The 113,192-nt window shown below is 67.6% G+C and carries 100 protein-coding genes, 2 pseudogenes and 1 riboswitch (1 of these 103 running past the window's edge); of the genes and pseudogenes, 52 read left to right on the forward strand and 50 right to left on the reverse strand.

Annotated elements, in window-relative coordinates; genetic code table 11:
• A partial coding sequence (locus tag LVY72_RS07680) for an acylneuraminate cytidylyltransferase (RefSeq protein ID WP_237819379.1) occupies positions 1 to 1,182 on the reverse strand: 1,182 nt, incomplete at its 3' end.
• A 124-nt stretch (positions 1,183 to 1,306) separates the two neighbouring features.
• On the opposite strand from LVY72_RS07680, the gene LVY72_RS07685 reads away from it, so the two are divergent.
• The gene (locus LVY72_RS07685) at positions 1,307 to 2,791 is read left to right on the forward strand and encodes a glycosyltransferase family 87 protein (RefSeq protein ID WP_237819381.1); all 1,485 of its coding nucleotides are present in this window, start codon (positions 1,307 to 1,309) and stop codon (positions 2,789 to 2,791) included.
• Entirely contained in the window at positions 2,788 to 4,257 is a 1,470-nt protein-coding gene (locus tag LVY72_RS07690) for a phytoene desaturase family protein (RefSeq protein WP_237819383.1), read from the forward strand. The genes LVY72_RS07685 and LVY72_RS07690 overlap by 4 nt, the downstream gene beginning before the upstream one ends.
• 6 nt (positions 4,258 to 4,263) lie before the next feature.
• On the opposite strand, the gene LVY72_RS07695 is transcribed toward LVY72_RS07690, so the two are convergent.
• From LVY72_RS07695 to LVY72_RS07705, 3 genes are all read right to left on the reverse strand, one after another.
• Positions 4,264 to 5,622, reverse strand: a complete 1,359-nt coding sequence (locus tag LVY72_RS07695; protein ID WP_237819385.1) for a DUF2252 domain-containing protein — start codon at positions 5,620 to 5,622, stop codon at positions 4,264 to 4,266.
• Between the two features lie 121 nt (positions 5,623 to 5,743).
• The gene (locus LVY72_RS07700) at positions 5,744 to 6,439 is read right to left on the reverse strand and encodes an ABC transporter ATP-binding protein (protein ID WP_237819386.1); all 696 of its coding nucleotides are present in this window, start codon (positions 6,437 to 6,439) and stop codon (positions 5,744 to 5,746) included.
• A gap of 30 nt (positions 6,440 to 6,469) precedes the next feature.
• Positions 6,470 to 7,570 carry an FtsX-like permease family protein gene (locus tag LVY72_RS07705; RefSeq protein WP_237819389.1) on the reverse strand — a complete coding sequence of 367 codons (1,101 nt, stop codon included), beginning with the start codon at positions 7,568 to 7,570 and terminating at the stop codon, positions 6,470 to 6,472.
• Between the two features lie 186 nt (positions 7,571 to 7,756).
• On the opposite strand from LVY72_RS07705, the gene LVY72_RS07710 reads away from it, so the two are divergent.
• From LVY72_RS07710 to LVY72_RS07730, 5 genes are all read left to right on the forward strand, one after another.
• Positions 7,757 to 9,073: a sensor histidine kinase gene (locus LVY72_RS07710; protein WP_237819391.1), complete on the forward strand. Its 1,317-nt coding sequence runs from the start codon at positions 7,757 to 7,759 to the stop codon at positions 9,071 to 9,073.
• Positions 9,070 to 9,726 carry a response regulator gene (locus tag LVY72_RS07715; RefSeq protein ID WP_237819392.1) on the forward strand — a complete coding sequence of 219 codons (657 nt, stop codon included), beginning with the start codon at positions 9,070 to 9,072 and terminating at the stop codon, positions 9,724 to 9,726. Before LVY72_RS07710 ends, LVY72_RS07715 begins: the two co-directional genes overlap by 4 nt.
• 114 nt (positions 9,727 to 9,840) lie before the next feature.
• Positions 9,841 to 10,656: a fumarylacetoacetate hydrolase family protein gene (locus tag LVY72_RS07720; protein ID WP_237819394.1), complete on the forward strand. Its 816-nt coding sequence runs from the start codon at positions 9,841 to 9,843 to the stop codon at positions 10,654 to 10,656.
• A 187-nt stretch (positions 10,657 to 10,843) separates the two neighbouring features.
• On the forward strand, positions 10,844 to 13,648 hold the full coding sequence (locus tag LVY72_RS07725) for an AAA family ATPase (protein WP_237819396.1): 2,805 nt from the start codon (positions 10,844 to 10,846) through the stop codon (positions 13,646 to 13,648).
• Between the two features lie 340 nt (positions 13,649 to 13,988).
• Entirely contained in the window at positions 13,989 to 15,170 is a 1,182-nt protein-coding gene (locus tag LVY72_RS07730) for an MFS transporter (protein WP_237819398.1), read from the forward strand.
• Between the two features lie 42 nt (positions 15,171 to 15,212).
• Here the strand turns inward: LVY72_RS07730 and LVY72_RS07735 are convergent, their stop codons facing one another.
• The 3 genes from LVY72_RS07735 to LVY72_RS07745 all read right to left on the reverse strand — a co-directional run bounded on the left by LVY72_RS07735 (position 15,213) and on the right by LVY72_RS07745 (position 17,676).
• Positions 15,213 to 15,911, reverse strand: coding sequence for a potassium channel family protein (locus tag LVY72_RS07735; protein WP_237819400.1), 699 nt, complete (start codon positions 15,909 to 15,911; stop codon positions 15,213 to 15,215).
• Positions 15,904 to 17,271 (reverse strand): TrkH family potassium uptake protein, encoded by a 1,368-nt coding sequence (locus LVY72_RS07740; RefSeq protein ID WP_237819402.1) that lies wholly within the window; start codon positions 17,269 to 17,271, stop codon positions 15,904 to 15,906. The genes LVY72_RS07735 and LVY72_RS07740 overlap by 8 nt, the downstream gene beginning before the upstream one ends.
• 66 nt (positions 17,272 to 17,337) lie before the next feature.
• The gene (locus LVY72_RS07745; protein ID WP_237819404.1) at positions 17,338 to 17,676 is read right to left on the reverse strand and encodes a YtxH domain-containing protein; all 339 of its coding nucleotides are present in this window, start codon (positions 17,674 to 17,676) and stop codon (positions 17,338 to 17,340) included.
• 243 nt (positions 17,677 to 17,919) lie between these two features.
• On the opposite strand from LVY72_RS07745, the gene LVY72_RS07750 reads away from it, so the two are divergent.
• From LVY72_RS07750 to LVY72_RS07760, 3 genes are all read left to right on the forward strand, one after another.
• Positions 17,920 to 18,885 (forward strand): ABC transporter ATP-binding protein, encoded by a 966-nt coding sequence (locus tag LVY72_RS07750; protein WP_237819406.1) that lies wholly within the window; start codon positions 17,920 to 17,922, stop codon positions 18,883 to 18,885.
• A 6-nt stretch (positions 18,886 to 18,891) separates the two neighbouring features.
• A complete protein-coding gene (locus LVY72_RS07755) occupies positions 18,892 to 19,755 on the forward strand; it encodes an ABC transporter permease (RefSeq protein ID WP_237819407.1) in 864 nt (287 codons plus the stop codon).
• Positions 19,756 to 19,915: 160 nt separating this feature from the next.
• Positions 19,916 to 20,206 (forward strand): antibiotic biosynthesis monooxygenase family protein, encoded by a 291-nt coding sequence (locus tag LVY72_RS07760; protein ID WP_237819409.1) that lies wholly within the window; start codon positions 19,916 to 19,918, stop codon positions 20,204 to 20,206.
• 53 nt (positions 20,207 to 20,259) lie between these two features.
• Here LVY72_RS07760 and LVY72_RS24265 read toward each other — a convergent pair whose 3' ends face one another.
• From LVY72_RS24265 to LVY72_RS07765, 3 genes and pseudogenes are all read right to left on the reverse strand, one after another.
• The gene (locus LVY72_RS24265) at positions 20,260 to 20,385 is read right to left on the reverse strand and encodes a hypothetical protein (RefSeq protein WP_269092310.1); all 126 of its coding nucleotides are present in this window, start codon (positions 20,383 to 20,385) and stop codon (positions 20,260 to 20,262) included.
• A gap of 34 nt (positions 20,386 to 20,419) precedes the next feature.
• A pseudogene (locus LVY72_RS24875) lies at positions 20,420 to 20,518 on the reverse strand (type II toxin-antitoxin system PemK/MazF family toxin); the annotation flags it as partial.
• Positions 20,515 to 20,721, reverse strand: coding sequence for an antitoxin MazE family protein (locus tag LVY72_RS07765; RefSeq protein ID WP_237819411.1), 207 nt, complete (start codon positions 20,719 to 20,721; stop codon positions 20,515 to 20,517). The pseudogene LVY72_RS24875 and the gene LVY72_RS07765, both read right to left, overlap by 4 nt.
• Positions 20,722 to 20,863: 142 nt before the next feature.
• Here LVY72_RS07765 and LVY72_RS07770 point away from each other — a divergent pair, with 142 nt between their 5' ends.
• Positions 20,864 to 22,171: a sensor histidine kinase gene (locus tag LVY72_RS07770; protein WP_237819859.1), complete on the forward strand. Its 1,308-nt coding sequence runs from the start codon at positions 20,864 to 20,866 to the stop codon at positions 22,169 to 22,171.
• Positions 22,143 to 22,892, forward strand: a complete 750-nt coding sequence (locus tag LVY72_RS07775) for a response regulator (RefSeq protein WP_269092311.1) — start codon at positions 22,143 to 22,145, stop codon at positions 22,890 to 22,892. Before LVY72_RS07770 ends, LVY72_RS07775 begins: the two co-directional genes overlap by 29 nt.
• Positions 22,893 to 23,194: 302 nt before the next feature.
• Here LVY72_RS07775 and LVY72_RS07780 read toward each other — a convergent pair whose 3' ends face one another.
• From LVY72_RS07780 to LVY72_RS07810, 7 genes are read right to left on the reverse strand one after another with little or no spacing between them, the layout of a single operon-like run.
• On the reverse strand, positions 23,195 to 24,799 hold the full coding sequence (locus tag LVY72_RS07780) for a zinc-binding metallopeptidase family protein (protein WP_237819413.1): 1,605 nt from the start codon (positions 24,797 to 24,799) through the stop codon (positions 23,195 to 23,197).
• A gap of 26 nt (positions 24,800 to 24,825) precedes the next feature.
• Positions 24,826 to 26,466 carry a thiamine pyrophosphate-binding protein gene (locus LVY72_RS07785; protein WP_237819415.1) on the reverse strand — a complete coding sequence of 547 codons (1,641 nt, stop codon included), beginning with the start codon at positions 26,464 to 26,466 and terminating at the stop codon, positions 24,826 to 24,828.
• Between the two features lie 15 nt (positions 26,467 to 26,481).
• Entirely contained in the window at positions 26,482 to 28,197 is a 1,716-nt protein-coding gene (locus LVY72_RS07790) for an amidohydrolase (protein ID WP_237819417.1), read from the reverse strand.
• Between the two features lie 38 nt (positions 28,198 to 28,235).
• Entirely contained in the window at positions 28,236 to 29,261 is a 1,026-nt protein-coding gene (locus tag LVY72_RS07795) for a C-terminal binding protein (protein WP_237819419.1), read from the reverse strand.
• A complete protein-coding gene (locus LVY72_RS07800; protein WP_269092312.1) occupies positions 29,251 to 30,015 on the reverse strand; it encodes an amino acid ABC transporter ATP-binding protein in 765 nt (254 codons plus the stop codon). Before LVY72_RS07800 ends, LVY72_RS07795 begins: the two co-directional genes overlap by 11 nt.
• Positions 30,016 to 30,053: 38 nt before the next feature.
• A complete protein-coding gene (locus tag LVY72_RS07805) occupies positions 30,054 to 30,776 on the reverse strand; it encodes an amino acid ABC transporter permease (protein WP_237819421.1) in 723 nt (240 codons plus the stop codon).
• Positions 30,777 to 30,830: 54 nt separating this feature from the next.
• On the reverse strand, positions 30,831 to 31,676 hold the full coding sequence (locus LVY72_RS07810) for an ABC transporter substrate-binding protein (RefSeq protein ID WP_237819424.1): 846 nt from the start codon (positions 31,674 to 31,676) through the stop codon (positions 30,831 to 30,833).
• Positions 31,677 to 31,910: 234 nt separating this feature from the next.
• On the opposite strand from LVY72_RS07810, the gene LVY72_RS07815 reads away from it, so the two are divergent.
• Complete coding sequence (locus LVY72_RS07815) at positions 31,911 to 32,831, forward strand: Lrp/AsnC family transcriptional regulator (protein WP_237819426.1); 921 nt, start codon at positions 31,911 to 31,913, stop codon at positions 32,829 to 32,831.
• 63 nt (positions 32,832 to 32,894) lie between these two features.
• Here LVY72_RS07815 and LVY72_RS07820 read toward each other — a convergent pair whose 3' ends face one another.
• Positions 32,895 to 33,758 (reverse strand): LssY C-terminal domain-containing protein, encoded by an 864-nt coding sequence (locus LVY72_RS07820; protein WP_237819428.1) that lies wholly within the window; start codon positions 33,756 to 33,758, stop codon positions 32,895 to 32,897.
• Between the two features lie 218 nt (positions 33,759 to 33,976).
• Here LVY72_RS07820 and rpsF point away from each other — a divergent pair, with 218 nt between their 5' ends.
• The 5 genes from rpsF to LVY72_RS07845 all read left to right on the forward strand — a co-directional run bounded on the left by rpsF (position 33,977) and on the right by LVY72_RS07845 (position 36,841).
• Positions 33,977 to 34,282, forward strand: coding sequence for a 30S ribosomal protein S6 (gene rpsF / locus LVY72_RS07825; RefSeq protein WP_237819430.1), 306 nt, complete (start codon positions 33,977 to 33,979; stop codon positions 34,280 to 34,282).
• An 89-nt stretch (positions 34,283 to 34,371) separates the two neighbouring features.
• Positions 34,372 to 34,947: a single-stranded DNA-binding protein gene (locus LVY72_RS07830; protein ID WP_237819432.1), complete on the forward strand. Its 576-nt coding sequence runs from the start codon at positions 34,372 to 34,374 to the stop codon at positions 34,945 to 34,947.
• Positions 34,948 to 35,164: 217 nt separating this feature from the next.
• Entirely contained in the window at positions 35,165 to 35,404 is a 240-nt protein-coding gene (rpsR, locus tag LVY72_RS07835) for a 30S ribosomal protein S18 (protein WP_005273147.1), read from the forward strand.
• A gap of 28 nt (positions 35,405 to 35,432) precedes the next feature.
• On the forward strand, positions 35,433 to 35,885 hold the full coding sequence (gene rplI, locus LVY72_RS07840; protein WP_237819435.1) for a 50S ribosomal protein L9: 453 nt from the start codon (positions 35,433 to 35,435) through the stop codon (positions 35,883 to 35,885).
• A gap of 101 nt (positions 35,886 to 35,986) precedes the next feature.
• Positions 35,987 to 36,841 carry a PhzF family phenazine biosynthesis protein gene (locus LVY72_RS07845; RefSeq protein ID WP_237819437.1) on the forward strand — a complete coding sequence of 285 codons (855 nt, stop codon included), beginning with the start codon at positions 35,987 to 35,989 and terminating at the stop codon, positions 36,839 to 36,841.
• Between the two features lie 37 nt (positions 36,842 to 36,878).
• Here the strand turns inward: LVY72_RS07845 and LVY72_RS07850 are convergent, their stop codons facing one another.
• Together LVY72_RS07850 and LVY72_RS07855 are read right to left on the reverse strand one after the other, a co-directional pair.
• Positions 36,879 to 37,307, reverse strand: coding sequence for a DUF1801 domain-containing protein (locus tag LVY72_RS07850; RefSeq protein ID WP_237819439.1), 429 nt, complete (start codon positions 37,305 to 37,307; stop codon positions 36,879 to 36,881).
• Positions 37,308 to 37,383: 76 nt separating this feature from the next.
• The gene (locus tag LVY72_RS07855) at positions 37,384 to 38,220 is read right to left on the reverse strand and encodes a hypothetical protein (RefSeq protein WP_237819441.1); all 837 of its coding nucleotides are present in this window, start codon (positions 38,218 to 38,220) and stop codon (positions 37,384 to 37,386) included.
• A gap of 545 nt (positions 38,221 to 38,765) precedes the next feature.
• Here LVY72_RS07855 and dnaB point away from each other — a divergent pair.
• Positions 38,766 to 41,588 (forward strand): replicative DNA helicase, encoded by a 2,823-nt coding sequence (gene dnaB, locus LVY72_RS07860; protein ID WP_237819443.1) that lies wholly within the window; start codon positions 38,766 to 38,768, stop codon positions 41,586 to 41,588.
• Between the two features lie 359 nt (positions 41,589 to 41,947).
• On the opposite strand, the gene LVY72_RS07865 is transcribed toward dnaB, so the two are convergent.
• Both LVY72_RS07865 and LVY72_RS07870 read right to left on the reverse strand, forming a co-directional pair.
• Positions 41,948 to 42,904, reverse strand: a complete 957-nt coding sequence (locus tag LVY72_RS07865; RefSeq protein ID WP_237819445.1) for an alpha/beta hydrolase — start codon at positions 42,902 to 42,904, stop codon at positions 41,948 to 41,950.
• 188 nt (positions 42,905 to 43,092) lie between these two features.
• The gene (locus tag LVY72_RS07870; protein WP_237819447.1) at positions 43,093 to 44,589 is read right to left on the reverse strand and encodes an APC family permease; all 1,497 of its coding nucleotides are present in this window, start codon (positions 44,587 to 44,589) and stop codon (positions 43,093 to 43,095) included.
• A 775-nt stretch (positions 44,590 to 45,364) separates the two neighbouring features.
• Here LVY72_RS07870 and LVY72_RS07875 point away from each other — a divergent pair.
• Positions 45,365 to 46,918 (forward strand): purine-cytosine permease family protein, encoded by a 1,554-nt coding sequence (locus LVY72_RS07875; protein WP_237819449.1) that lies wholly within the window; start codon positions 45,365 to 45,367, stop codon positions 46,916 to 46,918.
• 284 nt (positions 46,919 to 47,202) lie between these two features.
• On the opposite strand, the gene LVY72_RS07880 is transcribed toward LVY72_RS07875, so the two are convergent.
• Positions 47,203 to 47,874, reverse strand: coding sequence for a TetR-type transcription factor C-terminal domain-containing protein (locus LVY72_RS07880; protein WP_269092313.1), 672 nt, complete (start codon positions 47,872 to 47,874; stop codon positions 47,203 to 47,205).
• A gap of 356 nt (positions 47,875 to 48,230) precedes the next feature.
• On the opposite strand from LVY72_RS07880, the gene LVY72_RS07890 reads away from it, so the two are divergent.
• From LVY72_RS07890 to LVY72_RS24880, 6 genes are all read left to right on the forward strand, one after another.
• The gene (locus tag LVY72_RS07890) at positions 48,231 to 49,259 is read left to right on the forward strand and encodes a 3-keto-5-aminohexanoate cleavage protein (protein ID WP_237819451.1); all 1,029 of its coding nucleotides are present in this window, start codon (positions 48,231 to 48,233) and stop codon (positions 49,257 to 49,259) included.
• A gap of 369 nt (positions 49,260 to 49,628) precedes the next feature.
• Positions 49,629 to 49,844: a hypothetical protein gene (locus tag LVY72_RS07895; RefSeq protein ID WP_237819453.1), complete on the forward strand. Its 216-nt coding sequence runs from the start codon at positions 49,629 to 49,631 to the stop codon at positions 49,842 to 49,844.
• Positions 49,845 to 50,267: 423 nt separating this feature from the next.
• Complete coding sequence (locus LVY72_RS07900; protein WP_237819455.1) at positions 50,268 to 50,585, forward strand: 2Fe-2S iron-sulfur cluster-binding protein; 318 nt, start codon at positions 50,268 to 50,270, stop codon at positions 50,583 to 50,585.
• Positions 50,586 to 50,597: 12 nt separating this feature from the next.
• Positions 50,598 to 51,845, forward strand: a complete 1,248-nt coding sequence (locus LVY72_RS07905; RefSeq protein ID WP_237819457.1) for an NAD(P)/FAD-dependent oxidoreductase — start codon at positions 50,598 to 50,600, stop codon at positions 51,843 to 51,845.
• A gap of 288 nt (positions 51,846 to 52,133) precedes the next feature.
• Entirely contained in the window at positions 52,134 to 53,225 is a 1,092-nt protein-coding gene (locus tag LVY72_RS07910) for an NADH:flavin oxidoreductase (protein WP_269092314.1), read from the forward strand.
• Positions 53,226 to 53,260: 35 nt separating this feature from the next.
• Complete coding sequence (locus LVY72_RS24880) at positions 53,261 to 53,659, forward strand: oxidoreductase C-terminal domain-containing protein (protein ID WP_372463684.1); 399 nt, start codon at positions 53,261 to 53,263, stop codon at positions 53,657 to 53,659.
• Between the two features lie 1,164 nt (positions 53,660 to 54,823).
• Here LVY72_RS24880 and LVY72_RS07915 read toward each other — a convergent pair.
• Entirely contained in the window at positions 54,824 to 55,735 is a 912-nt protein-coding gene (locus LVY72_RS07915; protein WP_237819461.1) for a bifunctional methylenetetrahydrofolate dehydrogenase/methenyltetrahydrofolate cyclohydrolase, read from the reverse strand.
• Between the two features lie 619 nt (positions 55,736 to 56,354).
• Here LVY72_RS07915 and LVY72_RS07920 point away from each other — a divergent pair.
• The 3 genes from LVY72_RS07920 to LVY72_RS07930 all read left to right on the forward strand — a co-directional run bounded on the left by LVY72_RS07920 (position 56,355) and on the right by LVY72_RS07930 (position 59,853).
• Positions 56,355 to 57,464: an aminomethyl transferase family protein gene (locus tag LVY72_RS07920; protein ID WP_237819463.1), complete on the forward strand. Its 1,110-nt coding sequence runs from the start codon at positions 56,355 to 56,357 to the stop codon at positions 57,462 to 57,464.
• 2 nt (positions 57,465 to 57,466) lie between these two features.
• Entirely contained in the window at positions 57,467 to 58,309 is an 843-nt protein-coding gene (purU, locus tag LVY72_RS07925; RefSeq protein WP_237819466.1) for a formyltetrahydrofolate deformylase, read from the forward strand.
• A 260-nt stretch (positions 58,310 to 58,569) separates the two neighbouring features.
• Positions 58,570 to 59,853 (forward strand): cytochrome P450, encoded by a 1,284-nt coding sequence (locus LVY72_RS07930; protein ID WP_237819468.1) that lies wholly within the window; start codon positions 58,570 to 58,572, stop codon positions 59,851 to 59,853.
• A gap of 1,075 nt (positions 59,854 to 60,928) precedes the next feature.
• Here LVY72_RS07930 and LVY72_RS07935 read toward each other — a convergent pair.
• The 3 genes from LVY72_RS07935 to LVY72_RS07945 form a co-directional block, all read right to left on the reverse strand.
• Positions 60,929 to 61,333, reverse strand: coding sequence for a cupin domain-containing protein (locus LVY72_RS07935; protein ID WP_237819470.1), 405 nt, complete (start codon positions 61,331 to 61,333; stop codon positions 60,929 to 60,931).
• A gap of 268 nt (positions 61,334 to 61,601) precedes the next feature.
• Positions 61,602 to 62,807, reverse strand: a complete 1,206-nt coding sequence (locus tag LVY72_RS24600) for a cytochrome P450 (RefSeq protein ID WP_237819471.1) — start codon at positions 62,805 to 62,807, stop codon at positions 61,602 to 61,604.
• Between the two features lie 151 nt (positions 62,808 to 62,958).
• Positions 62,959 to 63,735, reverse strand: a complete 777-nt coding sequence (locus tag LVY72_RS07945; protein ID WP_237819473.1) for an SDR family NAD(P)-dependent oxidoreductase — start codon at positions 63,733 to 63,735, stop codon at positions 62,959 to 62,961.
• A gap of 812 nt (positions 63,736 to 64,547) precedes the next feature.
• On the opposite strand from LVY72_RS07945, the gene LVY72_RS07950 reads away from it, so the two are divergent.
• The 5 genes from LVY72_RS07950 (at position 64,548) to LVY72_RS07970 (ending at position 71,608) form a co-directional block, all read left to right on the forward strand.
• Positions 64,548 to 66,632 carry a hydantoinase/oxoprolinase family protein gene (locus LVY72_RS07950; RefSeq protein WP_237819475.1) on the forward strand — a complete coding sequence of 695 codons (2,085 nt, stop codon included), beginning with the start codon at positions 64,548 to 64,550 and terminating at the stop codon, positions 66,630 to 66,632.
• On the forward strand, positions 66,629 to 68,401 hold the full coding sequence (locus tag LVY72_RS07955) for a hydantoinase B/oxoprolinase family protein (protein ID WP_237819477.1): 1,773 nt from the start codon (positions 66,629 to 66,631) through the stop codon (positions 68,399 to 68,401). Before LVY72_RS07950 ends, LVY72_RS07955 begins: the two co-directional genes overlap by 4 nt.
• Positions 68,402 to 68,587: 186 nt before the next feature.
• Positions 68,588 to 69,733 carry a saccharopine dehydrogenase family protein gene (locus LVY72_RS07960; RefSeq protein ID WP_237819480.1) on the forward strand — a complete coding sequence of 382 codons (1,146 nt, stop codon included), beginning with the start codon at positions 68,588 to 68,590 and terminating at the stop codon, positions 69,731 to 69,733.
• 251 nt (positions 69,734 to 69,984) lie between these two features.
• Positions 69,985 to 70,191: a hypothetical protein gene (locus tag LVY72_RS07965; protein WP_237819482.1), complete on the forward strand. Its 207-nt coding sequence runs from the start codon at positions 69,985 to 69,987 to the stop codon at positions 70,189 to 70,191.
• A gap of 457 nt (positions 70,192 to 70,648) precedes the next feature.
• Positions 70,649 to 71,608: an NADPH:quinone oxidoreductase family protein gene (locus LVY72_RS07970; protein ID WP_237819483.1), complete on the forward strand. Its 960-nt coding sequence runs from the start codon at positions 70,649 to 70,651 to the stop codon at positions 71,606 to 71,608.
• A 68-nt stretch (positions 71,609 to 71,676) separates the two neighbouring features.
• Here the strand turns inward: LVY72_RS07970 and LVY72_RS24605 are convergent.
• Positions 71,677 to 72,567 (reverse strand): annotated as a pseudogene (locus LVY72_RS24605) (enoyl-CoA hydratase-related protein).
• 157 nt (positions 72,568 to 72,724) lie between these two features.
• Between LVY72_RS24605 and LVY72_RS07985 the strand changes: the two are divergent.
• Positions 72,725 to 74,254 (forward strand): class I adenylate-forming enzyme family protein, encoded by a 1,530-nt coding sequence (locus LVY72_RS07985; RefSeq protein WP_237819489.1) that lies wholly within the window; start codon positions 72,725 to 72,727, stop codon positions 74,252 to 74,254.
• An 825-nt stretch (positions 74,255 to 75,079) separates the two neighbouring features.
• On the opposite strand, the gene LVY72_RS07990 is transcribed toward LVY72_RS07985, so the two are convergent.
• Positions 75,080 to 75,667 carry a TetR/AcrR family transcriptional regulator gene (locus tag LVY72_RS07990; RefSeq protein WP_237819491.1) on the reverse strand — a complete coding sequence of 196 codons (588 nt, stop codon included), beginning with the start codon at positions 75,665 to 75,667 and terminating at the stop codon, positions 75,080 to 75,082.
• 754 nt (positions 75,668 to 76,421) lie between these two features.
• The gene (locus LVY72_RS07995) at positions 76,422 to 76,829 is read right to left on the reverse strand and encodes a nuclear transport factor 2 family protein (RefSeq protein WP_237819493.1); all 408 of its coding nucleotides are present in this window, start codon (positions 76,827 to 76,829) and stop codon (positions 76,422 to 76,424) included.
• Between the two features lie 232 nt (positions 76,830 to 77,061).
• On the opposite strand from LVY72_RS07995, the gene LVY72_RS08000 reads away from it, so the two are divergent.
• From LVY72_RS08000 to LVY72_RS08010, 3 genes are all read left to right on the forward strand, one after another.
• The gene (locus LVY72_RS08000; RefSeq protein ID WP_237819495.1) at positions 77,062 to 78,576 is read left to right on the forward strand and encodes an APC family permease; all 1,515 of its coding nucleotides are present in this window, start codon (positions 77,062 to 77,064) and stop codon (positions 78,574 to 78,576) included.
• Between the two features lie 247 nt (positions 78,577 to 78,823).
• Positions 78,824 to 79,645 (forward strand): SDR family NAD(P)-dependent oxidoreductase, encoded by an 822-nt coding sequence (locus LVY72_RS08005; RefSeq protein WP_237819497.1) that lies wholly within the window; start codon positions 78,824 to 78,826, stop codon positions 79,643 to 79,645.
• Between the two features lie 552 nt (positions 79,646 to 80,197).
• Positions 80,198 to 80,941 (forward strand): glucose 1-dehydrogenase, encoded by a 744-nt coding sequence (locus LVY72_RS08010; RefSeq protein WP_237819499.1) that lies wholly within the window; start codon positions 80,198 to 80,200, stop codon positions 80,939 to 80,941.
• A gap of 1,175 nt (positions 80,942 to 82,116) precedes the next feature.
• Here the strand turns inward: LVY72_RS08010 and LVY72_RS08015 are convergent.
• The 5 genes from LVY72_RS08015 to LVY72_RS08035 all read right to left on the reverse strand — a co-directional run bounded on the left by LVY72_RS08015 (position 82,117) and on the right by LVY72_RS08035 (position 86,128).
• Positions 82,117 to 82,461, reverse strand: coding sequence for an arginase family protein (locus LVY72_RS08015; protein ID WP_237819905.1), 345 nt, complete (start codon positions 82,459 to 82,461; stop codon positions 82,117 to 82,119).
• Entirely contained in the window at positions 82,383 to 83,084 is a 702-nt protein-coding gene (locus LVY72_RS08020; RefSeq protein ID WP_308190719.1) for an arginase family protein, read from the reverse strand. Before LVY72_RS08020 ends, LVY72_RS08015 begins: the two co-directional genes overlap by 79 nt.
• A gap of 161 nt (positions 83,085 to 83,245) precedes the next feature.
• Positions 83,246 to 83,887, reverse strand: coding sequence for a trimeric intracellular cation channel family protein (locus LVY72_RS08025; protein ID WP_237819503.1), 642 nt, complete (start codon positions 83,885 to 83,887; stop codon positions 83,246 to 83,248).
• A 155-nt stretch (positions 83,888 to 84,042) separates the two neighbouring features.
• Positions 84,043 to 85,422 (reverse strand): DUF7793 family protein, encoded by a 1,380-nt coding sequence (locus LVY72_RS08030; protein ID WP_237819505.1) that lies wholly within the window; start codon positions 85,420 to 85,422, stop codon positions 84,043 to 84,045.
• 238 nt (positions 85,423 to 85,660) lie between these two features.
• Positions 85,661 to 86,128 (reverse strand): GNAT family N-acetyltransferase, encoded by a 468-nt coding sequence (locus tag LVY72_RS08035; RefSeq protein WP_237819507.1) that lies wholly within the window; start codon positions 86,126 to 86,128, stop codon positions 85,661 to 85,663.
• Positions 86,129 to 86,474: 346 nt separating this feature from the next.
• On the opposite strand from LVY72_RS08035, the gene LVY72_RS08040 reads away from it, so the two are divergent.
• Positions 86,475 to 86,618: a hypothetical protein gene (locus LVY72_RS08040; protein WP_237819509.1), complete on the forward strand. Its 144-nt coding sequence runs from the start codon at positions 86,475 to 86,477 to the stop codon at positions 86,616 to 86,618.
• 197 nt (positions 86,619 to 86,815) lie between these two features.
• The gene (locus LVY72_RS08045; protein WP_237819511.1) at positions 86,816 to 87,307 is read left to right on the forward strand and encodes a hypothetical protein; all 492 of its coding nucleotides are present in this window, start codon (positions 86,816 to 86,818) and stop codon (positions 87,305 to 87,307) included.
• Positions 87,308 to 87,462: 155 nt separating this feature from the next.
• Here the strand turns inward: LVY72_RS08045 and LVY72_RS08050 are convergent, their stop codons facing one another.
• The 3 genes from LVY72_RS08050 to LVY72_RS08060 form a co-directional block, all read right to left on the reverse strand.
• Positions 87,463 to 87,777, reverse strand: coding sequence for a DMT family transporter (locus LVY72_RS08050; protein ID WP_237819513.1), 315 nt, complete (start codon positions 87,775 to 87,777; stop codon positions 87,463 to 87,465).
• 10 nt (positions 87,778 to 87,787) lie between these two features.
• Positions 87,788 to 87,855, reverse strand: a riboswitch (guanidine-III (ykkC-III) riboswitch).
• A gap of 597 nt (positions 87,856 to 88,452) precedes the next feature.
• Positions 88,453 to 88,767, reverse strand: coding sequence for a winged helix-turn-helix domain-containing protein (locus tag LVY72_RS08055; protein WP_237819515.1), 315 nt, complete (start codon positions 88,765 to 88,767; stop codon positions 88,453 to 88,455).
• A complete protein-coding gene (locus LVY72_RS08060) occupies positions 88,764 to 89,219 on the reverse strand; it encodes a hypothetical protein (RefSeq protein ID WP_237819517.1) in 456 nt (151 codons plus the stop codon). Before LVY72_RS08060 ends, LVY72_RS08055 begins: the two co-directional genes overlap by 4 nt.
• Positions 89,220 to 89,435: 216 nt before the next feature.
• On the opposite strand from LVY72_RS08060, the gene LVY72_RS08065 reads away from it, so the two are divergent.
• Both LVY72_RS08065 and LVY72_RS08070 read left to right on the forward strand, forming a co-directional pair.
• Positions 89,436 to 89,573: a hypothetical protein gene (locus tag LVY72_RS08065; RefSeq protein ID WP_237819519.1), complete on the forward strand. Its 138-nt coding sequence runs from the start codon at positions 89,436 to 89,438 to the stop codon at positions 89,571 to 89,573.
• Positions 89,574 to 89,705: 132 nt separating this feature from the next.
• Complete coding sequence (locus LVY72_RS08070; RefSeq protein WP_237819521.1) at positions 89,706 to 92,231, forward strand: non-ribosomal peptide synthetase; 2,526 nt, start codon at positions 89,706 to 89,708, stop codon at positions 92,229 to 92,231.
• A gap of 36 nt (positions 92,232 to 92,267) precedes the next feature.
• Here LVY72_RS08070 and LVY72_RS08075 read toward each other — a convergent pair whose 3' ends face one another.
• Entirely contained in the window at positions 92,268 to 92,861 is a 594-nt protein-coding gene (locus LVY72_RS08075) for a TetR/AcrR family transcriptional regulator (protein ID WP_237819524.1), read from the reverse strand.
• 178 nt (positions 92,862 to 93,039) lie between these two features.
• Between LVY72_RS08075 and LVY72_RS08080 the strand changes: the two genes are divergently transcribed.
• Positions 93,040 to 94,656, forward strand: coding sequence for an MFS transporter (locus LVY72_RS08080; protein WP_237819525.1), 1,617 nt, complete (start codon positions 93,040 to 93,042; stop codon positions 94,654 to 94,656).
• Between the two features lie 182 nt (positions 94,657 to 94,838).
• Here the strand turns inward: LVY72_RS08080 and LVY72_RS08085 are convergent, their stop codons facing one another.
• Positions 94,839 to 96,338 (reverse strand): MDR family MFS transporter, encoded by a 1,500-nt coding sequence (locus LVY72_RS08085; RefSeq protein WP_237819527.1) that lies wholly within the window; start codon positions 96,336 to 96,338, stop codon positions 94,839 to 94,841.
• Between the two features lie 185 nt (positions 96,339 to 96,523).
• Positions 96,524 to 96,997, reverse strand: coding sequence for a MarR family winged helix-turn-helix transcriptional regulator (locus LVY72_RS08090; RefSeq protein WP_237819530.1), 474 nt, complete (start codon positions 96,995 to 96,997; stop codon positions 96,524 to 96,526).
• A 180-nt stretch (positions 96,998 to 97,177) separates the two neighbouring features.
• On the opposite strand from LVY72_RS08090, the gene LVY72_RS08095 reads away from it, so the two are divergent.
• From LVY72_RS08095 to LVY72_RS08110, 4 genes are all read left to right on the forward strand, one after another.
• Positions 97,178 to 98,233, forward strand: coding sequence for an LLM class flavin-dependent oxidoreductase (locus tag LVY72_RS08095; RefSeq protein ID WP_237819532.1), 1,056 nt, complete (start codon positions 97,178 to 97,180; stop codon positions 98,231 to 98,233).
• A gap of 216 nt (positions 98,234 to 98,449) precedes the next feature.
• Positions 98,450 to 99,451, forward strand: coding sequence for a pirin family protein (locus tag LVY72_RS08100; RefSeq protein ID WP_237819534.1), 1,002 nt, complete (start codon positions 98,450 to 98,452; stop codon positions 99,449 to 99,451).
• Positions 99,444 to 99,761 (forward strand): GNAT family N-acetyltransferase, encoded by a 318-nt coding sequence (locus LVY72_RS08105; RefSeq protein ID WP_237819536.1) that lies wholly within the window; start codon positions 99,444 to 99,446, stop codon positions 99,759 to 99,761. The genes LVY72_RS08100 and LVY72_RS08105 overlap by 8 nt, the downstream gene beginning before the upstream one ends.
• Positions 99,762 to 99,765: 4 nt before the next feature.
• Positions 99,766 to 100,266 carry a carboxymuconolactone decarboxylase family protein gene (locus tag LVY72_RS08110; protein ID WP_237819538.1) on the forward strand — a complete coding sequence of 167 codons (501 nt, stop codon included), beginning with the start codon at positions 99,766 to 99,768 and terminating at the stop codon, positions 100,264 to 100,266.
• Between the two features lie 4 nt (positions 100,267 to 100,270).
• Here the strand turns inward: LVY72_RS08110 and scpC are convergent, their stop codons facing one another.
• Positions 100,271 to 101,788 carry a succinyl-CoA:acetate CoA-transferase ScpC gene (gene scpC, locus LVY72_RS08115; protein ID WP_237819540.1) on the reverse strand — a complete coding sequence of 506 codons (1,518 nt, stop codon included), beginning with the start codon at positions 101,786 to 101,788 and terminating at the stop codon, positions 100,271 to 100,273.
• A gap of 42 nt (positions 101,789 to 101,830) precedes the next feature.
• Positions 101,831 to 102,760, reverse strand: coding sequence for a LysR family transcriptional regulator ArgP (locus LVY72_RS08120; RefSeq protein ID WP_237819542.1), 930 nt, complete (start codon positions 102,758 to 102,760; stop codon positions 101,831 to 101,833).
• A gap of 70 nt (positions 102,761 to 102,830) precedes the next feature.
• Between LVY72_RS08120 and LVY72_RS08125 the strand changes: the two genes are divergently transcribed.
• A complete protein-coding gene (locus LVY72_RS08125) occupies positions 102,831 to 103,448 on the forward strand; it encodes a LysE/ArgO family amino acid transporter (protein WP_237819544.1) in 618 nt (205 codons plus the stop codon).
• Positions 103,449 to 103,465: 17 nt separating this feature from the next.
• Here LVY72_RS08125 and LVY72_RS08130 read toward each other — a convergent pair whose 3' ends face one another.
• From LVY72_RS08130 to LVY72_RS08140, 3 genes are read right to left on the reverse strand one after another with little or no spacing between them, the layout of a single operon-like run.
• A complete protein-coding gene (locus LVY72_RS08130; RefSeq protein ID WP_237819546.1) occupies positions 103,466 to 103,987 on the reverse strand; it encodes a hypothetical protein in 522 nt (173 codons plus the stop codon).
• 37 nt (positions 103,988 to 104,024) lie between these two features.
• Complete coding sequence (locus LVY72_RS08135; RefSeq protein ID WP_237819547.1) at positions 104,025 to 105,689, reverse strand: SulP family inorganic anion transporter; 1,665 nt, start codon at positions 105,687 to 105,689, stop codon at positions 104,025 to 104,027.
• The gene (locus LVY72_RS08140; RefSeq protein ID WP_237819549.1) at positions 105,686 to 106,081 is read right to left on the reverse strand and encodes an ArsR/SmtB family transcription factor; all 396 of its coding nucleotides are present in this window, start codon (positions 106,079 to 106,081) and stop codon (positions 105,686 to 105,688) included. The genes LVY72_RS08135 and LVY72_RS08140 overlap by 4 nt, the downstream gene beginning before the upstream one ends.
• Positions 106,082 to 106,700: 619 nt before the next feature.
• Here LVY72_RS08140 and LVY72_RS08145 point away from each other — a divergent pair.
• A complete protein-coding gene (locus LVY72_RS08145) occupies positions 106,701 to 107,378 on the forward strand; it encodes a transglycosylase family protein (RefSeq protein ID WP_372463685.1) in 678 nt (225 codons plus the stop codon).
• Between the two features lie 82 nt (positions 107,379 to 107,460).
• Here LVY72_RS08145 and LVY72_RS08150 read toward each other — a convergent pair whose 3' ends face one another.
• From LVY72_RS08150 to LVY72_RS08165, 4 genes are read right to left on the reverse strand one after another with little or no spacing between them, the layout of a single operon-like run.
• Positions 107,461 to 108,591: a tellurite resistance/C4-dicarboxylate transporter family protein gene (locus tag LVY72_RS08150; protein ID WP_237819551.1), complete on the reverse strand. Its 1,131-nt coding sequence runs from the start codon at positions 108,589 to 108,591 to the stop codon at positions 107,461 to 107,463.
• Positions 108,558 to 109,142, reverse strand: coding sequence for an LOG family protein (locus LVY72_RS08155; RefSeq protein ID WP_237819553.1), 585 nt, complete (start codon positions 109,140 to 109,142; stop codon positions 108,558 to 108,560). Before LVY72_RS08155 ends, LVY72_RS08150 begins: the two co-directional genes overlap by 34 nt.
• Before the next feature lie 40 nt (positions 109,143 to 109,182).
• Positions 109,183 to 109,482, reverse strand: a complete 300-nt coding sequence (locus LVY72_RS08160) for a MoaD/ThiS family protein (RefSeq protein WP_237819554.1) — start codon at positions 109,480 to 109,482, stop codon at positions 109,183 to 109,185.
• A 17-nt stretch (positions 109,483 to 109,499) separates the two neighbouring features.
• Positions 109,500 to 110,609, reverse strand: a complete 1,110-nt coding sequence (locus tag LVY72_RS08165; protein ID WP_237819556.1) for a WD40/YVTN/BNR-like repeat-containing protein — start codon at positions 110,607 to 110,609, stop codon at positions 109,500 to 109,502.
• Positions 110,610 to 110,710: 101 nt separating this feature from the next.
• Between LVY72_RS08165 and LVY72_RS08170 the strand changes: the two genes are divergently transcribed.
• The 3 genes from LVY72_RS08170 to LVY72_RS08180 form a co-directional block, all read left to right on the forward strand.
• On the forward strand, positions 110,711 to 111,967 hold the full coding sequence (locus LVY72_RS08170; protein ID WP_237819558.1) for an MFS transporter: 1,257 nt from the start codon (positions 110,711 to 110,713) through the stop codon (positions 111,965 to 111,967).
• A 116-nt stretch (positions 111,968 to 112,083) separates the two neighbouring features.
• Positions 112,084 to 112,557: a hypothetical protein gene (locus LVY72_RS08175; RefSeq protein WP_237819560.1), complete on the forward strand. Its 474-nt coding sequence runs from the start codon at positions 112,084 to 112,086 to the stop codon at positions 112,555 to 112,557.
• A 9-nt stretch (positions 112,558 to 112,566) separates the two neighbouring features.
• Positions 112,567 to 113,192, forward strand: partial view of an MFS transporter gene (locus LVY72_RS08180; RefSeq protein ID WP_237819562.1) — the 5' portion only. It continues 595 nt past the right edge of the window; only the first 626 of its 1,221 coding nucleotides appear in the window; its start codon is at positions 112,567 to 112,569; its stop codon lies beyond the right edge, outside the window.

The raw sequence follows: 113,192 nt of genomic DNA on the forward strand, positions 1-113,192 counted from the left end.
TTCTGTGTAGACGTTGCCGGCGGGGCCGGCGGGGCGGGCGGAGAGGATCCGCTCGCAGATTTCACGGACGGCTCCCTGGCCGCCGTTATGCTCCAGCACCACGCGGGCCGCGGCCCTGACCTCGGGCCGGGCATCCGCCACGGCCACCGGCCAGCCGACGGCGCCCATCGCGGGCAGGTCGTTGACGTCGTTGCCGACGAAGGCAACCCGGGCCGGGTCCAGCCGGCAGGCCCGCATCCAGGCGTTGATGGTGGCGGCCTTGTCGGCCACGTCCTGGACGACGTCGATGCCGAGCTTGCGGGCCCGGGCGGTCACCACCTGGTTGGTTTCGGTGGAGATGATCAGCTGCGGGACGCCGGCCTTGCGCAGCCGGGCGACGCCCATGCCGTCGCCGCGGTCCACGCGGACGAACTCTTCCCCCTCCGCGTTGACGAAGGCGTGGTCGTCGGTGTGCACGCCGTCGAAATCCATCACCAGGGCATCGACGTCGATGCCGGCAGGCTGCGGCTCCGGGGCCATGGCCCGGACCAGGGCGAGGTCCTCGGGGGAGTCGATCTCCACCGCGTGCGCCTCCGGGACGGTCTGCAGCCGCAGGCGGCCGAAGAAACGGTGCCGGCGGGCCAGGAAGCCTTCGGTGCGCATGGCGTAGAAGGCCCCGGTTTCGCGGTACTGCGGGTCCCGGTCCTGGCGGCGCGGCCGGAAGTCCGCGCTGTGGCCGACGGCGGCGACCTCGCCGTCGCTGATGGTCCAGAGGAAGTTGTGGTTCTGTGCCACCGAGAAGGCGACGTCGGCCTCTGAGTCCAGGACCGCGCGGACGGCTTCGTTCAGGTCCGCCGGGTCGATGAAGGGCGAGGTGCACTGCATCAGGACGGTCACGGCCGGCTGGACGGAGCGGGTGCCGAGGGCGTGCAGCACGGCGGATTCGCTGGTGGCGGTGTCCCCGGACAGGTCCGCCGGCCGTGCCACGGCCTCGGCGCCGCAGCGCAGGGCCTCGGCGCGGATGTCCGGGTGGTCCGTGCTGACAACGACGCTGGTCACCAGCGGGGCGGCGAGGGCGGCGTCGATGGCCCGGCCCAGCAGGCTGCGGCCGGCCACCGGGGCCAGGTTCTTGAACGGGATTCCCTTGGAGCCGCCGCGGGCGGGGATGACCACCAGGACGTCCCGGGTGTGGTTAGTGCTCATTGCGGCAACCGTAGGAAGCCCGGATGACCGGCCGGGGTACCAAAGGTTAATCACCGGTAAGCGCAGGTTAACGGTTCGCCCTCCCGCCCCTCCCATCGACTGGCCGGGGCAGTAAGGTGGCTGTATGCCCACGGTCACCCCTGCCAAGCAGCGGATGCGCCGCCGCCTGCCGCTGCGCATCGTGGTGCCCAGCCGCAACGATCCCTTCCTGCGCCGCTTCACCGAGGTGCTCGGCGGACCGCTGGGCCGCCGGACCGCCCCGGGCATCGTGTCCCCGGGATTCTTCACCGTCGAACGGGTGCTGATCATCCTGACCACGCTGGCCGCCCTGCTCTCCGTGCTGGTCAAGACCCCGTGCCGGGCCGGAGGCTGGACGCTGCCGGACTATTTCTACCAGGGCTGCTACTCCGACTGGCCGGTGCTGTTCACCTCCCGGCACCTGGACGCGGGCGTGTTTCCCCCGCTGACCCCTGACAGCTTCTTCGAGTACCCGGTGCTGCTGGGCGTGCTGGCCGGGGCCACGGCCTGGCTGGTGCCGGGGCAGGGGGAGTCCGCCGGGCGCACCCTGGCCTATTTCGACCTCAACGCCGTGCTGGCGGCGGTAGCCTGGATCGCCGTCGTGCTGGCCACCGCGCGGATGGGGCACCGCCGCCCGTGGGATGCCGCGATGGTGGCGCTGGCCCCCGGCATCGTGCTGGCCGGGACGATCAACTGGGACATCTGGGCGGTGCTGCTGGCGGCGCTGGGCATGCTGGCCTTTGCCCGCAACCGGCCGGTGGCGGCGGGTGTGTTCCTGGGCCTGGGGACCGCGGTGAAGGCGTATCCGCTGCTGATCTTCGGCGCGCTGATCCTGCTGGCGGTGCGCACCGGCAGATACCGTCCGCTGGGGCTGACCGCCGGGGGCGCGGCGGCGGCCTGGCTGCTGGTGAACGTGCCGGTCATGATCCTCAATCCGGCCGGCTGGGGACAGTTCCTGTCCTACAGCCGGGACCGGGAGGCCGGCTACTCCTCGATCTGGTACGCCTGGAACGTGAGCATGGAGCAGCGCGCGCTGCCGCAGCTGGATGCCGCCTTCATCAACACCGCCTCGCTGCTGCTGTTCCTGGCCGCCTGCGCCGGCATCGCCTGGCTGGCGCTGACCGCCCCGCGCCGGCCGCGGCTGGCCTCGCTGGCCTTCCTGATCGTGGCGGCCTTCGTGCTGACCAACAAGGTCTACTCGCCGCAGTTCGTGCTCTGGCTGGTGCCGCTGGCAGCGCTGGCGCACCCGCGCTGGCGGGACTTCCTGATCTGGCAGTTCTTCGAGGTCATGCACTGGTGGGCCGTCTGGATGTACCTGGGCCGCAGCACCAGCGGCGGAGCCGCCGAGCACAACCTGGACACCCCCTACTACGTGCTGGCGGTCCTCGCGCACATCGCCGGCACCGTCTGGCTGATGGCCATGGTGGTCCGGTCCATCCGCCGCCCGGAGCAGGACGTGGTCCGGCGGCTGGACACGGACGATCCGCAGGGCGGCCCGTTCGACCGCGCCCCGGACCGGTTCGTGCTCGGCGGCCCGGCCCTGCGCCACCCGGTCCCACCGCAGCATCTGGCGAAGGAGGCCGGATCATGACCAGTCCCCCCGGCAGCGCACACAGCGCACCGGACGCCGTCGTCGTCGGCGCCGGTCCGAACGGGCTGGCGGCCGCCGTGGTGCTGGCCCGGGCCGGACTGAAGGTCCAGGTCCTGGAGGCCGCCGCGGAACCCGGCGGCGGCGCCCGCACCCAGGAGCTGATCGAACCGGGCCACTGGCACGACGTCTGCTCGGCGGTCCACCCGCTGGCGGTGGCCTCGCCGTTCTTCAGCGACTTCGGCCTGGCCGAACGGATCCGGCTGCACACCCCGGAAATCTCCTACGCGCAGGTCATCGACGGAGCCGACGCGGCCATTGCCTACCGCAGCCTGGCCCGGACCGCGGCCGGCCTGGGGGTGGACGGGCGGGCCTACCGGTCGCTGCTGGAACCGCTGGTGCAGGGCGTGGACCAGCTGCTGGGGCTGACCATGAACCAGCTGCTGCGCCTGCCGGACGATCCGGTGGCGGCGCTGAAGTTCGGCCTGCGCGTGCTGGAACAGGGCGGCCCGCTGTGGAATATGCGCTTCAAGGAATACCACGCCCCGGCACTGCTGACCGGGGTTGCCGCCCACACGCCGGGCGGGCCGCGCCGCCTGGTGGGGGCGGGGGCGGGCCTGATGCTCGGGGCGCTGGCACATGCGGTGGGCTACCCGCTGCCGGCCGGCGGCTCGAAGGCGATCATCGAAGCACTCGTGGCGGACCTGCAGGCGCACGGCGGGAGCGTGGCCACCGGTGTCCGGGTGAACGATATGCGGGACCTGCCCGCCGCCCGCGCGGTGCTGCTGGACACCACCCCGCAGCACCTGCTCCGGCTGGCCGCGGACCGGCTGCCCGCCGGCTACGTGAACACCCTGGGCCGCTACCGCTACGGTCCCGGCGCGGCGAAGGTGGACTACATCCTGTCCGGGCCGGTGCCGTGGGCGAACCCCGAACTGGCCAAGGCTGCCACCGTGCACCTGGGCGGAACCCGCGAGCAGATCCGGGTGGCCGAGCAGGAGGTGGCCCGCGGTCGGCATGCGGCCTGGCCGTTTACGCTGGTGGCCCAGCCCAGCAGCTTCGACCCGACCCGCGCCCCCGCCGGCCGGCACGTGCTCTGGACCTACTGCCACGTCCCGAACGGCTCGGACCGGGACCTCACCGCGCTGATTACCACCCAGCTGGAGCAGGCGGCTCCCGGCTTCGCCGACCTCGTCGTGGCTTCGCGCAGCATGTCCGCAGCGGACTATGCCCGGTACAACCCCAACTATGCCGGCGGGGACTTCGGCACCGGCGCCGTCAGCCTGCGCCAGGTGCTGGCCCGGCCCACGCTGCGCCCCCAGCCCTGGCACACGCCACTGAAGGGCTTCTACCTCTGTTCGTCGGCCACCCCGCCCGGGCCCGGCGTGCACGGGATGTCCGGCTACCACGCGGCATCGCTGGCGCTCCAGGAGGTCTTCGGGCTGCCGGTGCCGGACCTGGCGCCCTGATCCCGTTCAGTCCCTACTACCCAAGGCCCGGCGGAACCGGCCGTAGTCCTGCAGCGACTGTTCGGCGTAGGCGAAGGCCCAGTCCACCACTGCTTCATCGAAGGCTGTCGACTTGCCCAGATAGCCCAGCACCCATGGCGCCGAGGGGCTCTGGCTGTGCGCCCGGGCGAGCATGAAACCGCAGGCGTTCACATAGTTGCCGAAGCGCCGCGCCGTCATGCCGGCAGTGTCGAAGGACCATTTCATGTCGCGGAACTGGCGGACGTAGAAGTCCCGGCCGTTGGCCTGGAAGTGGCCCAGGAAGGGATCGGAAACTGCCTGCAGGATCTGCTGGCCGACAACGACCCGCTCGCCTTCGTGCTGCGGCAGCCGGACGACACTCTTGTTCAGTTCCCAGACCGGGCTGTAGCCGCCCACCGCCGAGGGCAGCGCCTGCTTGACCTGGAGCACCAGCCGGGACTTGTTCCGGCCGCGGAAGGCGACCACGTAACACGCGGTGCCCACGCTGCCCACGCCCACGGCCCGGCGGGCGAAATCCACCGGGGCGAACATGGACAGCAGCACGGCGACGTCGGACCGGACCGTCTGCCGGTAGGTTTCGAAGTGCACTTGGACCTGGCCCACCTCGGCCTCGGAGATGTGCACCATGGCCGGCGGATCCTCCCGGAAGCGCAGCTGCCCGTCCACCGGTTCCATAAACTTGCGCACCGCGGAGGCGGAGGTCCGGCGCCGCGCCTTATGGGCCTGGATCCCGAACCAGGCCTTGTCCTTGGGCTGGAGCAGCTGGTCCGCATGATGTTCGCCGATGTGGAAGTAGTAGCGTTCCAACGGGCTGATCCGCAGCGCCCGGTACAGCCCCACGTGGTAGGACCGGGCCGCCAGCAACGCGAGGCGGCGCAGCCGCTGCCGGCCGATGCCCAGCTGCCCGCCGCCGACCACGACGCTGGCCACCAGACGTTTCACGTCCCATTCCCAAGGGCCGATGGTGGCCTCGTCGAAGTCATTCAGATCGAAAACCAGCCGACGCTCCGGGGAGGCATACAGGCCGAAATTGGCGATATGCGCATCGCCGCAGATCAGCAGCTCGCGCCCTGACCGTGGCAGGGCGGCCAGATCGGCGGACATCAGCCCTGCATTGCCGCGGTAGAAGGAGAACGGGTCGGCGGACATACGCTCAGTGCGCAGCGGGACCAGTTCCGGGATCCGCACCTCGTTCTGTGCCTGGATGAACTCCACCGGATCCCGGGCAGGCGGCTTGAACTCCGCCTGGGATCCGCGGGGAACCAGCTTGCGGGCTTGCCGGCCCGCCGCACGCAGTTCGGCCTCGCGGCCTTCAGCTTCGGGTTTACGGTTTGCCAGGTCCATCGCAGACTCCCTCGTCCGTGCGTGGTCGCCCTTCGTTAACGCGAGTCTAGCCGCGGCCGGATCTGCCCACCACGACGGCCGGCAATCCGGGCTGGACCCGGAGCCGCCCGCCCTTGCCCGGTCAAGGCCGGGCGGCCGGGACCGGGGGACCGAGCCGGCCGTCCCGCATGCTTGCCACCGCGTCGGTGAGCGGGATGAACTCCAGGTCATGGGTGACCATGACGGTGGCGAGGCCGAACTCCCTGGTCAGCCGCACCAGCAGCCGCACCACGGCTTCGGAGCGCTCGTGGTCCAGGGCCGACGTCGGCTCGTCCACCAGCAGCACCGAGGGGCTGCCCATCAGCGCCCGGGCGATGTTCACCCGCTGGCGCTGGCCGCCCGAGAGCTGGTGCGGCCGGCGGTGCGCGTAGCCGGCGAGCCCGACGACGTCGAGTAGTTCGAGCGCGCGGGTGCGGCTTCGCTTCGGGGGCAGTCCGCGCAGGTGGCTGGCGATCTGCAGCTGCTCCAGCGCGGTCAGCGCGGCCAGCAGGTTCGGCTGTTGGAAGATGATGCCGATTTTTTCCCGGCGCAGGGCCGCCGTGTCCCTGGGCGCGAGGGCGGTGGCGTCCACGCCGTCGAGCAGGACCAGCCCGGAGGTCGGGCGGATCAGGGTGGCGGCGACCGCCAGCAGCGAGGATTTGCCGGAGCCGGACGGACCGGCCAGGGCCACGATGCTGCCGGCACCGACCTGCAGGCTGACATCGTCCAGGGCCGTGCTGGTGCCGTCCCCGTCCGGGTAGTCGAGGGTGGTGTTGACGAGGCTGAGGGGCAGGGTCATGGAAACTCCTTTTCGGGTGGGGCGGGGGTGTTAGTTGCCGCCGAGGGCGGCCAGCGGATCCACCGCCGTGACGCGCCGGACGGCCAGCACGGCGCCGGCCATGCCGAGCAGGATGATGCCGGCCACCGGCAGCAGGGTGTTTGCCGGCGTGAGCAGGAACGGCGCGGCCCGGGCGGCGAACATACCGCCCAGCACGCCGGCCCCGCCGCCCACGGCAGCGCCGGCGGCCAGGACGACTGCGGCCTGCGCCAGCGCGTCCCGCAGCAGGTAGCCGTCCGAGCCGCCCATTGCCTTGAGCACCGCGATGTCCCGGGTGCGCTGGATGGTCCACACGCTCAGGAACGCCACGATCACCAGCGCGCAGATCCCGTACAGGAAGGCCTGCATCAGCAGCAGCGACCCGTTCTCGCTCCGGTAGGAGCCCAGCCCCTGATAGGCGCCGGTGACCGAGGTGCTCACGGTGCCGGCCGCTTCGTTGCCGGCCGCCGCCGCGGCTCCGGCCGGGCCGCTGTCCGCCAGCTCGACGACGGCGGCGGTGGCGACCGGGCCGCCGGAGGCACCGGCGCCGTTAAGGTGTGCCACCGACCGCCAGCTGTGCAGCGAGGTCCACACCACCGGGGTATGCGAATACCACTGGTCCGCGACCACGGCGGACACCTCGAGTTCGCGTCCGCCCACGTCGGCGCGGTCCCCGACGGCGGCCCCGAGGCCGTCGGCGACCGTTTGGCTGAGCACCACGGTCCGGTCGCCGACCGGCGCCGGTGCCAGCCGCCCGCCCGGCTGGACCCCGACGACGGCGACATTGGTGCTCCCGCCGGCGGTGAGACGGGCCTGGCTGACCCCGAACGCCTCGGCATGCTCGACGCCGCCGGTGCGCTGCCAGCTGCGCAGCTGGGCGGCGGTGAGCTGGGAATCGGTGAACGAAACGGCCGGCGCATTGCCCGCCGCGGCGCCGAACACGACGGTGTTGCCCGCGGCGGACAGCCCCCGGAGGACCGAGATGGACTGGTTGCCCAGTCCGGCGGTCAGCCCGGAGAGCAGCACCAGCAGCAGCGTCATCAGGGCAATTACGCTTCCCATCAGCAGGAAGCGGCCCTTCGCGAAGCGGATATCCCGCAGTGCCAAGAACACGGTGGTTCCTTCTTTCATCTCTTGGCCTCCGGGATCTCCGGGACCGCTTCCAGCCTTCCGCCGATCCGCGCCGGCCACATCGGGGGCGGGGATGGTCCGCGCGCGCCGGAAGGTTGGTGCCGGAATCCACCAAATGGTTGACGCCGGGCCGGGCCGCGCCGCGCCGCGCGGCACTACGCTGGGAGGATGTCCGTGCTGAGTGAGTCCACCCCGCCGACGGGTGCGTTGGTGCTGCGGGTGCTGCGGGTGGGGCTGCATGTGGGTTTCGCCGGGCTGCTGGCCCTGGCCACCGGCGCCACCCTGGCGGCCCGGCCCGCGGACCGGGCCACCTACCTGGCGCTGGGCCTGGCCCTGCTGCTGGCCGCGGTGTATCTGGCCGGAACCGTGGCCGAGAAGCGCCGCAGCACCGGAGGCCGGGGGCCGGACCTTCGCCGGTATGCGCCGTGGTGGCTGGCCGCGGTCACCGTGCTGTGGGTGGCGCTGGCGGTGCTCAGCGCCAGCTTCGCCTGGCTGGCCTTCCCGCTGTTCTTCCTGCACCTGCACGTGCTGCGCACCGGGCACGCGGTGTTCGCCGTCGCCGCGCTGACCGGCGTCGTGATCGCCTCGCAGTGGTGGCACGCCGGGCGGCTGGAACCGGCGATGCTGATCGGGCCGGTGGTCGGTGCGGTCTTCGCCGTCTTGATGGGCATGGCCTACCGTGCCCTCTACCTCGATGCCGAGAACCAGCGGCGGGCGCTCGCCGAGCTGCGCCGGACCCGGGCCGAGCTGGCCCAGTCCCAGCACGAGGCCGGGATGCTGGCCGAGCGGTCCCGGCTGGCCCGCGAAATCCACGACACCCTCGCCCAGGGCCTCTCCAGCATTGTGTTGGTGTCGCGGTCGGCGGCTGCGGCGCTCGACGCCGGCCAGGCGCCCACGGCGGCGGAGCGGATCCGCCTGGTGGAACAGACGGCAGCCGACAACCTGGCCGAGGCCCGGCGGTTTGTCCGCGGCCTCGCGTCCGTCCAGCCAGCCGGGCCGGGCCGGGACCCGGCGGCAGACGGTGCGCTGGCGGCGGAGCTGCGGCGCCTCTGCGAGACGGCCCAGGCCCGGGCCGGCGCCATGGGACAGGAGCTGCGCTGCCGTTTCAACCTGGACGGCGAGCCGGTGCAGCTGCCGCCCCGCTACGAGGCAGCCCTGCTGCGCGCCGCCCAGGCAAGCCTGGCGAACGTGGCGGCGCACGCGAAGGCGGGCACCGCCGTCGTCAGCCTCGGCTTCCTGGCCGAGGACGTCACCTTGGATATTTACGACGACGGCGCCGGCTTCGATCCGTCCGCCGCGGGCCTGCGCGCCGACGGCACCGGCTTCGGCCTCGTCGCGCTGCGGGACCGGGTGGCGGCCCTCGGCGGCAGCCTGGCCGTCGAATCCGCCCCGGGCGAGGGGACCGTGGTGGCGATCCGGCTGCCACTGGCCGGAACCTCCGGCCCGGCACCGGTGGCCGGAAACGCCGGAGGCCGGCAGGCATGAGCATCAGGATCCTGCTGGTGGATGACCATCCGGTGGTGCGCGCCGGACTGCGCGCCCTGCTCTCCGGCTTCGAGGGGATGACCGTGGCGGCCGAGGCCGCCGACGGGGCGGCGGCGCTGAAGGAACTGGACCGCCTGCAGCTGCTCGGCGAGCCCGCGGACGTGGTGCTGATGGACCTGCAGATGGGCACCGGCATGGACGGCGTGGCCGCCACCACCCGGATCAGGTCCCGGGAGGCCGCCGGTGAACCGGCGCCGCCGGTGCTGATCCTGACCACCTACGACACCGATGCAGACATCCTGGCGGCGGTTGAGGCCGGCGCCAGCGGCTACCTGCTCAAGGACGCGCCGCCGGACCAGCTCCGGGCGGCCGTGCTGGCCGCCGCCGCCGGCCGCACCGCCCTGGCCCCCGAAGTGGCCGCCCGGCTGCTGGACCGGATCCGCCATCCGCAGCCGGCGCTCAGCCCGCGCGAAGTCCAGCTGGTGGAGCTGCTGGCCACCGGGCTGGGCAACCGGGCCATTGCCCGGCAGCTGTTCATTTCCGAGGCGACGGTCAAGACCCATCTGGTCCATATCTACGCCAAGCTCGGCGTGGACAACCGGACCGCGGCAATCGCCGAAGCCACGAAGCGGCGGATCATCCGCGCCCAGTAGGCCGGGCGGCCGGGACCGGCCCGCCGGGCCGACCAGATATTCTGCCAGCGGCGGGTTTTCCGCCGGACAACGGCAACAACGACGGCGGCGGCGCGCCGCCCGCAGGAGGTTTGGATGCGTCTGGGTACGGTGCGGCGGAACGGGACCACGCAGGCATTCCGGCAGGACGGGGGAGTCACCACCTACCTGCCGGCCGGGGATATCGGCGAGCTGCTCTCCCGGCCGGACTGGCGCTCGCTGGCCGGCGAGCAGGGGGCGGCACCGGAGGCCGGCAGCCTCGCGGCGCCGATCCTGCGCCCGGGCAAGATCCTCTGTGCGGGCCTGAACTACTACGCCCACGCCGAAGAAGTGGGCCAGGAGGTACCCAAGTACCCCACCATCTTCACCAAGTTCGCCAATGCCCTGGTGGGCCCCACGGACGACGTCGTCATGCCGGCGGCCAGCAGCAAGATCGACTGGGAAGCGGAGCTGACCGTCGTCATCGGCAGCACCGTGCGGCACGCGGACGAGGCGGCGGCCCGCGAAGCGATCCTGGGCTACACCGTGCTCAACGATGTCTCGGTCCGGGACTGGCAGGGCCGCACCCCCGAGTGGTTCCAGGGCAAGAACTGGGACCGGATGACCCCGTGGGGCCCGGTGATCGTGACCGCGGACGAGTTGGATCCGGAGTCCGGGCTGGCCGTGGAGTGCGAGGTCGACGGCGTGCAGAAGCAGTCCGGCACCACCGCGGACCTGATCTTCTCCTGCCCGGCGCTGGTCGCCTACATCAGCGAGTTCATGACCCTGGAGCCCGGGGACATCATCGCCACCGGCACGCCGGCCGGCGTCGGGCTGGCCCGGAAGCCGCGCGAATGGATCCCCGCCGGCGCCGAACTGGTCACCCGGATCGAGGGCATCGGCGAACTGCGCAACCGCTGCGTCGCCGAATAACCCGAACCAACCCCTCCACCCCTCCATCGATTCGGCACATAGCGACCTTTTCCGCCCGGAAAAGGTCGCTATGTGCCGAGCCGATGGAGGAAGGGGGAGGGGAGGGCGTCGGGGAGATGGGGGGAAGGACCGCGGTTGGGCCGCGCCGTCCTACCCGAAGCTGCAGGTCCGCCCTAGGATCGGAACCGTGGCAGAGCAGCGGATCTTCGGACGGGACCAGGAGCTGGCGCAATGGCGCCTGCTCGCGGACTCCGTTGCCGCGGGCCGGAACGCCGGCCTGACGGTCAGCGGGCCGTCCGGCATCGGCAAGACCGCGCTGCTGGACGAGCTCGGCCGGGATGCCCGGGCCTGCGGCTGGACGCTGCTGCGGGCCGCCGGGGACGAGTTCCGGCAGCTGCCCGGCGCGATGCTGTGGCAGTGGTTCGCCCCGCTGGCCCAGGCCCAGCCGGCCGGGACACCGCCGTTCGACGGCCAGGGCGAGCTGCTGCACCGCTTTCTGACCGCTCCCGAGGTGGACATCAGCCGGGCCGCCCTGAGCTATTCGGCCTCCTGGGTGCTGCGCTCGCTGAGCCAGCAGCAGCCCGTGGCCGCCCTGGTCGACGACGCCCAGTGGCTGGACGAGCTGTCCTTCGCGGTCCTGCAGGACGTCGGCAGCCTGCTGCTGGACGTGCCGGTCCTGCTGCTGCGCGGCCTGCGCAGCGGCGGGACCGGCGAGCCCCGGGCGCGGCGGAACCTGCCGCCGCAGGAGCTGGCCTCGGGCGCGGAACTGCACTGGCCGCTGCAGCCGCTTTCGCACGAGGCGATCGAGAACTGGCTGACGGCCCGGCGGCAGGACACGCTGGCGGTCAGCGCCACGCGACTGCAGGCGGCCAGCGGGGGCCTGCCGTTCTTCATCCGCGAACTGCTCGAGCGGGAACAGCCCGGCCTGGACCTGGATCCGGCCGGCTGCGAGGACGCGGTGCTGCGGCAGCGGCTGGAACGGCTGCCGGAGCAGGAACGCCAGGTGCTCGCCGCCGTCGTCGTTCTGGGCGAGGAGGTTTCCGCGGCACGCGTGGCGGCGGTCCTGGGGCTGGAGCCGGCGGCGGTGGCCGCGGGCCTGCGCGGGCTGCAGGAGGGCCGGTTCCTCTCCGCACTGCGGCCGCGGCCCCGGGTCCAGCACGCGCTGGTGGCCGAAAACCTGCTGGCCGGGATGGAGCCGGCGGCACTGTCCGCGCTGCGGCGGCGCACCGCGGAGGTCCTGATGGCCGACGGCGCGGGGGCGGCGGCCGTTTCCGGCCACCTGCTCGCCTCCGCCCCGGGGGCCGATCCGCGTATCGCCCGGATCCTGCTCGCCGCCGCCGCGGATGCCCGCCGAAAGGGGGCCAGCGGGATGGCATCCCAGCTCGGCGAGCGTGCCCTGGCCGAACGTGGGCTGCCGGTGGAGCTGCGCCGGCAGCTGCTGGTGCAGACTTCCCAGGCCCAGGAGCTGGCCGGGCAACGGCCGCGGGCCGAGGAGCTGGCCCGGCAGGCGCTGGCCCTGACCGAGGGGCACGACGCCCGCGCCCGGCTGCTGCTCGAGTTCGCCGAGACCCTCTACAACAGCGGCAGGTGGGAGCCGGCGGCCGAGAGCTACGCGCTGGCCCTGAAGGAACTGGAAAACGACCCCGGCGCGCACGTTGAACTGCGCCGGCGCGCGGTGGCCCTGGCTGCCGGTGCCGGATTCCTGCAGCTGCAGTTCGCCGATGAGTACGCGGTGCAGCTGGACCAGGTGCTGGCGCAGGATCCGGCCGAGGACGGGCCCAGCGACCGGCTGCTGCTGGTGCAGGAGGCGCTGCGACTGACCGCCGCCGGCCAGGACGCCCGGCGCAGCGGCGGGCTGGCGGTGCGGGCCGTGGCCGGCGGCAAGCTGCTGGCGGAGAACGGGGCCGAGTCCAGCATGATCAACTACGCCACCGGGGCGCTGAACGGGGCCGAGGAGGACGCCGCGGCGCTGCAGCTGCTGGACGCGGCGATCGCCGAGGCCCGGGCGGATTCGGCGGTGATGGCCCACGCCACGCTGGCCTACTGCCGCGGAGCGGTGCAGCTGAACCGGGGCCGGCTGCGCCTGGCGCAGGTGGACCTGGAGGCCAGCATGCGGGCCGCCGACCTGGGCTGGCGGACCTATCTGGAGGCGGCCTGCGTGATGTTGGCGGAGGTCTACATCGCCCGCGACGACCTGGATGCCCTGGACGGCGTGCTGGCCCGGGTCCCGCTGCCGGTCCAGGGACCCCCGCTGGTCCAGGCCACGGCACTGCACCTGCACGGGCTGGCCGAAGCGGCCCGCGGGCGGCCGGCGGCGGCGCTGGAGCACTTCACCTCCGCGATGGACCTGGCCGAGGGCATCGGCCCGACCCTGGGACCGTGGATCCGGGCGGCGATCGAGGCGGCGGCACGTGCCGGACACCGCGAGTATGCCGCGGCGCTGGCGGAGGACGCCCTCGCCCGGGCCCGGGCCTACGGCGCCCCGCGGGGCATCGGCTTCGTGCTGCGGCGCGCCGCCCTGGCCCAGCCGCAGCACACCGCCGCGGCGATGCTGCGCGAAGCGGTCGCCCTGCTGGAGGCCCATGAGGGGCGCTACGAGGCGGCGCTGGCCCTGGCCGACCTGGCCGAGCTGTGCCTGGGTGCACCGGAGACGGACGACGGCGGCCGACGCGCCGAGGGACTGGCCGCCGCGCGCCGGGCCCTGGTGCTGGGCAACCGCATCGGGGCCGCCCGCGTGGCCCGCCGGATGGCAACCCTGCTGGCTGCCCAGGAGACCTCGCTGCCGATCCTGGCCGACAACCCGGCGGACCGGCTCACCCCGGCGGAGTTCCGCGTCTGCTCGCTGGCGGCCAAGGGGCTGACCAACCGGCAGATCGCCGCGGAGCTGTTCATCACCATCAAGGCCGTCGAGTGGCACCTGTCCCGGTCCTTTGCCAAGCTGCGGATTTCCTCCCGCCGGCAGCTCCCGGCCGCCCTCGGACCGCAGGGATAGGCCGAGGCGGCGTATGGAGCAGCTACCCCAGCGTTTGCGAACTAGGGTGGCCGGGCTCTGGTGAAACGCGCCATTGCGCCGCACCATGGAGGTGTCGGCCAGGAAACGGCATTCCGAAGGGAACCCGGTTCCGGCCGGCAGCAGCTTCAACTTAGTTGGGGGCGGCCGGAGCCATCCGGCCGCGGTGGGAACACCGGTAATTCGCGGCTGCTGCACAACGAAATGGTCTGAAGCGCATATTCGGGGGAAGGCGCTTCAGACCATTTCGTCTGTCCGGAGCCTGCCGTTCGGAACCTGCCGACCGGTGCCGGACCCGGATCCGGACTGGCAGACTGGAGGGATGCCTGCCAGCGACCTGCTCCGGGAAACCGCCGCCACCGCCCGCTCTGCGACCCTTGCCGTCTTTTTCCTCAACGGCCTGGCCTTCGCCAGCTGGGCCGCGCGCATCCCGGCCGCGGCCCAGACGCTGGACATCGGTCCCGGCCAGATCGGCGTGCTGCTGCTGGTGCTGGGACTGGGCTCGGTACTCGTGCTGCCGCTGGCCGGGCCGCTGGCCGCGCGGCTGGGCACCGCGAACACCGTCCGTGCCGGCGGGGTGCTGGTGGCGCTGGCGATGCTCGGGCTGGCCGGCGCGCTGCAGGCCGTCCTCGTGCCGGCCGCGGCGGCCGCGCTGTTCGGCCTCGGCGTGGGCATCGCCTGCTGGGACGTGGCGATGAATATCGAGGGCGCGGACGTGGAGCGACAGCTGCGGCGCACGGTGATGCCCCAGTTCCATGCCGCCTTCAGCCTGGGCGCGTTCGCCGGTGCCCTGGCCGGCGCCGGGCTGTCGGCGCTGCAGGTGCCGCTGTCCGCGCACTTGGCCTGCCTGGCGGTGCTGGTGGCCGCGGCGGCGCTCGCGCTGCCGCGGGCGTTCCTGCCGCCCCGGCCCGCGGCGCACGCCGCCGCCGCGGGCGCCAGAGGCTTCGGCGCCTGGCGGGAGCCGCGCACGGTGCTGATCGGCGTCGTCGTGCTCGGCGCCGCATTGACCGAAGGCGCGGCGAATGACTGGATTGCCAAGGCCGCGGTGGACGGGCTGGGCGCCAGCGCGGCCGAGGGCGCGCTGGTGTTCGCCGTGTTCGTCGCCGCGATGACGGCGGTGCGACTGGCCGGCGGCCGGGTGGTGGACCGGCTGGGCCGGGTGCCGGTGCTACGGCTGGGGCTGGCCGCGGCGCTGGCCGGCCTGCTGCTCTTTGTGCTGGCGCCGAACCTGCCGCTGGCGCTCGTCGGTGCGGTGCTGTGGGGCTTCGGGGCGGCGCTGGGCTTTCCGCTGGGCATGTCCGCGGCCGCGGAGGACCCGGCCCGGGCCGCCGGCCGCGTCTCGGTGGTGTCCACCCTGGGCTACGTCGCGTTCCTGGCCGGGCCGCCGTTCCTGGGTTTCCTGGGCCAGCACGTGGGCGTGCGCAATTCCCTGCTGGCAGTGGCGGTGCTGATCACCGTCTCCGCCCTGGCCGCGCCCGCCGCCCGCGAACAGCGGCGCGGCTGACCGGGCCGCCGGCCTCCGACCGGGCGGACGTGCCCGGCGTCCCTAGACGACCGGGCGCTGGCTGAAGTCTTCGGCCTTGTCCCTGGGGCCGGCCACGATGATTTCGTCGTCGGCGTACAGCACCGTCTGTGCCGTGGTGTGCTCCCATTTGCCGCCCTGCCGCTTGACCGCCACCACCGTCACCCCGAAGGCGTCGCGGATGCCCAGCACGCCCAGCGGCCGGTTCTGCGCCACCGCCGGCGGACTGGTGCGGGTCATCACGTAATCGTCCTCGAACTCGACATAGTCCCGCATCGTGCCCCGGACCAGGTGGGCCACGCGCCTGCCCATGTCGTGCTCGGGGCGGATGACGTGCTGCACGCCGAGCTGCTCCAGGATTTCCGCGTGCGGCTCGCTGATCGCCTTCGCCCAGATCTCCGGGTGCTTGAACTTCAGTAGCCGGGAGGTGGTCAGGATGCTCGCCTCCACATCGGTGCCGATGCCGACGACGACGCGGTCGAACTCCGGCACGGAGAGCTGGCGCAGCACCTCCTCCTTGGTCGAGTCCGCGCGCACCACGTGGGTGAGCAGCCCGTTGTAGGCCTGCACCGTCTCTTCGCGCATGTCGACGCCGAGCACCTCGGTGCCCGCCGCCTCCAGCTCCAGGGCCAGCGCACCGCCAAAGCGGCCCAGACCGATGACGGCGACGGCGTCCAGCGCGCGCCTGCCGCCGTGGGGAGTGAAATGTCCGGTCCTAGCCAATGAGGGGCCTTTCCTTCGGGAATTCGAACAGTACCGGGCGCTGGCGCAGCGCGAGTGCGGAGGCCAGCGTCACCGGGCCGAGGCGGCCGACGAACATCAGCAGGATCAGCACCAGCTGCCCCGCCGGCGCCAGCTGGCCGGTGATGCCGGTGGTCAGCCCCACCGTGGCGAAGGCGGAGACGGATTCGAACAGCAGCCGGTCCAGGCCGAACCGGCCCTCGAGCAGCATCAGGGCCATGGTGGCCGCGACCACCAGGCCGACGGCGAGCAGCACCACCGTGATCGCCTCGCGGTGCACGGACCGGGAGAGCCGCTTGTTGAAGACGTTCACCACGGTCTCGCCGCGGATTTCGGCGCGCATGATGAAGAACAGCACCGCGAAGGTGGTGATCTTCAGCCCACCGGCGGTACCGGCCGAGCCGCCGCCGATGAACATCAGGATGTCCATGAAAAGCCAGGTGACCGGGTGCATCTGGCCGATGTCCACGCTGTTGAACCCGGCGGTGCGGGTGACGGTGGACTGGAAGAACCCGGCCAGCACCTTCTGCTCCGGCGGCAGCGGGCCGAGGGATCCGGGCTGGTTCCATTCCAGGGCGGTGATGAAGACGGTGCCGGCGGCCAGCAGGACGACGGTGCCGGAGAGCACCAGTTTGGTGGTCATGGTCCAGCGCAGCGGGTTGCGGAAGTGCCGGCGCAGCTCGAAGAGGACCGGGAAGCCGAGACCGCCGATGATGATGCCGGCGGCGATGGGCAGGCAGATCCACGGATCCCCGACGAAGCCGATCAGGTTGTCCGCGTACAGGGAGAAGCCGGCGTTGTTGAAGGACGCGACGGCGTGGAAGATCCCGTGCCACAGCCCGTCCCCGAGGGAATAGCCGTAGCCGGTGGTGAAGCGCACCGTGAGCACCGCGGCAATCACGGCCTCGGTGGCCAGGCTGACCCGCAGCACGCCCAGCAGCACCGCGCGAACGTCCCCGAAGCCCGCGCTGCGGGTCTCCGCCGCCGTCGAAATCCGGGACCGCAGGCCCAGCCGCCGGGCCAGCAAAACCCCCAGCAGGGTGCCGAAGGACATCACGCCGAAGCCGCCGACCTGGATCAGCACCATGATCACGGCGTGCCCGAACGGGGTCCAGAAATGCTCCACGTCCACGGTGCTCAGCCCGGTCACACAGACCGCCGAGGTGGAGGTGAACAGCGCCTCGAGCAGGGACGCGCCGCCCGGCCCGTGCTTGGCCGCCGGCAGCATCAGGACGAGGGTGCCTGCGGCAATGGCTCCGGCAAACCCCAGGACGATTACCTGGGCCGGATGGGCGGGGGCGAACCGCCGCAACGCTGCCCCGGCGGGGCCACTGAGCCGCATAGGCCATACCGTACACCGGGAGGCCGGCCGGCCCTAAACCCGCCGCAGCCGGCCGCCCGGGCCGCCTTAGTCGGTGTCGGTCCGGTCCGACCCGGGCTCGGTGATGACCGGATTTTCCAGCGTCGCCGCCGGCCGCCCGGTGTAGCTGGCCTGCTCCGGGTGGCCGCGGTGGAGTGCGCCGGAGATGCTGTCCCCGGCCTTCTTCACCGCTTCCTTGAGGTGTTCCTGGGCTTCGGGCGCCTTGTCCTTGACCGCCGAAGCCGCGCCGGACACCTTCGACTGGACCGTCGGGCTTTCCCAGGCCTGCCGCGCCCGCGTCTTGAGCTGCTCGTAGCTGCCTCTGCCGGCGCGGGCGCCGAGAACGAAGCCCACGGCCAGTCCGGCGCCGAAAACGATGGCTTTCATGATCGCACTCCTGTCGGAAGGGAATGGCACAAGCGAAGCATACTGAGCATGACCGTTCAACCACCGCATGCACCCACCCTGGCGCCGACCCGGGGTCATCCTTGAGGACTACGTCCCCGCCGCCGAAGATCAGCCCGGGGAGCCATGTGCCCGGCCGGCCCGGTCCGTAGCGTGGAGGTGTTGGTGCGGCACGCTGCCGCCGCCCGGGTGCTCCGGGTCCCTTCACTCCTAAGGACGGTTCAGATGATCGAGGCACAAGGCCTGGTCAAGGTCTACGGCGGCAAGCCAGCCGTGCAGGACATTTCCTTCACGGTCCAGCCCGGCAAGGTCACCGGCTTCCTGGGCCCGAACGGCGCGGGCAAGTCCACCACCATGCGGATGATCATGGGCCTGGACGCGCCGACCGCCGGCCGCGTCACGGTCAACGGCCTGCCCTACGCCCGGCACAAGGCGCCGCTGCGCCAGGTCGGCGCGCTGCTGGATGCCAAGGCGGTGCACACCTCGCGCAGCGCCTACCACCACCTGCGGGCGATGGCCGCCACCCACGGCATCGGGCGCAAGCGGGTCCACGACGTCATCGAGCTGACCGGGCTCGGCGCCGTGGCCAACAAGCGCGTGGGCGGCTTCTCGCTGGGCATGGGCCAGCGCCTGGGCATCGCCGCGGCGCTGCTGGGCGATCCGCAGACGGTGATCCTGGACGAGCCGGTCAACGGCCTGGACCCGGAGGGCGTGCTCTGGGTGCGCACCCTGGCGCGCTCGCTGGCGGCGGAGGGGCGCACCGTGTTCCTCTCCTCGCACCTGATGAGCGAGATGTCCCAGACCGCCGACCACCTGATCGTGATTGGCCGCGGCCGGATCATCGCCGATGCTTCCGTGCAGGAGATCCTGGACGGCCGCGGCCGGGCGCGGACCCGGGTCCGTACCGACAGCGCCGAGGGTGCGAACCTGCTGACCGGTGCGCTGGCCGGGCCCGGGGTCACCATCGAGGCCCGCGAGGCGGGGCTGCTCGAGGTCTCCGGCATCGAGCCGCGGGCCATCGCGCAGGCGGCGCTGGAGCACCGGGTGCTCGTCTGCGAGCTGACCCCGCTGCAGGCCTCGCTGGAGGAGGCCTACCTGGACCTGACCCGCGACGAGGTCGAATACCACTCGGGCGACCTGTCCGGCATCCACGACGATATTGCCGCCGGCACCGCCGCGGCAGGAAAGTAGCCACCGATGAGCACTTCCACCGTGCAGAACCGTCCGGCCGGCACCCCGGCCGTCCGCCCCGCCGCCGGCAGCGGCGTCAACTTCCTCCGCACCCTGCATGCCGAGTGGATCAAGTTCACCACCCTGCGCTCGACCTGGATCCTGCTGGCCACCACCGTGGTGGTCATGGTCGGCATCGGCCTGCTCGGCGGCTGGGGCGTCGGCTCCGGGCTCGAGGAGCTCGCCGCCGAGGGCCAGGACCCCGCCGCGGTGGGCCTGGATCCGCAGCTGCTGTACATGATGACCACCGGCGGGATCGACTTCGGCCAGTTGATCATCGGCTCCTTGGGCGTGCTGCTGATCGCCTCCGAATACTCCACCGGCATGATCCGCTCCACCATGACCGCGGTACCGGACCGGCTCTCGCCGCTGTTCGCCAAGGCGCTGGTGATCGCGCTGGTCGCCGCCGTCGTCGGCGTTGTCTCCAGCTTCGCCACCTACTTCCTGATGCAGCCGATCCTGGCCCAGTACGGGCAGGAGTTCGGCCTGGACGTGGAGAACCTGGTGCCCTCGATGCTGCTGTCCGGGGTCTACCTGGCGCTGGCCTCGCTGATCGCCCTGGCCCTGGGCGCCCTGATGCGCAACAGCGCCGGCGGCATCGTCGCACTGGTGGTGCTGTTCCTGATCGTGCCGATGGTGCTCGGCTTCATCCAGCTGGACTGGATCCAGGACACGCTGCCGTACCTGCCCTCCAACGCCGGACGCCAGCTGCTGGCACTGCAGATTGCCGACGGCGACCTGACCCAGCTGCAGGGCGGGCTGGTCATGGCCGCCTGGTCCGCAGTCCTGCTCGCCGCCGCCGCGGTGGTGATCAAGCGCCGCGACGTCTAAGCGCCCGGCGGACGGGAGCCCCGGCAGGCCTTGGCCCGCCGGGGCTCCTTCCTGCGCCCGGGCGTTTCATTGACTGCAACCCCCGGCGGATCTACGATGCACAGGATCGCTCTCGGGGGCTCTCCAAGGTCATGAATACCTCACAGGTTAGGAGCCGGTCATGGCAATTGCAGTCATCGTGGAGTTCCCAGGGGGCACCTTGGCGCAGTACGACAAGGCCATTGAGCTGATGGGCATGTCGCCGGGCGGCACGCACACCGAGCCCGGGTGTATTTTCCACTGGGTGACCGCCAACGACGACGGCGTCCGGGTCACCGATGTGTGGGAGGACAAAAGCCAGTTCGAGGCTTTCGCCCGGGACAAGATCGGCCCCCTGACCGAACAGGCCGGGTTTCCGGCACCGCCCAATGTCAGCTTCGTCGAGGTGCATAACTACCTCACCCGGCCCTGAGGTCCAGGCCGTGGACCTGGCGGCGGACCGGGCCGTGGACGGCCCGACGCCGCCTATCCCGCGAGGCCGAGGAAGACGAGCAGCGCCCTCTCGACGCTCACCAGCTGGGAAGTTGTCAGCCTGCCGATCCGGCCCTGGACGCTGGACCGGCGCACTGTGGTGGGCCTGTCGATCGTCAACCAGAGTAGTGGCCAGGGGAAGGACCGTGACCGACTCCGTGGCATCGAACCGGTCGTCCTGGATGATGAGGGCCGGGCGGGGCTTCGACGCATCGACGCCGCCGGCCACGGTCCAGAGCTCGCCGCGGGTCATTCCTCATCCCACGGGGCAGAGACTGCCTCGATGAACGCCTGATCATCCGAGTCGCGCTCCGCAGCGGCCACGGCGGCGGCCTGGCGGTGCGCTTCGGCGCTGAATCCCTGTGCCCGCACGTCCGGCACCCAGATCTGGATGGGCCGGTAGCCCTGCCCGCGCATCCGCCGGCGGTCTTCGCTGACCCGTGCCCTGACACCCACGAAACAATTGTTACCTGTAACGCGGGAGCGTGCCACGCGTGGGCGCACCAGGCCAGGATTCCGCGCACCGCTGCCTTCACCGTGTAGGAACCGCGGCCAGGGCCGGTGTCCGCCGACAGGCTAGGCTTTCCCCGTGGGGGAAATGACGAGCATCAAGGAGGCGGCGGAACGGCCGGCCGCTGTCTCCTTTACCGAGCTGGCGGCCCGGCGGCGCGGGCCGCTGCGCCGCTTCTTCCGCCGCCGGCCGGTGGCCATGGACTGGCTGATCGCCGGGAGCTATCTGCTCTTCTCGCTCCAGACCGGCTTCGAGGCGGCCTTCGCCGGCCGGCCCGCGGCCCTGGTCATGGTTCTGCTGATCGGTGCCGTGCTGCTGCTGCGCCGGCGCCTGCCGGTCACGGTGCTGGCCGCCGTCACGGTGCTGGAACTGCTGCTGATCTTCGTCCAGCCCACCGGACAGACCGCCACCCTGAGCATGTGGTTCGCCCTGTATGCGGTGGCCGTTGCCCGGCCCACCCCCTTCGCGCTGCTGGCCATGGCGGCGTCCAGCCTGCCGGCGATGCTGCTCTTCGGTCTCTTCCTGCCGGCGCTGGTCCAGCGGGACCCGGCGGTTGCGGCCGAAGTGGCCCAGGAGCTGGCCTCGGGCGAACTGGACTACGTGGGCTGGCTGATTGCCGCCTTCGTCGGAGCCGCCAACCTGATCGCCACCGGCATCGGCAGCATGATCCGCCGGGACCGGCTGCACGAGGAGGAGGTGGCCCGCTGGGCCGCCGAGCACGCCCGGCTGGCCTCGGCCAGCGAGCGTACCCGGATCGCCCGCGACATGCATGATGTGGTCGCCCACTCGCTCTCGGTGATGATCGCGCTCTCGGACGGCGCCGCCGTCGTCGTACGCAAGGACCCGGACCGCGCCGGCGAGGTACTGGACCAGCTCTCGATGACCGGCAGGACGGCGCTGGCGGACATGCGCCGCGTGCTCGGCGTGCTGCGCGAGGACGGCGGGACGGCGGCGCCGCTGGAGCCGGTGCCGGGGGAGGGGCAGCTGGCCAGCCTGGTCGAGGGGTTCCGCGCCGCCGGGCTGCCGCTGCGCCTGATGGTCACCGGCCCGGAGCTGCCGGAGGACGCCAACTTCAGGCTCACCGTGTACCGGATCATCCAGGAGTCCCTGACCAACGCGCTGCGCTACGCGCGCGGCCTGTCCCAGGTGGAGGTGGCCCTCACCCGGGAGGGCAGCCGGATCCACGTCCGGGTGGCCGACGACGGCCGGGGCACGGTACCGGCGAGGTCGCTGGGGGCCGGGCAGGGGATCGCGGGCATGCACGAGCGTGCCGCGCTGTACAACGGCACCGTGGTGAGCGGTCCGAGCCGCCACGGCGAGGGATGGATTGTCGAAGCAACACTGTTCTGGCCAGGGGAGGGCAAGAATGACATCAACAGCAAACCCGGAAACTGATCCGCACGAGGTCGAGGGACAGGCCGGGCAGCCCGGCCCCGTGCGGGTGCTGCTGGTGGATGACCAGCCCCTGCTGCGCATGGGCTTCCGGCTGATCCTGGAGGGCGAGGACGACGTCGAGGTGGCCGGCGAGGCGTCCGACGGCGCCGAGGCGGTGCGCCTGGCCGCGCAGCTGGAGCCGGACGTGGTGCTGATGGACGTGCGGATGCCGGTGATGGACGGCATCGAGGCCACCCGGCAGATCGCCGGGGCGCACGGCGCCCGGATCATCATCCTGACCACCTTCGATCTGGACGAGTACGCCTTCGCCGGGCTGCAGGCCGGCGCCAGCGCCTTCCTGCTCAAGGATGTGGCGCCGGCGGAGCTGGTGGCCGCGGTGCGGCTGGTGGCCAGCGGCGACGCCGTGGTGGCGCCGCGGGTCACCCAGCGGCTGCTGGAGACCTATGTCCGCGGGCTTCCGGCCGGGACCGGCGCCGGGGCCCCGCCGCCGCAGCGGGACCCGCTGCTGGATGACCTGACCCCGCGCGAGCAGGAAGTGCTCGAGGCCATCGCCGAGGGCCTGTCCAACGCCGAGATCGCCCACCGGTTCTTCCTCTCCGAGGCGACGGTGAAGACCCACGTGCGCCGGATCCTGGCCAAGCTGCACCTGCGCGACCGGGTGCAGGCAGTGGTCTACGCCTACGAGACCGGGCTGGTGGTGCCCAGCAACCCGGACTACTAGACGAGGACAGCCCCTTCCACCGGCAGGTTGAGGTTCCGGTTCTGACCTGACGACGGCGGCGGGGACCCGCCGGTGCGGGTCCCCGCCGCCGTCATGGCGGTTTCGGGCGGTTTAGCCTGCGATGTAGAGCAGTCGTTTGTTGACGAATTCGTCCATGCCCAGGGGCCCGGGGTCGCGGCCGAAGCCCGAGCCCGTTCGGTGAACAGTCCGCCGATCCGGGCCGCGACCCGATCGGCACGCCCTGCCAGGACCGGCACGCCCGCTCGGCCGCGGCAGCGGCGGTCATGAACGGTTCTCCTGTCTTAGATGCCCTTCGGATGCCAGACCCGGGTGCCCGAGCGGTCCGTCGCATAGTCGGGCCAGGCCAGCTCTGTCGGCGGCATGAAGTCGGCCGGCAGCAGCGCCGGCATCGGCTCCTCGGCCACGCGCCGGTCGAACTCCGTCTTCGCCGCGGTCAGCATCTCCGGCCTGGTGAGCAGGTCAAGGAAGGTGCCGGCGATGGTCTTTCCGGTGGTTTCGATGGTCGGGTCGATGGTCTCCGGGATGCCGCCGAGCGCGTTCATCACCCAGCCGGGGTACGCGCCGGCTCCGGGGGCCGGCTTAAGCGCGGGCCGGGAGACGTAGAAGCGCACGGTGGGGGCATAGTGGGTCATTTCCACATAGTCGTCGCTGGTCCAGTTCTTCTGCCACGGCGCCAGGTGTTCCCGCAGCGCGGCCTCGGCGTCCTGTGGACTGATGAGCTGTTCACATTCCTCGAGGAACGGCTTGTCCATCGGGTCCAGGCCCAGGTTCTGCTGGATCTTCTGCGCGGCGGCCACGGCCTCCGGACCGTACTGCGGGGCGCCGACCTGTTCCAGGTTCGCATAGAGCGCCTCGGCGAGCACATGGTTGGTACGGCCGGGCCGGTTGCGGGCCACCCAGGTGGTCTCCAGCCGGCAGTGCGCCATCGCGGCGGCGTGTCCGGCATTGCGGTCCAGCACGGCAAGCACATGCTCGGCCATCTCGAGCGTGGGGCAGCGCCAGGAGTACTGGATCTGGGCGATCCGGGCGGGCAGGTTGTCGGCGGTGGCCTGGCCGTGGGTGAAGATCGCGTCCGAGAGGGACCAGCCGCCGAAGCTGGGCAGCATGGCGTCCTGCATGACGCGCGAACTGGTGTACATCTGCATCAGCGCCACGTTGGCTCCCGGGGCGCGGGCGGCCGAGTGCGAGGCGGGGATGGGGGAGTTGGGGTTGGCCGACAGTTGCCAGCTTTCCGGCTGGTCGCAGACGAAGGTGTAGACCTTGCTGTAGTAGCTGCCGCACTGGGTGTCCCAGCGAGCCGTATTGCACAGCGGCAGCATGTAGAACGGGTGGAAGCTCACGATCGCATCCACGCCGTCGTAATAGCCGCGCAGGCCGTGCACCACCTTGGAGCCCTGGACCTTTTCGGCCGGCTCGCCGGTGTACCTTAGTGTCCCGGCGATGCCGTGCACTTCCATGGCGTGCTTGGTGGCCAGCAGCCCGGCCAGGGTGGAGATGCCCAGCGCCGAGTGCGGATCCGTGTGCCCGGGGGCGAATTCGCTCAGGCCCTCGCGCGGGGCCTCCTCGTGGCCGGCGGCCTGGCAGTTGCCGGGCACGGCGTCGTACTCGGCGTAGGTGAGCAGCACCGGGCCGGGGCCCTGGCTCCATTCGGCGGCAAAGGCGGTGGGCATCCCGCCGGAGGCCTCTTCGACGTCGAAGCCCTCGGCGCGCAGCCGCTCCACGTACCAGGCGGCGGACCGGTACTCGCGCCAGGCCGGTTCGGCCAGTTCCCAGATATGGCGGTGCCACTGGCTGAGCCGGGGCATGTTTTCGTCCACCCACTGCCGGGCGGTGGCCTTGGCCTCCGCCGTCAGTCCGGCTGCCGGGGTGCTCAGGGTCTCTGTCATGGTTCTCCTTGGAAACAGTTAGGTGCTCACTCGCCGGCCAGCGCGGCGAGCGGAAGATGGATCAGCTGCAGCCCGCCGGCGTCGAGCGCGTCGCGCAGCGCGGCGGCGAGTCCGGCCAGGCTGGAGACGCGGCGGCCGTTTCCGCCGAAGGCGCCGGCGAGGGCGGCCCAGTCCGGCTGGGCCAGGTCCACTCCGACCGGGGCGATCCCGCGGTCGGCTTCGTTCTGCCGGATCTCGCCGTAGCCGCCGTTGTCCACGCAGACCACCGTCAGGTCCACGCGCTGTTCGACCGCGGTGGCCAGTTCCTGCACTGCGAACATCAGGGCGCCGTCGCCGACGACGGCGAGCACCGGGCGGTCCGGCGCGGCAATCCTGGCGCCGATAGAGGCCGGCAGCCCATAGCCCAGGGTGGCGTACGCGGGGGTGTAGAGCAGGCTGTGCGGCCGCTGCTGCGGGATGAAGGTGGAGGTGCCGAAGTAGGTGATCTGTGAGGAATCCCCGCCAATGATGGTGTCTGCGGGAACGGCCGCGGCGATGGTCTCGGCAACGCTGACCAGCAGCGGGGAGACGGCCCGTGCTTCCGCCGCCAGATCGGCCCGGATCGGGTCCAGGTCCACAGCCTCCGCCGCGTGCCCGTCCAGCGCTGCCACGAGCTGGGGGACGACGGCGGCGGCGTCGCCGACCAGACCGACATCGGCCCGGACGTTCTTGCCCAGCTGGGAATCGAGGATGTCCACCCGGATGACGGTGCCGTGCGGGGCGACCCGGCCGCCCCACATCTCCGCTTCGCCGACCTTGGAGCCGATGACCAGCAGCACGTCCGCGTTGCTGCACAGGTCCTGGGCGCCGGAGAGGCGGATGTTCGAGCCCAGGGAGAGCGGGTGGTCCTCGGGCACGGCGGCCTTGCCGTTGAGCGTGGTCACCACCGGCGCCTGCAGGAGTTCGGCCAGCTGGGTCAGGGCGGCGCCGGCGCGCAGCGAACCGCCGCCGGCCAGGATCACCGGGCAGTCGGCCGCGCGCAGCACCTGCGCCGCCGCAGCGACCTGGCCGGCGTCGGCCCCGGCGGGTGCGTGCAGCGGCCGCGCCTGCAGCAGCTCCGGCGGGCAGTCGTTGGGGCCCTCGAGCACGTTCAGCGGCACCTCGAGGTGCACCGGCCGGGGCCGGCCGTAGCGGAACAGTTCGAACGCCTCGTGGATGGCCCCGACCGCCTCAGCGGCGCTGTGGACGCGGCGGCTCCACTCCATGATCGACCCGGCCGCGCCGGTCGCGTCCTTCGTCTCGTGCAGTGCGCCGATGTCGGCGAACTCCTCGCCCTCGGGCACGCCGGGGGAAAGCACGATCAGCGGCCGGGACTCGCAGTACGCGGTGCCGGCGGCCGACAGCGCGTTGAGCAGGCCCGGTCCGGAGGTGGTGATGACGACGCCGGGCAGACCCGCCTGCTGGGCCCAGCCGTCCGCCGCGTAGCCGGCGCCCTGTTCGTGCCGGCTGGTCACGGGCCGGATGCCCAGCGGTGCCAGGTGCCGGTAGAACTCCAGGTTGTGGGTGCCCGGAATGCCGAAGACGGTGTCGATGCCGTAGCTGCGCAGTACCGTCATGACGGCCAGTCCGGCGTTGTTGGTGGGGATGCCGGCGGCTACGGAGGCCCCGGCCAGGTCAAGCGTCTGCATGTTGGTCCTGTCTTCCTAGAGTGCCGCGGCAGCGGCCGCGGTTTCCGTGCCGGCGGTCTGCGCCGTGAACTGGCAGACGCCGTTGACCCAGGTCTGCAGCACCGGGATCGCGGCGATCTCCGCGGCGTCGACGGCCAGCGGGTCCGCGGCCAGCACGGCGAAGTCCGCGCGCTTGCCCGGCTCCAGCGAACCCAGTTCGTCCTCGCGGCCCAGCGCGCGGGCGCCGTTGAGGGTGTGCGCCAGCAGCGCCTCGTAGGCTGGGATCCGCAGCGAGTCCGGGCCTAGACGGTGCCCCTGCCGGGTGACGCGGGTGACGGCGGCCTGGATGGCCTCCAGTGGACGGGGGTCGGCCACCGGGGCATCGGAACTGATGGTCACGGTGACGCCGGCGTCGAGGAACTCGCCCAGCGGGTTGAACCGCTCACCGGGGGTGCCGATCGCGTCCTTGACCCCCTCGCCCCAGTTGTAATAGTGCTGCGGCTGGTTCACCGGGTAGATGCCGGCGGCGGCCATCCGGGCGATCTGCCCGCCGGTAGGCAGGCCGCAGTGCTCGATCCGATGCCGGGCATCGGGGTCCGGCCGTTCAGCCTGGGCGGCCTCGATGGCCGAGATGACCATCTCCAGCGCGGTGGGGGACTGCGCGTGCGTGGCCGTCTGCAGGCCGGCCAGATGGGCCTTGCGGATCAGTTCCGCGTAGTCGGCCGGCTCGTGGTAGAGCTGGCCGGTGCGGCAGGGATCGCCCACGTAGCCGTCCGGGAAGTAGGCGGTCCAGCCGCCCAGAGTCCCGTCCGCGTAGAGCTTGATGCCGGCGAAGCTCAGGTGGGCGTTGCCGAACTGCCCGTGCAGGCCCATCTCCAGGGCCTCGTCCAGCAGGTGGGAGAGCAGGTACATGTTGATGCGCGTCTTGAGCTGGTTCGCCTCCGCCAAACGCAGGTACATGTCGAACTCGCGCTTGGAGACCTGGCAGTCGCCGATGGTGGTCACCCCGCCGGCCAGGAAGTTCTCCTGGGCCGCGCGCAGCTGGCGCAGGTGCTCTTCCGGCTCGTCCGCCAGGTGGAAGTTGGGTCCGTGGTGCCCGATCTTCACGCCGCCGAGCCCGGTGAGGATGTTGCAGGCGGCGTCGGACAGTTCGCCGGTCAGTTCGCCGTCGGCGTCGCGGAAGAACTCCCCGCCGGCCGGGTTCGGGGTGTCCCGGGTGACCCCGTGCAGTTCGAACGTGTAGGAGTTGACCACGCCGCCGTGGCCGGAGGCGTTCATCAGGTAGACCTCGCGGTCCGTGGCCACCTGGTCCAGCTCCTCCTTGCGCGGGTGCCGGCCTTCGGCCAGGTTCCGGTGCTCGTAGCCGAAGCCGCGCACCGGCAGCCCGGCCGGCGCGGTCTCCGCTGCCGCGCGCAGCAGCGCCACGATCTCCGGGATGCTGGCGGCGTGGGCTGGACCGCAGTCCACCCAGCTCATCATCTGGCCGAGCATCAGCGGGTGGGCGTGCGGGTCGATGAAGCCGGGAACGACGACGGCGCTGCCAAGGTCCCGGATCACGGGCTCGGCCGGGGAGATTTCGGCTGCCGCCTCACGGCATTCGGCCAGGGTTCCGGTGGCAACGATGTCCGGCCCGTACATCAGCATGGCGTCGGCGTGCGGCCGGTCGGCGGCCAGGGTATGGATGGCGCCGGCGGTCACGATGACCGGGACGTGCCGGTAGCCCGGCTGTTCGAAGTGGGTGAGTTTTCGCAAGGGTGGTGCTCCTGGTGGTGGGGTGGTGCCGGCGTGGATCAGGCCGGGGCTGGCTCCATCGGAAGGTCCATGGGAAAGACCGGGGCATCGGGGCGTCCGGTGGCGTGCCAGCTGGCGACGTTCTGTGCCTGCTGGCGGACGTACTCGGCGTCCGTGCGGTCGGACAGGTAGGCCATGTGCGGAGTGATCAGGGCCCGCGGGTGGCTGGTCAGCGGATGTGCCGCCGGCGGCGGCTCCTCCTCGAGGACGTCGGCGCCGTAGCCAGCCAGCCGGCCGTCGTCGAGCGCTTCGGCGACGGCACCGACGTCGATCAGCGGGCCGCGGCTGACATTGATCAGGTAGCTGCCATGCGGCATGCGGGCCAGGGTCCGGGCGTTGATCATGCCCTCGGTCGCGGGTGCCAGCGGTACGTGCAGGGACAGCACGTCGGAGGTTTCCAGCACCTCATCGAGGCCGGCCCGCCGGATGCCGGCCGCGGCCAGCTTGCGCGCGGTGTCCGGGTTTTCCGGCAGCAGGGGATCGTAGCCGACCACCTCGGCGAAGGCAGGGGCGGCCAACTGGCCGAACCGCGTGCCGATCCGGCCCAGGCCCACCAGTCCCAGCCGCTTCTCGCTCAGCCGGACCGGCCGGCTGTCATTGCGTACGTTCCACTGGCCGGAGCGGACGGCCCCGGCGTAGAACGGCAGTTCACGGGCCAGGGCCAGGGCCAGCGTGAAGGCGTGGGCGGCGACCTCTTCCGTGGCCGCACCCGGGATGTTGGTGACCCAGATGCCCCGGCTGCGGGCCGCCTCGATATCCACGTTGTTGAAGCCCATGGACATCAGCGCGATGATCCGCAGGTCCGGCAGGGCGGCGATCAGCCCGGCGTCGATGGCGGCGTAGCCGACCAACAGGGCGACGGCGCCGGCGGCTTCCCGGGCGATCACCTGCGGGTCCTGGGAGCCCAGGTAGCGGACGTCGAATCCGGCGTCTTCCAGCAGTGCCACCCCCGCGGAGAAATCCGTGTCGTCCATGTCGGTGTAGACGGCCAGCGGCCGGACCCGGTTGTGCGCATTAGTGGACATGGCTGAGGAACTTCCTGGTGCGTTCGTGCCGGGGGTTGTTGAAGAACTCTTCCGGCGCAGCCTGCTCGACGATGACGCCGCCGTCAAACAAGGTCACCTCGTCGGCCACCCGGCTGGCGAAGCGGACCTCGTGGGTGACCACGATCATGGTCATGCCGTCCGCGGCGAGCTTCTCCATGACCTCGAGCACCTCGCCGACCAGTTCCGGGTCCAGGGCCGAGGTCGGCTCGTCGAAAAGCATGACGTCCGGATTGAGCACGAGCGCGCGGGCAATGGCCACGCGCTGCTGCTGGCCGCCGGAGAGTTCCGAGGGATAGTGGCCGGCCCGGTGGTCCAGGCCCACCCGGCCCAGCATCTCCATGGCCCGCTCGCGCGCCTCGCGGTGGGAGATCCGCTGGACCGAGGTCAGCCCAAGCATCACGTTGCGGCAGGCGTCCAGGTGCGGGAAGAGATTGAAGCGCTGGAACACCATGCCGATGTCCTGGCGCTGGCGGGCGAGGGCTCGCTCGGGCAGGTGGACCGTGCGTCCGTTGCGCACCGTGGTGCCGATTGTCTCGCCGCGCAGCCGGATGCTGCCGCCGTCGGCCGGCTCCAGCAGGGCCATCAGGCGCAGCATGGTGGACTTGCCGGAACCGGAGGGGCCGAGCACGGCCTTGACCTGGCCCTTGCGGACCTCGAATTCAACGCCCTTGAGCACCTCGTTGCCGGCGTAGGACTTGTGCAGGTTGCTCACCTGCAGAATGGGCTGGGTCATCGGGACAGCCTCCTGGCTGGAATCGTGGCCGCGGTTCATCACAGCCCCGCCTTCGCCGGCGCCTTGGTCTTCTTCACGGTGGTCCGGGAAGTCCAGGTGAACTTCTTCTCCACCGCGGACTGCAGCAGGGTCAGGGCGGTGACAATGATCAGGTAGTAGATGATTGCGGCTGCGTAGTATTCGGCATAGCGGAAGGTGATGTTCACGCCCACCTGGGCGGTGGTCAGCAGCTCCCGCAGCGAAATGACCGAGGCCAGCGACGAGTACTTCACCAGCCCGATGAACTCGTTGCCGGTCGGGGGCAGGGCCACGCGGATCGCCTGGGGCAGGGTCACCTTGAGCATGACCTGGGCCGGGGACATGCCCAGCGCCCGGCCGGCCAGCGACTGCCCCTCGTCCACGCTCTGCAGCGCGGAACGGATGATCTCGGCCATGAAGGCGGCCTCGACCAGACCCAGGCCGACGACGGCGGCGACGAACGGCGTATACCAGTCCTGCCGGAAGACCGGGAACATCTGCGGCAGTGCGTTCCACATGATCAACAGCACCAACAGTGCCGGAATGGCACGGAAGAACCACACGTAGGCGCCGGCCGGCGCCTGCCAGGAACGCTTGGGCGAGGTCCGGCCCAGGGCGACAAAAAACCCGATGCCGGTGGCCAGCAGCAGCGACAGCACGGCCACGGCGACGGAGATGAACGCGCCCCACAGGTAGGCCGGGCTCAACAGTTGCTGAATGAAGATTTCAGGATCAAAAAGCATGGATTCACTTCCTGCTGTCCGCTGCGGGGCCGCAGCCCCGCAGCGGAGCGGGGGTCAGCGGACGTCCAGGATTTCCGGAGCGAGGTTGTACTTCTTGGCCAGCTCGGCGAGCGTGCCGTCGGCGTGCAGGGCCTTGAACGCCTCGGCCACCGCGGGAGTGAGCTCGTCGCCCTTGCGTGTGAACACGCCGAACTGGGTGTCGGTTTCGAAGACCTTGTTGGCCACCTCGAGCTTGCCCTCGTTCTGCGAGGCCATGTAGGCGGCAGCCACGTTGGTTTCCACCAGGGCGTCCGCCTTGCCATTGAGCACCGCCAGCACGGTCTCGGAGGTCTTCGGGTACTCCGTTAGCTTCGGGGCCTCCTTGCCCGCGGCGCTGCACTCCTCCGCAAGCTTCTGGACGCGGGCCGCATTGCTGGAGGCGGACTGGGCCACGACCGAGCGGCCGCACAGGTCGGTGGGGGACGTGAAGGCGGCGGCCGTGTCCGGTGCGGCGAGTACCGCCGGGCCTGCGTTCATGACGGGTGCCGCGTCGGCGACCTGGAGCCGCTCCTCGCTCATGTACAGGCCACCGAGGATGATGTCGCAGCGCCGGCTCTGCAGGCCGGGCATGAGCCCGTCGAAGGCGGTGACTTCGAACTTGGCCTCGACGCCCCAATGCTTGGCCAACGCGCGGCCGGCATCGGCATCGAAGCCCACGATGTCGCCACCGGTGCCGTTGGCGTAGTACTCCAGCGGCGGGTATTCCGGGTCGATGCACAAGGTGACCTGGCCCGCGTTGACGAGGCCCTTGGGGGCCTTGTCGGCGGCGGCGGCCCCGCTGCCGCCGGAAGGGGCGCCGCAGGCGGCCAGGGCCAGGACTGCGGACGAGGCGGCCACGGCAAAGGTAAGCGACTTCTTCATATGACTCTCCTGGGATGGGGCGGGCGGCCGTGTTGACCCGGCGCCCACGGACCGAAGTATTGGAAAGATTCTGTGGGACGCGCCACATTCCGTCAAGCAATATTTCTGTTGAATCAAGGCCTAAGGCGCATTTCGCTGCCGTAGGTGTACAAGTTTTTCTCTTTTATGCTGCTTGTGGGGGGAATAAAAGCAAAATTGCACGATGCTGCCGGATCGGATTGATATAAAAGATGCATGAACGATTTTGAAGAGCAGCTGGTCCGCGCTCTGCAGCAGGACGGCCGTGCCTCGTTCAGCGGACTGGCAAAGGACCTGGGGGCAACGCGGGCAACGGTCGCCACCCGCGTCAACGCCATGATCGACTCGGGCCAACTGCGGGTCGTGGCGGCGGTGCATCCCCGGGTCCTCGGGCTCAACTGCCTGGCCCACATTGCCATCCGCCTCGCGGGCGATCCGGCCGCCGCGATCGAGGCGCTGGATGCGATGGAAAGCCCCGTGTTCATTTCCCAGACCACCGGGCCCTACCAGCTCGCTGCGGAGCTGCGCACGCCGACGATGTCGTCGCTGTACCGGCAAATCGAACTCATCCGGTCGCTGCCCCAGGTCACCGCCGTCGAAGTGCTCATTTACGAACGGGTGATCCGCAGCCTCTTCCTCGGGGCCGAACCCAGCCTGCCGGACCTGGACCTGAATGAGGCGGATCTGAGGCTGATCAACCTGCTCCAGCACGACGGGCGCATGTCATTGGCCGACATGGCGGCGCAGATCGGCCTGTCGGTGAGCGCCTGCCGCGCGCGCATGCATCGGCTGCTGGAGGCAAACGTCATGCAGATCGGTGCCATCCGGCGCCGGACGGAAAACTCCCAGGCCATGGCGTTCGGGCTGGGGATCACCACTGACGGCTCCGAAAACGAGGCGATAGGCTACCTGCAGGGACTCCCGGGGGTCGAATTCATCGTCAAGTGCATCGGCCGGTTCAACCTGGTGGCGACCATCGGCGTTGCCTCGCTGGGCGAATACCAGCGATCAGTGGCTGGCTTGCGCAGGTTGGGCTCGGTGGCCAGCGTTGACACCTGGCTACACACCGAAATAGTGCTTGAGCGCTACGAAAAGTCGCTCGATGCCTTAGTCGACGCCATCACCGCACGCGGCTAAGGTCCGGACCCGGCGAGGGCTGGAGGGTCCTCCGCAATAACCTGCTGCTGCGGGGGTTTTGACCTATCCCCGCCGCGTGCCTCGGGCCGGCGCCAGCGTCGCGATCGGCAGGTCGCCGTCGGTCTCGATCGCGTCCCCGCCGCCGTTGCGGGCATGGTAGCCGGTGGAGAAGTGGCGCACGGTGTGGACCGAGGCACCTGCCGCGTGCAGGTCGGCCGCCACCAGGTCCCGCTCCCGGTCGGTGTTTTCGGCGATTTTGTGGGTGACCTGGAAAGTGAACAGGGACAGTCCCACCCGCCGGTCGAAGGTGGCCGCCCCGACCAGGTCCACGGCGAAGCCGCCCGGCAGCAGCCAGCCGGGCGGACAGCTCCAGTAGCGCACATGGTGGCGCTGGGCCGGGCTGCCGGCCACTTCCTTCTCGAAGGCCAGTGTCTGTTTCTGGCCGAACACGAACAGCGGGCTGACCGGGGCCGCCGGATAACTGCGCCGCAGCAGCGAATCCCGTACGATCCGCCAGCTGCTGCGCCAGGTCACCGGGTCCGCCTCGGTCCAGCCGGCGGCGGCCATCGCCGCCCGCAGTGCCTCTGGTGCCCCGACCACCGCCAGATTGACCGGATCGCCGAGCAACCCGTCCACGGTCCGGGCCCGGCCGATGAAGTAGTCCGGGACGTAGATCCGGGTCAGCAGGCGGTTCAGCCGCGGCAGCAGCAGGTAGGCGGCCAGAACCCAGATGATGACGAACGCCCAGGGTTGCCGCGCGTCGTCGTCGGCCTCGGCGAGGAACAGCGCATATACGGCCCAGCCGGCCAGGATGGTGGTGGCCAGGTAGAAGAGCCGCTGCAGGGTCAGCACCACGGTGCCGGCCAGCCGCCGGTACCAGTGCCGCGGCCGCGCCGCCGGGGCAGATGCGCTCTTCGCACCCTCCATGGTCCTATTATGGCCGCCAGCACCGGGGATTTAGCCCCGGCCGCAGCCATCCGCTACCATTGTCAGGGCTGCGCTGTCTGCTTCGGGCCGGCATTTTTCAGGGACCACCACCAGATTCCTCGAATGTGCTTCCGCCTGTCCGGCAGCCCAGCCAACGCAATAGAACCTCCTGTTACGGAAAGACCGTGACCGCTTAGCCCGAAGGAGGTGGGTTCACAATGCGTGCATATGAGCTGATGGTAATCATCGACCCCGAGGTTGACGAGCGCACCGTCGAGTCTTCGCTCGACAAGTTCCTCAACGTTGTCCGTACCGAGGGTGGCTCCGTCGACAAGGTCGACATCTGGGGACGCCGCCGTCTGGCCTACGACATCAAGAAGAAGTCCGAAGGCATCTACGCCGTCGTCAACTTCACCGCTACCCCCGCGACTGCGGCCGAACTTGACCGCCAGCTTGGTCTGAACGAGACCATCCTGCGGACCAAGATCATCCGCCCGGAGGAGCAGAAGATCTCCTCGAAGTAGCCGCACGGGACATCCCGCGCAGTTACTCCGGCAGGATCTTCGGGCCCGTTGACGGGTCCTGAGAAAGAACGCAGCAACCAGGAGGCAGCATGGCAGGCGAAACTACTATCACTGTCGTTGGCAATCTCACCAACGACCCCGAACTCCGTTTCACTCCGTCGGGCTCCGCAGTCGCCAACTTCACCGTTGCGTCTACCCCGCGGACCTTCGACCGCCAGTCCAATGAGTGGAAGGACGGGGAAACCCTGTTCCTGCGCGCATCGGTATGGCGCGAGGCTGCCGAGAACGTCGCCGAGACCCTTACCAAGGGAACCCGCGTGATCGTCCAGGGCCGCCTGAAGTCGCGTTCTTACGAAACCAAGGAAGGCGAAAAGCGCACCGTGATTGAGCTCGAGGTGGACGAAATCGGCCCCTCGCTGCGCTACGCTTCCGCGAAGGTCACCCGTACCCAGCGCTCCGGCGGCGGGCAGGGCGGCTTCGGCGGCGGCAACGGTGGCGGCTTTGGCGGCGGGCAGGGCGGCTTCGGCGGCAATGCCGGTGCCAACGCCGGCGGTTGGGGCGGTGGGCAGCAGCCCGCGCCGCAGGACGATCCCTGGGGCGCACCGTCCGGGGGCAACTCCGGCGGCTGGGGCAACGGCCCGGACTCCAACGAGCCTCCCTTCTAACGAGCGGTGCAGGCCCTTTCGTGTCGGCTCCGCCGCCACGCAGGGACCCGGCTGCACCGCTCTTGCGGTACAGGCCCTTTCGTGTCGGCTCCGCCGCCACGCAGGGACCCGGCTGCACCGCTCCGGGGCGCAGGCCCCACATCCAGGCGGCATCCGCCGCCGCAATCCATCCCGTGGACAAAGGCCCACGGGCTCCACTAGCTAAAGGAGCTCCACGATGGCTAAGGCTGAACTTCGTAAGCCCAAACCAAAGTCCAACCCCTTGAAGGCCGCTGACGTCACCGTCATCGACTACAAGGACGTAGCACTGCTGCGCAAATTCATCTCCGACCGCGGAAAGATCCGTGCCCGCCGCGTCACCGGTGTGACCGTGCAGGAGCAGCGCAAGATCGCCCAGGCAATCAAGAACGCCCGCGAAGTTGCCCTGCTGCCCTACTCCGGCGCTGGCCGCGGCTAAGCAAAGCGCAGAGGAGAGAGAGTAAAAAATGGCAAAGATCATTTTGACCCACGAAGTGACCGGTCTGGGCACCGCCGGCGACGTCGTCGAGGTGAAGAACGGTTACGCCCGTAACTACCTTCTGCCCCGCGGCTTCGCCCTGACCTGGACCAAGGGTGGCGAGAAGCAGGTTGAGTCCATCAAGGCTGCCCGCGCCGCCCGCGCCGTCGCTTCGCTCGAAGAGGCGCAGCAGCTGGCCGCTTCCCTGTCCGCCAAGCCGGTCACCCTGGCCGTCAAGGCCGGCCAGTCCGGACGCCTGTTCGGCACGGTGAAGCAGGCCGACGTGGCTGCTGCAGTTGAGGCTGCGGGTCTGGGCTCGATCGACAAGCGCAAGGTCGAACTGGCCGAGCACATCAAGTCGACCGGCAGCTACCAGGCCAGCGTCCGTCTGCACGACGACGTTTCGGCAGTGATCAACCTCAAGGTTGTCGCCGCCAAGTAGGCCCGGTCGGTTCCGACCAGTCGGAGGGGTTCCCGCCTGTGGGCGGGGGCCCCTTCGGCGTTTAACCAGCCGGACCCCGGTGGCCCGCATAGACTGGCCCAGTGACTTCGCATGCCTTCGCCCAAGTGGACGTCTTCACCACCGGTCCCGGTCTGGGCAACCCGCTGGCAGTGGTGGCCGCCGCCGCGGACCTGACCGACGGCCAGATGCAGCGCTTCGCCACCTGGACCAACCTCTCCGAAACCACCTTCCTGCTGCCGCCGCGGCAGGACGGGGCGGACTACCGGGTGCGGATCTTCACCCCGGGTTCCGAACTGCCCTTCGCGGGGCATCCGACCCTGGGCAGCGCACAGGTGTGGCTGGCGCACGGCGGCGTGCCGCGCACTCTCGGCGTCGTGGTCCAGGAGTGCGGTGCGGGTCTGGTGCCGGTACGGTACGACGACGACGACGACGACGGCGGGCGGCTGGCGTTCGCCGCGCCGCCGCGGCGGCGCAGCGGTCCGCTGCCGGAGGAGAATGTGGCCAGGATCTGCGCGGCCCTGGGCCTGGAGCGCTCGGCGGTGCTGCGGCACCAGTGGGCGGACAACGGACCGCAGTGGCAGGCCCTGCAGCTGGCGGACGCGCAGGCAGTGCTCGACGTCGAGCCCGACTATGCGGCGCTGGCGCCCTTCGGGGTGGGCCTGGTGGGCGCCTGCCCGCCCGGTTCCGACGCGGATTTCGAGGTCCGCGCCCTGATGGGCTTCGAGCCGGTGCCGGCCGAGGATCCCGCCACCGGAAGCCTGAACGCCGCGTTGGGACAGTGGCTGATCGGGGACGGCCACGCCCCGCCGCGCTACACGGTGCGCCAGGGCACCCGGCTGGGCCGGCACGCACTGATTGACGTCGCCGCGGACGGGCCGGACGTCTGGATCGGCGGGGAAGTGCGCACCGTGATCCGCGGCACCGTGGAGTTCTAGGCGGCCGTAGGCTGAGGATGCGGCCGCCGGTGCCCTACTACTGGTGCACCGCCGTCGTCATATGGGCGTAGCCGGCACTGATCAGGCGCTCGAGCACCTCGGTGTCCACATCGGCCAGCTTGTTGATATAGAGGCAGGCGGCGCCGGTCCGGTGCTTGCCCAGGCGCGGCAGCAGCTCCGCGGCCTCCGGGGCGACGGTCAGTCCGTAGAGGGCGAGGTTGGCCGAACGTGGGGAGAAGCCGACGGCCAGCGCATCCCCCTCGCGGCCGCTGGCATAGCGGTAGTGGTAGCTGCCGAACCCCACCATGGTCGGCCCCCACAGCACCGGCTCCTCGCCGGTCAGTCGTGCCATCATCTCCAGCAGTACGAAAGCGTCGGCCCGGCGGACCGGATGCGGCACCTGGGAAAGGAATTCTTCCACATTGCGGTCCGTGGGCTGGGTCTTGTTCTCCGCGTTGCTGGGCATGTAAGGATTCTGGCAGACGGCCCCGGGCTTGTCAGGCGGCGGCCCGGGATGTTGCCGGAACGTTGTCCCGCCGGGCTCAGTCCTCTTCCGGCCCGATCAGGGCGACGAATTCCAGGGCTTCCTGTTCGCCGGCATCCGAGTGTTCCCGCAGCAGCCGCGCGGCGGCGGCCAGGTCACCGGCCAAGGCCGTTTCGCGGATGCGGGAGTAGACGGCGTCGTTGAGCCGGGTGCTGGCGATTTCGCGGATCTCGTCGCCCTTGGACACGATGGCCCGGTACCGGTAGGCGGTGGGCCGGTGGGCGGCGGCCGCGCCGGTGGCGGCGGGCGGCGAACTGGGGGAGTGCTTGCCCGGGACGTCCGTGCTGCCGGGGTCGGCGGCAGGCTCGGCCGGCCGGGCCGGGGCCGGCGGTTCGGCCCGGTGTTCCTGGAGGTGCTCCCCGGCAGGCCCGGCCTCGTCTTTGGGCTCAGGTTTCGGAGCCGCCGTCCGGGGCCCGGTCTCCGGTTCCGGCCCGCCGGCGGGCTCCACGGTGGACTCCGCGGCGGGGGCGGCCGGCTCCGGCGCGCCGGATTCCCGGGGAACGTCGGGGAATACGTACGGCTGCGGATAGGCGGACAAGCTGGCGACGGCGGTGGCCGCCTCGCGCAGCCCGGCGCCGGTGGCCTGCCGGTAGGCCTGAATGGCCTCCAGCCCGCGTCCGCGGGCGATCAGCGAGTAGACCGCGGTGTGCTGCTGCTGGTCCAGCCGGGCGTTGGCCGCGACGGCCGCCTCCCGTGTCGGGGCCGGGCCGCGCCCGGCCGCCGTCGCCGAGGGGCGCGGCGAACGCCCCGCGCGCTTCCTGGAGAGCCCTACCGCAGTCAGGACTCCCGCGACGACGACGAGGAGAATCAGGGCAGGGACCAGGAAAGACTCCATAGGAGAATCCTACGGGCAGCAGGCGCCGGGGGCACCGCTTCGGGCCCGGGTGAATCGGCCGGATTTGTGCTGCATCACAGTTTGGGGACAACGCCTGTGGATAACCAGTGGAAAAGTGCCCCAAAGGCCGGGTTTTCCGGTGTTTCCACAGCCGTGCTGTGGAAACACTGGGGATGGAATTATTTTTAATTCACACCCTGAGGACAGTAAAACCGCAGGTCAGCACTGGTTTATGAACGGAATTAGTTTTTAATCCACAGCTGTACGCACAGGCTGTGCACAAGACACGCCGCATGATCCACAGGATGCACACAGGGCCTGTGGATAACTCGCTTGGCGGGAGGCGCGCGGGGGACTACGGTTGCCGAGTACCTCATCCAACTTGGGGCGCGGCGGACAGCCCCGCGGTCCCTTCGGAAGCATTCCGGCCGCCGCCGGGTACGGGCGGGAAAAGTGTCGGAAGCATCCGGGATCCTGAAGTCCCGGGACCCGGTTCAGGCAGGGCCGGACCCCTTGGCGGGGCGATAGACAGAAAGCAGGCAGCGGTGACTCTCGTACACGCAGACTCCGAACATGTGGGCCGGGACCCGGAGTTCGCGCGGACGCCGCCCCAGGACCTCGTCGCGGAGCAGTCAGTGCTCGGCGGCATGATGCTGTCCAAGGACGCCATCGCCGACGTGGTGGAAGTCCTGCGCGGCGTGGACTTCTACCGGCCGGCGCACGAAAGCATCTACGAAGCGATCGTGGACCTGTACGGGCGCGGCGAGCCGGCCGACGCCGTCACCGTCTCGGACCTGCTCACCAAGCGCGGCGAAATCTCCCGCATCGGCGGCCCGGCCTACCTGCACACGCTGATCCAGTCCGTGCCCACTGCCGCCAACGCCGGCTTCTACGCGGAGATCGTGCGCGAACGCGCCGTGCTCCGCCGGCTGGTGGACGCCGGCACCAAGATCGTCCAGCTCGGCTACTCGCAGGACGGCGAGGTGGACGCCATCGTCAACCAGGCCCAGGCCGAGATCTACGCCGTCGCCGAGCGCCGCACCGCCGAGGACTATGTCCCGCTCAAGGACATCATCGAAGGCACGGTGGACGAGATCGAGTCTGCCGGCCACCGCGGCGAAGGCATGACCGGCGTGCCCACCGGCTTCTACGAACTGGACGAACTGACCCAGGGCCTGCACCCGGGCCAGATGATCGTCATCGCGGCACGTCCGGCCGTGGGCAAGGCGCTGGCCCTGGATACGCCGCTGCCGACGCCGCAGGGTTGGACCACCATGGGTGAAATCCGCACCGGGGACCAGGTGCTGGCGGCCGACGGCACGCCGACCACCGTCGTTGCGGTCACCGACGTCATGGTTGACCGCCCGTGCTTCGAGGTGACGTTCGACGACGGTTCTGCCCTGGTGGCCGACGCCGAGCACCAGTGGCTGACGGAAACTAACGACGATCATCCCGCCGTCGTGACCACGGCGGATATTGCTGCCTCCATGAATGCCGGCGGGCGCGTGTTCATCCGGAACGAGGCCCCGGAACTGGCTGAGGAACTGCGGTACCGCGACGGCTGGAAGATCGTCGAGGTGCGCGCAGTGGACTCCGTTCCCGTCCGCTGCATCCAGGTGGCACACGAGTCGCACCTGTATCTGGCCGGCCGCTCCTTCATCCCGACTCACAACTCCACGTTTGCCTTGGATTTTGCCCGCTCGGCGGCAATCAAGAACAACATGACCACCGTGTTCTTCTCCTTGGAAATGGGCCGGAACGAGATCGCCATGCGCCTGCTCTCGGCTGAAGCCACCATCGGGCTGCAGGACCTGCGCAAGGGCACTATCAAGGACGAGCAGTGGGGCAAGATCGCCACCACGATGGGCAGGATGAACGACGCCCCGCTGTTCATCGACGACAGCCCGAACATGTCCCTGATGGAAATCCGGGCCAAGTGCCGCCGGCTGAAGCAGCGCCACGACCTCAAGCTGATCGTGCTGGACTACCTGCAGCTGATGTCCTCCGGCAAGCGCGTGGAATCGCGCCAGCAGGAAGTCTCCGAGTTCTCCCGTGCACTGAAGCTGCTGGCCAAGGAGCTCGAGGTGCCGGTCATCGCCCTTTCGCAGCTGAACCGTGGTTCCGAGCAGCGTACGGACAAGAAGCCGATGGTCTCGGACCTGCGCGAATCGGGCTGCCTCACGGCCGACACCCGCGTGCTCCGCTCCGATACCGGCGCCGAGACCACCATGGGCGAGCTGTTCGCCTCCGGTGCCAAGGACGTCCCGGTCTGGTCCCTCGACGAGAGCCTGCGCTACGTGGAACGCCACCTGACCCACGTCTTTTCCACAGGCGTGAAGCCGGTGTACAAGCTGACGCTCGCTTCCGGCAAAACCGTGCGGGCGACGGCGAACCATCCGTTCCTGACCTACGAGGGCTGGCGTGCCCTTGGGAACCTGTCCGTGGGCGACCGGCTCGGCGTACCGCGGCACGTGAACGGGCCATCGGGGCGGACGGACTGGGAGGACGCGCGTGTGTCGACGCTCGCCCGCATCCTGGCCATGGCCGAGCAGGAAGCTCTGGTCTCTGAGGAGAAGGCCGGCGACGGGCACATCATGGAAAGCCTCACGTTCGTGCCCGAGGACGTTTTCTCCCTGCCCAAGCGGCAAATCGCCTTGTTCCTAGGTCAGCTCTGGGCGCGTCGCGGCGACATCGGGCAGGACGGTGGCGGATCCGCCACACTCGCCTGCCGATCCTCCCAGCTGGCGGAGGGCATTGTGAGACTGCTGTTGCGCTTCGGTATCTCCGCCTCGCTGCGGCGCGAGCCGGGCTGCACCGCCGTCGTGATCGATGGGGCGGACGACCTCCGCCGCTTCCTGCAGGAGATCCAGCCGCTCGGGGGCCAGCACGAGGCAGCGGTGGAACTTTTGGACCTTGTCCGTGACGCAACTGCCGCGGACGGCTCCGTGCCCAGCTCCGACCCGTGGGGCGAGGTGGGCTCTATCCTGCGCGACGGCAGCGCGCCTGCCCTCGGCGGCGTGACCGCCGTGCTGGACCGTGAGGAGATCGACGTGCTGGCGATTAACGACCTGCTGTGGGACGGCATCGTCAGCATCGTGCCCGACGGCGAGGAAGAAGTGTTCGACGCCACCGTGTTGGGCAACCACAACTTCGTGGCCAACGGCATCGCCGTCCACAACTCGATCGAGCAGGACGCCGACATGGTCATCCTGCTGCACCGCGAGGACATTTACGACAAGGAGTCCCCGCGGGCCGGCGAGGCGGACGTGATCGTGGCCAAGCACCGTAACGGCCCGACCAAGACCATCGTGGTGGGCTTCCAAGGCCACTACTCCCGGTTTGCCAATATGGCGGTCGAGCACGGCTGACTGTCGATCCCGCTCGAACATTAACAATTCCGCTCCGAGATCAACACCCGATTAGCAATTGTCAATTTAGAAGCGGACGGACCGTAGGGCCTCAATCTACTTGTCAGCTGGGCGAACTGGCCATCACAGTTTCCGTACGACCCCGTAACCGTAGCCTTGGACCATGCGGCCGGTGGAGGGGGCAATCCTGTCCGGGGTGTGCAGGTGGCTTGAGGGTTGCTGTGGGTCGTTCGCCGTGTTGCAGTCGAAGTGTAAGATCGGACCTTCGCCCCAAGCGGTTACGGCTGCTGCCGACTAATCCTTTCGTTCCGGTGATAGCAACGATTGGCTTGCAAATTATTTGGACAGCGCCGGTACCATCAACAGGTCACTTCAGATCCGGCTTCATCACTCCACTGCCTATTGGTGACTGACCCGAGGTGGCGGCTGAACCAGTCCGCCGCAGCCTTACGGGTGTCTTCAAAATGGTCGGTGTACACCGAGTAATGTCCTCCAGGCACCATCAGAAGGCGCTTCGGGTGGTGAGCGCGCCGGTAGGCGTCCTGTTGAAGACCTGTGGGTGTGATGCTGTCTGCGTCAGCGATAATCATCAGCAGCGGTGTTGGAGCGATTCGTTCAATATAGGCCCCCGGCTCGTAGGTCCGGGCAAGCTCGAGGGAGCGGACCGTCACCTCATTGCGCCAGCTCGGGCAAGTCTTTCCCCGCGCCGACATGTAGTCATATGATTCGGCTCCAGGGTACGCCACCTTCTCCGATGGGTTGGCGCTGATCATCTTGATTGTCTGTCCGATGGCTCCTCCAAACCGGGCGTCCCTATCCTGAATGAACCACTCCTGTTGGGCTGCGAGCTCCGCCGGGGACAGCCTTTGCTGGGCCGCGCGCCAGCCGCTGATGGTTGGAACCTGAGCCACCACGCAACGGACACGCCTGTCAACGGCAGCGACGACAAGTGCGTGGCCACCGCTGTAGCTACTGCCCCACACTCCAATCCGTTCGCCATCAACTTCCGGACGTGCGCGCACGTAGCTGATGGCCGCTTTGTAATCCTCAACCTGGCGGTGTGGGTCGATGTCCTGCCGGGGTTCGCCTTCGCTGGCCCCCAAGTGCCTGAAATCGAAAGTCAGTGCGGCGAAGTCGGCTGCGACCATACCAGCGGCATAATCCTCAAGATCACCCCCTGAAACCATGCCCCACCCATGGGCCATCACTATGACTGGAAAGGGCCCATCGGTATTGCTGGGGGTGTAAAAGGTGCCTCGGACAAGGGATCCGTCAACGTTTAATTGGATCTTTTCCGTGTGGAATGCCGTCGTCACGTCAGGGCTCCTCAAGATAAATGAACGGTTGTTGTGTGGCGAAAGCACAGATGAGCTTCGAGCAGGCACCGATCGCCAGCCGTCCGGGGAGAGGGCATGCACCAGCTGGTACGGTTTCTGGATGGCGATGACCGCGGTGACGGGACCAAGGCCGGTCCTGACATTGGTCCCATCAGTTGGTCGCGACCTCAGTCCGCCTCGGTCAGGGACTCGGCCGTGTGATTGTGAAAGGGGTCTACTTCGTCGCGCCCGAGTCTGGCGTACCGGGACGGATTCGAGCGGCGGAGGCGTAGGGCGATGTAGATTCCCGCGAGCAATGCCAGCGGAAGCGGAATCAGCAACCAGGTGTACTGCCCAGGCTCTCCTCCTGCCACGAGGTGGAAGTTGACGGTTGCCATCACGACCACGAAGAGCAGGGATACGGCGGAGATGGCAGGAGCCACGTAGATCTTGAAGATGCCTTCGGAATTGGATGAGCGGCGAGTGGCAAACCAGGCAATGATCGCTACAGAGACCAATGCCATGAGGCCGAGCACACCGACCGTTCCAATGGCAACAAGCTGCGCGTACAGAATGGATTCATCGATCGGCAGGACCGCGATGATCGCGATCAGAAGCCCGGCAACCGCCGCGGCTGCGTTTGATGCGACGTGAGGAGAAGCGTGGCTATGATGCACCCGCGCGAGTGAGCGCGGCAGCGCGTGGTCGTATCCAAGATTGTACGTATACCTGGCGATAACGTTGTGGATCGACACATTCGCGGCGAAGCTGGAGGTGAGCGCCATAATGAGCGTGATCTGCACGAAGATGCCTCCGACAAAATGGCCGGCAGCATTTGCAAACATGTCGGTCGTCTCGTTTGTGGCTACGTCGACGGCATCAGACCCATAAGCGGCGATCAGCCCGTAGCAGGTCAAGGCATACAGAACTCCGACAAAGAGTACGGCGCCATAGGTGGCTCGGGGAATAGTGACATTGGGGTGGCGCACCTCTTCACGGAAGAGTGCTGTCGCTTCGAAGCCCATGAACACCATGAATGCGAAAAGCATGGTCACGCCAATATCGCCCTTGATGAACTCCGATGGAAGTAGCGGGGTGACGGAGAGGCCCTCTGCGCCCCCTTGGGCGAGGGTGAAGGCATTGAAGATCAGGATGACCAGCACCTCGAGCACCATGACCACGGAGAGCACCTTCGCCGAGAGTTCGATGTTGAAATAGCCGAGCGTGCTGACCGCAGCCCAGCTCACGACGGCGGAGATCCACCAGGGGATGGCCGGGCCGCCGACCGATTGGATCAGGCCAGCTGCCACGACCCCGATGAATGCGTAGGTGCCGACGAGGACCAGCAGGTACGAAATGATTGCCAGATAGGCGGTTCCGAGGCCGGCCGGCTTTCCCAGTCCCCGGCTCACAAATGTGTAGAAGGCTCCCGGCCTGTCGACTCGCTTGGACATTGCGACGTAGCCAGCACTGAAGATCAGCAGGATCACCGTAGCGATCACGAAGGCAACGGAAGTCCCGTTGCCGCCGAATATGATCGCGACTGGGATGTACCCGGTCACCACGGCCAGCGGGGCGGAGAACGCAAGCACTGTCAGCATGAGCGACATTACGCCCATCCGGCCCGTCAGTTGGGTCCCGTGCTTACCGCCTTCGAGGCTGGGGGCGTTCTTGGTTGTGGCCATCTTTGATTATTACCTTTCGAGAGAAAGTACCCGCCCTGTGGGAATAGGTCACCGATTCTGCACGTGGACGCCTCAACGAGCGGGCTGAGTCTGCATGTCCCGCCGGGCTGATCGTCTATGACGCTGCGGCGTGATGCTTATCGAACATTCAATAAGGGAAGCCTGTCAAGGGTTTGTCAGGCTAAAGCACATATATTTATTCCCGGCCAGAGGCGCACTCGGCGCCTGTTTCCCAACCCTGACCCAGCCCGCTGGTCCGGGAGGGAGCGGCTGTTAGGGGGCGGAACCCCTGTGGGTCGGCGAGTGTGCAGTTCACCAAACCCGCAGGAGGCCTGTCGTGCCAGCCTGTTATTCGGGGGTGAAACGCAAATAACCGGGCCGGCCAGTGGCCGGTGCTGCCGGATTCACCCTTTCTGGCAGGCTTGCAGCCGGCGCTAGGGGCGACGTCGGCAGCGATGCTGGGCACGATCCTGCACGTGGGCGGGGTCCAGGCCCGACGCCGCGGTAGACCGCCTGCGGGGAAGTTTCCGATGAGTCATGGAAAGCCCTTGACGAACTTGATTAACGAACGTTAAATGAGTCTCTTGGAACTTAAGAAGGTTCGGTGGAGGTCCAAAGCTCCGGAAGAGGCGGCAAGAGGCGGGCAGGTCGAGTTGGCGCCGACGAACAAAGCCAAATGGCACAGACGCCGGGAGGAGTGCCCCGGAGCTATGACCCCAACCAGCCCGGCAGATCAGACACATCGATTTTCCGTTGTTACAGGCAGGCGAGAATAGTGAACGAACCCGAAGAAGCGACTCTCAGGTCGCCTCTGCAACTCGAACTGAGCACCGTCGACGACCCTCGGGTAATCAAGCGACAGCTTCAAGAGGAGTACACCAACCACGCAGTGCCGACCACTGCACGCCTCGGCAAATGGGGCATCTTCAGCGGTTGGTCCTCCATCGCCAGTGCCATGGCCTTTGTATACTACGGCGCGTTGTCGGCCAGCCTCGTCGGCGTGCAGCAGGCCCTGATCGGAATTGTCCTGACCGTCATCGTGTACTCGGTCCTGGGCACAAAGAGCGCCCGGGAGGCCATCCGTTGGGGGCTCAACTCCACACTGCTGTCCCGTGAACTGTTCGGTTTCAGGGGAGCCGCCCTGGCGCCCCTGCTGGTGGCATCGGCCGGCGTCTACTACGCAGTGTTTGAAAGCAGCGTGCTGGCCGTCGCACTGCAGTCCTATTTCCAGGTCTGGGATATCCGGGTCTGGTACGCGATAGTCATCGCCGGCATGCTGCCGCTGATGCTCGGAGGCATGCAGACTTGGTTGAACAAACTCAACGGCATCTCGCTGCCCGTCTATTTCTTCGGCCTGCTAGCCGCAGTTGTCGCGGCGGGCATGCGGTTTGGATGGGCCGGGGACTGGTCTGCCTTCGGACCGGCCGCGTCGGCCACCGTCATCCCGGGGTGGCTCACCGTGTTCGTCCTCTATATGGGCGTCTGGATCCTGTTCCCGGACACGCAGGATGCCGCCCGCTTTGGCCGGGGAACGGATTCGAAGTTCCATGAACGGGTCAGCTTTGGATGGGTTTTCTACCTCATCGCGTACCTATTCAACGGACTTGTCGGCATCTTCATCGTCGCACTGGCCGCTCCGCAGGACAGCGTCACCGAGTCCGGCGTCGTCCACGGCGTCATCGGTGCGCTGGGCGTCGTCGGCCTCATCGTCATTATCGTCAGCCAGGTCCGCATCAACTCGGCAAACTTCTACTTTGCCAGTGTCAATATGGAACGGTTTGCCGCCCACTTCAGCCGGCGCAACCTCTCCCGCCGCACCTGGGTCATCGTGCTTCTGGTGGTTGTCTTTGTCCTGATGTTCACGGATGTCTTCAGCTACATCGCCATCGCCCTCGCCTGGCAGGCCGTACTGGTTGTGTCCTGGGTAGGAATAATGATCGTCCACTGGCTGCTGGACAGACACAAGGAGCCGGAATTCCGCCCCGCCCGGCTCCGTGCCGTTGCCCCCGGATTCGGCGTTTGGGTCGCCTCCTCGGCTGTGGGCATCACCCTGCTCCAGCTTCCGGCCCAGCTGCCCGTGCTCTCCGCCCTGGCGCCGCTGGTTTCCCTCGCCGCCTCATCGCTGCTCTATTGGGCAGTCCGGGCAGCAGGCCTGAGCGCCGGGAAGCCGGTCGGAGCTGACCCGGTCCGCGCCCAAGTCCAGGACGTCTGGGGGACCCGGATCAAGTGTTCAGGATGCACTTTGAACTACGTTGCCTTCGAAATGGACACGGCGCGCTCAGGCGATCATCCTTTGTGCCTGGACTGCCAGTCCCGGGACCGATCCTGAACCTAAGATGGCCCTGTCAAAAGGAGTCCGCCGAGCAGCCCGGGCCTACCGAAGCTGCCCGGCGGACTTCGCATTGGCTGACAGGGAAACGGCCGTCCAGCGTTCGTTTCCGCGTCCGCCCGTGCGGGCCGGCACCTGAAGCAGCCAACCCGGATCAGGCTCGGTGAGAGGGCGCGGCGATCGGCTGTTAGGTTGAGTGCCGTAATGTCCGGAGGAAACTGCTACACACCTGCTCGCGCGGCGGAAACGGGCCGGAGATCATCCGTGCACACTGTTGGGTCCGCTTACCCGGATGCCGATGCCGCGAGTGCGCCCGATACCGTTCCGGAAAATCTGCCGCCTGCGGCTTCCTCGTCTGCTCCCACCGACCGGAGCGCGAGGTTGACCATCTGCCGGGTGACCTGGCCGACTGTCATGCGTCCGTCCGGCTTGAACCAAACATGCACGTATTCGCACATCGTAACAATCGCATAGGCGGCGACCCCTTCGTCCGAGTATTCGAACTTCCCGGACGCCCTTCCCGCGGCCAGCGTAGACCTTAGGTCCCGCATGTATTCTCGCTGAATTCCGATGAGCTTGGTCTGATGCTCGTCGCTGAGATCCGTCAAGAGGGCCTTCATTCCCACCGTAGCCGCATAGGCGGACGCAACCTCCGCCTGTTCGAGCTGCCAGGTCACGTGAGCTGCCACTGTCTGAGCCAAACGGGACACCGGTTCCGTTGCATCCACCGAATCCCTGACATAGGTAACGAAGCTGACCAGCACCTGTTCGAGGGCGGCAGAGAACAGTTCCTCCTTTGAGTTGAAGTGCCAATAGAGGGCCGGTGTAGTGATGCCAATGTCCGCGGCAATAGAACCCAGGGGCGTGCCCGCATAGCCGTTCCGGAGGAACCTGTTCGAGGCGGCCTCCAAAATCCGTTCGCGGCTTACGCTCGGTGGCTTAGGTGCTTTCGGCATACTCGTCTCCCAATGGCAGCAGTCGAAATAGCGGTCAGCGGAACGGTCAGTTCCCACCTGGTGCTCAACAACGACAAGGCGGCCACGCCTGCGGCAGAATCTCTTTGACGAGGTATCTTCCCGACGATCCGCCATCCTTGCCGGCTGTGCTTCGGTTGCCGTCCCCGACTGGACAGACACCAACCTCGGTCAGAGCCGGATGTTTTGCGTCCAAACCAAGTGTACTGACCTCTTGACGCTTCTCCTTAATGAATGTTAAATCAATAGTGCAAGGGGTCGTTCCCCACGGAAGGGCAGTTACAAGCCGGGCCCTCTTTCAGCCAAGTTCACTTCAATCCACAATGACGAGGAGAGTCATGACGAATATCGACTGGGACCGCGTATCCAAGGGTGTTGCGCGCGAGAACAAGAAGATGATCTGGCGGCCGTACGGCATTCCCACGGTCATGGATCTGGAACACTCCTGCTTCCACGACGCGCCGATTTCGAAGCCGTGGACCGAAATCCCGGAGCAGATGATCGTCTCGGTGGCAATCACCGGGGCGTTCTTCCGCAAGGATCAGAACCCCCATCAGCCCATCACCACCGAGGAGATCCTCGCCTCGGCGCGGGAGGCCGCCGCCGCCGGCGCCAGCGCGATCCACATCCACGTCCGGGACGAGGACGGCTACAACGTCCTGTCCCCGGAGCGGTTCGAGGCCGTGATCCAGCCCCTGCATGAGGAATTCCCCGACGTGCCCGTGGACGCCTGCCTGGTCCCGGCCCTGGACGGGGAATGGGAGAAGATGAGCGATGTCCTCGACTCGGGCCTGCTCGACGCGGCGCCGATCAACAGCACCGCGACCTATATAGGAGATTCCCTGTTCGTCAAGCCCACGCCGATCCTGCTGGAGAAGACCCGCAAGATCCTCGAGGCCGGGTCCGTGCCCGAAATCGCCGTCTACACCGACGCCGACGTCTCCAACGCCGACCGCTACCTGTTCAAGTCCGGCCTGTTCAAGTCCGGAGCGATCTGGCTGGTGCTGCCGGCCCTGCCCGGCTGCAGCCCGATGGAAAACCCGCGTCAGATGGTTGCCGGCCTGACCCGGACCGTCGAGGCCATCCGCGACGTCGACCCGGAAGCGGTCATCATGGTCTGTGCCGCCGGGCGCGCCTCGACGCACTTGGCCACCCTCGCCGCGGTCATGGGCCTGCACATCCGCGTCGGCATGGAAGACACCTACTACAAGTGGCCGCACCGCGAGGACAAGCTGACCAGCAACCTCGAGGCGTTCCAGCTCGCTCAGCAGTTGGCCGAAGTCGTCGGCCGCCGCGTCGCCACCCCCGCTGAAACTCGGGCCATCATGGGCCTGAAGTCCCGGACCGAGGCCGCGGCTAGCCGCTGAGCCTGGCCTAAACCTGAAGCCCTGCGGCCCGGTCAGTCCAACACAAGCAAGGCGGACCAACCGGGCAGCAGGGCTTCAACCATTCTTGGTGACGCCTGCCCCTCCTCGGACGGCGACCAGGCAGCGGAGGCCGGGTTCCCTTGGGATCCGCCAGGACGTGCCTTCGCAAGCGCAGAGGAACGGATGGCTGCGGCGACCGAGGACACGATCGCGCCAGGGGTGTCGACGTGGCTAACCTCCCGCCCCCGTCAGCCTTCTGCGCCCACGTCCGCTGGATGACCGTGGCCCCACCCCTGCGGTGCGAGGGGCCCCCGGAGGCAGGGCCGGTTCCCGGACAGAACAACTAATCACGATGGGAAAGGCAGCCCCATGCGAGATCATGCAGAGTGGAAAAACCTGGTCGGCCTGCAGGTTCAGATTCAAAAAGACGGCCGCACCATTCGTACCGGACTGGTGGATGCCGTGACCGAGGATGCGGGGGCGCTCTGGCTTGCAGCCTACGGGGTCGATGTACGTGCCCTGTACGACAAGGCGGAGGGCTATACGGTTGTGACGGTATCCGACGAGGCGCGCGTCAACTCGTAAACGCCGCCGCTGGAACGTTCGTCGAGGCCCAGGCCTGAACGACACAGTTCCCTTGGATTCACCGGACGGCCAGATGGCCGGAATAGGCCCTCCTGACCGGCTGCCGTGCACCGTCCGCCGCTTTGGAGTGCGCAGCCGTCCGGCACTTGCGGCGGCCACACTGCCGCCGCCGGAGGCTGTCCCCCTGCCATTGATCGCGGGCGCGGGACTTTCGCGGCCCTGCGGCCCAAACCGCGTTTGCTCTTATCGGCACCGTGTCCGATGCCCCGCCAGGGCTGGCCGAGGGTACGCGCCGAGCATGTCATCGGGCTCGCCCGGCATGGGGCCGCGGGAGTGATCCAGTTCATGAAAAGGCCTTGACCCTCTTCCTTGATTAACGTTAAATAAGGATAAGAGCACGAAGCGCAGTATGAGGAGAAACCAATGCCAAAGATCACGTACCACCACGCCGGCGGGGCCACCGACACGGTCGAGGTCCCTGAGGGCACCTCGATCATGCGCGCCGCGCTCAGCAACAGCGTCAGCGGCATCATCGGCGAATGCGGGGGCCAGACGATGTGTGCCACATGCCACGTGTACGTACGTGGTGATGTCGATCTGCCCGAGATCTCCGAGGAAGAAGACGAGATGCTCGACTGCACGGCCGACGATCGGCTCAATAATTCGCGGCTGGGTTGTCGGGTCGTTGCGGGTCGCGACTTTGGCGAGATCGAGGTCGACCTCCCTCAGAGCCAGAACTGATCGGAGCGTGACATGAGCACTGTCATCATCGGTGCCGGACACGCCGGCGTGCAGGCGGCGGAGTCGCTGCGCACTGAGGGCTATGCGGATCGGATCGTCCTGCTGGACAAAGCCGAGCACCTGCCCTATCAGCGTCCGCCGCTGTCGAAGGACTACATCAAGGCCGGCGGTGATCCCGCGCCCCTGCCGCTGCGCGGTGCCGCCTTTTACGGCGAGCACGACATCGATCTGCGCACGGGGGTGGAGGTCGTGCGCATCGACAGCCAAGCTCAGCTGGTGTTCGTTAAGGGTGGGGAGCCCATCCCGTACAACGAGCTCATCATCGCAGCAGGCGCCGAAGCTCGCCGAGCCCACTGCGCGGGCAACGGTCTGGAGGGCATCAACTACCTGCGCACCGTCGAGGATGCAGAGACCCTGCGTGCCCAGCTCGATCGAGGATACGGCCGCGTCGTGGTGGTCGGCGCCGGGTTCATCGGCCTGGAATTCGCGGCGGTCGCAGCGCAGCGCGGGCTCGACGTTACCGTCATCGATTTCGCCCAGCGCCCTATGCAGCGCGTGCTGTCGCCGTCAATGTCGGATTACTTCACGCAGGTGCACACCGACTTGGGAGTGAAGCTGCACTTCGACGAGGGCCTTGACCATTTTGTCGGCGAGCAAGGCCGGGTCACCGCCGTGGCCGGCACCTCGGGCGTGACCTATCCGTGCGACTTCGCAGTCGTGGGTCTGGGCGTGGTCACCGACGAAGACCTCGCCGCCGCGGGGAGGATCGAATGCGATCGGGGCATTCTCGTGGATGAGTACCTGAGCACGAACGTGCCGCACGTGTACGCCATAGGCGACCTCGCGGTATTCCCGTCGCACCATTTCGGCGGCAATCTGCGGCTCGAATCGGTGCAGAACGCGACCGACATGGCCAAGACCGTCGCAAAGACGATCGCGGGCAATCCCTCACGCTACGACATCGCGCCCTGGTTCTGGTCGAATCAGGGCCCGGTGAAGCTGCAGATCGCGGGGCTGGCGGATCCGGCCGACGTCGTGATCGAACGCGGAAACCGCTCGACGGGAAAGTTCAGCCAGTTCCTCTTCCGCGACGGGCAACTCGTCGCCGTCGAGTCGGTCAACGCACCGGCAGACCACGTCGCAGCCCGCAAGCTTCTCGAACACGACGCCGGCATCACGATGGAGCAGGCCCGGGACCATGATTTCGACCTCAAGGCATACGCGCGAAACCTTTCTTCTTCCGCAATGACTCCTTCGTGATTGCAAAACTGGTCCCGCGTCTAGAGAGCTCTGGCCTTGGGGATTCCATGGGCTGACGGCGGGCCCTGGCCGCCGTCAGCCGGCAGGCTTTGGCCTCGAAGGGGCCCGTGGGCGCGCGCTGCCGGCTGCCCCCGGGCCGACTGATGGCGCCGCCGGAGGTGTCTGGATCCCAGACCACTTGTGCACAAGCACGTCATCCCTCACCAAGCGATCCATGGAGTAAATTGACAACGCAGATGGCGGCGAGCCGCCCTCCGTCCCACGCAGGCCTCTTCACCCCTGTTCAGCTTGGCGCGTCAGCTTGGCGCGCTCCGCGTCCCCAACCGGTTCGCGATGGCGCCCATGACCCGCGAATTCTCCCCGGCGGGCATCGTCACGGATGAGGTGATCTCCTACTACGCCCGCCGGGCCGCAGCGGGCGTCGGACTCCTGATCACCGAGGGCGTGTACGTGTCGGAGGATTCCGGGGAGAGCACGCGGGTACCTCGCCTGTTTGGTGAGCCGCAGCTTGCCGCATGGAAGCGCCTCGTCGACGCCGTGCACGCCGAGGGAGGACTAATTGCACCTCAGCTGTGGCATCTGGGCGCCGAGCGCATGGATCACCCCAGCTACAACCCGGCGCTGCCCACCCTGAGCCCGTCGGGCGTGTCGGCGTCGGGTGCCGCGTACGGCCGTGCCGCAACCATCGCCGAGCTTGAGCGCATCCGGGACGACTTTGCGCGGGCGGCCCTGGCCGCGAAGGACATCGGTTTCGACGCCCTCGAGCTTCACGGAGCCCACGGCTATCTCCTCGATCAGTTCCAATGGGAGGGCACGAACCACCGTGATGATGTCTACGGCGGCTCGCTCGAGTCGCGCACCCGCTTCCCCGCGGAGGTCGCCGCGGCTGTGCGCGCCGCGGTCGGCTCCGACATCCCCGTCATTTATCGCTTCTCCCAATGGAAAGAGGGCGATTACACGGCCCGCATCGCCAAGACACCCGCCGAGCTCGAAACCATCCTCACCACCCTCGCGGAGGCCGGGGTTTCGGTCTTCCACGCCTCGACGCGCCGCCACTGGGAGCCCGCGTTCCCGGAAGTCGAGGGGCAGGACGGAAGACTCGGTCTTGCCGGGTGGACCAAGAAGATCACGGGGTTGCCATCGATCGCCGTGGGTTCGGTCGGCCTCAATCAGGTGTTCCACGTCGCGTGGCAGGAAGGCGGGCGTGCCGAGACGACCGGGCTCGAGCCGCTCCTCGAACAGTTCGGCCGCAGCGAGTTCGACCTCATAGCAGTGGGCCGCGTGCTCCTGAGCGACCCCGGATGGGTCCGCAAAGTCCGAAACTGCCGCTTCGATGAGATCCGCCCCTTCCAGGCCGAGGATCTCGAAAGGCTCAGCTGAACGTCCTCCGCGCTCCCGCTGGTTGGTGCAGGGCTTTGGCAAGCTGGACCGCTCGCCAAAGCCCTGCACCTTGGTTCTGGTCGAACCAGGGCCCTGTGAAGCTGCAGATCGCGGGGCTTGCCGACGCGGCCGAGGCCGTGTTCGAAGGCGGACGCCCCGCCGGGCCCATCTCCCGGCGTGTCAGCCACCGGTCATATCTTCCCTGCGGGGACCATAGGCGGGTGGCGCGTCTGCCTGACAGCAGCATGGCCCAACGGCTGGACGGTGCGTCCAGAACAGATAACCGGAGATATGTGAACCGCGACACAGGCGATTCTCTCCCCGCATCGGACGGCGGACGGGAGCATGCGCCAGGCCGGAGAGGCCCCGGGTTCCGCCCGCTGTTGACAGCGGGCCTCCGCGCAAGGCTTGCTCAAGTGCGCCTCAGAGCCTGAGGCATCGCGGGGATGGACCCGGCGTGTGGGAGGGCGGCGTAGGGCAACGGCAGCCCTTGAATCGGGGGTCATCGGTCGAGGGCACAGCAAGGCTGCGCCGCGAAACAGGGCCCTTCCGAGGCGAAGGCCCGCATGTCCGTCATCATCGGAGGTGCCGGCAGGAGACTTGAAACGCCGAGGCGATTGGCGTGAACCGGTAATGCTTTGCCGCCGCGGCCGGTCAGCTTACTGCCTCTGAGGGGATTCCGTAGGGCATGTTTTCGCTGAGTTCGACGGGGAGTTGGCCCGGACCTGGCTTGGTGGCTGGGATGCCGAGGCCGCCTTCTGGCCTGCCAGGTGCCCGAGTCCTTCGGCGGCGGGGTTGGGAAGTTGGCCGAAGTCATCAATGCTGGATGATCGGATGCTTCGCCGGGTCATGCCCTGACGTCTTTCTAAGAGGAGGGTCAAGAAGTTCCAGCCCTGCCTGCTCGATGCGCGGGGCAGGGTGTGTACGGCTGGATCAGGTTTCGTGCCGGATGATGCGGTATTCGCTGGTGGAGAGCATTTTGCGTTTCCCGGTGCTCGGTTCCCGGAGCGGCACGATGTAGAGCTGCGGCCTGGTCTCCTCCGCTCGCCATTGGTGAGTATGTCCACTCCGCGGATGTCGATGCGGTCGCCGTGTTGGAGGCGGGTGCATTCGGCGGCTCCGTTCTTCATGGTGCAGTTGCCTTTTTCGCGGTTATCGGTTCCGGCAAGGCGCAGGGGTGCAGGCTGTGGCGGGATGGATCTGCCGGAGGTACCGTTAGCCCGGAAGCCAAGGCGGTCGAGGGAAGCCCCGGGCAGCCCGTGCGGATAGGGCGCCGAGACATGCTGCCTGAGCCGCGGTCCTTTCCGGCCGACGTTCGCGCGGAAAGTGTTCGATGGGCGGGCGGCTTACGAGGCGACGGCCGGGGCCGGCGCCCGGGACAAGCGGCTGCCCTGTGCAGGAGGTCCCGACTGAACGGGGACAGCGGCAGCAGCAGATCCGTCGCCGGCTTGTAGGACGCGAGCCATTGCCGGCCGCACGTCAACGTTCTCCGAACGGTCAGCTAAGCGGAGCACCTCGCCGTGCTCCACGGTACTGGAAGGCCCATAACGGCCGCTCGTGAGGTTCTTCGTCAAGGCCGTGTGGCGCCCGTTCTTTGTTCAAGCCTTACCACTCGTGCGGCGGTAGGTCCGCTCGGCGGCCGAGACGACGTTGGCGAGAAGCATGGCGCGGGTCATCGGTCCTACGCCTCCAGGATTGGGGGACATCCAGCTCGCGACAGTGGCAGCACCTGGCTCAACATCGCCTCTGAGCGTCGCGATTCCGGAGGTCGCATCGACAACCCGTGAAACGCCCACGTCCAGAACGATCGCGCCGGGCTTGAGCTGGGAAGCCTGGACTATACCGGGCACTCCAACTGCCGCTACAACAACGTCCGCGCGGGCGATCAAGCTTGGAAGATTCCTAGTTCCCGTGTGAGCCAGGGTTACGGTTGCATTGATGGCGCGACGTGTCAGCAGGAGCCCCAAGGGCCGGCCGACCGTTACCCCGCGGCCAAGGACCAGAACCTCGCGCCCATTGAGCGAAATGCCGTGCCGGTCCAACAGTTCGACTATGCCGTGGGGGGTGCATGGCAACGGTGAGTCAAGGTCATCACCGACGTTCAATACAAGTCGGCCGAGGTTGGTTGGATGAAGGCCGTCGGCGTCCTTTTCCGGGGCGATTCGCTCGAGAATCCTGTTTTGATCCAGGTGTGAGGGCAGGGGCAGCTGAACGATGTAACCCGTGGTGGCAGGGTCGGCATTTAGGCCATCCAACACCGCTTCTAGGGCGTCTTGGCTGATATCGGCCGGAAGGTCGCACCGAATCGACTTAATGCCGATCTCGGCACAATCCCTGTGCTTTCCGGAGACATATGAGTGGCTCGCCGGGTCGTCTCCGACGAGAACGGTCCCCAGACCGGGAACGATCCCGGCAGCATTGAGGGCTGCCACGCGTTCAGCGAGTTCGGCCTTGATCACCCGGGCGGTGCTCTTGCCGTCAAGGATTCCTTGGAGCATCTGGGTGGGCATGGGGCTCCCCGTGGTAACGGACAATTTTTCTCCTTGTGCGTAAATGAACGTGATAGATAGGTCTTTTGCCCAGAGCTGTGGAAGTCGGTCTCGGCCGGAGCCGCTATTCCCGCCCGGGCTCCCGGCCCGCGGGCCGGACACGGCTCGTTGTGGCGATCCGGCGTTCGCTCCCTCCCACCGGCCACGCCCTTTTCGTCTCAGGGGCTTCGTTCCTCTGGGCTGGTCCCGCCGTGGAGGTGAGCGAGTCCAGCGCGCGAATCGCCGTAGATCCGGGGCGCCGCATGGCCGGAGGCGACTCGCGCAGAAGTATTTCAAGGACTGAACCGACTCGCAGCGTGGTGGCAGGCCTCACGATTCATCGAGGAGCACCTCTCCTTAACATATGTTCAGCCAGCCCTAGGGTCAATGGGTGCGCGTTGTGGATCCTTTGAATTGCGGCCGCTGCAATATTTGTTTCGATTTAGCCGAGACCTATTGAATGACCGTTAAATTATCGGTAGTCTTCCTGCATCGTTCGCCGCCGCGCTTACCCCCAGCGTCGCGCCCGCTCCGTGAGAGTGGAGGCGAGTTGCTGGCGAACGGCGGCATGCCAATCTGCGAAAGGTCGTCACAAATGCCAATGCCAGTAGAGCTTGAACCAAACCCGACAACCGCGCGCTTCGCCGACCGCGTCTCCGAGTGGGCAGACTCGTTTGGCCGGCCCTTTGCCCTCCATTACGGCGATCCGGCCAAGGAGTACAAGGCGCTCCGCGAGGCCGTTGTCGCGCTCGAGTATTCCACGATCCGCAAGTGGTTCGTGGAGGGCCCGGATGCCGTCGCGGCGGTGGACAAGGTCTTCTCCCGCAACGTCAAAGCGCTTCCCGTCGGTCGTGTGGCCTATGGAGTGTTTACCGATGACGACGGCTTCATGATCGAGGATGTCACGGTCGTGAAGCTCTCCCCGGAGAGTGTTCTTGTGCTCGGCGGTGAGCAGCTCACGCAGCAGCAGCTGGAGCAGGCGGTGCCGGAGGGAACGACGGTCACGGATCGTCGCGCCGAGTTCGCGGCCGTGTCTCTGCAGGGCCCCCTGAGCCGCACCCTGCTACAGCGCCTGACCACGGCCGACGTTTCGAACGAGGCTCTGCCCTATTACGGTGCACTTCTCGACGTCGAGGTGGCGGACGTCCCTGCGACGATCCTTCGACTCGGGTTCACGGCTGAGCTCGGCTATGAGGTTATGGTGCCTGTCGAGCACACCGATACGCTCTGGGACGCGATCCTGGCCCAACGCGACCTCGGCATCGAGCTCATGGGCCTCGAAGCGATCCTTGTGGCCCGCACCGAAGCTGGCATGGTCATGAACGAGTACGAATACGACCGCTCGACCACACCATACGAGTGCCGACTGGGCTGGACGGTCGACTTCGAGAAGGGGCCGTTCCAGGGACGGGACGCGCTGCTCGCAAAGAAGAACAACGTTCGCGCCCGTCTGGTGAGCGTGGAGACGACGGCAGCCGCCGACGGCCTGGACGGCCGACCCCTGCTTCTGGACGGACAGCCGGTCGGGCGCGTTTCGATGGCCGTTTCGTCACCGGCGCTCGGGGGCCGGACTCTTGCCCTCGCACGTGTGGACACCGCGCACGCCCGCATTGGCACTGCGCTCGAGATCGACACTGACCAGGGGCCGGCTGCTGCGACGGTCCGCCGGACGCCGGCCTATGACCCCGAGCGCACCCGCGTTAAGAGCTGATCTTGGAACGCTACGTACTCCGTTTGCGGGCGGCGGATCAGCCCGGCATCATCCATACAATGACCGGTGGGATCGTGGCCACCGGCGGAAACATCCTTGATAGCGCGCAGTACTCGGACGAGAGTAGCGGGCAGCTCAGCGTGAGGGTCGAGTTCGAGTCGGAGAAAGACCCGGAAGTGATTCGCACTGAGCTCGTGGACGGTCTTGCCCGCTTCGATCCGATCGTGGAGTTGCGGAGAGGCAGTGACCGCCGGCGAGCCTTGATCATGGTTTCGAAGCTCGATCACTGCCTGGATGACCTTTTGTACCGGTACCGCCGGGGGGAGCTGCCGATTGAGATCCCGATGATCGTATCGAACCACGAGGACCTGCGCAGTGTCGTCGAGGCGGCCGGTGTCCCCTTCCACCACATTCCGGTCACTGCCGCGACCAAGGCCGCCGCGGAGCAGGAACTGTCTAGCTTGGTCCAAGAGAGCGGCGCGGACTTCATCGTCCTGGCCCGGTACATGCAGGTCCTCTCCGACGACTTCTGCGCACGTTTCGCGGGTCGGATCATCAATATCCACCACTCGTTCCTGCCGAGTTTCAAGGGTGCGAAGCCGTATCACCAAGCCAAGGGGCGGGGCGTCAAACTCATCGGGGCGACCGCGCACTATGTGACCGCTGACCTCGATGAGGGACCGATCATCGAGCAGGATGTGGTGCGCGTCGATCATCGGAGCAGCGCGGAACACCTCGTGGTGATCGGCCGCGACGTGGAGCGGAAGGTACTCTCGCGGGCGGTGCAGCTCCATGCCGACGACCGCGTCTTCCTCTCCGGACAGCACACGGTCATCCTCGCCTAAAGCGAGCGTATCCGCGCCGCCCGTGCACCGCGTGTGCAAACGCCGGTGCACGGGCGGCGCGGATACGCCAGCCCCGTTGAGTTCAATTCGTCACGGGACGGATCGCCTCATGGGATTCGGCCCAAACAGTGACACGGCAGTCATCGATGGCCGCGATTCCGGAGGATATTAACGACTCGAGCAATGTCATAGGAAAGCGCCGCTTGGAGCCTTCCCAGCCCCGGTGACACAACACAAGGAAGAAAGACCTGGAGGAATTCATGGAAAGCACGGCACTGCCGACCGAGACCGTACACGACGACCGTGCCGCCCACCGGTTCGGAGGCATCGCGCTGAACACTTGCACGGTGCTCCCACCGGGGGATGGAAAGCTGTCCGCGTACGAGTACTACCCGTGGGACGGCCCCGAGTTCGAGCGGGATCCCAACCCGTGGTACGCCCGCGCCCAGGCGGAGGTGCCGGTCCTGCTGGATGATACGGGCGCCTACGTGGTTTCACGCTACGACGACGTCATGGAGTTCGGTCCGATGCCGTGCATGTCGGTCGAGCCCGGATGGGATGCCGCTGGGCCCTGGGCCGTCGCGAGCTCCACCATCATCGGCCGTGATGCTCCTGACCACACCCGTTTGCGCCGACAGACGACGAAGTGGTTCGCACCGAGGGCGGTCCGCGAGTGGGTCACCACGACAGCCGCAGTCACGAACGAAATCCTCGACGAGATGCAGGGGGGCACGCTGGACGGATGGAGCGACCTCTCGGTCCTGCCCACGCACCGCACCATGTGCCGGGTGCTGCAGGTGAACGACGACGAGGCGATCGAGGTGATGGCCGAGATGGCGGAGACGATGCCGATGCTGTCGGCCCGTCCGCGTCCGGGAACGTGGGAGATGGCGGCTGGGGGTTTCGACAGGCTCGCGCGGCGTGTGGACGCGATTATTGAAGCCCGCAGCACCTCACCAGCCGAAGGCCTGATCGACGCGCTGATGGATGCGGAGCGTGACGGAACCATGTCCAGCCAGGAGATGCGGGCGACTGCCCTCATGCTCTACAGCCTCGGCCACATGGACGTCGGATACCTTATCGCGGCCGGCCTGCGTGTGTTCGCGGAACTGCCCGACGTCTATGCGACGTTCCGGGACAGTGAAGAATTCCGCGATGCCATCATCAATGAAATCGTGCGGTATGACCCGCCCGAGCTCTCCTTCTACCGGACGACGTTGGAAGACGTCACGATCCGCGACGTGCACATTCCAGCGGGATCCCGGATCCGATTCATGATGGGCGCGGCGAACCGTGATCCCGCGTTCTTCGAGGACCCGCATCGCTTCGACTTCCGCCGCCCGCAGGATCACAGCAAGAACCTGTCCTTCGGCCTTGGTCCACACACGTGCGCGGGCCAAGGGTATGCGCGTGCCCAAGCGCGCACGATTTTCGAGACGGTGGCTTCGCGGTTCAAGTCCATCGAACTGGCCGGGCCATTCGAGATGGACAACACCGACTTCTCACGCCACTTCACCAAGCTTCCGCTTCGCCTGGGGAACTGAGGACCCTACCTTCGCTACCGCGGCAGCAAGAGGGGCATCCGGCGAGCGCCTCCCCGAGTGCCCCTCTTCAGGGTCAGCGGTCCAACACTCGTAGTCATCACTGCGCCTTTGAGCCACGCTCACGCCGACTGAATATGAGGCTCGCCGTGATTCAGCGGGTCACGATCGATCTGGTCGTGAAAGCGCGCACCGACCTTTTCCGTGGTGGAAAGCCGGGTACAGCATCAATACTCGGTCACCGCCGCAGGCTGGACCCCATGCTGATGAGGGCAGGAAATCGACCCCTGACGACGTTCATGGATTGACCCACGCCCCGTACAAGGCCGTCGAGGTCCCGGGGTCGATCACCAGCGTGGTTAGTTCAGGGTACGGGCCCGGTTCACGTCCTGGACCGACTGCCGCTGGATTGCCGGGACTGGCTGGGCCCGGTCTACGGAAACGATTGGAGACGGCTACGGCAATGCGACCTCGTCCAAGAACTTCGCGCTGCCTTCAGATGATCCAAGGCTGTAGCAGCAGGACATTCCGAGGCTGCCCAGGTGATCTGCGAGTTCTAACGGACATTGCAACACCTCGGATTTAGAGGAGCTGCAACAACCGGGCCGCGTTCACAGGGGTTCCGTCGGGTCAAAGCCAGCGCGCCATTCAGGACAAGGACCGGTTGCTTCTTCGCGGTGCCGGACCAGGCCGGCAGCATGACGACCGCCGCCGGGCAGGTGGGCATCCACCGCAACACACGCTTCCGATGGGCGCGCGAAGCCGTAATCGCCAGCCGGCGGAACTTCCTCGCACAGGCTGACACGGGCCGGACGGGTGGCCGCCATAAACACCCTTCAAAACACTTGTGCGGTCTGAATTAGAACACCCACGGGCTGCTGCATAGTAATTCCCCAAGCCCACCGGCCTGTCGAGGTTCGGTCCGGCGATCTCGAGCCCGCGGTCCAGGAACTCAACGGCTGGCCATGTAAGGCGCTCGGCTGCCCCCAGCCGAGCGCCTGGGTGAGCTACTCGACACCACCTGACCCACAAGCGGCGTGGCAACAATCCCTAGCAACCGCCCACGAGTCGCACGTCTTCAGTCGTCGATCTCCCAGTACTCCAGGTACTGGGAATCCTCTCCATCAGGGTTCGGACCGTAGATGCCCAGCATCCGGGCGTACTTGGGCGCCCAATAGTAGCCGGTGTGCCCAGCAGGTACACGGATGGTGTCACCCGGGCGACCCACCACCTCGGTGTCGCCGACGCGAATGTGCAGCTCACCGTCCAGGACGACGCTGACCTCGTCATGCGGATGGTGGTCGGCGAAGCCGGCCCGGTCAAGTTCCCACTCCGACATGGCGTAGGTGTCCCATCCCTCAGGGCGAGTGTTGAAGACCCAGCGCGCCTTCATGCGCGGGGTCTTCGCTGAAACCTGCGTCAGCGGTCCGGAGACGATGAGTTCGGGCTTCGCTGCCTCGCGGTCATTGGTTGTCGTGCTCATGGCTGTGCCTCCATCTTCGAAAGGGTCAGGGAGCCGCGGGATGATCGACAACCGCCCCGACGCGCGCCCGCAACTGCGTGCAGCAGCGGCAGTTCGGCAAAGGGCGCCCCGGCCCGCCCGCGGATACTGCACACTGTCGACTCGAAACTGGGCCCATAAAGTCTGAAGGCGCCCGTCTCGGAGTGGTGGGCGCCTTCAGCGGCCCTGGGGGCCAGGCGGGAGGGCCAGCAGTCACGTTGTCATGACGGCCGGCGCACCTGACGGATGGCTACGAAAGCCGGACGGTCAGCCCTTCGCAGTTGCGGTGACGGTCGGAGAAGACCCACTGGGGTTCTCCGATGACCTCGATCTTCTCGGCCCGCTCCGCGAGGACATCGAGTACGGCTCGCATCTCGACACGCGCCACGCCCTGACCGCAGCAACTGTGGGTGCCCGCGCCGAAGGCGATCGCCATGCTCGCGGCCGGAGGACGCGTCCAGTCGAACCCGTCGGGGTTCCGGAAGACTTCCGGGTCGCGTACGGCAGCGCCGAGAATGAACCGGACCTGCGTGTTCGGGGGAATCGTGACGCCGAGAATCTCGTAGGGCTCGGTCGTGTATCGGTCGACGAGCACCTCGGGCAGCGCACGCCGAAACGCCTCGTTGATGATGGCGGTACGCGCGTCGGGGTTCTCCCGATATTCCTTCCACGCCTCCGGATAGGCAGCCAAGTCGGCAAGTGCCGATGCCATGCAGTAGCCGGGGTTGTGGGCGGCGGAACCCCACAGAATCTGGATCGACTCCTTGAGCTCGCGCTCCGTCAGTCCGCCCTCATCAGTGATCTTGATCATCGCGTCAAGGAGCCCGTCTCCGGGATTCCGCCGCTTCTCCTGGATGAGACGGTCGGCGTTGAACATCATGAACCCGAAGCCTTCCCAGGCGCGGGTCTTCTCGTCCGCGGTCGGCTCCCATCCCAGCGAGTCCATCGTCTGATTCGTGGCGACAATGTAGGGAATGCCGTCTTCACGCGGAACCCCCAAGGCAGCTGCCATCGCGTCCTGGGCGGGCTGCACCCCGAGGTCGCGGTGTGCATTGATGATGCCGTCGGGGCCCATCCTGTCCAGGGCCGCCCGCGCCGACTCGGCGGCCACCTCACCCATGCCCTTGGTGGCCTTAGGGGTCAACCATTTCCTGAACGACTTGTGGATCCGGCTGTGCGTTTCGCCTTCGGTAAGCAGCACCGAGTTGAGGTTGGAGGCCCAAGGGCTGTCGCCGATCCCTTCCGGCGGCACGGCTACGAGCGAGGGGTCCTTGAGGTGTTCGACGACGTCGTCGTACCGGGTGATGACGATCGTCCCGTTCTCGAGCTGGAGGATCGGGTACTCCTCGCGCACACGCGCGAACCATGGCCACGGGGCCTTCACGAATTCCGGGTCTCTCCAGGGCAGGAGGTCTTCGCCGGGGGGTGCGGTGATCGAATGCTGTGTCGTTGTCACAGTGTCTCCTTCATCCATGTCCTGAGACTTGAACAGGACCTTGATTGTGCTGATGGGACCTTTCCCTTGCTCATGAAAAAGGCCGAGAGAGGATCGGCGGCCGGCTGGAAGGGTGACTTCTTGGGAGGGGGAGGCGGCCGGCCTCTCCATGTCAGATGGGATTTCGTGCGGCCGTCAGCCAGCCGCCGTCGATGACCATCGCGGCGCCATGGATGAAGTCCGCGTCCTTGCTCGCCAGGTAGACGGCCAGGCGGGCGATTTCCCGCGGCTGGCACCAACGCCCGGCAGGCGTACGCGCAATCTCGTCCTCGTTGTCGGGCAGGGTGTCGGAGCCGCCGTCCGGCATTGTAAGCCCGGTGAGAGTCGCCCCCGGACAGATGGCGTTCACCCGGATGCCGCGCCGGCCGTAGTCGAACGTGAGCTGGCGTGTCAGGCCCAGCACCCCGTGCTTGGCTGCCGTGTACGCGGTGCCTCCTCCCGCTGCACTGAGGGACGCGATGGAGGCAGTATTGATGATTGCGCCGCCGGACTGCTCGAGCATCTGGGGAATGACGGCACGGGCCATGAGGAACGGACCGGTCAGGTTCACCGCGATGGTCCGGTCCCACTCCGCCAGCGAAATCTCGTGCGCCGGCTGGAAGCTGTCGATGATGCCCGCGTTATTGCAGAGCACGTCGATTCGTCCGGCCCACGTACGCACCTGATCAATGGAGGCCTGTACTGACTCCGGGTCCGCGACGTCGACCTTGACCGCCACCGCCCTGTCGGGGTTGTCCAGTTCGTCCACGGTCCGCCGCGCGCTCGTTAGGTTGATGTCCAAGGCTGCCACCCGGGCGCCCTCGGCCACGAATTCCCGTACCATGGCGGCGCCCATCCCGGACCCCGCCCCGGTAACGATCACAACGCTGTCTTCGTTGAATGTTGTCAAGAAACACCGACTTCCCGCCGCTACCAGCCGTAGCGGCCATTAAGGTTCATTAATTTGACCGGCTTCGGCGAGCGGCTGTGGTTGACTTATATGCCGCCCGGGCAGTTCCCCTGTCCAGGCCCGCCGAGGCGGCTGAGGTTGTTCCCGTGCCGGGAGCCTCACGGTCCGCCGCTCCAGTACGCTCGGCGCACAGCGGCACCTCCCGTCTTCCGCTGGTGCGCCAGCCCCGATCCGGCAGCGTGGCTGCCGGATCCTGAACTTCTGCGTGAGCAAAGTTGCTGTTGTCCCCGTCAGCTTAATAACCGTTAAAGTATTCGTCAAGAGATCGGACGGTCCATGGTCATCGAATTTCGAGTGCCGGTTCCTTCGATCGCAGGTAAACAAAGGGGCATTGGCCCCCGCCAAAAGGTGGATCGGCGGTCCTGTCTGGCTGAACGGCCGTAAAGTAAGCGGTTCCAGGGGTGGGCTGCCGCGTCGCCGGTTGCGCCGGCATTCACGGTTCGGGCAAATTGTCCGTTGCCGGCTCAGCGACATGCCAGAGCCAGGCCGAAAGCTTCTTTGCGGGCCTGCCCGGAGCCGCTGACAGCCGCAACTGACGCCCAGCGATCACGTCGAAGAGGCATCGCCGCGGCCGCTTCCCCGGCCCGGACCGCGTAGTCGGCGGGGGCCGGCCGGAAAGCCAGGAGGACTTACCGAAACCTTGACAACTGTTACTTACTTAACATTCAATAAGTGCAACCATGACGCCCCGTCGTCCGGACTTTCAACGGCTATTCGGGGCGGGGCACTCAAAATTCAGCAGGGAGAATCTTATGGGCTATCAGGTCTCCGCAGATACCGGTGGAACATTTATCGACGTTGTCGTGCAGGACGCGGCATCACAACAGGTGATCGGCAAGTCGCTGACCACGCATGACAGGGTCTTCCGCGGCATGTCCAAGGCAATCGAGGCCGCTGCGAACGAGCTGGGGATGTCGGCGAAGGAGATCCTGGCTGACACCGATCTTTTTATCTACGGCACCACGCGTGCGACCAATGCCATCGTGACGCGCAAAGACCTCGCCAAGACCGCTCTTCTGACCACGGCCGGCTTTGAGGACGTGCTCGTACTCAAAGAGGGCGGCAAGCAGGACGGATACGATTTCACCAAGCGGTACCCTGATCCCTACATTCCGCGGCGGCACACGTTCGGCGTCCAGGGGCGGATCAACTCCGAGGGCGAGGTCGTTGTCGAGATCGATGAGGAAGCCCTTCGCGAGACGCTGGAGAATATTCGTGAGGACGGCTTCGAGGCCGTTGCAGTCTCGCTGCTGTGGTCGGTGGTCAACCCTGTCCACGAGCTTCGGGTCGCGGAGCTTCTGGCCGAGGTGGCCCCCGGCCTGCCGGTGACCCTGTCCCACCAGATCGCACCGATCATTCGCGAGTACCGCAGGACTTCCGCTGCAGCGATCGATGCCTCGCTCAAGCCGCTGATGCAGCAGCACTTCAAGCAGCTGGAACAGGACCTCCGCGAGTTTGGATACAAGGGGGCCATCCTGGTCTCCACGAGCATGGGCGGGGTGATGAACATCGAGGAGGTTATCGAGTCGCCGATCCATACCGCGCGCAGCGGTCCCTCGATGGCGCCTCTCGCCGGCCTCAACTACTCCCTTCTCGAGGGGCTCGGCGGTGACATGATAGTCGCCGACACCGGCGGCACCACCTTCGACGTCGGGCTGTCGCGCAACGGCGCGGTGGTCCACTCCCGGGACACGTGGATCGGACCCGAGTGGGAGGGCGATCTCCTGGGCATCTCCTCCGTCGACATCCGCTCCATCGGAGCCGGTGGCGGGTCGATTGCCTGGGTCGACGAGGGAGGCTTGCTGCGCGTCGGCCCCCAGTCGGCGGGATCCGAACCCGGCCCGGCCTGCTACGGCAACGGCGGGACCGAGCCGACGCTCTCCGACGCTGCCTGCGTCCTCGGCTACTTCGACCCGGACTACTTCCTCGGCGGCCGGATGCAGCTGGACGTCGCTGCAGCAGAGGTTGCCATCGGCAAGGTCGCCGCGCAGCTCGGAGTGAGCGTGCTCGAGACCGCGTGGGGGATCCTGTCCCTGGCCAGCGAAGCGATGGTCAAGGCGGTTCACGAGATCACGATCGTCCAGGGCCTCAACCCCCAGGACAGCACGCTGGTGGCCGGCGGAGGCGCGGCTGGCATCAACATCATGCAGATCGCCAGCGAGCTGGGCTCCCGCCGGGTGATCCTGCCCAAGGTCGCCTCGGCCCTGTCCGCTTCCGGAATGCACTTCGCAGACATCGTAAAGGAGGAATCGGCTGCCCTCATCACTTCCTCGGATGCCTTTGCCGCCGCAAGCGTGGAGAAGGTCCTCCAGGGGCTGGAGGCAAAGCTCGGCGAGTTCGCCGGCCGGTTCAGCGACCACTACCCGGATTACGACATTGAGTTTGGCGTGGAGGCCCGGTACAAGAGCCAGATCTGGGCCATCGATGTGCCGCTCTCGTCTGCCCGGCTGAGTCTGCAGAGCGACCAGAAGCGTCTGTTCGGTGCATTCCACGACCTGCACGAGCGGGTCATGGCCGTCCGCGACCCGGATTCGGCCATCGAATTCCTCAACTGGCGCGCCCGGGTAACAGTCCGCCTTCCCCGCTCAAGCCGGGACTTCCCGGCCGCCGCAGAGCGGCTGGGCAGGCCCACCTCCACCCGGACCTGCTACTTCGGCGGCGCGGGAAAGATCGAAACCCCGGTCTACAAGCCGGCCGACCTACTCCCCGGCACACGGGTGAGCGGGCCGGCCGTGATCGAGGAACCCACCACAACCCTTGTCATCTACCCCGGGATGGCTGCCCAGGTAGCAGACACCGGCAACTACCTGCTTCACATCGAGGAGGACGAGGCATGAGCAGCAAGAACTTCGACGCCATCCGCACTGCCGTCATTGCCAACAAGATCGACGGGATCGTGCGCGAGATGACCAACACGCTGCTGCGGTCGGCCCGCTCTGCGGTCATCAACAGCGCGCGGGACTTTTCCTGTGCGATCCTGACTGCCGACGACGAGCTGCTGGCAGCAGCCGAAGGAATTCCGGTACACGTTTTCGGGGCCCAGCTCCAAGCGCAGGCCCTGCGAGCCGCCCACCCCGAGCTGCGCGAGGGGGACGCCTACCTCGACAACAACCCGTACGTCGGCAACTCCCATGCTGCCGACCACACGATTCTTGTCCCGGTATTCGTCGAGGGCGAGCACCTGTTCACCGCGGTGACCAAGGCCCACCAGGCCGACGTCGGAAACTCCATTCCGACCACCTACCACGCTGCGGCCAAGGACGTCTACGAGGAAGGCGCCCTGATCTTCCCCACCGTCAAGGTGCAGGCCGACTACGAAAACGTCGACGACGTCATCCGCATGTGCCGCAGCCGCATCAGGGTTCCGTCCCAGTGGTACGGCGACTACTTGGCCTCGGTCGGCGCGGCCCGCATCGCGGAACGCCGTCTGAAGGAACTGGCCGCCAAGTACGGGGTCGAGACGGTCAAGCAGTTCATGAAGGACTGGCTGGACTACAGCGAAAAGATGATGACCAAGGCGATCGAAAACCTTCCGGCCGCCACACTGCACAACACCGGACGGCACGACGCGTTCCTGCCTTACCTGCCGGACGGGCTGGAGATCGATGTCAGGATCCAGATCCAGCCGGACCAGGGGCGGATCTATGTGGACCTGACCGAGAACGGGCCGAATGTCGACTGCGGCCTGAACCTGACGGAAGCGACAACCCGGGCCGCGGTTTTCAGCGGGATCTTCAACGCGATCCCCACGAAAATCCCGAAGAACTCCGGCGCTTTCCGGCGTGTGCTCATCGACATGAACGAGGGCTCCGCAGTGGGCAAGCCGCAGTTCCCGCACAGCTGCTCGGTCGCGACCACGAACGTCACGGACCGGCTGATCAACGTCGTCGGCGCCGCGTTCGCCAAGTTGGGCGAGCCCTACGGCGTCGCGGAGGGCGCCGTCGGCGTGGGCGCCGGTTACGCCGTGCTGTCCGGCATTGACCGGCGCAGCGGAGAGGCTTTCGTGAACCAGGTGTGCGTCACGGCCAACGGCGGCCCCGGCAGCGCCCATGCCGATGGCTGGGTTACCTACGGGGTCCCCTGCGTGAGCGGACTGATGTACCGGGACTCGGTCGAGGTCGACGAAGTCAAGATGCCGATCCTCTACAAGCATCTTCGTCTCGTGGCCGACACGGGCGGGGCCGGTAAGTTCCGCGGCGGTCCGTCCTTCGAACTTGCGTACACCCCCAAGGCCGACCCGGTCACGGTGATCTATCCCTGTGACGGCCAGGTCAACCCCTCCAAGGGCGTGGCCGGCGGTTCCGAGGGCCGGACCGCCGAAGCCTGGCTGGAAAAGGCCGACGGCTCCCGCATGAAGCTTCCGAACACCGCCACCGTTGTCCTGAACCCGGGTGAGACCATCCACGGCTTCGATGCCTCCGGCGGCGGATACGGCTCACCGCTGGAGCGCGACCCGAGCCTGGTCCTCGCAGATGTTCTCGAACGGTGGGAAACCGAAGACCACGCCAGGGAGACCTATGGGGTGGAGTTCGTGAAGACCGAGACCGGTCTTGCCGTCGACGAGGCGGCCACCTCGCAGCGCCGGGCTGCAATGGCAAACCGCTGATCCACACCGGCTCCGACGGCTGCCGGGCCGGCATGCTCCCGGCCCGGCAGTTGGACCACGTTTGGGTCCGGCATCGAAGTCGACGATTGTGCGCGCATCCGGTAACGGCCGAAACAGGGGCAGGCCGCCATGCGGCCTGCCCGGCAAACAGGACTAGTCAAGAGAACATCGAAAGAGGTACCGACAATGAGCAAACCGACAGTGGTGGTGCTTGGGGCGGGAGGCGCGCAGGCGTCAGGACTTATTCGTGGATTGGGTCGTTCCGCCACGGAGCTGCGCCTGATCTGCTGTGACCGCCGGTTCCGCAATGACACGGTCATCGAGGCCGGAAACCAGGAAGTGCAGCAGGTAGAGTTCGACCTTCTGGCAGACCCCGGGAAGCTGCACGAGATTCTCTCCGGCGCCGACTTGGTCGTGAACTGCACCGGACCCTACTACACCCTGGGGCCGGTCATCCTCGATGCCGCAATCGCAGCCGGGACCGATTACGTTGACATCTGCGACGATGCGGACGCGACCGAACTGCTGCTGCAGCGCAACGAGGCGGCCAAGGCGGCGGGAGTCACCGCGCTGATTGGCATGGGCTCGGCGCCGGGGACCACCAACGTGCTCGTCCGGCTCGCCCTCGACGCGCTGCCGCCCGGCGATGCAAGCGCGTCGATTACCTGGTGCGTGGACGCAAAGGACATGGTCGGTGCCGTGGTGCCGCATTTCGCGCACTCGTTCAGCACCGCGATTCCGGAAGCCGGAGGAACCCCGACATGGGAGGAACTCGAACCGCAGCGGGTGAAGTTCCCCGAGCCGGTGGGCGAGCAGCTCGTCGTGACGTTGAGCCATCCGGAGGTGCTCACCCTTCCCCGGTTCACGAGGATCACGGAAGCATCGAATAAAGGAGGCCTCATCCCGGAGGATTTCACCCACCTCGGCTGGGCCATCTCGCGGCTCCCCGAGGGCCAGGACCGTACCGCGGCCATGCACACCATCTTCGAAGCCGCCCGCACCCAGCATGCGGACCGCGAACCCGTGGGATCGGGCCTCATCGTTGACGTGCGCGTTGGCAGCGAAGGGATTTCCTTCCTCTCGGGCGGAAAGATGAGCCAGGAGGATGCAACAGGAACTCCTGCAGCCGCCGGGGCCCTGGTCGCACTGCAGGGGCGCGTGCCGGGCCCGGGCGTGGTGTCACCCGAGGTCCTGAACCCCGCAGACTTCTTCACATCGCTGCGCGAGGTTTCTGCCGGCGGCGGCGGCATGACCGCCTACCGGACCCGCGACGGGGAGATCGTCGAGCACGTGCGGATCCGCGACCTGCTGGCCGCCACCGTCGCCGGGTGAGCCCTGGGTAAAGGGAGCAGGCAGATAGGTGTGGGTCCTCCCGGGCGCGTGAGCGTGCATCGGGAGGGCCCGCCCGGTTCGGACAAGCCCAAATCTGAAACGAAAAACAGGTAAGACAAACGGGGGCTTAGGGATTCGGGTCTGACAAAGTCCGGACGTACCCCGGTGGTCCCGTCCAGCGTGTTTGGGTCCGCCCCTTAAATGCGGCCCCAAACACGCTGGCCACCCAAGAAGGTAAGGAACGAATGCCCATGATCCACGTACGGGCGAAGAATTTCCGGGACGCGCAGGAGCGGCTTGATGCCGCGGAAGGGCAACTGCGGCAGCAGGCAATGCGAAGCCGCGCCCACGGAATCCTGGTCACGAAAATCGGCGCAGGACACTACGTCCTGACGCTGAGTGAGCGTGTCCCCTACGGCTACACCCATGAGGAGTCCGCGAACTTCCACCGCCAGTAGACGGAGCGTGGACGAAGAGTTTTCCGAAACCCGCCGCCTCAGGTTTCCCATACGGCAAGACCGCCGGGGAAGCCGGCGGCGCCGCCCTCCTGCAAGCCGGTTGCAGGAGAGAGGAGGCGTTTGTCCCGGGGATCCCCTGCCCTGGACAAGCGCCACCCACCCTCCGTGGGGAGGGCGCCGGTGTTGTCCCGGGATCCCCCACCCGGGACAACACCGCATTGGATTGGTCTGGCAGTGCTGGCCAGAATCGAACGGTCACCCCACCGCCTGGCCGCCGTCGGGAGGTCCCACAGCCGCCGGTATGGCACAGGCCGGGGTCGGCACATGCCAGGGAGCAGGCGGGAACCGGAGACCGGCCATCCAGACGGGTTCCTGCACAGAGTTCTGGCAGAAACACACCGGCAACACTGGGGCTTCAGTGCCTCAAGCATTGCCGCATACCAACAAGGAGAGAGCAGTGCGTGCTGTATGCGTTACGGGGCTTACCGGGCCCTCGGACCTGCAGGCCGTGGACATCGAAGCCCCGGTGCGTGGGCCTGACGAAACGCTTGTTGAGGTCCGGGCCGTCGCTCCGGCGTTCCCGGATCTTCTCATGACGCAGGGCAAGTACCAGGTCAAGCCGGATCTTCCCTTCAGCCCCGGCTCGGATTTTGCCGGCGTGGTGGTGGAGGCCTCCGACTCGACCGAGTTTTCACCAGGGGACCGGGTGGCCGGTTGTCTCAGTTACGGTGCGGCTGCCGAGTTCTTGTCCGTGCCCAATGACCGGCTGTATCCGCTGCCCGCAGCGATGCCGTTCGCGGACGGGGCTGCGATTCCCATGAATTACCTGACGGCCCACTTCAGCCTGGTCACCCGGGGCGGCCTGGCGCCGGGGGACTGGGTGATGGTCCTGGGTGCGTCCGGGGGTGTGGGCCTTGCCAGCATCCAGGTCGCGGCGGGACTGGGAGCCCGGGTGATCGCGGTGGTGTCCAGCGCGGAACGCGCGGCGGCGGCGCTCAAGGCGGGCGCCCACCACGCCGTGCTGCGAAACGAGGTGCCAGGGACTGTCCGGGACCTGACGGGCGGTCGCGGAGTCGACATCGTCGTTGACGTCGTCGGCGGCGATATGACCAACGCGCTCAGGGCGCTGGCCCCCTTTGGCCGCGTCATGGTCGTGGGGTTCGCGTCCGGCGAGATCCCCACGGTTAAGGTGAACCGGCTGCTGCTCACCAACACCGATGTACGTGGCGTTGAGTCCGACTACCTATGGCAGCAGGGACTCAGTCGAAAGGCTTGGGATGAGCTGATGACACTCGCAGAGGCAGGTTACATCAAGCCCACCGTCCGGGAAGGGGGCTCGCTGAACGACTACGGCCCGGCATTGGAACGGCTCTCCGCACGTTCTGTCGTGGGACGGATAGTCCTGTCTTTGTCCTGAGCCGTTTCGCCCGGCCTGCGCCTCGACCTCTGATGCCGGGGCGGGCAGGCGAGCGGCGGCCGCAGTTGTTAGCATCCACGCCAAATGGGCGGGCGCTTCTCCACAAAGGCGCGGGCCCCTTCCTTGGCGTCGATGGAATGAACAACCTTCGCGACGGTCGGAAGATCGTTCCGCAAGATGCGGAAGGCTTCCTCTTCGCCATAGCCCTCTACCGCTTCGACGACCTCCAAGGTTGCAGCGACCGACAATGGCGCGGATTCGCAGATCGTAAAGGCCAGATCCTTGGCCGCGGCGAGTACCCGGTCCGCGGGAACGAGCCTGTTCACCAGGCCCTATTGCTGCGCCTCCAGTGCGCTGAAGGTCCGGCCCGTCAGCAACAGCTCCAGGGCCACCGGACGTGGCAGGCGGGCCGGAAGGCGGAGGAGGCCGCCGGCGTCGGGCAGGACGCCCAGCCGGGCTTCCGGGACCGCAAACACAGCCGTCTCGGCTGCCACGGCCAAATGCGCTGCCAGCATCAATTCCACGCCGCCCCCGTAGGCTGCACCGTTAACTGCCGCAATGACGGGCTTACCGAGGCCGAACAGTTCCGTCAGGCCGGCGAATCCGCCCGGTCCATGGTCCGCGCCGGAGGCCTCATCCGCTTCGGCCGACTTCAGATCCCATCCCGCACTGAAGAAACGCTTACCGGCCCCGGTCAGGACAGCCGCCCGCAGGGAAACATCATCGCGCAGCATCGAGAAGGCGTCATACAGCGCCCGGCTCGTCGCGGCGTCGATCGCGTTGGCCTTCGGTCGATCGAGCGTGACGACCATGACCGGTCCGTCTCTATCGATATGGACATCGGGCAAACTCATGGGGGCCTCCAAAGCCGGAGATGAATGCCGGGTGCAGGGCAGGAGCGGGCCAGCCCCGGATTTTCTGCCTTCTGCCGGTATTTGCTTGACTGGTGGGAAGGGCATCTATAGATTATTGAATTAACGTTAAATAGACAATAGTCTGTTTGGGCTTGGGTGCTTGCAAGAGAGACGCGGCATTCTGTTCTGCGTCTGTGGCCGAGGAGAGCACCAACCGAAATTCCCTTTGGACTTTGCGCAAGTTACGAGGAGTACCTGCTTTATGAAACAGCACCTTGACGACCGGCCGCTGCCCTTCCCGACACTGTCGGCAGCACTCGCACATTGGGCGGCAGCCACTCCAGGGAATCCGGCCCTCACCGCGGGGCCGGAGGAGCTGACCTATGCCCAGTTGTCGGAGAGAGTCTTCCGTTGCATGGCCTGGCTCGCCGAGCAGGGCGTGAAGCCCGGCAACCGCGTCGTGATCGTGGGCCACAATACGATTGCCTGGGTTGTCCACTACCTGGCCGTTCTGTCGCTGGGAGCCATGATTGCGCCGGCAAACAACAGGCTGAACGCAACACAGTTCGCAGACCAAGTCGATCTGCTCGAGGCGGTGCTCGTCCTGGCCGATGATGCCCATTCGGAAATTGCCTCGCATGTTCCGGCGGAACGGGTCAGGCGGCTCAGCGACGACAACCAGAGTCCGGCCACTGCAGGGTTCCCGTCGCCGGATCCGCGGTCCCCGGCCCTCATCAGCTTTACCTCCGGGACCACCGGAAAGCCCAAGGGCGCCACCCTCACACAGGAGGCGCTGGCTGAAGCCTCCTGGGCTTTCGTCCGCGTACTGGGAACCCACCAGGACGACTCGACCCTTGTGGTCGTGCCGATGTTCCACAACACGGGATTCGTGGACCAGTTTGGCCACATGCTGCTCCTGGGAGCTCGCACCGATCTTCTCTACAAGTTCAGTACGAAGGAGTCCGTCGCCGCACTCTCGGCTCGTCCGGTGACCTATCTGGCGGCAGTTCCGAGCATCATTCGCCTGATCATGCTGGCCGACGGGGCCGACAAAGCCCTGGCCTCGGTGCGGGTCCTTCTCTACGGTGGCTCGCCCATGCCGGGAGCCTGGATCGACGAACTGCTGGCCAAATGGCCGAACCTTCGGCCGTTCCACGGTTACGGGATGACCGAGTACGGGTCGGCCGTGTCGTTCCTGACGCCTGAATATGCCCGCGACTATGGCGAGTCCGTCGGCTTCCCCGTCCCCGGCACGAGCATTCGCATCGTAGGTGAAGACGGGGTCGACGTGGCGCCGGGCGCGGTGGGCGAGTTGTGGGTCCAGGGACCCACAATGATGCAGGGCTATTGGCGCCAGCCCGAGCTGACCGCATCAAAGATCCACGAGGGCTGGCTGCGGACCGGTGACCTCGCCAGAGTCGACGACGGGCTGTACTACATCGAGGGCCGGGTCGACGACGTCATCAACCGCGGCGGCGAAAAGGTGCTGCCCGCCCACGTGGAGGCCGTACTGGCCGGTCTGGAATCGGTGGGACAGAGCTGTGTCTTCGCGGTGCCCGATCCGATCCTGCAGAACCGGGTGTGGGCAGCCATCGAGGAACGCCCTGGACAGGCATTCGATCAGGATGCCGCCCGGGAATCGATGCGGTCGGGGCTTCCTGACTACGCGGTTCCTGAACGGATCGAAGTTCTCAACCCGCTGCCCAGGACGGCCAGCGGCAAGATAGATCGACGCGCCGTGGCAGCCCGCGTCCAGGGCCTGGCGGCCCAGGGGTTGGCACGTCAGGCCTGAGGTGCCGGGAGGGCACCTTGGTTCCTGCGGTTTCCGGCGAAATCCACGCGAGCCTCAAACCAGCTCCGACCAGGCAGACCGGGCCCGCCGTCCGCGCGCGGGTCCGGCCACTGGCCTGGAGCCGTGCCCTCTCCCGGCCAGGGCCTGCCCTGAGTATGGCTGTTCCGTGCCGTTGGCGCCCGGCCTTCCACCGGCTTGTTCGCTATGCTGATCAGGACCGCTGTTGCCATTGGGGTTACGCAGCTGTGCTCCGGCACCATGGGTAATGTCTCCCAACCGGCGCGGCCGGACCGCACCCTTGGATCGCTGCTTGCCCGGCTGCGGCAGCTTGATCTTTGTGGCCCGGGGCGCGGCTGCCGGTCCGGGTCCGCCGACGGTTGGGAATCCTGCCGGCGTGAAGCCCCGGCTGGGCAAAACGGCGAGCTGCGGTACGAAAGGCAGCATTGGGGAAGGCCGTGCAGGACGGAAACCCCTGGCCGACTGGCAGGTTCAGGCGCACTATCCGGACCGAGCATGTCAGGGACACAGCCGCTGCTCCGAATCAACTCCTGCGGTACCGGATCTTCAGCCCTGTACAGAAGGCGCAAGGGCAAGCCGTCCTGCCGGCAACCGATCCGGGGGAGCAAGCCGTGAACATCAGGCTGTGGCATCGGCATCCGCGACAGGGCTTTATGGACTGCCGCATCACCGCGGTGGTCGGCCGGATGAGCGATGCGGTCCCTTGGGCCATACGGAACAACCCGGATGCCGGCGCCTGACGGTCTGCGGCGTTGTTCCCGCACTCTGACATCCGGACTGGAATATTCTCCTCCCGGTTGACGTGCCCTAGCCCGCTTCCGGCACACTCCCGGAGGCGGAGGCCCCCACCATATTCCTCACGAGGCCTTCGTACCGGTTGGCGACCGCCGCAACGGACATTCCGCCCTGCGGATCGAACCAGGTGAACACGTAGTCGCACAGCGTGATGATGGCGAACGCCGTTGTCGTCACGTCGTCCACCCGCATGACACCGCGGTCCTTGCCCGCCTGCAGGACTTCCCCGACCTCGCGCACATACTTGCGCTGCATTTCGAAGACCGAGGCAAGGCGCTCGGGGGGGAGATCGTGGGACTCGCCTCTATACGTCATCGTCAGATCGAAGGCGCGGGCAGCCCCTAGCTGCTGAAGCTGCCAGGTCACGTGGGCGCGCACGATCTGGCCCAATTTGTGAACCGGCTCCTCCTCCGTGATCGACTCCCGGACGTGGCCGAGGAAGTCCTTCATGGAAGCGTCGAGTACGGAAACGTAAAGGTCATCCTTGGAAGGGAAGTACCAGTAGAGGGCCGGTGCGGACACCCCCAGTTCCTGGGCGAGGGCCTTCATGCTGGTTCCCGCATAGCCATACTGCAGAAACTTCTGCAGGGCCACCTTCATGACCCGGTCCCGGCCGATTGTATCTGCGCTGCCCGCAGAGCGTTTGCCCCCAGCGCCCGTCCTGCTGGCAGTTCGACTCAGTACCATTCACGAATCCTTATCTGCTGACGGCCTACGATTTTGCGGGCCGCGCCAGCGCAACCGCGTCTGGCGGCCGATCGACGATCCCTCATCAACGAGCTTAACGCCCATCAAGCGTTTCGCACCATACGCTGAGGTCAAATCGGCGTTTTGGAAGGCCGAGGGACAAATCGGCGTTTAGGAAGTGAAGGCGTACCTCCACGGCCAGATTGCGCCGCCCCGACAGGCACGGCAGGTCCGGCAGAGCATACGCCTGCCTCCCGAAGGTGCTTCGCGCCTCGGCCGCGTGGGCTGCGGCGTGCGCACCGGGGAGGGGTGGGCGTCCGGCTCCTCGGCGCGGTGCCGGTTTCCGCCCACGCCGCTGCAGGAACGCCTGCGGGGCGTCTTCACGGCTTTGGAACGGCCTGCCCTTGTGCGTCCGCCGTCCTTGCATTGGCTTCACGCGCCGGATCCGTCGACGGCGGGGCCGGAGGCCACTTGAAGGGCCCGGCTTGCTCCCGGACCAGCCGCCGGGCCGCGGGGGAATGGTTGCAGCCGCAGGCCGCCGAGGCGTCATCCCAGCCTGGTTCGCAAGATCGCCAAGACCTTCCATGGTTTTCGTGTACCCCCAGAGGCTGGCACAGGAAAACCACGGAACGGACGGAAGCGGACCAGGGCCGGCAGGCCCGCGGTCTTAGTCCAGGTCCCCGAAGAAGCTTTCGACCTCGTGCTGGTTCATGTCGCTGAACCAGCACTCGACGATCTTGCCGTCGGCGAACTTGTACAGCCCCAGGCGGTCGGTGGAGACGCTGCGGTCACCCTTGGTCCAGACCTCGTGGACCATCAGGAGCACCCCGTCGTCCCCGGCCAGCAGGACCTCGTTCTGCCCGCCGACCTCCCAGGTGTCGGTGTAGTCGGCAACACGGCCGATCCAGTCCTTGGCGAAGGCATCGCGGCCGTGATAATCCCCGGCAAGCGGGCCATTGCCGCCCATGTGGACAACCACGTCATCGGCAAAGAAGGCAATGCCGGCGGCCTGATCTCCTCGTTCCCATGCCGCGTGGTAATCATGCAGGAGGCTGAGGGAAGACTCTTTGGACACGTTCTCTCCTTGTTGTTTCGGGCAGTCGATCAATCTTATGAGCGTTAAATTCATTGGGAGACGCCCTGTTGTCTGAATGTCTGCTCGATTATGGCTGTTTCCGGGCGCTCAAGGCAATAGCTTGGCTGCGTGAGAAAAAAGTTCTTGACCTATCTCCTTAATGGTGATTCAGTTCATACAGCCGCGTTACTGCTCCTGCATGAGCACGAGCACGATCACGAAAGATACCCTCATGACCGCCGAACCCACCGTCAAACAATCGGAGCCTTCGTCCGGCCGCAAGGAAACCCGCCTTTCGGGCCGGATGGGCATGGCCTCGCTTGTCCTTAGTGTTCTAGCCTTCTCCGCTCCAATCGTGTCCGTCTCCGGATACATACCGTTCACGATCATCTTCGCCGGGCAGGCCGCGCCGGTGGCATTCGCCGTGGCGACCGTGCTCCTGATGATTTTCGCCGTGGGGTACATCGCAATGACGCGCACGCTGCCCACACCTGGAGCTTTCTACGCCTACATCACCTCAGGGCTGGGCAAGGCCGCCGGACTGGGCGCCGCCTTCCTTGCCGTGATTGCCTACCTGGCCTTACTGGCCGGGGTCTACGTCTTTGCCGGCATTACCGCGACCTCACTCATCGCCAGCTTCGGCGGACCCGAGACCCCGTGGTGGCTGTGGTCCCTGGTGAGCTGGGCAGTCGTGGGCGTCCTGGGGTATTTTCACGTCGAACTGTCCGCGAAGGTCCTCAGCCTCGTTATGGTTCTCGAAGTGGCCCTGGTAATGATTTTCAATGTCGCCACCCTAGCCAGGGGTGGAGCCGAAGGACTGAGCCTCGCACCGTTTAGCCCTGCCGAGTTCGCCAAGGGCGACATGCCCATCACGATGGTCTTCGTTGTCATGGTCTTCATCGGCTTCGAAGCCACGGCCCTCTACCGGGACGAGGTCAAGGCACCGGATACTACAGTTCCACGCAGCACCTACCTTGCGGTCATCTTCATCGGGGTGTTGTACACCCTTTCCTGCTACGCTCTCGTCTCGGCCTATGGCAGCGCAGCCGTCGACACGGCTACGAACGAGCCGGCCACCATGTTCGGCAACGCCATAGGGCACTTCGTGGGACCTGCGTTCTCCCAGATCGCCTTCGTTCTCATTGCCACTTCGGCAATTGCGGCGTTGCTCTCCATTCACAACGTGATCGCCCGCTACGTGCACAACCTTGGCACCGACCGTGCCCTGCCTTCATATCTCGCACGCGTGCACCCCCGACATAAGTCGCCACACACCGCCTCGACCACCGTATCGGCCGTTGTCGCCATTGGACTTATCCCGTTCCTGCTGGCCGGTACGGACCCGTCCGTGCTGTACGGCCAGTTCGGCGGCCTGGGGTCGACCGGCATTCTCGCACTCATGGCGCTGGTGAGCCTGGCCGTAATCGCTTGGTTCCGGCGCCGCCGGGAACTGCGTTCAAAATTCACGGTCTGGAACGTGGTTGTAGCACCCTTTATAGCGTTCGCTGCATTTTCGATCATCATTGTCCTGGTGATTCTGCACTTCGAGCTCGTGGTCGGCGGTGATGCCGGACAAAGCCTCGGACTGCTGCTGGTCCTTGCAGGAGCTCTCGTGGCAGGCATGGCCGCTGCGATCTACTTCCGCATTGCACGTCCGGAGATCTATGCGCGCCTGGGAACCGCCCGTGGGCAAACCGATGAGGAATTCCAGGATGAAATCGCAACCTCATCTGCCGGGCAGCGCTAGGACGCCGGCTTGATCTCGTAAGTTGAGCGACGGCGGACTCTTCAGGAAATCCGGACTCTTCGTCGTATCCGGAAAGGCGTGGCAGTTGACGGGCCGCTGGTGGCTCGGGCCAAGTCATTCAGCGTCATCAACCACGGGTCGTATAGTGCTTGCGCATCCCTTCACCGTCGCCGCACCAGACCCAAACCTATTTGTCCGAATCTGGGAAGCCAAACCTTCCCAGGTCATAACAAAGGAGAACCCCGATATGATGCAGCCCAACTATCGACGACTCGAAGGCCGCAATGCCATCGTGACCGGTGCCGGCCGCGGCATCGGCCAGTCGATCGCCCGTAAGCTCGCCATGGAAGGTGCGGAGGTGTTGGTCGTCGGCCGTTCACTCGGGCCGCTGGCCGATACGGTCACTGCGATCGAGAGCGCCGGCGGACGGGCCTGGGCGCTCTCCGCCGACATCTCTTCCGAGGAGGATGTCAAGCGGGTGATTACGTCTGCGCTGGAGCGGTGGGGGCAGATCGACGTTCTGGTAAACAACGCCGCGGTGTTCGACGAGCCGCCTTTCCTTGAAGTCGATGCTGCAACCATCCGGGAGATTTTCGACATTAATGTCGTCGGCACCTTCCTCATGTCACAGGCGGTGGCCAAGGGCATGGCCGACAACCGAAAAGGCTCCATCATCCATATTTCGTCCATCGACGCGCTCGGCGCGGACGGACCCGTTACGGCGTACTCGGCCACCAAGTCCGCCGTCGTGAGCATGGCACGGACGATGACCATGGAGCTCGCTCCGTTCGGGGTGAGGATCAACTGCGTCGCGCCCGGCTTCGTGAACACCGATATGGTTCACAAGACCTCCACACCCAACGTGCTTGAACACATGCTCAATGACTTCACCCGGGTGCCCATCCGCCGGCTGATCGAGCCGGAGGAGATTGCCGCAGCGGTTGCTTTCCTCGCTTCCGATGAGGCCTCGGCTATTACCGGCGCGAATCTGGTCGTCGACGGGGGCCTGACCTCGAACCTGTTCGTGATGGAGACGCTGCCGGAGCCGATGATTCCGCTTGGGGGCTGACGACCAGGATGAGGACAGAATGTCCGCCGGGTGTTGTCCCGGCGCCGGCTTTCCGCTTCGGGTCGCCGGTGCTGAGGTGCCTCAGCGTACAACGAGCGCAGTCAACTCGACCGAAACACCTGGTTCGTCACATCGTGCGTCATCTAATTCTCGTCACACATCCATCTGGATCGCATTGTCCTGGATCCGCCCCAAAGAGCCTCGTAGCCATAACTGTCGAGATCGATGGAAACCTGCCTTGAGCGGGCCGGTAGGCGGTATTCAGTACTCCAACGACCGAGTCGAGGACACACTTCAACCAATCCAAGCGTATTGACCACGGTTTCCTGATGCGCCTGATCATCGAGGAAACCATCGTCAATACATCAACATCAGCCGCTCGGCACCGCCCGGCATGATGGCCCCTATCGCCGGCCGCACTCCATTCCACCTCGCATGACCGGACGGCAGAATCTGCCAGAAAGTGATCCTCACAGCATGAATCCAAATACGGGTCCCCGGCCACCGATTTCTTCTTCCGCTGTAACCGGGACGTCCGGCGGCAGAGGACGGATGTCCGGCAAGACAGTCATAGTCTCCGGCGGGGCGCGGGGAATGGGTTCGGCATATGCCTGCCGGATCGTGGAGGAAGGCGGCCGGGTGCTCATCGGCGACGTGCTGACCAACGAGGGACGGAAGCTGGCCGAATCCTTGGGTGATGCGGCCCGCTTCGTCCCGCTTGACGTGACCCGGGAAGATAACTGGCATCAGGCCGTCGCTATGGCGTCGGAGCACCTCGGGCCACCGACAGGACTCGTGAATAACGCCGGGATCCTGCTCCAGGGCACCTTGGAAAGCACCTCCGACCAGCAATGGCAGCGGACCATTGACGTGAACCAGAAAGGCGTCTTCCTCGGCATGCAGGCGGCTGCAGGGGCGATGCGCACTTCCGGCGGCGGTTCCATCGTGAACATTTCCTCCACCGCGGGAATGATTGGTTTCACGGACTGCTTTTCCTATACGGCATCGAAATGGGCCGTTCGGGGCATGACGAAGGCTGCGGCCCTTGAGCTGGCTCCGTACGGCATCAGGGTCAACTCCGTGCACCCCGGTGATACCCTGACGGACATGATTGCCGGAGCGGTCGGGGACACCGGCGCTGTCACAACGCCGGCCCAGATTCCCTTGGGACGCTATGGAACCCCGTCCGACGTAGCCCAGCTCGTGCTGTTTCTGCTCTCCGACGAGTCCGGCTATATCTCAGGCGCCGAACACGTCATTGACGGAGCAGCAACCGCCGGAGCATTCCTGTCGTAGCGGGCGATGGCCGGCACTGTCTTAAACCTGTCGAAACGACAACAAGCCTTCGCCTGGCCGGACAGCGGAACTCCAGCCGTGCCTTCGAACCTGGAGATCCGGTCAGGCAGGAGGCGCCGAATACCCAGGCTAAGGTCCTGTCGACGAACCTTTCCATGGACCTCAAGCAGGCAGCTAAAGAGCGGTTTACTTGTGGGTGCCTAACCCGCAGCACCGTCAGGCCATTTACAGCATGCCTTCTCATGCCCGAGCCAGAACGGGATTGGCCGCGGACTAACTCGGCCGCAGCAAGTCAGAGCGGCTTGTCATAGCGGGATATGAGACACACCGAAGATCAGAACCTGGAAACGCCGATGAAAGGAGGGCATGTCGACTCCCAGAGATCGAGGGGAGAGCACCTCCCGGTACGCGACATATGCGCCGTCCACTCGTCTGGCGTTTAAGTGCCGATAACCGTGAATATGACGGTTAGTACCATCGTTGATGATGACGCCAGGGGGCCGAGCAGGCCTTGGCAAATCCGCGTCAGACGAAGGGGCGGCGGTACTGTCTCGACCAGCAGATAGGCGCTGCTCCAGCCGCCCGTCGATAGCCTATTGCGTGGTCTGAGCTGTCGCTGCTTGCGTCGGTTCATGGAGTGCCAACGCTGCCCTTGAAGATTCAGAGAGAAGTGGCCGCCTCCGGGGCAGCGTGGTGCTGCCATGTCGCTCATGCCGCTCCTGCGGTGTCTAGTCGGTGGGATACAAAGTGACAAGTTCGATGAGAATCAGATTGGACAAGTGCGTGAGAACCACGGCCAGTTGTGCCTGAAAAGTGACAAGTCGGTTGAGACCCTACAGCTGTAGGTTACAAACTTACTGGTCGGCTCGACACGGAGATTGCGAGGATCGGCCACCCGGCTTGCCCTTCCAACACCATTGTTTGCTCGACAATATGAGGGCAGCAGGCCTTGGCGAATTCCAAGTGCTGCGCATTACTGGGTGGCCGCGGTCGACGGGCCCTGGGCCGTGCTTGGCGATAGTCGCCTCACTGAAGCCCTAACCGGTCAGCGCCAGGTCCGGGAGCATCTACCCGGAAACCCGCCGGATTGCCGGGATCTCCGCCGCAACCGCAGGGACCATACCCGATCCCGTCGAATCCGTGCGAAGTGGCTCGGCTGCTCCGGGCCGAGCGTGTCAGGAGGTCTGGTGCCGAAGTGCCAGCGGCTGCTGCAGGTGTTGGAAGGACTCCACAATGAGCTCGACGCTTAACACTTCGGGTACGTCCGGATCGCCGGCTTCGAACACGGCCAGCTCGACCCCGCCGATGCTTTCGGCGGGCAGCGCCGCGAAAATTGCCGCGATCTGGCGGGGCAGCATCCCGGCGGGAATTTTGTACGCGGTGGGGATATATCCGGGCTCAAGCACGTCCCAGTCCACATGGATCCAGACCGGGCGGCCGGTCACAAGCTCCAGCACCGCCTCGGGAGTGGCCTGTTCCGGTGGCAGGATGGTGACGCCGGCGTGCTGAAGCAGTGCCATCGCCGTGGAGTCGATGCCCGGGCACCGACCAGGATTGCGTTCCGCGGGTACACGATACCGCCGTGGCCACTGTCCCATAGCCCGCACGCGCCGGCCAGCGCCATCCCGCCCAGGTACCCGGACTCGGTGCTGGCCGGGGTGTTGAAGTCCCCGTGGGCATCGATCCACAGGACCACGGCCTCAGGGTACCTTTCTGCCGCCACGGGCAGGGTGGCGATGCTGGCAGCGCAGGTATTGGCAACCAATAGCGGAACCTGACCCTCGTCCAGAGCCGAGCTCACAGCCCCGGCGAGCCCGCGCAGAGTGTCCTCGACCTGGTCCAGAGCCTGCCGCCAGTCATCCTGGACCGCCGGCGACGGCTGGCCGACAACGGTCGGCTCGACCGAGAAGTGCTCGGCCAATGCGAGTCCGGCCTTCCGGGCCCCGGCGAGGGCGCCTTCGGTACGGTCAGCGACCCTGCCCTGGTTGATGATCAGGCGGTAGTCCAAGGTTGTCCTTCTTCCAGCGGGATGGCATCGGGAGCGGCCCATCAGCCGGCAGCCAGCCCTCGAGTCTCCCACCAACGGGTGACCGTCATCGCAGCAAGCAGGCCTCACGGTGAATCCGTCCGGGCGGAACCGCATGGGCGTCGTTGGCCGGTTCGGCGGGCGGCGTTTCACGGGAAACAATCGCCCGGCGGCGGATGCCGATCACGACGTCGGACGCGGGGATGCGCTCGGGCAGCCGTCGGTGCTCACGCCCCGGGCGCCGTCGCCGGTTTCCTGCGCCGGGCCGTCCCGGCCTGCTATTGCCCGTCCGGTCGCGGGGTGTGCCAGGATCCCGCAGCGTGCGGAATGCGCCATCCGTAGTGCAGGGAGAGTACCCGCAGGGTGAAGACCACGGCCGCGACGCACAGCTCGGATACCACATTGAACAGCCCCAGATACCACAGCGCGGTAATCAGGGTCGCTCCGAGCATGGCCGGAACGGCGTAGATGTCCCGGGGGTTGAAGAGTTGCGGATCCCGGTTGGCGACGACGTCGCGCAGCAGGCCGCCGCCGACGCCGGTGGTGACACCGAGCACGGCCGCGGCGACGGGATTCAGGCCAGCGTTCAGGGCCGTGACCGCTCCGGTGATGCAGAACAGTGCCAGGCCGCCGGCGTCGAAAACCAGCAGTGTGCGCGGGAACCGTTGGACATGGTGCACGAGGAAATAGACCAGCAGTGCCGCGGCCAATGGCGGTATCAGGTAGACGGGTTGGACGAAGGCGGTCGGGGTCACTCCGATGATCAGGTCGCGCAGCACGCCGCCGCCGAGCCCGGTGAGGGAGCCCAGGAGCAGCGACCCCACGATGTCAAAGCCCCGGCGCGCCGCGAGCAGGCAGCCGGAGATGGCGAAGAAAAACGTTCCCAACAGGTCCAGCACCAACGACCAGGTCACGTCCATCGCCTCTCCACCTTGTACGTTCTGTAGCCGGGCCTTCTGATTACCGGCTGCCGGCGGCTCATCATACCGCCCGCAGCCGCCCTGTCCGGCGGGGTCAGTCCGGCGCAGCGATGGTTACTTTGAAATCATCCTCGGGCCGGCCGGGTGTTGCCGCGTTAGTGTGTCCGGACAGTGTTGGGCAGTTGCCGGAGGGCCAGGGCGTTGCGGAGGACGGCCCGGCGGAGTCCGTCGGGGCCGTCATAGCGTCCGCTTTCGATGTATTTGCAGAGCAGCCCGGTGGTTTCGGGATGTTTGAGGACCAGATCGATCAGGCCGGTGCCGTTCTCGACGATGCTGTGGCGGACGTTGTAGAGGTCGGTGTATTCGCGGTAGCTGCCGGCGAGCGGGTGGTGGTCGCCGGCGGTGATCAGCAGCCGGGCCAGGGACGCGGCGAGGCTGATGATGTTGTGCTGGGCTTCGAGGCCGATGTGTCCGGGCCACTGGGAGCGGACCAGGCCGTTGATCAGGGCGATGGCGTCGCGGGCCTCCTGCCGGACGTTGAACCCGGCGCTGTCCCGGTCGGTCATCCGGGCGGTGCTGATCTTTCCGGGCCTTGCCCGGGCCCGGTGGATGCCCGTGCTGGCCACCTGTGCGCGGGCATGGAAGTAGTTGTGGCCGGCGGTTTTGACCCACAGGGCGAGCTGGCGGGGGGAGTGGAGGAAGTGCCGGTAGAGATGGGTGACGATCAGGTCGCGTTCGGCGGGCGGGCACTGGCCCAGCATCCCGGTGAACGCGCCGACGTGCTCGTAATCAAGGGCGACGGCGATGGCTATCGCCTTGGGGAAGGATTTGGACCCGGTCTTGCCGTGGTAGCCATCGGTGACCTGCTGGCGCGTTTCGGCAGGTACGGGCCGTGCCGGGATTTTCGGACCAAGGGTGTCAGGACCGGAGCCTCCGTGCCGGCCGCCGGTGGTATCAGCCGCGGAGCCGGGGACGAATAGCCTGGCCAGTTTCTTCCAAAGCCGGGCCGGACCGGTTGTCTGCTGCGGGCCGGCGGCCTGCCCGGATGTGCTTGCCGGGCCGGGGGCCCGGGCAGCCGCCGCGGATCCGCCGGCGGTGGCATGGGGCAGTTCGGGCTGCGGGGAGTCTTCGGTTTCGGCTTCGAGGGACTGCTGCGCCAGCCAGGCCACGGCGTCCGGGCACGAAGAGAAGTATGCGACCGGATAGGGCGGGCGGTGGACCTTGTTGAAGAATGTCGCGACCGCCATGTCTACCGGCGACATCCCGACCAAGGCCAGGCGGCACACCGGCAGCCGTTTCGAGAACAGGGCCATCGCCGCGGCGCTGACCGAGCCGAGCCCGGCCAGTTCCACCAGCATCGGCCGCAGCCTGCCTGCCGCCAGCTCCTCGACGAGGGAGAGGATTTGCCGCGCCTCGGTCGCGCCGACGTGGACGTTGGCTGAATAGCGCACGTGGACGGTGCCGCCGGCGGTGCGCCTAATTGCCACCCCGAGCAGGTCTGCGGCGGCTCCGGCGCGGGGCAGGGATCGGTGCAAAACAGGTTCCTCTCAATGTTTCCGTTGTTCCCGGCGGGACGCGCACTCCATGCTGGCGGCGAACGATCAGGTCGGGAATCGTTCCCGCTGCCCGCGCCGAATCGTAAACCTTAAGAATTTGAAAGGTTTAACCAAAAAATTCGGCATTCCGAGCGCAATTTTATGGAAGTTCCACCCGAACTGCAATTCAGTACGTGCACTTTCTAACGGTGGATGGCTGGCCTGATGCCTGCCGGATTCACAGCTCGCGGAGGTAGCACAGCATCCGGTAGTCCTTACCCGGCTCGACATTAGTAAAGCCGTGACGTTCGTAGAAACGGCGCGTGTCGGCGTCGACCTCGTCGACGTTGATGTGCACCTCGGCTGCGCCGCGCTCGCGGACCCGGAGGATCGCCGTCGTCAGTAGTGCGGTGCCGATGCCCCGGCCGCGCAGACCGGGCTGCACATAGAGCTCCTCGAGTTGGGCCAGCGGCCCGTCGTAGTACGGCGTGGGCCGCAGGGTCAGGAACGCGAAACCGCTCGGCGCCCCGGGATCCCCGGATAGGAGCACCAGCACGTCATCCCGGGCCAGGAGGCATCCGAAGCGGGCTGCCAGTTGCCCTGCCGTCGGGCCGGGCGTTTCGAACTCGGCGTTGAAGTCGTACAGCAGACGCCCCACCACGTCCGCCTGTCCGGTCGATGCAAGGGAAACTTCCGTGACGGCCATGGAGCCATTCTGGGGGCTGGCGGCCGCGTCGGAAAGTCCGGCGGCTGACGCGGGACGGGCCCCGTGTGCGGGCACGGGCAGGCGCGCCCGATGTGCCGTCAAACCGCCACGCCCGGGACGCGACGGCGTTGTCCCTTGAAAAGGGGCCGTCCGGGTGAAGACCCCGCCAGCCACGCAGGACCGTCTTCGGTTCCGTCGGGTTCGCGCTGCTGCGATTCGCCGGAGTCAACCGGACATATGCGCTGATGTCGGCACACGCCGGTGGCTTGGCTCTTGAAGAAGCCTGTTTGGCTCCTGAAACGCGAGTCTAAGTGTTCCGAGCATTCGGTGCGTTTATGGTCGATTCATGGATAGGGACCAGACCTGCGAGCTGGAAGGGCAGACCTCGATCGACGAGCTGCTCGACGAGCCGGTCGGCGTTACCCCTATCCAGATGGTGTTGCCGATCTACGTGCAGCTCAGGCCGGGGGAATTCCGGCGTTTGTCCTGATCGCGGCGGCACAGAATCAGGACTCTCTGATTTGGGGCCGGCAGTTATGGAAGCAGATGTAAGCGGGGCATTGAGCACATTCGGACTCACACGGTAATGCCGGTTCTGCGTCCTCGCCGTGTCCGGGCAAAGCGCGGAGCGGCGGCACCTGGTTCTGTTGAGGCGGGATGATGCCTGCGCCGGGGTACGGTTCCGGTGTGGATGATGAGCACAACCCGAAAGGGCGCATAGGCTTCTGGCTGACCTTCCTGGGTCCCGTAGCTTTCGGACTGATGGGCGGGCTGGCCCGGCTCTTCCTGCCCTGGCTGTCTTCGCACGGCGCCGACGTTTCCGCGGCAGAGCGTTTCACGACCCCCGTGCTCTCGGGACTGGCCGCCGCAGTTGTGCTGCAGACCGGGCGGTGGTGGCTGCAGGCCAGGGTGCCCGGCCGGCAGCGCGAGGCGGTCATGACCCTGGGCGCCGTCACCCTGCTCGTCGCGGCCTTTGCGGCAGGCCTGGCGGCCCTGCTCAACGCGGGGGCTCTGCTGCTGTTTCTGCCCCTGCTGGGTTTCATCGGGTTCCTGCGCTGGGCGCCGCGGAGAAAGACCGTGCAGCCGCGGGACAAGTACTTCGGCATCTACTGCGTCTGCATCCTGTCCTTCATTGTTTCGGCCGGTGCAGTCTCGATGTCGCTGTCCGCCCCGGCCTGAGCCAGGTCCAGCGTCACAGCAGGAGACCGTTTAGCGGACCCAGCGGATACTGCATGCGGAGGGATCTTCGGCCTGTCGGTGGAACCGGGCCATAACGGCGTACACACTGTCTTGTGTCTCAACCGACTCCGGCAGATGCACAGCAGCCTCAGGCGCTAGTGCAAGGCCTTGAGCCCGATAACGCCGCCGACGATCATGGCCAGGAACAGGACCTTCAGCACGGATACGGATTCCGCACCGGTGGCCATTGCATAAACAACGGTCAGGACGGCTCCAATTCCCACCCACACCGCATACGAGGTCCCCAAGGGAAGTGACCGCATCGCGTACGCGAGGCCGCCCATGCTGGCAATCAAGGCGACGACGAAGACGATCGATGGGACCGGGCGGCTGAAACCCTCGGACTTGCCCATGGCGGTGGCCCACACGGCCTCCAGGACACCGGAAACAACAAGAACAACCCACGACATGACAGACTCCTGCAGGCCGTCTTGTCGCACACCGGGTACGGCATCCCTCGTCCGGGAGCCCGCTTTCTTGGGCTCTTTTCCAAGATCGCACGCCAGGCAGGCGGAGGCAAACCGGGATCGGTGACCATGGCCACGTCCTAAACCACATGCCATCCAGTTGGGTAGCTGTAGCGAAAGATTCCGTTGCTGTGGGTTCCAATATGCTCGCCTGTCGGCGGGCGGCGGGCTTGGAAGCACTGCCGGTGTGGTCTGTCATCGTGGCGTTGTCCGCGTACGAGCTAAATGACGACTTCCTGCGTCAGCCCGAACGGGACGTCGTCGTGCCGTTCAACCGCGAACCGGCCGGGCCCGGTCTTGGTAACCAGGATGCCTGGGCCCCGGCGCTCTTCAGCATGGCAATTTTCCGCCGAAGACCTCGAACTGCAGGACGAGGTCTTCGGCGCCGCCGTGCTCGAGTACTTGCAGGGCCAGTTGACCGCGACCGTGCATGCCGGATCCTGTTCAATATCCGGCCCACCGAAGTTGAATTCAACGACGCCGTGATGGGCAGGGCCCGCGCACCTGAAGCATCCGTCAGTGCTCATCGATCTGCGGCATTTTGTTATCTTTCAGGCCGGATTCCTTTGGCTGTTGCATGTTCTGGATCGCCGTGGGAGTCTTCGGTGTTTCCGGCGGTCACAGGTCGGCGATGAGTGCGTGCAGGGCTTTCAGGTGCCGGTCCAGCGCCGCGCGTCCCTCATTGGTCAGGCTCAGCCAGGTGCGGGGCCGCTTGCCGACGTAGCCTTTTCGGACGCTGACATAGCCGGCATCCTCAAGCACGCGTATCTGCTTGCTGAGCACCGGGTCGCTGACCTCGATGGCGTCGCGCACCGTGCCGAACTCGGCATCATCCACCCGGGCGAGCGCGGCCGCGATGCTCAACCGGACCGGCAGGCTCAGATGCTCGTCCAGCAGGAGCCTTGGATGTGTGGACGCGCCCTCGGCGCTCACCGGGTGCCCCTTATCAGACCGGCGACCAGAAGCGGCAGTCCCGTCACCACGGCATAGGGGACCCACAGCCAGGTTTCGCGCGAATCTGTCAGGACCAGCAGCGCCACCCCTAGTCCGAAGAGCCCGGTACTGAGCGCGGAACCGACCGAATACCGCTTGGACCAGCCCAGGCTGGAAGCGCGCCGCCGGCGTCCGTACCGGACACAGGTGACGACCATGCCGGCGACGAAGACCGCCGTGGCCACCATGTCCAGCCAGAGAATGTCCTGCGGATAAACGTAGGCGACGACCAGCAGGTACAGCGACATCAGCCCGGCCATCACGGCGGCGTAGCGGGCACCGGCCCGGTCCGCGGAGCGTGAGATGCGTGCGCCGCCGCTTCCGCCGGCTTCGGCTGCCCGCAGCTGCTCATCCAGGCTGTGGCGTGACTCGTAGGAAGGTTCGTTTGTCATTGGGGTCTCCTCTGTTGGCTTTGAACCGACCGGTTGTCACCATAATACGATAACTACTTTCTTTATGGAAAGTAGTTTTCTCATATTTCCGAGCTGCGCCAGCATCCCGCCCGATCACGGACGGCTCCCGGCTTCCGGCCCGATGATCCTGCCGGTGAGGATTGGTGCGCAAGCCTGGCCGCAGCGGACTTCTATGCCCCGGCCGTCAATGTCAAGATGGGTCCGTACACCTACAAGGCGACCTGCGAAGCCTGGCGCTGGACTTCCATTGCGCAGGCCAACATGACCGGCACCTGCTTCAAGTCGGGCGGGAAGTACTACTTCTACATCTACCGGTTCTTCTACTCCTCCTGACCGGCCCGATCGTCGATGCCCTATTCCGTCAGGAATGGGGCATCCGTGTTTTAATCGGCCGCGGGTTTCCGCCGTGAACCCACGTTTCCACGCACTTGGACTTAGGTAAGGCTAATCTACTAACCTGCGGTGGTGACCATTCAGCTTCTCCCCGCCCGGGTGCCGTTCGCCGACGAGCTGGCCCGTTACGCAGACCGTCCGGCCGTCTTTGCCGGGGACCTGGTCCTCAGCTACCGGGAATTGGCCGACCGGGTTGGTGCCGTGGCGGCCCGGCTGGGCCCGCTGCGGCGCCTGGTGGCGCTGGCCGCGGCCAATGATCTGGACTCGCTCGTGGCCTACCTGGCGGCGCTGTCCGCCGGCCACCCGCTGCTGCTTGTCCCGGCGGACAAGCCGGCGGCCCTGCAGTCGCTCGTCGCGGCCTATGATCCCGACGTCGTCATGCGGCCGGGGGACGGGGAGCCGGTGCTGGAGAAACGGCGGCCCGGCAGCCGCCACGAGCTGCACCCCGAGCTTGCCCTGCTGCTCAGTACGTCCGGCTCCACCGGCACCCCCAAGCTCGTGCGGCTCTCGCACGAGAACCTGCAGGCCAATGCCGAAGCCATTGCCGAGTATTTGTCCATCGGCACCGGCGACCGGGCCGCGACCACGCTGCCGATGCATTACTGCTACGGCTTGTCGGTGATCAACAGCCATCTGCTGCGTGGTGCGGGCCTTGTGCTCACGGACCTGTCCGTCGTCGACCCGTGTTTCTGGGAGCTGTTCCGGAGCCGCCGGGCGACGTCGTTCGCGGCCGTGCCGTACACCTTCGAACTGCTCGAACGGGTGGGGTTCCCGGGCATGGACCTGCCCAGCCTGCGCTACCTGACCCAGGCCGGCGGCCGGCTCGATCCCGACACCGTGGTCCGGTATGCCGGGCTCGGCCGCCGGCGCGGCTGGGACCTGTTCGTCATGTATGGCCAGACGGAGGCCACCGCCCGGATGGCCTACCTGCCGCCTGACCTGGCAGCCGGCAACCCGGGAATGATCGGGGTGCCGGTGCCGGGCGGCGCCTTCCGCATCGACCCGGTACCCGGCCTGGCGGACGGGGAACTGGTCTACACGGGTCCGAACGTCATGCTCGGCTATGCCGGGAACCCGGCGGACCTCGCTGCCGGCCGCACCATCGAGGAGCTGCGCACCGGCGACCTCGCCCGGCAGCACCCGTCCGGACTGTACGAGGTGGTCGGCCGGCGCAGCCGTTTCGTCAAGATCGTGGGCCTGCGCATCGACCTCGGCCAAGTCGAACGGATCCTCGCCGCGCTTGGCGTGCCGGCGGCCGCCGCAGGCTCGGACCACCGGCTCGTGATCGCCGTCGAGGGCGGTCACGAGCCGGGCCTGCTGGCCAAGACCCTGGCCCGGGAGATCGGGCTGCCGCGGACAGCCATCGGGGTGCACGCCGTCGAACGCCTTCCCCGGCTGCCCACCGGCAAGCTGGACTACGCCGCGGTCCTCGCCCTCGACGCGCCGGAACCTGCCGAACCCCGCAGCGGCCCGGCCGACGGGCCGGATGATGTCCGCACGATCCTCGCCGAGACGCTGGAGCGAAGCGATGTCGGCGAGGACGACACGTTCGTTTCGCTCGGTGGGGACTCGCTGTCCTACGTGGCAGCCTCGCTGCGGCTGGAGCGCGCGCTGGGGAGCCTGCCGCCGGACTGGCACCTTAGAACCGTCCGCGAGCTGGCACCGCGCCCGCAGCAGCGCCGGCGCATGCGAAGGTTCTTCGCTCCGCTGGAGGCCGGCATCGTGCTGCGGGCCGTGGCGATCGTCTTCATCATCGGCACGCACGCCCACCTGTTCCACTGGCCCGGCATGGCCCACGTCCTGATGGCGGTGGCCGGATACAATTTCGCACGCTTCCAGCTCAACGGCGGCCGGCTGTCGCGCCTGCGCCGCCAGCTGCGCAGCCTGGGCAGGATCGTGGTGCCCAGCCTGGCGTTCATCGCGTTCGCCTACCTGGCCACCGACAGGTACAGCCCCGCCAACCTCGTGCTGCTGAACTCCTTCCTCGGGCCGGAGACCTGGACCACGCAGTGGGACTTCTGGTTCATTGAGATGCTGGTCTACGTGCTCGGCGCCATGGCGGTCCTGCTCGCGGTGCCGTGGGCGGACCGCGCCGAGCGGCGCTTCCCGCTCGCCTTCCCGCTGGCGCTGACCGCCGCAGGACTGCTGACCCGCTTCGGGATCGTGGAACTCTCCGTGCCGAAGCCGGCGCCGGTGCTGTGGCTCTTCGCCCTGGGCTGGGCCATTGCCCGGGCCCGTACCCTGCCCCAGCGTGCTGCCGTTTCCGCCATCGCCGCGCTGGCCGTCCCGGGCTTCTTCGGCGATCCGGCCCGCGACGCCACCATCCTGGCCGGCATCCTGGTGCTCGCCTGGCTGCCCGCGGTCCCGGTGCCGGCCGGCCTGCACCGGCTGCTGGCGCTGCTGGCCAGCTCGTCGCTGTATGCCTACCTGACACACTGGCTGGTCTACCCCGGCCTGGCGCCGATCAGCCCGGCCCTTGCCGTGGCCGCCTCGCTGGCCGCCGGCGCGGCATACTGGGCGCTGTGCCTGTGGCTAACTAATACTGTCCGACGGCGGCGGACCGCCGGGGCGGGAACCGGCCCGAAGGGCCGGGGGTAGCCGAACCGCCCGGGCCTGGCTGCGGCAGGCCCGGCCTCACTCCTCGGTGAGCAGGTGGCACCAGGCGTCGGTGAGCGTTTCGAGGCAGGTTTCGCGGTCCATGACTCCCCAGCCCAGCCGGAACCAGCGCCGGGACAGGAACTCGAACTGGCCGAAGGCCAGCACGCAGCGGATGTGGCGGGTGGCCGGCTCGAAGCGCCCCGCCCGGTCCAGGCCTTCCTGCATCGAGGTCGCCACGTCCTCGAACCAGGATTCGATCTTGTCGGCGACCTCGGGTTCCCCGGCGGCCGCCTGGTGGGCGGCCAGGATGTAGGGGCGGATGACGGCCCACTGGTCGAATTTCTTGTTCAGCCAGGCCCGGACCAGGTTCCGTCGGCCCAGTTCGACGACGGTGGACAGCGGCGGATCGTCCACGGTGGTGAGGATCTTGTCCACCGTGGTGATCAGTTCGGACATCAGCTCCGCCTTGGACGAGAAGTGCAGGTAGAACGTCGTCCGCGTCGTCCCGGCCGCACCTGCGATGTCGTCAATGGTGGTGGCCGCGTAGCCCTTGGATTCGAAGAGCTCCAGCCCCTTCTCCAACAGCAGCTGCCGGGTCAGCTGCTTCTGTGCTTCGCGTAGTGATGCCATGCCATTCAGGATAGCCGACTGGCCGCAATACCAGCTGAATGGTCACATTGAAATTTCATTTGACAGACTGTTGTGCAAAACCTAGCTTTGTAGCAGAAATCACAGTGGTTTGGATCACGATGGGGAATGGTCCCCGGCCGTTCCATCCGATCGCTTGCACCTTAACTAAGGAGTTCTTATGAGCCAGGACCACGGGACCCGGACGTCACAGCCGTCATTGCCGCCGCAGGCACCGCCGTCGTCGGGCCGTTCCGGCCGGACGGCCGGCACCCTGGCGGCGGCGTCGCTGGCGGTAATGATCGCGCAGGTTGCCAACGCGCTGCCCGGCGCGCTCAACGGCGAATATCAGCTGACCTTCAACACCTTCGGGTCCCAGCTGACCTGGATCACCGCGGCCTTTATGATTCCGGTGGTCGTCTTCGAACTCACCTTCGGCGTGCTCGGCGACAAGTTCGGCCACCGCAAGCTGGTGGTCGGCGGCGCCGCGCTGGTGGTCATCGGTTCGCTGGTCTGCACCATCTCGCCGACCGTCCAGGCCATGTGGGTCGGCTCCGCGCTCAACGGACTCGGAGCCGGCGCCATCTACCCGGCGTCGCTGGCCCTGGTCGCCTCGGTGGCGCGCACCATGCAGGAACGGGTGCGCGGCATCGCCATCTGGGCCGGCTTCCTCTCCGCCGGCTCGGCCATCTCCCCGCTGCTGGGCGGCGTCTTTGCCGGTTTCGGCTGGTGGCGCGGCGCGTACGCCGTCGTTGCCGTCTTCAGCGTGGCTGCGCTGGTCCTGACGCTCTTCCGCGCGCAGGAAGCCAAGGTGGCCGAAGGCCGCCGGCTGGATCTCTGGGGCCAGATCACCTTGGCGCTGGGCCTGATCCTGGTGCTCTTCGGCCTGGTCCAGGGGCCCGAGGACGGCTGGGGGTCCACCCACGTCGTCGCGAGCCTCGCCGCCGGTGCCGCCCTGCTGGCCGTCTTTGTGGTGATCGAACTGCGGGTCCAGTCGCCGCTGCTGGACCTGAGGGTCTTCCGCAACCGCCAGTTCACCGTCGCCTCCATCGTCGCCGTCGTCGGCATGTTCGCCTTCCTGGGTGCCTGCTTCTCCACCAGCATGTGGCTCGGTCCGGTGCAGCACCAGAACCCGCTGTACCTCGGCCTGCTCTTCCTGCTGCTGCAGGGCCCGGCCTTCGTGCTGATTCCGGTGATCTCCCGGCTGCAGGCGCGGATCTCCTCGCGCTGGCTGCTGACCTTCGGGTTCCTGGCCATGGGCGCCGGTGCGCTGACCGCCTCGACGTTCGACGTCGCCAATCGGGACGTGGCCGTCTTTATCCTGCCGTCCCTGCTGGTCGGCCTGGGCTTCGCGCTGACGCTCAGCCCGATGACGGCGATTGCCGTGAATTCCGTGCCGCGCCAGCTGACCGGCATGGCCAGCGCCACCACCAACCTGCTGCGCGACCTCGGTTTCGCCCTCGGCCCGGTGCTTGTCGGTGCCATCGCGCTGAGCACCGCGGGCAGCCACCTGGTGCCGGCCCTGCAGTCCTCCGGGCTGCCGGCCGACCAGCTCGGTCCGGCCCTGGGCATCGCCGAGGCGGGCGGACCCATCGCGCTGAACAGCCTGCCGCCGGGCGTCCCCGGCGCCGAAGCCAGCCAGTTCGCGCTCGAGGCGCTCGGCAGCGGCTTTACCGAGGCCTTCCTCGTCGTCGCGGTGTCCGCATTGGCCGCGGCGCTGCTCAGCTGGTTTGGCCTGGGCGGCACCGGGCAGGCGGATCCGGAGCACGAGCCCGAGGCCGTCGAAGCCGGCCGGTAGCGCGGACGGCGGCCAGGTCCTGGCCTTTCCCCGTCCCTCGAATCCCCCGCGAAACGGGACCCTGCTGCCGCTGCAGGGTATTCCCGTTCCGCGGGCTGAGGGCGGCGCGGGGTGGAACCGCACTGAACCGCAGGGGGGCCGGCACGGATGCCCCGGCCGGCCCCGCGGCGGGCAGCGGCGGGTCAGCCGTTGGCGGTTTCCTTCGCGCGGTCCTTGGCCGGGACCTCCGTGTGCAGGCGGCGCACGAACGGGGCGCAGGCGACGGCGGCGAGGCCGAGGATGCCGCCGACCGTGAAGGCGAGGCGGACGCCGTCGACCAGTGCGATGTTCCCGGCGATGCCGCTGGAGGCCGCGATGGAGGTGCCGATGGTCATGGCGGCAATCAGCACCGCGGTTCCGGCGGCGCCGGCCAGCTGCTGCAGGGTGTTCATGATCGCGCTGCCGTGGCCGTACTGCTCGCGCGGCAGGGCGCCCAGGGCGACGGTCATCAGCGGGGTCATCAGCATGGCCATGCCGATGCAGAACACGGTGTGGAAGGTAACGATCAGGCCGACCGGGGTGTCGACGTGGACGCTGCCCAGCAGCCACTGGCCTCCGGCCAGCAGGACGGCGCCGGGAATCACGATCGGCCGCGGCCCGACCTTGTCGTAGATGCGGCCGACGAGCGGGGACACGATGCCCTGGACCAGGCCGCCCGGCAGCAGGGCCAGGCCGATGGCCAGGGTGGTCAGGCCCATGCCGTTCTGCATGAAGATCGGCATGACCATCACGGTGCCAAGCATGGTCGCCATCGCGATCATGACGATGACCACGGAGATGCGGAAGTTGTGCACCTTGAACGGGCGCAGGTCCAGCAGGTCGGATTCGGTCCGGCGCAGCGCGCGCTGGCGGCGGATGAACAGGCCCAGTGCGACGGCGCCGACCACCAGTGCGGCGACCGGGGCCCAGGCGCCTTCCAGCAGGCTGGCGATGGAGGAGAGCGCGTAGACGATGCCGCCGAAGGCGAAGGCCGACAGGATGACGGAGGGGATATCCAGCGGAGCCTTGCGCGTTTCCCTGCCGGTCTTGATGGCGAAGACGCCAAAAAGGAACACGATGGCGGCGGCCGGAAGCATCAGGCCGAAGACCCAGCGCCAGTCCAGCGAGTTGATGATGGCGCCGGAGAGGGTGGGGCCGATGGCCGGCGCCACGGAGATCACCACGGAGTTCAGCCCCATGACGGTGCCGCGGTGCCGGACCGGCACGGAGGTCAGGGTGGTGGTCATCAGCAGCGGCAGGATGATCGCGGTGCCGCCGGCCTGGATGATGCGGGCGGCCAGCAGCACCGCGAAGGTCGGGGCGATCGCCGCCAGTGCGGTGCCGGCGATGAACAGCAGCAGGGCCCAGATGAACAGCGAGCGGGTGGTGAAGCGCTGCAGCATAAAGCCGGTGGTCGGGATGACCACGGCCATGGTGAGCATAAAGCCGGTGGTCAGCCACTGTGCGGTGGTGGCTTCGATCCTGAGGTCGGCCATCAGGTTGGGCAGGGCGACCGTCAGCACGGTCTCGTTCAGGATCATGAGCAGCGCCGACAGCACCAGGGCGCTGATCACGGCGGCGACGCGTTTGACCGGGATCCGTTCCGGCTCCGCGGCCGCCTCCACCTGTCCGGGCGGAATTTTCTCCTCGAGGACGTTTGCCATGGGCACCTTCTTCTGTGGGGTTGCTGTGGGGCCGGGCCGCGGGCGTGCCCGGTCGGAAAAACGGGAACCGGAGCCGGTCAGGCCGCCTGCCGCCGGGCAGCACGGAATCTGCGTGGATCTCCGGTTGAAATAATACTTATGAAAGTATAAGTGATTGGCCGGCCTGATACCAGCCGGGCAGGTGGTTATTCGGGTTCTTCCAGCAGGGCGGCAAGGCGCTGCAGGGCCGGCAGGCTGGCCTGGATCTGTGCCTGTTCGCCCGGCAGCAGTCCGGCGGCGGCCGTGGCCAGGGCGTCGGCCCAGGCAGTCTCCAACAGGGTCTTGATCCGCAGCGATTCGGCCGTGGGGTGCAGCGTGACGTAGCGCTTGTCGGCGGCGTCGCGGGTGCGGGTGACCAGGCCGAGGGCCACCAGTTCCCGCAGCTGGGTGCTGACATTGCTGAACTGGCGGCCCAGGCGGGAGGCGACCTCGGCAACCGTGGTGCCCGGGTGGTCCTCGATTACCCGCAGGATGTCCAGTACTCCGTTCGGCAGCGGGGCCACCCCCGTGTGCTCGAGGGATTTCCGGCGCACGCTGGCCGAGATGTCGATCGCCGCCACGGCCAGGGCCCGCAGGTCCGCACCTCTGGCCTGCAGGGCGTCCGGCTCAGCATTCTCCATGCCACCAGCTTAGGTGCCTGCCTGGATATGTTCCGGGTGGCGTGGGCGAGGGGACAGGGGCATTTTCCGACAGATGGGCGTGATTGGTCACTGGGCTTGGTGTTGTTCGCTTTCGCTGGCGGCGTCGGCCAGACTGGAGCCTGACGCTACTGTCCGGACCCGGGAAAGGCGGAGGCATTGATGGCAGCAGAACCCGGATCGACACCGCACCGCAAGCGGATTGGCTTCCTGTCCTTCGGGCATTGGCAGGCCGTCCCGGGGTCCAGCGTGCGCACCGCGGCCGATGCCCTGCTGCAGAGTATCGAGCTAGCGGTGGCGGCCGAGGAGCTGGGTGTTGACGGCGCCTATGTCCGGGTGCACCACTTCGCCCCGCAGCTGGCCTCCCCGTTCCCACTGCTGGCCGCGATGGCCGCGCGCACCAGCCGGATCGAGCTGGGCACCGGCGTGATCGACATGCGCTACGAAAACCCGCTGTACGCAGCCGAGGAGGCTGCCGCTACGGACTTGATCAGCGGCGGGCGGCTGCAGCTGGGGATCAGCCGCGGATCGCCCGAGCCGGCGCTGCACGGCTCCGAGTCTTTCGGCTTCGTCCCGCGCGAGGGGCAGACGGATGCGGACCTGGCCCGGGAGCACACCCGCCTGTTCCGGGCCGCGATCGCCGGGGCGGGCGTGGCCCGGGCCAATCCGCAGATGACCGGCGCCGCCGGGGCCCTGGCCATCGAGCCGCAGTCCCCGGGGCTGCCGGAGCGGATCTGGTGGGGGTCGGGCACGCGCCGGACCGCCCGGTGGACGGCCGAGCAGGGCATGAACCTGATGAGCTCCACGCTGTTGACGGAGGACACCGGCGTGCCCTTCGGGGACCTGCAGGCCGAACAGATCGCCGTCTACCGCGAGGCCTGGCGGCTGGCCGGCTGGGAACGGACGCCGCGGGTCTCGGTCAGCCGCAGCGTCATTCCGATCACCAGTTCCGAGGACCTGCTGTATTTCGGCAGCCGGGAGGGCGAGGAGGACCAGGTCGGGTTCCTGGAGGGCGCAGCCGCCCGGTTCGGCCGGACCTACACCGGGGAACCGGATGTCCTCGCCGAGGAACTGGCCAAGGACGCGGCGGTCCAGGCCGCCGACACCGTCCTGCTCACCGTCCCGAACCAGCTCGGGGTCGACTACAACGCCCGGCTGCTGGAGACGATCGCCCGGGAGGTGGCGCCCGCGTTCGGCTGGCAGCCGGCACGCGCATGATCTGCCGTGCACCGCCGGCCCCGGGCAGGCCCGGGGTCGGCGGCGCACCCCGGGTCCTTTGATGATTTGCATTCAAATGCATGTATTGTTGACTCATCACTAACTGGTGCCGCCGCCATGGAACCATAGCCGGAACGGCTGCAGCATCGTCCGGCGACGAACGGGACAATCCGGCATACACTCGGCGAAGGAGCTTCGAATCCCTGTGAGGTGCACATGAGCAATCTCGAGCCCAACCCGCCCGAACTGACCTGCACGGAAGCCGGCAGCGTGCTGACCCACACCGCCGTCCAGGTCCTGGAACCGCGCGAGGTGCCGCTTGGCGGGCCCCGGGCGATGACCGTGCGGCGGACCCTGCCGCAGCGGGAAAGGTCGCTGATCGGCGCCTGGTGCTTCGTGGACCACTACGGGCCGGACGACGTCGCGGCCACCGGCGGCATGCGGGTGGCACCCCATCCGCACACCGGCCTGCAGACAGTCAGCTGGCTGTTCACCGGGGAAATCGAGCACCGGGACAGTGCCGGCAACCACGCGATGGTCCGCCCGGGAGAGCTGAACCTGATGACCGCCGGCCGCGGGATCAGCCATTCCGAGGTCTCCACGGCCGCAACCTCCATGCTCCACGGCGCCCAGCTGTGGCTCGCCCTGCCGGACGCGTCGCGGTTTGCCGATCCGGGCTTCGAACACTACGCTCCGCCGGCCGTTGCCGGGGACGGCTTCGAGCTGCGGGTCTTCCTCGGGTCGCTGGCCGGCAGCACCTCGCCGGTGCGCACCTTCTCGCCCGTGCTCGGGGCGGAACTATTGATCGACGCCGGCGCTACCGTCCGGCTGGCGCTTGACCCCGGCTTCGAGCACGGCGTGCTTGTGGACCGCGGCAGTCCCGCGGTCAACGGACGGCAGGTCAGCCGCGGGGACCTGGCCTTCCTGCCTCCGGGCGAGGATGAACTCGTCCTGACCGCCGGCGGCGGGCCGGTGCGGGTGCTGCTGCTGGGCGGCGAGCCGCTGGGGGAGACGATCGTGATGTGGTGGAACTTCATCGGCCGTTCGCATGAGGAGGTCGTCCAGTACCGGGCCAACTGGCAGTCCCAGATCGGGGCCGTACCGGTCGGCCCGGGGGTGCCGGAGGAAGGCAGCCAGTTCGGCACCGTCGTCGGAGACACCCTGGATCCGCTGCCGGCCCCGGTGCTGCCGAATGCAAGGCTGCGTCCCCGTGGCTGAGCCGGGAACCCGCGCACCCATCGAGGTGGTCCACAACCCGCAGCGGCACCGCTACGAACTGCACGACGGCGGCGTCATCGGCTTCACCAAGTACCGGCTCGGCGAGGGCAAGGTCATCTTCATTCATACCGAGGTGGATGACGCCTACTCGGGCCAGGGCCTGGCCTCGAAGCTGGCCCGCTACGCGCTGGACGATGTGCGGGCCTCCGGCCGCCGGATCGTGCCGCTGTGCCCGTATATCGCGTCCTGGCTGCGCAAGCATCACGACTTTGACGACATTGTGGACTGGCCGGCGGAGCAGGAAGGGTAGCGGATTGGAACCATTGCACGGAGGCAAGCTGTACCTGGACAAGCAGCATCCGGCGGTCTGGCGCGGCCTGAACGGCCTGGCGCTGAAGGCCAAGGAGGCCGCCGAGGCGGCCGGGATGAACCGGATCATGATCGAGCTGATCAACGTCCGGGTTTCCCAGATCAACGGCTGTGCCTACTGCCTGGACATGCACGTGGCGGACGCCCTGGCTGCCGGGGAAACCACGCAGCGGCTGGCGGTGCTGGCGGCCTGGCGGGACACCGAGGTGTTCACGCCCAAGGAGCGGGCCGCCCTGGCCCTGGCCGAGACGGTCACGGAACTGCCGGCCGCGCACGACCTGGAGCGCGAGCTGGCCGCGGCCCGCACCCAGCTCAGTGACGACGAGTACTCGGCCGTCAACTGGCTGGCGATCAACATGAACGCCTTCAACCGGGTGTCTATCGTCAGCAAGCACCCGGTGCGCCGCCCGAAAACCGCCGGGAGCCAGGCGGCCGCGCAGCAGTAGCGCGTCAGCCGGCCGGCTTCATGCTGCCGGTTTCGACGAACCGCTGGTGCCAGGACAGCGCCTCGCCGAGCAGGTGCGGAGTGTGCTTGCCGTAGCTGTCGCGGCAGGCCCGGTCGAAGTAGTCCTGCAGCATCGGCTGGAAGTCCGGATGCGCGCAGTTTTCGATGATGATGCGGGCACGCTGCTTCGGCGCCAGCCCGCGCAGGTCGGCCAGGCCCTGCTCCGTCACCACGATCATCGTGTCGTGCTCGGTGTGGTCCACGTGGCTGGCCATCGGCACGATGCTGGAGACAGTGCCGCCCTTGGCCGTGCTCGGGGACATGAACACGGACAGGTAGCTGTTGCGCGCGAAGTCGCCGGAGCCGCCGATGCCGTTCATGATCCGGGTGCCGGCAACGTGGGTGGAATTGATGTTCCCGTAGATGTCGGCCTCGATCATGCCGTTCAGGGCGATGCAGCCCAGCCGCCGGACCAGCTCCGGGTGGTTGGAAATCTCCTGCGGGCGCAGGATGATGCGCTCGCGGTAGTAGTCCACGTTGGCGTTGAATTCGTCCACCCCGGCCCGGCTGAGCGAGAACGAGGTCGCGGAGGCCATCTTCAGCACCCCGTCCTTGAGCAGCTTGAGCATGCCGTCCTGGATGACCTCGGTGAACGCCGTCAGGCCCCGGTAGCCGCCGGCGGCCAGGCCTTCGAGCACGGCGTTGGGGATGTTGCCGACCCCGGACTGCAGCGGCAGCAGGGTCTCGGCCAGCCGGCCGCGCTTGATTTCATGCTCGAGGAACTCCAGCAAGTGCCCGGCAATCTGCCGCGAGGCCTCGTCCGGCGGATTGAACGGGGAATTGCGGTCCGGCCCGTTGGTTTCCACAATGGCGATGACCTTGTCCGGATCCACCCGCAGGTAGGGCTCGCCGATCCGGTCCTCGGGGCTGGTCATCGGGATCGGTTTCCGATTCGGGGGCAGGGCCGTGCCGTAGTAGATATCGTGCATACCTTCGAGTTCCGCCGGCTGGAACCGGTTGACCTCGAGGATGACCTTGCCGGCCTGCTCCAGCCAGGTCTTGTTGTTGCCTACCGACGAGGACGGGATCAGCCGGCCGTCCTCGAGCACCCCGGCCACCTCGATGACGGCGAGGTCGATGTCGCCGAAGAACCCGTACCAGGTGTACTGGCCGACATGGCTCAGGTGGATGTCGATGTAGTCCAGTTCGCCGGCGTTGATCCGCGCGCGCATCGTCGGGTCGGACTGGTACGGCAGGCGCAGCTCCAGGCCGTCCACCTTGGCCAGCGCGCCGTCGAGCTCGGGGGCGGTGGAAGCGCCGGTGAGGACCTTGATCCGGAACGGATGCCCGGCGTCGTGCTCTGCCTCCATCCGGGCGGCCAGCGCCTGTGGGACGGCCTTCGGATAGCCGGCGCCGGTGAAACCGCTCATGGCCACGGTCATGCCCGGATTAATCAGTGCGGCTGCCTGCTCGGCGGTCACTACGCGCTCCAGCATGCGGGCGTCTCGGATGCGGTCGTGCATGATGCTCCTTCGTCCAGTCTTCCGGAACCACCTTAGGCCTTCTCAGGCCTGCACAGCCGTGCCCGCGTTTCCGGCCGGCGGGCGCAGCGCCTGGGCGGCGGTGCCCCGCACGACGGCGGTGAGCCCGTCCAGCAGCGCGGAGCCGATCTTCCAGCGCTGCCAGAACAGCGGTACGTCGACGGGCGATTCCGGCGCCAGTTCGCGCAGCGTGCCCTGCTCCAGGTCCGCCAGGCACTGCTGTTCCGGCAGCAGCGCCCAGCCCAGGCCGAGCCGGACGGCGCCGGCGAATTCGGCGGACGCCGGGACGTAGTGCCGGGGCGCCTCCAGGACGCGTCCGGTCAGGCGCCGGAAGAAGCGGCTCTGCAACTCGTCCTTGCGGTCGAAATCGACCACCGGCGCGCGGCCAAGCCAGCCCAGCCGGGCCGTGCCGGCGTCCCGGGGCTGGTGCTGCGCCAGGAATTCCGGGCTGGCCACGGCACGGTACCGCAGCGAGCCGAGCGCCTCGACCGTGCAGCCCTGGATCTTGGCCGGTGCGGCCGTCACCGCGGCCATCACCCGGCCGGCCCGCAGCAGGTCGGCCGAGTGCTGCTCGTCCTCGCGGTGGAGCTCGAAGCTGGCCCCGGCGTCGCGGGGCAGCCTGGCCAGCACCGGCAGGAACCAGGTGGCCAGCGAGTCCGCGTTCACCGCCAGCGGCAGCGTCACCGCCGCCCCGCCGCCGGCCAGCTCCCGGGCGGTGTCGGCCTGCAGTTGGCGCACCTGCCGGGCCAGCCGCATCACCGGCTCCCCGGCGGCGGTGGCAACTACCGGCACGCTCCGCTGCAGCAGGACCCGCCCCGCCGCCTGCTCCATCGCCTTGATCCGCTGGGATACCGCGGAGGCCGTGACCTGCAGCTGCCGCGCCGCGGCCTCGAAGGTGCCGTATTCGACGACAGCCGCAAAGGTGGCCAGATGCTCAAACTGGAAGTCCTTCATTAGAAGATCTTAGGCATCATGAATTTCTTTAGCTGGGCTCACGACGTTCGGGCGGGTAGCGTCGAGGAACGTGAATGCAGCAGTTTTTGGGCCCGTGGCCCTGGGCCTTGGCACCGGCCTGGCCCTGATCGTGGCCATCGGCGCCCAGAACGCCTTCGTCCTGCGCCAGGGCATCCGCGGCGGCTACGTCGGGCTGGTCGTGGCCATCTGCGCACTGTCCGACGCAGTGCTGATCGCCGCCGGCATCCTGGGCATCGGCACGCTGATCCAGGCGGCGCCCGCGGTGGTGGACGTGGTCCGCTACGCCGGCGCGGCCTTCCTGGTCTGCTACGCGGTGATGGCAGCGCGGCGGGCCCTGCGTCCTGGGGCGCTGGTTGCCGTTGACCAGGACGGGGGATCCGGCGCCGGAGCCGTGGCCGCCACGGTGCTGGCGCTGACCTGGCTCAATCCGCACGTGTACCTGGACACCGTGCTGCTGCTGGGCACGGTGGCGAACAACCAGGGCCCGGGGCGCTGGTGGTTCGGTGCCGGCGCCATGCTCGGCAGCCTGCTCTGGTTCAGCGCGCTCGGCTTCGGGGCGCGGCTGCTGCGGCCGGTCTTTGCCCGGCCCGGTGCCTGGCGGATCCTGGACGGGCTGATCGCCGTCGTGATGCTCGCCCTCGGCATCCGCCTGGCCGCCGGATCCTAGCCCGGCAAGCGCCGTTTTCAGTCCTCCGGTGCGTGCTCCGGCAGGCCCTGCAGCAGGCGCGCGGTCCGGCGCGCATCCCGGTAGGCCATGGCGACGGAGGCAATGGCCAGGCCGACGCTGATGATCCCGAGCGGGTTGCACAAGGCGGTGGAGACCCCCAGCGCAGGTTCGCCGAGCAGCCGGGACATCACCGAGCCGCCGCGGTCGCCGAAATCCGGGACGGTGAAGCCGAACCCGAGCGCGGCCAGCCAGGCGCAGGCCAGCACTGCGGAGGTGCCTGCGGAGGCGGCGAACGGCCGGTAGTGCGCCGCCGTCGCCGTGGTCCGGACGCCGGCCAGCAGCAGGAGGAGGAACAGCACCGGGCCCAGCGTGAAGGCCAGCAGCGTGGTCAGTTGGCCGCCGACGCCGAACAGCACCCGGCCGCCGGCTGCCCACAGCGGGACGAGCAGGGCCATCGGAATGCTCAGGGCCGCGGCGAGGGTGCGGAACGCGTTGGCCGGACGGTCGATACGGCGGCTGCGGGCGGCGGTGGAACTCACCCTGCCACTATATGGCGGGCCGAAGGCGGCGCAGCGCTCAGCCGCGGGAGGTGCCGTCGTCCAGGGCCTGCCGGCTGCGGCGCACGTGGCTGCGGGCGTGCTCCACGGCGGGCGGCAGTTCGGCAAAGAGATGGTTCTGGTGCCGCAGCGAGTCCAGCACGCCGACCCGGCGGGCCAGCGCCAGGTGCCGCTCCTGGATGCCCTTGATCAGCACCGTGATGCCGCGGCGCTCCAGCGCGGTGACCAGTTCGGCAATGACCCGGGCTCCGGTGGCGTCCAGGATCTGCAGCTGCGACATGCGCAGGATCACGACGCTGACGTTGCGGATGCCGCCTACCCGCTCGAGCAGCCGCTCGGCGGCGCCGAAGAACAGCGCGCCGTCCAGCCGGAACAGCGCGATCCGTTCATCCCCGTCCCGGGCGGGCCCGGGCAGTTCCTCGCGGTGCACGCCGCTGGAAGTCACCAGCGAACGCAGGGCGAAGAAGGCGGCGACCACGATGCCGATCTCCACGGCCTGGATCAGGTCGAAGGCGACGGTAATGACCGCGGTGACGAAGAAGACGACGGTGTCCGCCCGGGTCGAACCGATGACGCTGCGCAGCGTGGCCGGGGAGACCATCCGGGCGGCGGTGACCATCAGCACCCCGGACAGTGCGGCCAGCGGGATCTGTGCGACCAGGTCCGCGCCCAGATAGACGACGGCGATCAGCACCAGGGCGTGGACGATGGCGGCCAGCCGCGACTGGGCGCCGGAGCGGATATTGACTGCGGTGCGCGCAATCGCACCGGTGGCGGGCATGCCGCCGAAGAAACCGGCGGCCACCGAGGCCAGGCCCTGGCCCGCCAGCTCCCGGTCCGCGTCGTATGGGCCCGTGTCGGAGATGGACGCGGCCACGCGCGCCGAGAGCAGGGACTCGATCGCTGCCAGCGCGGCGATGGTCAGGGCAGGACCCAGGAGCGCGCCCAGCACGGCCGGATCGGCCGGCGGCAGGGCCGGGACGGGCAGGGCATGGGGCAGCTGCCCGATCCTGGTGACCGGCAGGCCGGCCAGCTGGGCGAGGACCGTCACCACGACGATCCCGATGATCGAGCCCGGCAGCTGCGGGTGGATTTTGGGTGCCAGCACCATGATTGCGGCGACGATCAGCACCAGGACCATCGGCCAGAACAGCGTGGACCAACTCGTGGTGCCCAGGGCCTGGACGGCGGCTACCGCGGCGTTGGTGCTGTGGCCGGGATGGACGCCGAAGGCCGCCGGGACCTGCTGCAGGAAGATGATGGCGGCGATCCCCAGGGTGAAGCCTTCGATCACCGGCCACGGAATGTAGGTCACCGCCCGGCCAAGCTTCAGCACGCCCGCAGCCAGCACGATGATGCCGGCCAGGATGGTGACCACCGGCAGCACGGCCAGTCCGTGGGTGGCAAGGACCGGAGCCAGCACCACCACCATGGCTCCTGTCGGACCGGAAACCTGCACGTTGGAACCGCCGAAAACGGCGGCCACGAGCCCGGCGACGATGGCGGTGACCAGCCCGGCCGCGGCACCGGCGCCGGAGCTGACCCCAAAGGCCAGCGCCAGCGGCAGGGCGACGATGCCCACCGTGATGCCCGCGGCCAGATCGGACTTCCAGCTGCGCCCCAGCATGGCGTAGTCCGCCTTGCCGGGCAGCAGGGCGCGGAGGGATGCGGTTGCCTTGCTCATTGCCGGCCTTCTTCCACCAGCCGCTCGTCCTGCCCGGAAATACCGGGAAGGCCGGCCGAGAGCTCCAGGTTCTTCCGCGTGGTGTCCAGCACCTCATGCAGCAGGCTGCGTGCCACGGCCAGCAGTTCCGCCACCTGCGTATGCGCGAGCCGGTAGAAGACCTGGCTGCCCCGGCGCTCGGAGTCCACTAGATGGTGCCGCCGCAGCACGGACAAGTGCTGCGACAAGTTGGATGCCTCCTGTCCGGTGGCGGCGATCAGCTCTGCCACCGGGACCGAGGGGGAAGCGGCCAACAGTTCGAGGATCCGGATGCGGACCGGGTGCGCGAGCCCTTTGAAGAGGTTGGCTTTGACCTCGTACAGCGGAACATGGAAATCGGCGAGGGGATCCATTGAATGCCTTCAGTAGTTAATGGATTTAGATTTTCATCATATAGCCATATCGCAAGACTGTCAGCGCCCGCGCGACGGGCCTGCGGCAGGCCGACGCAGCTGGGATTTCCCTGGCTCTGACGCGCCAATTCCTCATCTGTGACAGACATCACACCCATGAGTCGGCCGGCGGTCTGGATTCCATCGGCCCCGGGGGTTGGTAAGTGCGTGGTGGCTAGTGCAAACAATCGGGCAATGCGGACAGGGTGAGGTGGATCTCCCGGATTTCTACATTCAGCCGAATTGTACGTTTTGGCGTGAGAAGGGTCACAAAAGGGTTGCGATATGGGCTGGAATCGCCACAATCCGCCCGGCAGGAAGCCTGCTTCCCAATCGGAGGGCGCCAATAAGTCTCGATTTGGTAACGAGATAACGTCCGTGTAACGTTGCCGAAGTGCCCGGGGCAGTAGCCCTCGGCAGGCCGGGTGATCCGGCGTAAAAACCGAATATGCTCGGCGCTGCCCACACCAAATGCCGTCAACATGGCAGACGTCGGAAATGACCTCGATCTAACGAGTGGTTGACGGCGGCGCAAGGAAGTCCGGGGACGGATGGAGCGAAGGTGGCCCCGCGGAGCATCGTGAACGTACTTAAGAACAAGAAATTCAGCCGCGCCCTGCGCGGAACCCTGGCCGTTGCGGCCCTGAGCGGTGCGGGCGTCGCCATGGCAGCCCCCGCCAACGCAGCGGACGGCGCCACCTGGGACGCACTGGCCCAGTGCGAGTCCGGTGGCAACTGGAACACCAACACCGGCAACGGCTTCTCCGGTGGACTGCAGTTCACCCCGAGCACCTGGGCCGCCTACGGCGGCTCCGGCTCGCCGGAGAGCGCCAGCCGCGGCGAGCAGATCGCCGTGGCCGAGAAGGTCCTGGCCGGACAGGGCTGGGGCGCCTGGCCCGCTTGCTCGTCCAAGCTGGGGCTGCAGGGTGGCGGCGGCGGAGCCGCTGCTGCCGCCGCCGAGGTGAGCACCCAGTCCAGCCAGGTCGAGGTCCAGGCCCCGGCAGCTCCCGTCCAGGCGGCTCCGGTCCAGGAGGCCCCGGCCGCCCCCGCTGCTCCGGTCCAGGAGGCCCCGGCAGCCCCGGCCGCCCCGGCCACCAGCGGTGCAACCTACACCGTCCAGGGCGGCGATACCCTGGGCAGCATTGCCGCCAACCTCGGCGTGGCCGGTGGCTGGGAGGCCCTGCACTCGGCCAACGCCGGCACCGTAACGGACCCGAACCTGATCTTCGTCGGCCAGGTTCTGCAGCTGCCCGCCTAACACCAGGCAGCCACCAGACAACTGCGCCCGGCGCAGTTCACCTAGAGAGCCCCGCATGCTTCCCCGACCATGCGGGGCTCTCTTATGCCCGCAGCCCGGACCGGCCGAGGCGGTGCAGCCAGCGCGCGAAGGCCGACACCATCAGCACCGTGGCCGCGGCCCACGCCGCGGCCGCAACCCATACGCCCACCTCGCCGGTGCGCACCATCACCGGGATTCCTTCGTTCCGGCCGAAGAAGATCGTGGCGGCGGAGAACATCCCGAGCGGAAAGACGATGCTCCACAGCGAGGTTTCGTAGCGTAGCGGAAAACACCGCACCCCGTGCCGCCAGATGCCGAACAGCACCAGCAGCGGAATCAGCCACATACCCATCGCCCAAAGGACGTAGCTGGCCCCGGCCACGAACGGATCCGTGACCCGGGAGACCGGGAAATGTGCCGGCATCGCCAGGATCCGGGAGCCGGCCAGCACGGTGATGGCGGTGGCACCCATGTAGATCCAGTAAGTTGGGCTGAGGGATTCCGGCCGGTGTGGGCGCGTCAGCAGCCGCAGGGTGACCAGCGTGGCAACCAGCAGATAGAGCATCATGCCTACGCCCCACAGCCCGGTCGCCACGGCACCGACGAACTGGGTGCGGGTGGTGGTGCCGACGACGGCTGTCGCCGTCGCCAGGGACTGGGTGGCCACCACCCAGAGGAACCAGCTGCCGTTGGCATGCTGCATGACCGGTTCGGTGCGTTCCCGTAGCAGCAGCTCGCAGGGCAGCCAGTAGGTCAGCAGCAGCCAGACTGCCGCAGCGGCCAGCGCCAGCACCAGCCCGGCCTGCGTATTGCCGGCCAGGTCGTAGTGCAGGCCGACGACGTTGGCCGCGGCCACGATGGTGAAGAATCCAAAGACCGCCGATGGATCCCGCAGGTCGCGGACAAGTTCGCCGCGGTGGAACATGGCACGCCAGGCGGTGGCGGCGGCGAGCAGGACGCCGGCGGCCACAGCGATGGCGGCCAGGACACCGGACGGCCTATCGGCGCCCACCAGTGCGCAGCCGGTGGAGAGGATGCCGGTGGCCATGACGAAGGCGAAGCTGGAGGGCGGCAGCTCCCGGACCGCATGGTCCAGGGCGGCCAGGGCCCGCCGCGCCGCGCCGCCAGCAGGTCCGTCCGGCGCGCCGGCCGGTCCGCTCAGGTGCCCGGGATGTCCGCTTGCTGCCGCCATGTCCGGTCCGGTGCCTGCCAGCGTTCCAGCGCCGCCAGCAGGTCCTCGGCGGTTTCCTCGACGACCAGCGTGCTGCGGAACTCCTCCTTGACGAAGCCGGCACGGACCATGCCGTCCAGCCCCGCCAGCAGATGGTCCCAGAAACCGTCGATGTTCAGGAAGGCCACCGGCTTGGCGTGGATGCCCAGCTGCAGCCAGGTCCAGGCTTCGAAGATCTCCTCCAACGTGCCCACTCCGCCGGGCAGTGCCACGAACCCATCCGCGAGGTCGGCCATCAACTGCTTGCGCTCGTGCATGGTCTCCACCACGTGCAGCTGCGTCAGCCCCGAATGCCCGACCTCCGCGGACTGCAGCGCATCGGGAATGACGCCGATGACCTCGCCACCGGCGGCCAGCGCGCGGTCGGCGACCACACCCATCAGGCCCACCCGGCCGCCGCCGTAGACGATGCCGACCGAGCGCGCCGCGAGGCCGGCGGCGAATTCCCCGGCGGCCTCGGCATAGCGGGGATCGCGGCCGGGGGACGAACCGGTGAAGACAGCCAAGCGCATGCCTGCCATTATCCCACCGGCGTTCCACCGGGGTGAACGCTCAGCCGCCGGCGACGGACTGGATGAGCAGCAACTGCTGGCCGGCCTGGACCCGGGTGCCGGTGCCGTCGAGCCCGCGGATGTCCTCCCCATCCAGATAGCAGTTCACATAGCGGCGGATGGCGCCGGCCTCATTGCGCACGCGCCGGCCGAAGATCGGATAGTCCCGGGCCAGCACGTCCAGCAACTCGGCGACGGTGGTGGTGCCCGGCACCTGGACCGTCAGTTCGCGCCGGTCCCCGGTGTGCTGTGCCAGCACCGCCGGGACGAGGACGGTGACGGTCCCGCCGGCGTCGCCCATGGCTCCCGTTCCTTCCCTCAACTGCCGGCCAGCACGGCGGCACGCACGCACAGCACATCCGGCAGGTGCGAGGCGACTTCGGCGAAATGCGCCCCTTCGTCGGCGCTGGCATAGACGCTCCCGCCGCGGGTGCCCAGGTAGACGCCCGCCGGCTCGGCGGTATCGACGGCGGCCGCGTCGCGCAGCACCACGTTGAATTCGTGGTCCGGCAGGCCGTCGTCCAGCCTCAGCCAGGAGGCTCCGGCGTCGTCGGTGCGGTGCACTGCCAGCCGTCCGTCCGGCGGGATGCGCTCGCCGTCGGCCTTGATCGGGACGATCCATGCCGTGCCGCCGCGGCGCGGGTGGGCGAGCATGACGAAGCCGAAGTCGGTAGGCAGCCCGTCAGCGATCGGGACCCAGGTATCGGCGTTGTCGTCCGAACGGTAGATGCCATGGTGGTTCTGCGCATACAGCCGCCGCGGGTCGCCGGCATCGCGGGCGATCTTGTGCACGCACTGGCCGACTTCAGGATTCGGGTCCGGCATGAAGTAGGCGCTGATGCCGTGGTTGCGGGCCTGCCAGGACTGCCCGCCGTCGGCGCTTCGGTAGACTCCGCCGGTACTCATTGCCACGTGCACGGTGTCCGGGTCCGCCGGACTGGGCAGGATCGAGTGTGCGGCCGCACCGCCGTATCCGGCGCCCCACTGGTCCTTGTCCGGATGCTCCCAGAGCCCGCGGTTGAGCTCGAAGTGCTCGCCGCCGTCGGTGGATTTCCACACCGAGATCGGTTCGCAGCCTGCCCAGACGACGCCTGGCCGGTCCGCGCTGTCCGGCTGCAGTTGCCAGATCCGCTCTACCGCGGCGCCGTCGCCGGGTCCGAACCGGATGGCGCCGTTCTCCGGTTCGGTCCAACTGGCGCCCAGGTCGTCCGAATGGAATACCGTGGGGCCGAAGTGCTCGGAGCGGGCGCCGACCAGGATCCGCACACCGCCATCCCGGGTGTCCAGGCCGATGCTCGGGATCTCGTTCATCAGGAAGTGCGGTCCGGACAGGGACCATCGGCGCCGGTCCGGGCTGGTGCCCAGCCAGAGTCCTTTCTTGGTGCCGATGGCCAGCAGGGTGGTTCCGGGAGCGACGGCGTCTGCCATGGTCCCTATTCGACCACCGGCGCGGCGGCAGTGGCAATGGTGCCGTGCCGAATCTGGCCGGCCGGAACCACACCGGGGAGAAGCCGGGGGAGAATGGGCTGGTGCCTGCTGAACCGATGCCCGAAGACACCGGCCAGGAAACCAGGCCCGGTGGTGGCGGCAGCCTGACCTGGCTGTGGATCCTGATCGGGGCCGCCCTGCTGACCCAGACGTCGCTGAACCTGGTCCGGCCGCTGGTCTCCTATAAGGTGATCGCCCTCGGCGGCGACGCCGCGGCGGTGGGCCTGGTTGCCGCGGTTTATGCGATGCTGCCGGTCGTGGCCGCGTTGTGGCTCGGCCGGCTCAGCGACAGGCGGTCATCGCTCACCGGTCTGGTGGTCGCCGGCGCCCTGCTGCTGGCCGCCGCCGCCGTGTTCCTGGCGCTGGCCCCGGACCTGCTGTGGCTCGGCGCGGCCAGCGTGGTGCTCGGCATGGGACACCTGGTCTTCACCATTGCGGGTCAGTCGGCGATCGCCCGGTACGCACCCGTGGGCCACCTCGACGCCGGGTTCGGCTGGTTCACCGCAGCATTCTCCGGCGGACAGCTGCTCGGGCCGCTGCTGGCCGGGCTGCTGCTCGGCCACGGCCTGGAGTCCTCGGGCAGTGCCCGCATGGCGGCCATCAACTCGGCGCTGTTCCTGGCCGCAGGCATTGCCGCGGCGGCGGTGCCGCTGATGTTCGCTTACCGGCCCGGGCCGCGCCGGACACTGGACGGACAGCCGGCGGCGGGCAACGCGACGGCGGCACCACCCGTTGAAACCGCCCTGCAGATCCTGCGCCGGCCCGGGGTGGCCTGGAACATGCTCGCCGCCATGGCGCTGCTGGCCACCATCGACATCCTGGTGGCCTTCCTGCCGCTGCTGGCTGAGGAACGCGGCGTCGCCCCGCTGGTAGTCGGCACGCTGCTGGCCGTCCGGGCCTGTGCCTCGATCGTTTCCCGCCTGATGATTTCGCAGCTGCTGCAGCGCTTCAGCCGTTACCAGTTGCTGATCGCGAGCCTGCTCGGCGCCGGCGCCGCGCTGCTGTTCACGCCGCTGCTGCTGGAAAATTTCTGGGCCGCGGCCGTCAGCCTGGCCATTGGCGGACTGCTGCTGGGACTGGGCCAGCCGCTGACGATGTCGCTGATCACGCAGGCAGTGCTGCCGCAGTCCCGCGGCGCCGCGCTGGCGCTGCGGCTGCTGGGCAACCGGGTGGGCCAAGTCGTTTTCCCGCTGGCCGCCGGGCTGCTGGCCGCTCCGCTGGGACCGGCCGGCGCCATTTGGTTCGCCTGCCTGGTGCTGGGCGGCGCCGGAGCCGCCAAGCTGGTCCACCGGCGCTGACCTCCCGGCCGGGCCGCATCCGCGCTGCCGCCGCCTAACCGGCGGCGGGTTCCTTGCCGCGACCCGGCCCCGGGAGCATGCTGGTACGGACGAAGTCTCGGATGCGGGAGTTGGCCATGGACGAGGATCTGCAGCTGCGCAGGGAACTGTCGGAGCGCATTGAACGGCGCCGGGCGAGCATCGGCGCCTACCTGAAGCGGACGCGGCCGCGGCTGAGCAGGCTGAGCACCGCGAGTATTGTTGGCAGTTCGGTGGTGGCGGCCCTGACCGCAGGTCCGGGTATCGGCAAGCAGGACTTCACCAACTCGGTGGCCTCGATCCTGTCGCTTGAGGACAGTGCGGTGGTCTGGCAGTCCCTGTGCCTGCTGGCTACCGTCCTGTCCGTGGCGGTGGCCCTGACCACGCACTTCGCCACCTCCAAGGGCAGGGCCGAGCAGATCAGCGCGGCGGAAACCTGCAATGCCGAACTCGACGGGCTGCAGACGGCGCTGACTTTCGGTACCCTGCCGCTGGACGAGGCGGTCAGGCTGTACCAGCAGTATTCGGTCAAGGCCGCCTTCGTGGCGGACCTGCCACGTTCCGGGGCATAGCATCGTAGGGTGACGAAGGCCCGAATCCAACCAGCACAGCCCTGGCCGGGGCACCTGAAGGGAAGCAGGCCTTACCGGAACCTGCTGCTGGCGCTGCTGTTCGCCGGTGTGGCCACGTTCGCCCAGTTGTACTCGGTGCAGGCGGTGCTGCCCGGTATCGCCCGGGACTTCGGGATTACCCCGGCCGACGCCGCGCTCAGCGTGTCGGCCGCGACCCTGGGCCTGGCGCTGGCTGTCATGCCGTGGTCCTGGGTGGCGGACCGGGCCGGACGCAAACGCGCGATGACCTGGGCGATCTGCGCAGCGGTCGTGCTGGGCCTGCTGCTGCCGCTGGCGCCCGGTTTCGAGACGTTGCTGGCCGTGCGCTTTGCCGAAGGCGCGGCGCTGGGCGGGATCCCCGGCATCGCCTTGGTCTACCTGAATGAAGAGGTGCAGAAGCTGCACGCCGCGGTGGCGGCGGGCACCTACGTGGCCGGAACCACCATCGGCGGCCTCGCCGGGCGCCTGGTGGCCGGCCCGATCGGTGGGTGGCTGGACTGGCGCGCCGGGGTGCTGGCGGTGAGTATCTGCGCCGCGGCCGCCGCCGTCGTCTTTGTCTGGCTGGCACCGGCACCGCAGGGCTTCCGCCCGCTGGC

Origin of the sequence: Arthrobacter hankyongi (genome assembly GCF_022012395.1) — a bacterium.
GTDB lineage: Bacteria > Actinomycetota > Actinomycetes > Actinomycetales > Micrococcaceae > Crystallibacter > Crystallibacter hankyongi.

What these genes read in the sequence shown, in the direction of transcription:
- LVY72_RS07770 (WP_237819859.1), top strand. Translation starts at nt 20,864, where the DNA reads ATGACGAGCATCAAGGAGGCGGCGGAACGGCCGGCCGCTGTCTCCTTT.
- scpC (WP_237819540.1), bottom strand. Translation starts at nt 101,788, where the DNA reads ATGCACGACCGCATCCGAGACGCCCGCATGCTGGAGCGCGTAGTGACC.
- LVY72_RS07855 (WP_237819441.1), bottom strand. Translation starts at nt 38,220, where the DNA reads ATGGAGTCTTTCCTGGTCCCTGCCCTGATTCTCCTCGTCGTCGTCGCG.
- LVY72_RS08100 (WP_237819534.1), top strand. Translation starts at nt 98,450, where the DNA reads ATGAGCAATCTCGAGCCCAACCCGCCCGAACTGACCTGCACGGAAGCC.
- LVY72_RS08040 (WP_237819509.1), top strand. Translation starts at nt 86,475, where the DNA reads ATGGATAGGGACCAGACCTGCGAGCTGGAAGGGCAGACCTCGATCGAC.
- LVY72_RS07780 (WP_237819413.1), bottom strand. Translation starts at nt 24,799, where the DNA reads ATGACAGAGACCCTGAGCACCCCGGCAGCCGGACTGACGGCGGAGGCC.
- rplI (WP_237819435.1), top strand. Translation starts at nt 35,433, where the DNA reads ATGGCAAAGATCATTTTGACCCACGAAGTGACCGGTCTGGGCACCGCC.
- LVY72_RS07690 (WP_237819383.1), top strand. Translation starts at nt 2,788, where the DNA reads ATGACCAGTCCCCCCGGCAGCGCACACAGCGCACCGGACGCCGTCGTC.
- LVY72_RS07895 (WP_237819453.1), top strand. Translation starts at nt 49,629, where the DNA reads ATGCGAGATCATGCAGAGTGGAAAAACCTGGTCGGCCTGCAGGTTCAG.
- LVY72_RS08160 (WP_237819554.1), bottom strand. Translation starts at nt 109,482, where the DNA reads ATGGGCGACGCCGGCGGGACCGTCACCGTCCTCGTCCCGGCGGTGCTG.
- LVY72_RS07920 (WP_237819463.1), top strand. Translation starts at nt 56,355, where the DNA reads ATGCCAGTAGAGCTTGAACCAAACCCGACAACCGCGCGCTTCGCCGAC.
- LVY72_RS08005 (WP_237819497.1), top strand. Translation starts at nt 78,824, where the DNA reads ATGATGCAGCCCAACTATCGACGACTCGAAGGCCGCAATGCCATCGTG.
- LVY72_RS07955 (WP_237819477.1), top strand. Translation starts at nt 66,629, where the DNA reads ATGAGCAGCAAGAACTTCGACGCCATCCGCACTGCCGTCATTGCCAAC.
- LVY72_RS07915 (WP_237819461.1), bottom strand. Translation starts at nt 55,735, where the DNA reads ATGCCCACCCAGATGCTCCAAGGAATCCTTGACGGCAAGAGCACCGCC.
- LVY72_RS08165 (WP_237819556.1), bottom strand. Translation starts at nt 110,609, where the DNA reads ATGGCAGACGCCGTCGCTCCCGGAACCACCCTGCTGGCCATCGGCACC.
- LVY72_RS07950 (WP_237819475.1), top strand. Translation starts at nt 64,548, where the DNA reads ATGGGCTATCAGGTCTCCGCAGATACCGGTGGAACATTTATCGACGTT.
- LVY72_RS08050 (WP_237819513.1), bottom strand. Translation starts at nt 87,777, where the DNA reads ATGTCGTGGGTTGTTCTTGTTGTTTCCGGTGTCCTGGAGGCCGTGTGG.
- LVY72_RS07985 (WP_237819489.1), top strand. Translation starts at nt 72,725, where the DNA reads ATGAAACAGCACCTTGACGACCGGCCGCTGCCCTTCCCGACACTGTCG.
- LVY72_RS07800 (WP_269092312.1), bottom strand. Translation starts at nt 30,015, where the DNA reads ATGACCCAGCCCATTCTGCAGGTGAGCAACCTGCACAAGTCCTACGCC.
- LVY72_RS07760 (WP_237819409.1), top strand. Translation starts at nt 19,916, where the DNA reads ATGGCAATTGCAGTCATCGTGGAGTTCCCAGGGGGCACCTTGGCGCAG.
- LVY72_RS07730 (WP_237819398.1), top strand. Translation starts at nt 13,989, where the DNA reads ATGCCTGCCAGCGACCTGCTCCGGGAAACCGCCGCCACCGCCCGCTCT.
- LVY72_RS07775 (WP_269092311.1), top strand. Translation starts at nt 22,143, where the DNA reads ATGACATCAACAGCAAACCCGGAAACTGATCCGCACGAGGTCGAGGGA.
- LVY72_RS07740 (WP_237819402.1), bottom strand. Translation starts at nt 17,271, where the DNA reads ATGCGGCTCAGTGGCCCCGCCGGGGCAGCGTTGCGGCGGTTCGCCCCC.
- LVY72_RS07700 (WP_237819386.1), bottom strand. Translation starts at nt 6,439, where the DNA reads ATGACCCTGCCCCTCAGCCTCGTCAACACCACCCTCGACTACCCGGAC.
- LVY72_RS08135 (WP_237819547.1), bottom strand. Translation starts at nt 105,689, where the DNA reads ATGAGCAAGGCAACCGCATCCCTCCGCGCCCTGCTGCCCGGCAAGGCG.
- LVY72_RS07695 (WP_237819385.1), bottom strand. Translation starts at nt 5,622, where the DNA reads ATGGACCTGGCAAACCGTAAACCCGAAGCTGAAGGCCGCGAGGCCGAA.
- LVY72_RS08150 (WP_237819551.1), bottom strand. Translation starts at nt 108,591, where the DNA reads ATGGCGGCAGCAAGCGGACATCCCGGGCACCTGAGCGGACCGGCCGGC.
- LVY72_RS07815 (WP_237819426.1), top strand. Translation starts at nt 31,911, where the DNA reads ATGAACGATTTTGAAGAGCAGCTGGTCCGCGCTCTGCAGCAGGACGGC.
- LVY72_RS07715 (WP_237819392.1), top strand. Translation starts at nt 9,070, where the DNA reads ATGAGCATCAGGATCCTGCTGGTGGATGACCATCCGGTGGTGCGCGCC.
- LVY72_RS08020 (WP_308190719.1), bottom strand. Translation starts at nt 83,084, where the DNA reads ATGCGGTTCCGCCCGGACGGATTCACCGTGAGGCCTGCTTGCTGCGAT.
- LVY72_RS08095 (WP_237819532.1), top strand. Translation starts at nt 97,178, where the DNA reads ATGGCAGCAGAACCCGGATCGACACCGCACCGCAAGCGGATTGGCTTC.
- LVY72_RS07890 (WP_237819451.1), top strand. Translation starts at nt 48,231, where the DNA reads ATGACGAATATCGACTGGGACCGCGTATCCAAGGGTGTTGCGCGCGAG.
- LVY72_RS08025 (WP_237819503.1), bottom strand. Translation starts at nt 83,887, where the DNA reads ATGGACGTGACCTGGTCGTTGGTGCTGGACCTGTTGGGAACGTTTTTC.
- LVY72_RS08155 (WP_237819553.1), bottom strand. Translation starts at nt 109,142, where the DNA reads ATGCGCTTGGCTGTCTTCACCGGTTCGTCCCCCGGCCGCGATCCCCGC.
- LVY72_RS07830 (WP_237819432.1), top strand. Translation starts at nt 34,372, where the DNA reads ATGGCAGGCGAAACTACTATCACTGTCGTTGGCAATCTCACCAACGAC.
- LVY72_RS07710 (WP_237819391.1), top strand. Translation starts at nt 7,757, where the DNA reads ATGTCCGTGCTGAGTGAGTCCACCCCGCCGACGGGTGCGTTGGTGCTG.
- LVY72_RS07795 (WP_237819419.1), bottom strand. Translation starts at nt 29,261, where the DNA reads ATGTCCACTAATGCGCACAACCGGGTCCGGCCGCTGGCCGTCTACACC.
- LVY72_RS07870 (WP_237819447.1), bottom strand. Translation starts at nt 44,589, where the DNA reads ATGGCCACAACCAAGAACGCCCCCAGCCTCGAAGGCGGTAAGCACGGG.
- LVY72_RS07990 (WP_237819491.1), bottom strand. Translation starts at nt 75,667, where the DNA reads ATGAAGGTGGCCCTGCAGAAGTTTCTGCAGTATGGCTATGCGGGAACC.
- LVY72_RS08085 (WP_237819527.1), bottom strand. Translation starts at nt 96,338, where the DNA reads ATGGCAAACGTCCTCGAGGAGAAAATTCCGCCCGGACAGGTGGAGGCG.
- LVY72_RS08010 (WP_237819499.1), top strand. Translation starts at nt 80,198, where the DNA reads ATGTCCGGCAAGACAGTCATAGTCTCCGGCGGGGCGCGGGGAATGGGT.
- LVY72_RS07820 (WP_237819428.1), bottom strand. Translation starts at nt 33,758, where the DNA reads ATGGAGGGTGCGAAGAGCGCATCTGCCCCGGCGGCGCGGCCGCGGCAC.
- LVY72_RS07755 (WP_237819407.1), top strand. Translation starts at nt 18,892, where the DNA reads ATGAGCACTTCCACCGTGCAGAACCGTCCGGCCGGCACCCCGGCCGTC.
- LVY72_RS07880 (WP_269092313.1), bottom strand. Translation starts at nt 47,874, where the DNA reads ATGCCGAAAGCACCTAAGCCACCGAGCGTAAGCCGCGAACGGATTTTG.
- LVY72_RS08175 (WP_237819560.1), top strand. Translation starts at nt 112,084, where the DNA reads ATGGACGAGGATCTGCAGCTGCGCAGGGAACTGTCGGAGCGCATTGAA.
- LVY72_RS08015 (WP_237819905.1), bottom strand. Translation starts at nt 82,461, where the DNA reads ATGGCACTGCTTCAGCACGCCGGCGTCACCATCCTGCCACCGGAACAG.
- rpsR (WP_005273147.1), top strand. Translation starts at nt 35,165, where the DNA reads ATGGCTAAGGCTGAACTTCGTAAGCCCAAACCAAAGTCCAACCCCTTG.
- LVY72_RS07900 (WP_237819455.1), top strand. Translation starts at nt 50,268, where the DNA reads ATGCCAAAGATCACGTACCACCACGCCGGCGGGGCCACCGACACGGTC.
- LVY72_RS07720 (WP_237819394.1), top strand. Translation starts at nt 9,841, where the DNA reads ATGCGTCTGGGTACGGTGCGGCGGAACGGGACCACGCAGGCATTCCGG.
- rpsF (WP_237819430.1), top strand. Translation starts at nt 33,977, where the DNA reads ATGCGTGCATATGAGCTGATGGTAATCATCGACCCCGAGGTTGACGAG.
- LVY72_RS07960 (WP_237819480.1), top strand. Translation starts at nt 68,588, where the DNA reads ATGAGCAAACCGACAGTGGTGGTGCTTGGGGCGGGAGGCGCGCAGGCG.
- LVY72_RS08090 (WP_237819530.1), bottom strand. Translation starts at nt 96,997, where the DNA reads ATGGAGAATGCTGAGCCGGACGCCCTGCAGGCCAGAGGTGCGGACCTG.
- LVY72_RS07935 (WP_237819470.1), bottom strand. Translation starts at nt 61,333, where the DNA reads ATGAGCACGACAACCAATGACCGCGAGGCAGCGAAGCCCGAACTCATC.
- LVY72_RS07850 (WP_237819439.1), bottom strand. Translation starts at nt 37,307, where the DNA reads ATGCCCAGCAACGCGGAGAACAAGACCCAGCCCACGGACCGCAATGTG.
- LVY72_RS08075 (WP_237819524.1), bottom strand. Translation starts at nt 92,861, where the DNA reads ATGGCATCACTACGCGAAGCACAGAAGCAGCTGACCCGGCAGCTGCTG.
- LVY72_RS07930 (WP_237819468.1), top strand. Translation starts at nt 58,570, where the DNA reads ATGGAAAGCACGGCACTGCCGACCGAGACCGTACACGACGACCGTGCC.
- LVY72_RS07905 (WP_237819457.1), top strand. Translation starts at nt 50,598, where the DNA reads ATGAGCACTGTCATCATCGGTGCCGGACACGCCGGCGTGCAGGCGGCG.
- LVY72_RS08000 (WP_237819495.1), top strand. Translation starts at nt 77,062, where the DNA reads ATGACCGCCGAACCCACCGTCAAACAATCGGAGCCTTCGTCCGGCCGC.
- LVY72_RS07745 (WP_237819404.1), bottom strand. Translation starts at nt 17,676, where the DNA reads ATGAAAGCCATCGTTTTCGGCGCCGGACTGGCCGTGGGCTTCGTTCTC.
- LVY72_RS08060 (WP_237819517.1), bottom strand. Translation starts at nt 89,219, where the DNA reads ATGACAAACGAACCTTCCTACGAGTCACGCCACAGCCTGGATGAGCAG.
- LVY72_RS07810 (WP_237819424.1), bottom strand. Translation starts at nt 31,676, where the DNA reads ATGAAGAAGTCGCTTACCTTTGCCGTGGCCGCCTCGTCCGCAGTCCTG.
- LVY72_RS08065 (WP_237819519.1), top strand. Translation starts at nt 89,436, where the DNA reads ATGGGTCCGTACACCTACAAGGCGACCTGCGAAGCCTGGCGCTGGACT.
- LVY72_RS07785 (WP_237819415.1), bottom strand. Translation starts at nt 26,466, where the DNA reads ATGCAGACGCTTGACCTGGCCGGGGCCTCCGTAGCCGCCGGCATCCCC.
- LVY72_RS08035 (WP_237819507.1), bottom strand. Translation starts at nt 86,128, where the DNA reads ATGGCCGTCACGGAAGTTTCCCTTGCATCGACCGGACAGGCGGACGTG.
- LVY72_RS07750 (WP_237819406.1), top strand. Translation starts at nt 17,920, where the DNA reads ATGATCGAGGCACAAGGCCTGGTCAAGGTCTACGGCGGCAAGCCAGCC.
- LVY72_RS07965 (WP_237819482.1), top strand. Translation starts at nt 69,985, where the DNA reads ATGATCCACGTACGGGCGAAGAATTTCCGGGACGCGCAGGAGCGGCTT.
- LVY72_RS08080 (WP_237819525.1), top strand. Translation starts at nt 93,040, where the DNA reads ATGAGCCAGGACCACGGGACCCGGACGTCACAGCCGTCATTGCCGCCG.
- LVY72_RS08120 (WP_237819542.1), bottom strand. Translation starts at nt 102,760, where the DNA reads ATGAAGGACTTCCAGTTTGAGCATCTGGCCACCTTTGCGGCTGTCGTC.
- LVY72_RS08140 (WP_237819549.1), bottom strand. Translation starts at nt 106,081, where the DNA reads ATGGATCCCCTCGCCGATTTCCATGTTCCGCTGTACGAGGTCAAAGCC.
- LVY72_RS07685 (WP_237819381.1), top strand. Translation starts at nt 1,307, where the DNA reads ATGCCCACGGTCACCCCTGCCAAGCAGCGGATGCGCCGCCGCCTGCCG.
- LVY72_RS07805 (WP_237819421.1), bottom strand. Translation starts at nt 30,776, where the DNA reads ATGCTTTTTGATCCTGAAATCTTCATTCAGCAACTGTTGAGCCCGGCC.